Source organism: Actinomycetota bacterium (assembly GCA_014360655.1).
Lineage (GTDB): Bacteria > Actinomycetota > Geothermincolia > Geothermincolales > RBG-13-55-18 > JACIXC01.
In genome coordinates this window covers 1-115,343 of the sequence record JACIXC010000008.1, presented here as the reverse complement: position 1 = coordinate 115,343, position 115,343 = coordinate 1, and the positions used below count along the sequence as shown (strand labels likewise).

Here is a 115,343-nt window from a genome sequence, read left to right as displayed (position 1 = left end):
TCGAACGGCTGCGCGCCACGGTAAAGGAACTGGGCGGGCGCTTCCTGGGCATCAACATATAGACCGCGGATTTTGACCGCGGATTTTGACCGCGGACCCGCCGGGGGTCCTTACTCAGGTAACCTTTGGGTGACGCCGGAACGCCGGGTGACGTTACCCAACCATTCACTGTTGCCCGGTCTTCGCCTTTTGCGCGCGCCGCAAGGCGGACATGCCCGTTCTGCACGGGGCAAAAACGCCGTTCATCGCTTTGCGTTTCCGCGCTGGAAAAATATTGCGCGTGAAACGTCTTTGGGATAAAGTGTCACCGTGGATGTTAACCTTGAGAAACTTAACAAAATCGACGTAAATATTCGGTAAAACGCGCGCTTACAAAGAGGTTGCATGGAAAATAAAGGCAAGAAGAAGGACAAGCGCGTGCCCGCTGCGGTGCGGAGGAAGATCATCCTCGACGCCGCGTCCCGTACCTTCGTGGAATTCGGGTATCAGGGCACGAGGATGGAGACCATCGCGGAGCGCGCGGACGTCACCAAGCCCATCCTGTACCGCCATTTCCCCAGCAAACTGAGCCTGCTCATCGCCGTCGTCGACCAGGCGGGCGAGGAACTCATGCGCGCCATGTCCGAGCCCTTCCCAGAACGCATGGGCTGGAGGGCCGCCATCGTGAAGGACATCCGGGCCTACCTCGACTTCGTGGAGAACTTCCGGCAGGGGTTCATACTCCTCTTCTTCGTGGGCATGAGCCTCGACCAGGAGGTCGCAAGGCACGTCGCCAGTATCAGGGCGGAGCTGGTGCGCATAGTGGCGGAACACATCCGCCTCTTCACCAATACCGCCTTGATATCCGGCGAGGACATCGAGATGTACGCGGTGGTGCTGGTGGGCATGGTGGAGGCGGCGTCCGTCTACTGGATAACCCACGAGGATATCACGCGTAACAGCTGCGAGCAGATCCTGGTGCGCGCCGTCCAGGCCGTCATGTCCAACCTGCCCCCCGCTCCCTGGGCCATCAAGCGCTGAAGACGCTTCCGTCGCAATACCCCGTTCGGCACGTTCTATTGACTGCCTCACCCACTGTGTATAAAATCTTCCCGAAATAATCACACGAAGAGGTGTGCAGGAGACGATGTTGTCCCCCGGAAACTTCGTCTCCTTGTTGTTTGCGTCTTCTTGTTGTTTGAGCTCAAGAGAAAGGTGAAGGTAGAGATGGCGCAAGAGCTGTCACCGGAAATGAAGGCCGTGGAGAAATACGGCGGGAAAAGAAGCAGCCTCATACAGATCCTGCACGAGACGCAGAAGGAATACCGTTACCTGCCCGAACAAGCCTTGAGAAACATCTCCACGTTAATGGACATACCGTTGACGGACATCTATGGCGTGGCCACCTTCTTCAAGGCCTTTTCCCTCGAGCCCAAGGGCAAGCACACGGTCGTCTGCTGCATGGGAACGGCCTGCCACGTCCGCAATTCACCGGGCGTCCTCGACGAGCTGAAGCGCATCCTGGGAATTGAACCCGGGGGCACCACCGAGGACATGCTCTTCTCCCTGGAAACGGTCAACTGTCTCGGGGCCTGTGCCCTCGGTCCCGTGGTAGTGATAGACGGGAAATACCACGGCGAGATGACTCCCTCCCGGGTGAAGAAGCTTCTCAAGCAGGTGGTCGAGGAGGAGAGAACATGATCAGCACCACAAAAATAGCGTCACCGTCCGAGCTGGAAGAATACCGGCAGAGGGTAATAGAGGGGCGAAAGAAATATTCCATGACCATTACCATATGCGGCGGCACGGGGTGCCGCGCGCACGAGTGCGGAGCCGTGTACGAGGCGTTGCGGGAAGCGCTGGAGAGGCACGGTCTCTCGGAAAAGGTCGAACTCAGACTCACGGGATGCCATGGGTTCTGCGAAATGGGGCCGCTCATGGTGATAAAACCGCAGGACATATTCTACATACACCTCTCGCCCGAGCACGTGGAGGGAATAATCGAGAGGACGGTACTGGGCGGGGAGGTCATCACCGAGCTCACTTACAGGGAACCGATCTCCGGAGAACCAATCGATCGCGAATCCAGGGTCCCCTTCTACAGCAAGCAGAAGCGGCAACTGCTGGGGATGAACGAGATGGTGGATCCCTGCAGAATAGAGGACTACATCGCCCATGGTGGTTACTCGGCCCTGGCGAAAGCCCTTTTCCAGATGGACCCGGAGAAGATCGTCGCCGAAGTGGAAAAGGCCGGACTGAGGGGAAGGGGCGGCGCCGGATTTCCCACTGCCAGCAAATGGAAGGCGGCACGTGACGCCGTGGCCCGTGATGGTATCAAGTACGTGCTTTGCAACGCCGACGAGGGTGACCCGGGCGCCTACATGGACCGAAGCCTGTTGGAAGGAAATCCCCACATGGTGCTGGAGGGGATGGCCATCGGCGCCTACGCCATCGGGGCCAGCGAAGGATACGTGTACGTCAGGCACGAATATCCCCTAGCGGTGATGAACCTGTACCAGGCCATAGAGCAGGCGCGTGAGCTGGGCTTCCTGGGCGAAAACATCCTGGGCTCAGGTTTCAGCTTCGACGTCAACGTGAGCATCGGCGGGGGCGCTTTCGTCTGCGGCGAGTCCACCGCCCTCATGGCTTCCATCGAGGGGCGCCTGGGAGAACCGCGGGTGAAACACATACACACCGCAGTAAGGGGCCTGTACGACAGGCCGACCAACCTTAACAACGTGGAGACCTGGGCCAACGTTCCCCTCATCATCAACATGGGAGCCGAAAAATACGCCGCCGTAGGTACGGAGAAGAGCAAGGGCACCAAGATATTCTCCTTGGTGGGCAAGATCAGGAACACCGGCCTGGTCGAGGTGCCAATGGGCATCACCCTGCGCGAGATCATCTACGAGATCGGAGGGGGCATACCCGGGGACAGGAAATTCAAGGCGGTACAAACGGGTGGGCCCTCGGGGGGCTGCATCCCGGAGGAGCTCCTGGACACTCCCGTCGATTTCGACAGCCTGTACGACGTGGGCTCCATGATGGGGTCGGGCGGCATGATCGTCATGGACGAGAGCACCTGCATGGTGGACATCGCCCGCTATTTCGTGGACTTCCTCAGCGGTGAATCCTGCGGGAAATGCGTCCCCTGTCGCGAGGGGCTGAAGCAGATGCTCTTCATCCTGGACGACATAACCGGGGGCCGCGGCACCATGGAGCAGCTGGAGCTTCTCAAGGAGCTGGCGGAGGTGATGCGGGACACGTCCCTGTGCGGCCTGGGACAGACGGCGGCCAACCCGGTACTCTCCACTATCCGTTATTTCGAGGAGGAATACGTGGAGCATATCCGGGACGGGAAGTGCCGGGCCGGGGTCTGCAAAGCTCTCATCAGTTTTTCCATAGACTCCGAGAAATGCACCGGCTGCATGCGCTGCCGGAAATCTTGCCCCGTGGGCGCCATAAGCGGCAAGAAGAAGGAGCCGCACCTCGTCGATCCGGAGAAATGCGAAAAATGCGGCATCTGTTTCGAGGTATGCGAGTACGGAGCGGTGGTAAGGAAGTGATCCCATGGTGAAGTTGATCATCGACGGCCAGTCGGTGGAAGCGGAAGAGAGCTGGACGGTCCTGGAAGCGGCAAGGTATTACGGCGTGGAGATACCGACCCTTTGTCACGTGGAGGGCCTCTCCCCTTACAGCGCCTGCCGCGTGTGCATCGTGGAGATCATCCGTGGCGGCAGGTCCCGCCTCACGGCTTCCTGTTCCTATCCCGTCCAGGAAGGCATCGAGGTGCGCACCAACTCGGAAAGGGTGCGCAGGGCACGCAAGGTTATCATTGAGCTGCTGCTGGCCTCCTGCCCCAATTCGCGCACCCTGCAGTGCCTGGCCAGCAAGTACGGCGTGACGAAGATCCGCTTCCGGCCCGAGGACCGCGGCTGTATCCTCTGCGGGCTATGCGTGCGCATGTGCAGGGAGCAGATGCAGGCGGGGGCCATCGGCTTCGCCGACCGCGGCGTGGGGCGCGAGGTGGCCATGCCCTTCCATGCCAGGTCGGAGGTGTGCCGGGAATGCGGCGCGTGCCTTTACGTCTGCCCGGTATGCGAACTCCCCTGCCCGGGACCGCTGCAGCCCGGACAGCTGTGCAATGCATGCCTGGATAGCGTCCAGTTGGAAGCTTTTCCCTGCAAGGAATAGATCGTGAAGGAGGAATCCGAGCCATGACCATGACCAAGTACAACCGTTCCGCGGCGACCCTGTCCAAGAACCGCACGCCCGACAGCGTCAGCCCCTTCAGCGGCATGTGCGCCACCTGCGTGGAGGGATGCATCGGTATGTGCGAGATAGGGAAGTCGGCCTACCGGGGGCCGGAGCTGATCTACCCTCAACCCTTCGGCATCATGACCGCTGCCTCCGAGAAGGACTACCCCATCGACTTGTCGCATTTCAGTATCATGGGGACCGCGGCGGGAGCCCACGGCGTGCCCGCGGACAGCGAGCATGCCATCTTCACCAACGTGAACCTGGAAACGGTCATCGGCGACCGGAACCCGCTAACGCTTAAGCTCCCCATCGTGATCCCGGGCCTGGGTTCAACCAACGTGGCCAAGAGAAACTGGGAAGGCCTGGCGGGAGGCGCGGCCATTTCCGGGTGCGTGCTCACGGTGGGAGAGAACGTCTGCGGCATGGATGACGAGGCGGAGATAAAGAACGGCAAGGTCGTCAGGTCGCCGGACATGGAGTTTCGCATCAAGTCCTACCGGGACTGGCAGCTCGACGGATACGGGGATGTCGTGGTGCAGTTCAACGTGGAGGACACCAAGCTCGGGGTCCCGGAATACGTGTTGACCAAGCTCGGTGTCCAGACCGTGGAACTCAAATGGGGCCAGGGCGCCAAGGACATCGGCGGCGAGGTCAAGCTGAATACCATCGAAAAAGCGCGTTCCATGAAGCAGAAAGGGTATATCGTCCTTCCGGACCCTGACGATCCCCAGGTGGAGGAAGCCTTCCGCGCGGGAGGGGTTCGGGAATTCGAGAGGCACTCCCGCCTGGGCATGGTCACGGAGGAAGGGTTCGCCCAGAGCGTAAAGGAGCTGCGCGAGATGGGCGCAAAGCGGGTTTTCCTGAAGACGGGGGCCTACCGGCCGGTGGACCTCGCGCGCGCCGTGAAATACGCCTCCGACAACAGGATAGACCTCCTGACCGTGGACGGCGCGGGGGGTGGAACGGGGATGAGCCCGTGGAGGATGATGAACGAGTGGGGCATCCCCACCGTGGAACTATGCTGCCTGACTTACCAGTACGTGGATTACCTGGCCAAGCAGGGCAAGTACGTCCCCTCGGTCGCTTTCGCCGGTGGCTTCGTCCTCGAGGACCAGCTCTTCAAGGGCCTAGCGCTGGGGGCCCCCTACGTGAAGGCCATAGGTATGGCCCGGGGGCCGCTTTGTGCCGCAATGGTGGGAAAGACGGTGGGCGCCCGGGTAAAGGAAGGCGACCTGCCGGTGTATATCGAGAGGTACGGAAACACCATGGAGGAGGTCTTCTACTCCGGGGTGATGCTCAAGGAGCGCCTGGGCAAGGATTTCGAGAAACTACCCGCCGGGGCCATCGGTGTCTATACCTACTTCCAGCGGCTCGCCCAGGGCCTGTCGCAGCTCATGTGCGGGGCGCGCAAGTTCGCCCTGGAGTACATCACCAGGGACGACCTGGCGGCGCTGACCCGTGAAGCGGCGGAGATCTCCGGCATCCCCTACATCATGGAGGCGGACAAGGAGGAGGCCTGGAAGATAATCAAGGGGTAACGGGTCGGCCCTCAAACGGGCCACTCCAACTCCTGTTCGGAAGAGGAAAGACCGCCGTTTGACCGGCGGTCTTTTGTTTTGGCAAGCCAAAAAGGCCTCCGTCCCCGCGTTACCGCCCGGTGCTGGCCCGTTGCCGGGGTCAGTCCTCGCCGACGTCCGCCAGGATGACGGCCTCGGCGATCTCGCGCATGGACTTGCGGGTGTTCATGGACTTGCGCTGCATGCGGCGGTAGGCCTCCTCCCCGCTGACGCCCAGGTTGCGCGCCAGGAGGTCCTTGGCCCGCTCCACCAGCTTGCGGGTCTCCAGCTCCTCCTGGATGATGCGCGTCTTCACCAGGAGCTCCGTGTTCTCTATGGCCACCGCCGCCTGGTTGGCCACCGCGGTGAGCAGGCTGACGTCCTGGGGGGTGAACTCGCGCGGCTGAGAGGTGTAGCAATTGAGCACCCCGATCACCCTCCCCTTCACGCACATGGGCACGCAGAGGAGCGAGCACAGACCCTCCTTCTCGGCCACGCTCTTGCTGGCGTAAAGTGGTTCCGTCTTTACATCGCGAACTTGCATGGGCCTGTTCTCGGCGGCCACCATGCCCGCGATCCCCTCCCCCAGCCGGATTGGCGGCTTGTTCAGGTAATCATCGCTCACCGACTGCGTGGCGCGGATCTCCAGGGTCCCCTCCTTCTCGTTGAGCAGGAGGAGGGAGCAGATGTTGGAATCCATGACCTCGGCGGTGACCATGACGATGAGCTTGAGGATGTCCTCGAGGTAGAGGTCGGAGACGATGGCCCGGCTTACTTCCTGCAGGGCCTCGATCTGCCTTTTCAGGTGATCGTCCGGGGTCAGGTCGCCTTTTGGGGCCCCCAGGGAGGTGCTTCCGGAAACCCGGCCTTCATCCTTTCTCGACATCCTCGATGAACTCCCCGATCTCCCGCACGAAGCGCTTCCAGTTGCAGAGCAGGGCAAGCGCGATCCACCCCAGGAAGACCCATCCCCACAGCCTCGCGTGCAGGAAGGAGAAGACGATGGGCATGGCGGCGATGGGGGCGGCGACGGCCATCATCACCGACTTCTTGGTCCAGACGATGGCCGTGGCGGCGGCGAAGGCCATGTAGAAGAGGAAGGGCCAGAAGGGGACGAAGCCTGCGGTGATGAAGTAAAGCAGGCCGCTGTAGATCAAGACCATGTCGACGGCGAAATCCCTGTCCCCGATCCATGTCCTGCGGCCGTAGGGGTCCATGCGGGCCATCTTCCCGTCGATGACGTCGGTGGTCCAGCCCAGCAGGGTGAGGCAGACGACCAGGGGGAGCAGCGAGGGCTCGGCGAAGAGGGCGCAGATGACGATGAGCAGGGAGAGAAAAAAGCGCACGCCGGTCATGAGATCCGCGATGACCTTGGCGTTCTCGAGCGCCCAACCCCTGGCGTTCTCCTCTTTCATGAGGTCAATTCTATAACAAACGGCATGCAGCGCAAAGGCGGGCGGGGCCCGCCATGTCCATGAAACCGCGCAGGTAAGAGGGGTGTAGTGGGCCCTCTCTCCTGCCATCACGTGGAAGGCGAACGCGCAGTCGACATCGATACCGGATCGGCTCTCATCGGTGCAGCGGGCCCTCTTCCATGCCGGCACGGGCAAGGGGACCTCGTCCTGGCGTCCGTTCCCCGCAGCACGTGGCAATATTTATCTGTGCCTGGTTCTTGCCTGGTTCTTACCTGGTTCTAGCCCGTGAACCTCTCAGGGGAAAAGCCTGTCGAGGGACGGCGAGTGGAAGGCCCGCCCGGTTCGCCGGCGTCGCCCGGCGTGGTGGAGGGGGCCCGCTCAGGAAGGGGGCTCGCTGAAGCAGAGAGGCCTCTCGATGCGCACCGTCCTCTGGGCCGCCCGCAGGTCCTGCGTGAGGATATCCTCCGCCTCGCGCTCCTTCTTAACCAGCACCGCCCTCGCGCAGATGCCGATGGGGGTCTCCCGCCTGACGTTGTAGGTGAGCATGTCCTCCCAACCCTCGCGGTCGGCCCCCAGCTCCTCGTAGACCTCCTCGAGGACGGCGATGAGCCGCGGGATGAGGGGGCGGAATTTCCCCTCGAAGTAGGCGACCTGCTTTTCATCCAGGCAGCACAGGGGGGTGTCGAGGAAGGCGGCAACGGAAGGCGGCATGTCTATCCCCTTCTGCCGCAGCTTAGAGGCCAGCTTGCGCGTGAAGAAGCTGGCTCTCGGGCCTTGGGATGAAGGGTTTCCTTGCTGGTAGGGCTCATATGGTTCCATTCTCTTGCCTCCCGTTGAAGAACGTTATCCTCCCGACGGCGGACTCCCGCCGGTGAAGTCGCCACGGATTTCAAATATAATCTCGTCACAAACCAGACATCGCTTTAGACACTGTACGCTGCCAGTTTGAGATCGTTCTCCCGCGCCATTGACCCGGGGCCAGGCATCCTTTCCCGCGGCCCGGCTCAATGCCGGGCATCCCGCCTCGACGAGGGGAGGTGCCCGTGGAAGCGGTCCCGGTGGGTACGCTCTGCGGAAGCCCTCCCCCGCCCCGGGAAGAGCTTCGATGCACGAGGAGAACGACTATAGATCCGAGATGGCAAGGAGTTCGTCGAGGATGCGCCTGCCGTTCGCCGGGTCCAGGACCACCGGGCGGCAGTAGTCGCAGATCAGGTAAGGGACCACTTCCACGTCCACCAGCTCGCCGCCCACCAGACTGCAGCGCAGGATGATGCCCTGGCGCGTGTAGTCCGCCCACATCTGGTCGAAGACGAAGTTCCCCAGGCTGTAGGCTATGAGGCTGTCCCCGTACCATTCGAGGGATTGTATGCAGTGGGGATGGGTGCCGATGACCATGTCCGCGCCGGCATCGCAGGCGGCGTGCGCCACCTTCTTCTGCGAGGGCGAGGGGATCTTCTTGTACTCCTCGCTCCAGTGGAAACTCGCGATCACGAAGTCCGAGTCCCGTTTGGCATCGCGGATGGCGGCCTGCACCATGGCGACATCCTCCGGGTCATCCGCGGCGAAAGGCTGCATGTCTATCCATGCCACGCCCGGACGGCTCGGCGTGGCGTTGATGCTCCCCAGGATGGAGTTGTAATCGAGGAAGGATATCCTGGTGCCCTTGACGTCCATGACGGCGCGCCGGTATGCCTCGTCCGCATTGTAGCCTCCCCCCACGTAGGCGATGCCGTTGGCCTGCAGCAGCTGCAGGGTGTCGGTGAAGGCAGCGGTCCCGAAGTTGGTGCTGTGGTTGTTGGCCAGGGAGACGATGTCGATGCCGCACAGCTTGAGCCCCTCGATGGTCCCGCTGGGGGCGATGAAATCGACACCCTGGTAGGGCGGCGGGTAACGGTCGGAGAGGGGGCATTCGAGGTCGGCGTAGACGATGTCGGCGCCGTTGACGTGGGGCGCCACCTCCCGGAAGGGGTAGAGGACGCCGTTCTGGGCCATCTTCATGGCCACCTTCCTGCCAGGGATGATGTCCCCCACTGCGTTGAGGGTGATCTCGGGGTGGAGCGCTGCGAGCTCCCGTGCGAGGAAGTCGGCCAGCTCCTCCGTCCTCCCGCCGTCCTCATCGCCGCATAGCCAGATGCTCCTCGCCTGCCGCAGTATCCTCTCCCGGTCACCCGCCCACAGCCTGAGGGCGGGGACGGAGAGGATCTCCCGCCGGTATCCCTTGAAGACGAAGAAGGGGACCCTGGTGATGACGACGGAGCCGCCGTCCTCTACCACCTCCACGGGATCGTCGGCGCGAGCGTCCTGGAAGCGCTGGACGAGGGGGGTGATCTCGCCCGCCAGGTCACCATCGACCCCTATCCGGAGGGGGAGGATGGCCTGCGCCCGGGTCTGGGCCTCCATTCCTCCCTCCCGGTGCATGGAGAGGAAGATGAAGAGCAGGAAGAAGAGGGCTATGAGTATGAGGGTGAGCAGGATAAACTCTACCCGGCGTTCCCTCAGGCGCCTTCGTTGCTCGAGCCTGACCACCCTACGCATTTCCCGGTGCCCCTCGCAGACGCGTCGCGGGTGCGATGAAAGCCTCGTGGTGGGGGAGGTGTCTCATTTCGCACGGCCGCCACGGGAGATCGCGGAGGCGTTGTTCCCTGTGTTTCTTGATGCTTCCCCGTGTCCCTTTCTTCCCCCCATGCCTCCCGGCATTTCCCGGTGCCCCCCGGTGCTTACCGCCCCGGTGCTTACCGATTTTTTGCGGCTACTTCTGGAATTGCCCGGCGCTTTCCGGCGTTTCCCGTCAGCTGATGATGCCCCCCTTTTTCGTTTCCGGACGGGAAGATTCTAACACGAGGGGGTCGGGTCGCCGCAACTCCTACGCGTCATCGCGATCCCCGCGACTCCCGCCAGGGTTCCCTTAATGGCCTGACCACGCGTGAATATCAGCTCCATCCGCGTCATCGCGATCCCTGCGACTCCCGCCAGGGCTCCCGCTACCGGCGACCGTGGACCTGGTTATGCCATTCCTCCCCGTCTCCCCGGTGGCAACGATCCGCCATCGGTCCCGCCCCGGCCACGAAGGATATTCCCCGCAGCCATCCGGGGGGGTTCCTGGGGTACGCATTAGGCTGTTTCGCCCCCGCCGGACCTTGTACCCGCCTGCGTGGTATCATATAATCTGAAGCCGGCCCGAAAACGCTCGGCGCGTAGGGGCGTGAAAATCGCATAGAGTAGGCAAAAAAGTGGCGTTCCCCGGTAGCTCAACCGGTAGAGCGGGTGGCTGTTAACCACTAGGTTGGGGGTTCGAGTCCCTCCCGGGGAGCCAGCAAAGCAGGCGAGGCCCAGCGGCCTCGCCTTTCACGTTCTTGCCCGCCAAGCGATTGATTGAAAACTCATGATTGCCATACGGACCAGGCTTTCCCGCTGAATGCGCAGATCCCGGTTTCTGCCTCGCAGACTTCCACAAGCCACAGGAGCGATCGGCCTGAAGGGCCTCCTTGGCATCGCTCTCTCCGGTACCCGATACTGCGCGAGCAAGAAAGGCGATCCCCGCCCTAACCGCTTCCTTCCGCGATCCAATGCAATATCGTGTCCAGGGCCAGGCGTGGATTGCCCACGTTGCAACGGCTTTCCGCTTGCTCCTTCTCGGTGAAGAGCATGAAGGTGAGCGACCTCACGTTTACCGGGCCGTCTATCACCTTCTTGTAGAAGCCGCATGGGATGAAGTGGTCCCTGGTCGAGCCCAGTAGGAGGAAGTCCTGGGTGATGCGCGCGGCTATATCCAGGATCTGGTATTTTCCCGCCCTGGCCGGGGCGGTTCACCCGGCTTTCGCCCCAACTTTCTCCCGGTAGAACCTGCCAATCCTTTCCAGGGCCTCCCTGCTTTCCGGGACCAGCGGGGCGAAGAACTGCCACACGTGGAACATCCCTTCCCGGATATCCAGTTTCACCGAAACGCCGGCTTCCTCGGCTCTCTCCGCCAGCCTCCTGGCATCGTCCAGCAGGATCTCGCTTGTGCCCGCCTGGATGAGCAAGGGTGGAAGCCCACTCAGGTCCGCGTACAGGGGCGAGGCCAGGGGATCCCTGGGATCCGCGTCGCCCAGGTACGAGGCGGCCATCTTGCGGATGATCCACTTGTTCAGCATGGGGTCCCTCCAGCCCACGGTCCCCAGGCTCTCACCCGTGCCCTCCAGGTCGGTCCAGGGGGACAGGAGCATGGCGGCCGCAGGGAGTGGTTCGCCCGCATCCCGCAGGGAGACCAGCGTCGCGGCCGCCAAGCCCCCTCCGGCGGAGTCGCCCGCTATGGCGATGTTCCCGGGGTCGTATCCCTGCGACAGCAGCCACCTGTACGCCGTCACCGCGTCCTCGACCGCGCAGGGGAACCTGTTCTCGGGCGCCAGGCGATATTCGATCAAGAGGGCGCGGCACCCGGCGGCGGAAGCCAGGTGGGATACCATGTTGCGGTAGGTCCTGATGGAACCGATGACGTACCCGCCTCCATGGAGATAGAGCAGCGCCCGTCCGCTCTCCGCGTCGTCGGGGATCAGCCACTCCGCGGGTATTCCCGGCACCGCGGCGTGTTCCCTTTTCACCCCCGCCGCCCTGATCGAGAACAACGGGACGACGTTGGAGAAAAAGAAGCGCTGGTACTTCACAGGGTAAAAAGCCTGGAAGAGGAGGATTGATGTCAACCTGGCCAGGAGCCTGGCGACACGAAATCTCGCGCTCGGCATCAGGTCACCTTCTTTCTCGAGACAACGGGAACGCCTGCCTTCGATGATCCACCCGCCCGCGCCGGGAACCGGCACGGAAAATATTCTACCACCGGGCGTCGCCCGCATGCACGGCATGCGCACGGCATGCCCCCCGGTTCTCTGCTGGTGGAATACTTTTTCGTTTTCTGACTCGAAGGGGAAGGGCGCCGACAGCATACCCCGGAGAAGCGAAAGGCGGGTTTGAGCGTCATTCCCGCCCGCGAGATGATAGGATACATAGCAGCGCGGGAAATGAGTGAGGATCCGTTAAGGGGGGAGAAAATGGGATTCCGGGCGATCCTGTATGAGGTCAAGGACGACTACTCCATCATCACCCTGAACAGGCCCGAGAGGAAGAACGCTATCTCTCTCGAGCTTACCGAGGAACTGGGCCGCGCCATCGACGAAGCCGCGGCCGACCAAAGCCTGCGCTTCATCGTCCTGACCGGCGGAGGCGATATCTTCTCCTCGGGGGCGGATTTCGGCGATCCGGTAAAGGCGATCACCATGATCAGGCAGGAACTGGACGTATCATCCGGCAATTCCGTCGCCATCAAGCTCACTGATTGCCCCAAGCCGGTCATAGCCGCGGTAAACGGCCATGCCCTGGGCCACGGAGCCGAGCTCGCCCTGATGTGCGATATGATCATCGCCGCGGAGGAGGCGGAGTTCGGCTTCATCGGCCCCACGAGGGGGGTCACCTGCCCCTACGCCATGATCCGGCTGGCGGATGAAGTGGGGCGGGCAAAGGCCAAGGAGCTCATCATGACCTGCGAGCGCATATCCGCCCGCGAGGCCTTGCGTATCGGACTGGTCAACCAGGTGGTGCCACGGGAAGACCTCATGTCCGCGGTGGAGGCCATGATAGGCAAGATGCGCAGGGCGGCCCCGCTGGCGGTCAGATTCACCAAGGAGGCCATCAACCGGGGCCTGGGCGGCTACGAATTCAGCGCCGAGAGATTCGAAGCCATAATCACCAGCAAGGATGCCGTAGAAGGCGCATTGGCCTTCATGGAAAAACGCGATCCGAAATGGAGCGGCGCATAGGGCCCGCCCTGGAAGCGAAGTTCTCATTGCTGCCGAACACCCTTATGCGCGCCGTGTCACCCCGCCTCTCCTCCGGGAGCTGCTGCCCCATGTCCGCCGGTCGGGGGATGAAGCGCCTGGTCGCGAAGGGTCGCCTGGGCACGAGACCGGTGGAGAAGCGCCGCCGTGCAGCTTTTCAAGATGCCGAAATCGATCAGCCATGTAGCCATGGGGATCACTGGGAAATGTCCGTCGAGCTTATACTCCTTCCCGCCCCAACCTGGATGAAGCAGCTTCCGAAGGCGTCGCGGAAGGCCCGCGTAGCCATGTCCCCCGTACAGTGGCAGGGGCCGGCATACTGCACCCCCAGGGCTATGAGTCTGGAGATGGTGGCCTCCACCTCTCCGCTGCCGGCGCCGCCGAGGTGGAATCCCCCCATGACCGCGCAGACCTCCTCCGAGCAAACCTCCCCCGCTTTCCCGGCCAGCTTCACCACGCCGGGGTGGGCGCAGCCGGTCACCAGCAAGAGGCCGGCGCCGCTGCGGATAACCAGCGCCTGTTCCCTCACCTCGCCGCCCATCTCCCCGGTGGTCCAAATGCCCTCGCAGATCCGCTGGGCGCCGGAAACCTCCACCAGGCGCGAGCAGGATAACCTCACCGACTCCTTCAGCCCTTCAGGGCAGGAGCCGGGTAGATAAACCTCGAGACCGGGGTTTGCCCGCAGGAGGCGAGAGAGCCCGCCGGTGTGATCGCTGTGAGCATGGGATATCACCACCGCGTCAATGATCCCCGGATCGATGCCCAGGCGTGACATGTTGCGGAGAAGCATATCCCCATCGCCCCCGGTGTCGAAAAGTACCGTCTTCTCCCTGCCCTCCACCAGGCAGGCGAAACCCCACGCGGCTTCCAGCCCCTCGAGGTAGGGGTTGTTGTCGTACACCACCGTCAGCACGACGGCTTCTTCTTCCCCTTCAGCATCGGGCATAACCTCTCCCCTTTCTTCCGAGACCGATCCCTCTTCGCCAGGAGCCGTTTCACCGTCCTCCAGGAGCGGTTCCCCTTCCCCGGGGGTCGATCCTCCTCCCTCCCGGGCTGAACCGCTGCTCCCGGCCCGTCCACATCCCGCCAAGAAGCCCATGGTGGCGATGATGGCGAGAGCCAGGAAAGCGCACACCACGCAACGCACATCATGCATCTATGCCCACCTGCCTTGGTTTCATGCCCTGGACCCCCGGTAACCTGAGCGTACGGAAGCCGGCGGCGATATCGCCGGACCGCGCCGCCTCCATGAGGGCGGCGTATGCCGTCTCGGCATCCCCTTTTTCATAACGGAGATGAGAAACACCCACAAGCCCACCTTGAGGGTACACAAAAAGAGTGCGGGGAGGTTTGGGTGTCACGGGCGCAGGGGACTGCCTGTTTCCTACAGCACCACCTCGCCTTCCTCCGGGTCGTCAGGGGCGGGGGCGATGGCCTTCAGGTCCAGGGCCTCGAGCTCCGGCATGGAGGCCCCGATGATGCCCTGCATTTCCCCGTACATGGCGGCCGTGCTCGCCAGGATCCTCTGCATCTGCTTCTCCCGCTTCTTCCATATCTTCTGCATGGCCGTCTTTTCCCTTTCCAGGTCCATGTGCATGGCCCGCAGGGCTTCCACCATCGCCTCCACTCTCTGGCGGAACTCCAGCCCGGAGAGGTAATCGTAGAGGAGCTCCATCTTGTGGCCCTTTCCCACCTCCGCCTGCCTCGCGGTATATACCTGAATGAGTCCGGCCCGCAGGGCGGTGGCCAACCCGGTGAAGGAGGGGTAGTCGCAGACCCAGATCCTATCTCTCAGGCCGATGCCCTTGATGTCCCGGGGAAGCACGGTGCTCACTATCACCGCGATGTCCGCATCCGCCTCCCGCTGGTCTTCCCTGAGCTTCTCCAGCCAGCCGTCGCTCCATGCCTTGGTCCTCTTCGCCTCCCAGAGTATGGCGCCGCATTCCCTTCCGGCGTCGTCGCAGACCACCTGCAGTATGTCCGCTCCCTTCCTGCCCGTCGACACGGCCTCTATGCGGTCCTGGGGGAAGCTCACCCTGAGCTCCTCCTCCACCTGCCGCTCCAGGACCTCCCCCTGGGCCTGCTGGGAACCCTGCTCCGCCCTCCGCTTGAGCTCGCCTATCTGCTCGGTGAGGTTCCTTATCTTCTCCTCGTAATCCCTCTGCCGCAGGACGAACTCCTCGGACACGCCCCTGCGTATCGCCTCCTCCATGGATTTCCTCTCCCGGTCAAGGCGCCGGGCGATCTCCAGCTCCATGGCCTCTTTTTCCTCCTTGAGCTTTCGCTGCTCTTTTCTCAGCTGGAGCTCCGCCTCCAGCATCTTCTTCAGCTTCTCACCTTTTTCCTTGAGCTCCTCCTCCAGGTTGTTGAGCTCGAGCTGGAATTCCCCCCTGACCTTCTCCCTGGCAGCCTTTTCCAGGTTTTCCTTCTCCAGGGCCAGCCTCTTCGCCACCTCCTCCTCCACGCGTCCCGCGGCTTCCCGCAGGGCCGCTTCCCGCGAAAGCAGGTCCTTCTCCTTATTTTCCAGTTCCTTCCGCTGCATGGCCATGCGGGCCTGGAATTCCCTTTCCATCTCCTCCCTGATGCGGTGGGAGATGGCCTCGGTCAAGGGTATCTCGTACCCGCACTGGGGGCAGGTGATCACCTGTGCGTCCACGGCGCACCTCCTTTGGTATCGCCATCCTTTGCCTGCAGCCACGCTACGTATTTTACTTGCCGGTGGCGACATTCCCGGCAACGCGAAAAGCGCGCACGGCATGCACGCAAGGTGACGCGCGGATCGCGCGCCGGCGTGACATGTCCCGGAGAAGCATGTTCCCGCCACCCCCGTTGCGGAAAAGCGCGGTTTCACCCTTGGTCCCGGCAGATCATTCGCATGGGAGCCGGCGACGAAGGCACCGTTCCCGTTTACTCCCGAATATAGATCATCGCAAGTCAACTCCGGCCGTGGATCGAGGACACGATCCCCCGCTCTGACCCCCGTGCTGGGGTCGGAGTCTTTGCTTGAGGCGGAGGATACCGGCAACGTGGGCGTCCAGCTCCTCTTCGGTGATCTCGCCGCTGCGCGCCGCCTCCAGGAGGGCGGTGTATGCCGTTTCGACATCCCCTTTTTCATAACCGGAGATGAGCAGCACCTGCACGCCCGCCTTGCAGGCATGGACCACGGTGCTCCCTAGCCCGTAGGCCTCCTTGAGCACCTTGCTGGCGAGGTCGTCGCTCACGACCAGGTATTCGCCGGCCACCTTCTCCCTGAGGAAGGCGATGCAGGAGGGTGAGAGGGTGAAGGGGACTTCCGGATCCAGCTCGCGGTAGATGACGTTGGCGGTCATCACAAACTCCGGGTCCGCGGCGGCCGCCGCCTGGAACTGCGAGAATTCGGGAAGGGAGGGCACCACGGCGAGCCTTTCGTTCTCGGGGTCGTAGTCGATGCCGCCGTATCCCGGGAAGTGCTTGGCGCAGGAGAGGATGCCGCCGTCCCGCTGGCCTGAGATGGCACTTTTTCCCATCTCGCCTACCTCCTCCGGGCCTCCACTGAAGGTGCGCCGGTGGCGGGTGAGGAAATCCCCGCGCACCCCCAAGTCCAGGACCGGGGCCAGGTTGAGGTTGATCCCCACCTCCGCGAGGCCCCGCGCCCTGGCGAGGGCCATCCGGTAGGCCTGTTCGGGATCCGCAACCTGCGCCTGGGGCACGCGGTCCTCGAGCCACCCCAGGCGCGAGACCTCCCCTCCCTCCTGGTCCACGGCCACCAGGAGAGGGAGGCCACTGTCGGCGTGCGATAGCTCCTGCAGGTCCGAGATGAGCCTTTTGAGCCGGCCTTCATCGACGATGTTCCGAGAGAAGAGGACCACTCCTCCGGGGTGCACCTCCCGGAACAGCCGCTCGATCTCCGGGGTCACCTCCGTGCCCTCGATGCCCACCAGGAAGAGCTGCCCCACCTTCTGCTCCAGAGTGAGGGCGTCCAGGGCACCGTCGTCACCGCCACTGCCGCCGTCTTCGCCCCCGTTTCCGCCCCGAGAGGATCTTCCGCATCCGGCCGGTGCGGCACCCAGCGCCAGGACAAGGGCGAGCACGAGAATCCCGCGAAATCGCCTGTATCTCTCATGCGTCGTCTTCAATTCAACCCGCCATGTTTCATTCTTCGCAACACGTTCCCGCTGATGACGCGTGCAATTCCCGACGCAGATGCGGGAGCGGCGCCACGCATGGTGACGCGGGGCGATGATCGCCTTCCCGCGTGGAAGCTGCTATATACGGACGAGATAAGGAGAAGCCTTTCCCGCCGCTTATCTCCATCAAATCGTTCAGACCATCCCCTTTTTCGCCATGTAGCTTATCACCGGCTTTGCCAGGCGCAGTTTATGCATTGCTTTCCATAATCTCATGAAGGTAGCAAGGGAGGCTCTATTCATCAGCCACTCCGCCTTTCCCAAGGGAAGTCCCCGCTCACCGGCAACCCGGGCGAACATGCCCAGGTAGGTGGGCGAGGGTTCCCCTGCCCCATGCTTGGCAACCAGCGACACCGCTCCCTCCGGACACTTGGACACGCAGAGACCACACCCGATGCACCTGGCCGTGTCCACCTCCATGGCGTCCCCCTTTTCTACTATGGCTTCCATCTGGCAGCGCTCCAGGCAGGTCCCGCAGGCGCTGCATGCCGCGGTGTTGATTCTCGCCTGGTAAGACGACTGCACGTGATCTGCGGGCCGCTGGTGCATCTTCAGCCCCTGCAGCCAGTGGCAGCAACAGGCGCCGCACATGCACATCCCTATGGCTTCACGGGTATTGGTCGGTGCCAGGACCAGCGCGGTCTCCTCCGCCTCGTCGATGATCCTCAAGGCCTCGTCCTTGCCGATCCTCCTCCCAAAGCCATTGTCAATCCTCCACTCCGCCACGAAACCGAAGCTCAGCTCCGTCTCGATGCTGTGCTCGCATTTCCGGCCTGCCTTCTCATTCGAGACCCGGCAGGGACATGGCGTGACGGCTATGATGTCCTGTTTCATGACCATCTCCCGAAGCCGGTCATACGTGGCCACCGCCGGGGTGGCGTCCACCGCCTCGCTCACCGGCACCACACGCATCTGCCTCTGCGTGGCAAAGGCAGCCATGAAGCCCGAGCGCTCATGATAATCCAGGCAGAGCCTTGCTGCTTCCGAATCTAATCCGTAGGCCAACAGCTGCTCACCGAACCCGGTCATGTACTGCAGGGCCATGTAAAGCTTCCTGTCCCCGGTGGGAACGGGAAGGATCAACCCCTTCCCCGCCATGGATTCGAGGATCTCCTCCGTCTCCTGCTCCGGTTTCCCGCAGCGCCACGCGATCGCTGACGCCGGTTCAGGAACCGGTTTCATGTGCAGCTCGACTTCTGCCTCCTCGGGTGTGAACATCCGTTTCAGGTACTCGATGTCCAAACCGCCGGCTTCGGGCGGGAAACCTCCCGGTAATCCGTCCAGGAACTCTCGCAACCTTATATAGACTTCGTCAGCCATTTCAGCCATCTCCCTTCCCTCCCTGCCTTCCGAACCCGCGACTTCCTCATCGGCGCACATGTTCTCGCCGCAACCTGCCCTTACGGCATCTTCTACCGTCCCGGGAGGCTCACGTCATGGTAAGGCGCCGCGAGGGCTCTTTTCCGCAACCACGGAGAAATCCGTGACCCACGCTTACATTACCGCTATCTTTGACGCATCCTCCGCCCGCACCGCCCTTACCTCCTGCATCAACACTGGCGGCATCCATGCATGATGAATGCGGTTGCCCGACTGCCTCCACCCTCCCTCATCTGCGGGCTTTTCTTATCGCCCGCTCCATGACCATGTCCACCAGCCAGGGGAGGAAGCGCTTCACGCGGTAGATCATGCCGGCGGAGCCGGGGCCGATGAAGAAGCGCCCCCTGCGCATCCCACCGAGCAGGGCCGCGGCTACCTCCTCGGGGCGCATGATGCCGCCGCCCTCGCTCACCGCCACGGTCTCCGGCGGCTTGGTAAGGTTTTCCACGGCGAAGCCCGGGGTGTCGGTGTCGGGAGGGCAGAGGACGGAGACCCCGATGCCGTGGCGCCTGGCCTCGCTGCGCAGGGCCTCGCTGAAACCCACCACCGCGAACTTGGAGGCGGCGTAATCCGTGTAGCCGAAGACGCCCATGAACCCCACCACGGAGGAGGTGTTGACGATGTAGCCTCCCCTCTCCTTCATGTGGGGATAAAGGGCGGAGACGGTGTTCCAGGCCCCGTAGGCGTGTATCTTCATGCTCTCGTCGAACTGTTCGTAGCTTATGTTCTCGAAGTAGCCGGGGCGGGCGCGCCCGGCGCAGTTGATGAGGATGTCCGGGGGGCCGAATGCGGCCACCGCCTCATCCATCACCCGGGCGACCTGCTGGTGGTCGGTGACGTCCAGCTGCCTCCAGGCGAAACGCTGCCCCTCCCGCTTCCTTTCCCTCTCCATCTCGCCCACGGCGGCTTCCAGGCGCTCGCGGCCGCGGGCGAAGACGACGACGTCGCTCCCCTCCCGTGCCAGGAGCTTTGCCGCGGCCAGCCCGATGCCGCTCGATCCCCCCACGAGGTAGACTCTCTTGCCCTCGAAATCCCTGACCTTGACACGGCCGCCCATCTCGATCCTCCCTGTCCGAAGCAACCGGCACCTTTTAAATATACCCCAGACGTGGACGGGGCCCATGGACGGGGCCCATGGACGGGGCCTGACCCCAAAGATGGCGATGATGCCCATAAAGACGCCTAGACCCAGCCCCTCCTGGCCAGGAGGTTGACCACCGGGGTAACGAGGCCCGTTTTGTACAGGTAGGGCAGGACGCGCAGGAACACAGGTATCTTCGTCAGGCGCATCACGGGAGTCATCTTCCCGAAAGGCAACCCCCTTCCCCCCGCCACACCAGCAAGGTTGTGGAAATAATTGGCATATGGCGCAGGGACGTCTTCCTTGGTCACCAGCCTGACGGCTCCCGCGGGACAGGTGGATACGCAGAGCCCGCAGCCGATGCACCTGTCCCGGTCCACGCGCATGGAACCATCCGACTCGCGCAGGGCCTCCATCTGGCAGCGTTCCAGGCAGGTCCCGCAGAGGTCGCAGCTCGCGGGGTCGATCTCCGCGTAATAGGGTGAACGTATGCCCTCGGCCGGCCTCTCCTCGAGCTTCAGGGCACGCAGGACCCCGCAGCAGCAGGAACAGCAGCAGCAGATGTTGACGATATCCCGCGCGTTGGTGGCGTTCAGGACGAGACCCGCCTCCTCGGCCCTGTCGAGCACCGCCAGGGCTTCAGCGGCGTCGATCCTTCGGCCCAGCCCGTTCTCCACGTAGAGCTGGGCACCGACGCCGAAGGTCAGGCAGGTCTCGCTGGGCTTATCGCACTCCTCGCCCAGCAGGCCCTTCTCCCTGCGGCAGATACACGGTGCCACGGCGATGTCCTCATAGCGGGACACCAGCTCCCGCACGCGGTCGTAGGGCGCCACGCGGGATGCGGAGGGAACCGCCGCGCCCACCGGCACCACCCTGTATTGCTTGGGCAGGGTTCTTCCCGCGTGCTCGATGTATTCCTCGAACATCTCCGCCAGCTCGCGGTCGATGTCGTTAAGGTGGAACTCGTAGATACCCACCACGAAGTGTAACGCCAGGTAGAAGCGTTCCCTCCCGCCGAACACCCGCAGCACCAGTCCCTTCCTGGCCATGTCCTCCAGTTTCTCCGCGGCCTCGCTTTCTCCCAGCCCGCAGCGCCTGGCGATCACCCGCGCGGGCTCCGGGAAGAGGCGCAGCCGCATGGCAAGCTCGGCCTCCTCCGGGGTGAAGAGCTTCCTCAGCAACCGCAGCTCCACCCCGCTCTCCGTGGCGGGGAAACCGCTGGGCAGGCGGTCCAGGAACTCCCGCAGCCGCACGTAAACGTCGTCACCTGTCGCCACGTTCACCATCACAAGCCCCCCTTCCCCGCACAAGCATCGCATGGACTGCAACAATGCCGATCAGCCGCTATACGCGCCGCACGTCCCGTGTCGACCCAGAAACATGCCAGGCAAGTTCATCTTTTCCGTGGCCACCGAGACACGCACCCATATACATTAGATACGAGAAGGTGGGCGCAGGCAACCTCCGCATCCTTTGAAAGCCAACCTCGCATGAAGCGCCGTAACGTCATGCGTGCATCGGCACAGCCGGAAAACCCGTGGGGCAAATCGCGTTCACGGAGCGGAAACCCCGTCACCAGGCACATGGAGGGCGGCGGGGACCACGCCGGCTATACCTGAGCGAACGGCGGTAACGCGATTCGTGTGGTAGCGCATACCGTGGAAGTTCATCTCTATCAACCGCCACCGGGAGGTCAAGCCCCGCGGGGATGCATCACCCCTCCCGTCCACGTACCTACAGGCGGCGGAGGGCGATATCATAGTATGTGCGGTGAGGCGCGCCCGTTGGGGGTCGTGGGCCGCGGGAGGATACGCGGGCTGCGGGCGAGACGGGCCAAAGGGCGCAGGGCACGGATCGCCCGGAGCGAAGGGAGTGATTATCCTTGAGGACCTGGGGTATCTCCTTCGGCGAGAGGGAGCGCATGGAGCTGGAGCGCATCATCCTGGACCGCGACCGGGAGGCGGCCCTGGCCTTCCTGCAGGAAGTCATCTACGCCAAGGTGAAGGAGAGCGAGAAACCGGGGAGTTGCTTCCACGACACGGACAAGCCGGTGGACAAGCTCGACCGCCCGGTGGACAAGCACAAGAAACTGGGCGACTTCCGGTGACCTTTGCCCTTTGCCTGCCGGAAGCGGTCGCCCCTCAAGGCTCACCTAGCGGCGCTCTGCGCCACATGCCTTTACTTTATATCCCGGATTTAATTAAAATGTTGAGGATGCCTGCGCACGGGGGCATCTTCTCCGCGCTTAAAGGTTGTCGTTGCGGAGAAGGCTGAGAAAGGAGCTGAGACAGCGCAAGATGAACATCTACGTAGGAAACCTGAGTTACGGCTCGACCGAGGACTCCCTGCGGAACCTCTTCGAGTCGTACGGCGTGGTGGACACGGTGAGCATCATCACGGATCGTCAGACCGGTCGTTCGCGCGGCTTTGGTTTCGTGGAGATGCCCAACGAGGAGGAAGCCAAGGCCGCCATCGCAAGCCTGGACAACAAGGAGTTCGAGGGACGCGTGTTGAGGGTGAACGAGGCTCGCCCGAAGCCGGAGCGCCGCTCGAACTATAATAGCTGGTAAAATCCAGCAGACGATGGCTTGAAGCAACGGGGCGCTGCTTGCAGTGCCCCGCTACGCATAACAGGCCTTCCGGGTCGGGCTTGTTCCGCACCCTCAATCAATTTCGTGGGCTTGCGCTTTGCGCTTGCTCCCCGCACGGCAGTGCGCGTGCCCCGCGAGGCAGGGGTTCGCGCGCCCCGGGTCAGGACCGCCGGCAAGGCAGGTAAGTATTCACGGCGATTCACCGGCCGATACCGGCAGGTCTCATGGGATTTCCCCGCAGAGCGGCACCTCGACGCCTACCCCCTTCCCCTCGCTGCCTGTCCCAGCCCTTTCCCTTATACTATACGGAAGGGTGTTGCAGTGCCCATGAACATCCTGGCGGGAGCGGCGACAGCCGGAAGGAGGGAGCCCATGCGCAGGGATGAGCTGGAGGAGATCCTGGAGCGGGTCGGCCGCGGTGAGATGGACCCGGCGGAAGCGGCGGCCCGCCTGGCGGCGGAGCCGGTCACCGACCTGGGATTCGCCCACGTCGACCACCACCGCGAGCTGCGCAAGGGGTTGCCGGAGGTGGTCTACTGCGAGGGCAAGCCCAGGGAGACCCTGCAGCCTATCGTGCAGTCCCTGCTGGAGAAGAACACGGGGAGCGTGCTTCTGACGAGGGCAAGCGAGGAACTCTACCGCGAGATGAAGGAGCGTTTCCCGGAAGCCGAATATCACCCTCTCGCACGCCTCATCGTCATCCGGCGCGAGAGGAAAGAGCTGGCGGGGAAGGTCGTGGTGGTCACCGGGGGCACGGCGGATATCCCGGTGGCCGAGGAAGCGGCCCTGGTCTCCGAGCTCACCGGCAACTTCGTGGAGCGCCTCTACGACGTGGGAGTGGCCGGCGTGCACCGCCTGCTCTCACACAGCGAGGTGTTCCGCGACGCCAACGTGGTGGTGGTGGTCGCCGGCATGGAGGGCGCGCTTGCCAGTATCGTGGGAGGGCTGGTGAGCTGCCCGGTGATAGCCGTCCCCACCTCCGTCGGCTACGGCGCCAGCTTCGGGGGGCTCTCCGCCCTCCTGACCATGCTCAATTCCTGCGCCCCGGGGGTGGCGGTGGTGAACATCGACAACGGCTTCGGCGCCGGCTACATGGCCCACCTCATCAACCAGGCGGCGGTGAAATCTCGTACCTCATGATGGACTGGGACTCGGAGGGCCTGGCGATCTCCTTGAAGCCCACCGCCCGGAAGACGGGCTTCAGGCCGATGTACCCGGAGGAACCGGTGAGCCTGTCGGGGACGTCCACGGGATAACCCTCCACGATCTCCGCACCGTTCTCTCGCGCGTAGGCGACGGCCGCCTCGAGCAGCGGGCGCATGAGACCCCGTCGCCGGTAGTCGGGGGCCACGTAGAAGCACACCACCGACCACACCGGCCTGTCGTCGACGCGCCTCAGCTTGCGTGACCTCTCCAGGGCCGCGAAGTTCTCCCGGGGGGCCACCGAACACCATCCCACCGCCCTTCCCCGGTGGTAGGCGAGGATGCCTGGTACCTCCCCAGAGTCCACGATGGCCTTCATGGCCAGGCGGTTCCCCTCGCCCAACTGCTTCTCGAAGCGGGCGCGGGTGACCCTCCACCACATGCACCAGCAACCGCTGTAGGCGCCGTGCTCTCCGAAAAGCTCCTCGAAGTCGTCCCAGCGCTCCACGGTCAGGGGAAGGAACACCAGGTCGCCTTTCTCCTCCGCGACACGATGTGCCGCTTCTCCATCCCCGGAAGACCTCACACCGCGCATCGGCCTGGTCCTCCCTTCCTTCTCTTCTATATTCCGCGCCTTGCCGTTCCCCCGGCTCCCCCGCCGCGGCACGTCGCCGTTATCCCCTATTATCCACCGGCCACGGGCCGCAACCAATCCCTTTCCCTGCGCGCACGCGAGGCCGGCGGCCGCCGCCTCGCCGGTCCGGCCGCCATCAACTCCCCTTGGGGCCGATAAAGACTACCGCATGCAGGCGCATTCGGCGATAATCAAGGCGTGGCGAGATGGAGGGCTCGGGCCACCGCGTAGAAGGGAGGGAAGCTTGTCCAGTCCCCTGTGGTTCGTGAACCTGTTGAAGAAGACCTTTCCGCAGCGTTTCACCTTGGCGAAACTGACCAGGGCGCCCGTCATCGGGGGGATACTGGACGGATGGCTTTTCGGAGGGGACGACCTCGTGTACCTTCCCAAGGACCGGGTCATCCGCGTGGACGAGAGCGTGGAGGACGGGGAGAGCGTGGTCCTTCCCTCGCGGGTGGTGGAGCATTTCATCGACCAGGCCAATTATCTCTGGATAATGAACGCCTGTATCTGCCGCGAGGCGAGCGGTTGCAGGGATTACCCGGTCGATCTCGGCTGCCTCTTCATGGGAAAAGCCGCCATGGGAATAAATCCCAGGTTGGGTCATCCCGTTTCCCGCGAGGAGGCGAGGGAACACCTGCGGAAATGCCGGGAAGCGGGACTTTACCAGCTCATCGGCAGGAACAAGCTGGACACGGTATGGCTGCACGTCAAGCCGGGCGAGCAGCTGCTCACCGTGTGCAACTGTTGCCCCTGCTGCTGCCTGTGGAGGATAATACCCTCCCTCTCCGGTAAGATATCCGGGAAGGTGCACCGCATGCCGGGAGTGGAGGTCAGGGTCACCGAGAGGTGCGTGGGCTGCGGGACCTGCGTTGAGAAAGCCTGCTTCGCCGGGGCCATCCGCCTGGAGGGCGGCCATGCCGTGATCGGGGAAGGATGCCGGGGGTGCGGGCACTGCGTGGAGGTCTGCCCCGAGGGCGCCATCGAGCTCACGGTCACCCAAAGGGACTTCCTGCAAGGGCTGGTACGGCGCATCTCCTCCCTGGTGGACGTGACATGAACGCGCTCCGCAACACCCGGTGAAAAGGGTGGCTCCCCGGGAGGGTGAACCCCGCGATCACGGGCCGCCGCGCGCGCCGCTCAAGGCGGAGAAGGGAGAGGGATCACCGGCACGGGATACATCGAAATCGCTGCCCCGCAGCAGGGTCGCCAGCGGGCTCGGAGAGCGGGGCCAGGTGACCACCACCCGGCTGGCATCAGCCGCACCGAGAGGCCCGCGCTCGAGTTCTCCCGCCTCCGCGTCCTGCAACTTCCCTCCTTTCCCCTCGAGATGAGGCTGTATATTCGATTCCACGTTCCGCCCCGAAAATCCTTTGCCGGGAAAGACCCTCCGCCGCATACCGGGAGCGTCCCGTACCCGCGGCTCCGGGAACGTGGACCATGGAGGAACCGGCGGCCGGCATGACTCTCATAGATAAAATGGCAGGATGCGGCCCGGCGGGACGGGTTCAGTGAGGCGGCGCGTTACCGTCCAGGCCGGAAAGTATCTCCTCCGCGCGCGCCAGGGCCCTTCTCGCCTCCGGGTCGGGGACGCTGCGCCGGCGCATCTCGTAGACAAATCCTTCCAGCTCCCTTTTCGCCTGCGCTTCCCGCAACAGGCGGATGTCGTCGTCCAGAGGGCGGGTCGCCTGCAGCTTCATGGCTCCCTCCAGCCATCCTTCCGGGAAATACCAGTCCTTGTACCAGCGGAAGCCGGCCTCCCACAGCCGGTAGCCTATGGGGGTCGCCTGGGGAGGGAATTTCCGCTTCAGCCCGCTCTCCGTCTCAGCGGAGAGGGGGTGGCGTTCGGCACCGTAGATGACCATCATGGAACCTCCCGGGGGTATCAGGCTCCCGAGGAGGGAAAAGACGTCGCCGGTGAGCCCCATTTCATCCAGGTCCACCTCTCCGCCGTCCGGGAAGGCGGCGTGCGGATCGAACCGGAACTCGATCCAGGGCCTGATGTGCTCTCCCCTCCCCATGAAGAAAAGCCCCTGCACGACGGGATTCCGCGAGAGCGTGCCTTCCCGCGCGAGGAAGAGGTTGAAGTAGGTCTCCCTTTCCGTCCGGCCCTTGCGGAAGTCGCGCGGCACGAGGCGGAAGCCGGCGACGTCCTTTCCCTCGCACGCCGCCGCGATGATATCCGCGGGCCTGTCCATGAGAGCGGCCATGACCTCTCCTGCTCTTCCCGTCCGCGCCCCTTCCGTGCGCGATTCCCAGAGCTTTCCTCTCGCAGGCGTCCTGCCGTCAGCCGGCCCCGCAGGTCTTTCCCACCGGGAATGCCGGCCATCCGCGCATGCCCGTCGAAGACGCGGCATGTGCCCAGCAATGCCATGTTTCCCACGCTATGCGCGCCTTAAACAGCACCGATGCAAGTCACGCCTGCAAAACCGCGTGAGGCGGGACGAGGCCGGCCCGTCATCCCCTTCTTCGGGGACGCCGTAAGGTGGCCGGGGCGAGATCGAAAAGCTGGCGATCACGGCTGGCGAAAGCGGGGGGCGGATGTTACCGCGGGACGGGAGAGTGATAGAGAGCGAAAAACCTGCGCGCGGCGGGGCGAAAGCGTGCATTATGCTATCGCGGGACTGGGGGTGAGTGATATGAGCTATGTCAGCCGTGCGCTCCGCCACCGTGTTTCACGGCGTTTGCGGCAGGGAATCATATCGAGGTGGAACCCCCGCCCCGGAAGAGAGAAGACGGGCAAGAATCGGAACAAGCGCCGAGAGGGGGCGCTGTGAGGGGGCGGGAAGAGAATAAAAGGAGACGGCAAGGAGGTATGAGCATGCGGGAGATGACGGAGAAATTCCTGAACGACGCCTTCGCCGGGGAGAGCATGGCGCACATGAAGTACCAGCTCTTCGCGGACAGGGCGGAGGCGGAGGGACTGGGCGAGCTGGCCAGGATGTTCCGGGCCATCGCCTACGCGGAGAGGGTGCACGCCGGGAACCACCTGCAGGTCCTGGGAGGGCTGCGCTCCCCCTCCGAAAACATACAGACCTGCATAAACGGCGAGACCTACGAGATAAACGAGATGTACCCCGTGTTCAACGCCACGGCAAAGCTGCAGGACGAGGCGGGGGCGGTGCGCAGCACCCATTACGCCCTGGAGGCGGAGAAGATACACGCCGAGTGGTACAGGAAAGCCAAGGAGGCGGTGGACAGGGGCGAGGACGTGCAGGTGGGCACCATCCAGATCTGCAGCGTCTGCGGGCACACCCGCGAGGGCGAAGCCCCCGAGAAGTGCCCCATCTGCGGCGCCTCCCGGGACAAGTTCGTGGCCTTCTGAACGCCACGGCGCCGGGGCCGCCCCCGGCGCCGGGAGCGGAAGAGTTATTGGTAATATATGGTAATTATGGACCGTCAGGTAATGGGAAGCGTAATGGGAAGCGTAGACCTTGAAGGAGGAGGAAGATGACCGAGAGACTGCAGATCTACAAGTGCGAGATATGCGGCAACATCGTGGAGGTCATGCACGCGGGACAGGGAGAGCTGGTTTGCTGCGGGCAGCCCATGGTCCTGCAGGTGGAAAACACCGTGGACGCGGCGGTGGAGAAGCACGTGCCCGTGGTGGAGGTAAGCGGCGACGGCATCCTGGTCAAGGTGGGCGAGGTGGCCCATCCCATGCAGGATGACCATTACATCGAGTGGGTGCAGGTCATCGCCGGCGAGCGGAGCTACCGCATCTTCCTCAAGCCGGGCATCGCCCCCGAGGGCAAGTTCGACGTGCCCGGGGAAGGCATCACCGCCCGCGAGTACTGCAACCTGCACGGGCTCTGGAAATCCGCCTGAGGCCTCTTGCCCGAAACCGGGTGACACGACCTGCAGGGCTTCGGCGCCCGGGGGAGCATTTACGGTGCCCACTCACTGAAGAGAGTGCCCCGGTCCAAATCCCTTAACGCCCCCCAGAGCAATAGAAGCCGGGTGGCTACCCGGCTTTTCTAGCTTGAATCGACTTGTTATCGGGATGGCAGGGGGGAGAATTATTGTAAGTTTTTGTGCATTTATCCGGCGCAGGTGAAGTTTAATATTCAATCCATTGCTTACTCGTACGGTTCTACGCCTAATTCGTCAAGAAAAGCGTTGACTCTCTCGTAAGCGTCTCTTATCAGAAGTTGCCTGTCTTCACTGTCTATAGCGAGAAGGAAATCCGCATAGGCTGCCGGCCCAATACCGTCGATTTCCTTGAATCTCGCCCGCATTTTCCGTAGCCCCTCTAAGATCAGTCGGTTTCCCAGATGTGGCTTAAAAACCATCGCCAGCTCGTGCAGCCCACCCGGATAATTCCTGATCGTATAGCAAATATCATAAGAATCTTTCTCGTCATATCTGTCCCAGATCGCCATTCCTTTCATCACCAAGAAGGGCACTACGCCTGCTACCTTGAGAGAGATTTCGTTCTTCGCCCCATTAGGCAACTCGCCCTTTATGGTAAGTGTAATGAAATTGTCAAAGACAAGGTCGGCGCCTCTCGCTTTTCTTGCCTGGAGGTCTTGGGCTCTTTGGTGTCTTCTGCTCCTGCCCGTCCCTCCGTATTCTCCTGCCAGGAAATCGATTTCGACCTCCATACCATCATCCAACTTACGGAAGAATTTGTACGGTTGATTGTCATCTTGTCGATATCCTCGTTCTGACAACAGCCTGACAATAGTCTCATATGTTGTATTAGGGATATTATGGAAGTCAACTGCAAGATCTACGTCCGTGGTGCCGATGTGGTGCTCTTCAGCTCCCTCAAGAATCAGCTTAGCAACCCAACCACCAACCAATACGAGGTTATCGCGATATTCTCCCAGTATCGTCAATAGTTCTATCAATACCGTGAAGCACCTCTTAACGCTGTATTCATCATAATCTTCTATATTTGCCATTTTTTCTTGATCCTCTGCTCAAGCAAGAATTCGCCCGCATCTTTCCCTCGCTGCTTATAACCCCGTAGATCGAGATAGAGTTGAATATCTGAAACAATATTCAGGTTATCGATTTCCTGAAGCGCATAGAAAACCCCTTCATCATAGGGGACCATTATAGTAACGTTCTCTCCTGAATCAACTTCCTTAAGGCCTAAATCAATTTCGTTAAGGCCGAGGCGCGAGGTCGCAGGTTCAAATGGTTTCTCAACATAGACGTAAGACCTTACTGCACCTCTCAGGAAACGAGTCAAGCGCGCATCCGCCGATGTGAGCGTGAGAGCGCACTTCACTCCGATATCTGCGCAGGAAGATACTATCCTCTCCTCGATTTTCCTTGGATTATCAAGAGAATAGTACTTGAAGAGTCGGTTATCCAAATAGCTATAGTTATCAGCCCAGTCTTTAAGCAGCTTCTCCGGATCAGCCAGGCGGATCTTCTTCTGTTTTTGGCCAGGCACTTCCACCGCGTACTCGAAATCCAGAAGTCGCTGCTTAACATTGGAGGCTTGCCCCAAGCTTACCTTTGCCTCTTTGGCCATGTCTTTCACATACCATTCCTGCTTTGGGTTTTCTAAAAGAACCCTGAGTATCCTGGTTGATTTCGGGGAGAACAGGTTTCTCAGCGGCCTGGTACTGACAAACGGATTGGGTTTTCCCTCCGTCTTAATGAACGCGCTTTCGAAGTTGAGAAACGAATTTCCAGTGAGGTCAATATAACCTATGCCATACTCGCGGCATATTTTCTTTGATGCTTCAGAAAAATACGGCGCACCGAGGACACAATACGAATTCCGTAGCTTGCTGCAGGCATCCCTCATGGTTAGAGCAGCCGACCGAACGAAACGAGGTTGGGCATTTGTTTTTATTTCAAACAGGAGATCGATGGTCTTTCCGGAAGCTAACCTTACCCCTATCGCGAAATCGGGACAGAATAACCCGACTCCAGTCTTTTCATTATTAATGGTCGGGCTTTCAACTACTCGGATGACCTCCAAGAAGCCGGTCCCGCCTAAAACCTCTTTGACTTCCTTCAGGATTTTTTCCCGGATCTCTTTTTCCTTCATTTGAGTTTCACTTAATATATTAGTTTCAGCATTATGCTGAAACTATAACATAAACTGAAACTTAAGGCAAGTCGTCTCTATCCGGCCTCCTCCAGGATAATAAGTGGGGGTAGGTCTTCCAAGGGCTTTAACGCCCCCCGGTTCTTGGGGCTTTTTATCTTCACATTTCTTCCCCGCGGCCTGTTGACCCTGCAGGGCAAGCTTCCGTTTAACCCGACCTCCGCTGCGGTCAAACGTAGGCCTATCCCGCGTATGCCTCAGGCGAACGAACCCGCGGGACTAGCGGCTTGAAAGTTTCCCGCCCAGTTCCCGCCCGAACTCCCGGGCGCGCGCCACCTCGCCCTCGGGGAGCGTGCCCCTGTCCTCCCCCTTCCCGGGCGGCTTGTATCCCTCGATGGCGGCCTTGAAGGGCGGCGCGAGTGGAACCAGGCCGCGCGCCTCGAGGATCCCGTAGAGCACCTCGGAGGCCTGCGTGAGGGGCTCCTCGTCGTTCACGGTGGCCCCCGTGCTGAAGGTCGCGAAGGGCTTGCCGGCGAAACCCTTCCCGGTAAATTTTTTCGCGTAACGCTTGATCTTCGGCCAGGCGCCGGGCCACCTCGTGGCGGCACCGATGACCACGAAGTCCAGGGAGGGATCCGGCTTGCCCGCATCCTCCACCGCGACCACCTGCACCTCGTGCCCGGCCTCGCCCAGGCCCTCTCCGATCGCCTCGGCGATCCTCTTGCAGCTTCCCCACCAGCTCTTGTAAACGACCATGCCTCTCATCATTCCCTCCCTTACCTCGCGGGAACCCGCTTTTCCCTTACGCGGGAATCACCACGCGGCTCTCGCGTTTGCCATGTATTACCATGTCCCCCGGTCGGCGGGGGTCGCCGGGCGAAGGAGATGGGAACGGCGCCTCGCGGGTACGCGAGGGATAGGCATGGGGCTTAAAAGGCTGCGTCCGGTTTCCAGACCTTCCACACCTTGCCCGCCAGGTCCGGCCCGGGCTTCAGGGTGGGCTTGCCCGGCTGCCACCCGGACGGCATCACCTCTCCCGTCTTCGCCACGTGCTGGAAGGCCTTGACCTGCCTGATCAACTCCGCGACGTTGCGTCCCACGGGGGGCGTCATCACCTCCATGGCCTGGATGATCCCCTCGGGATCGATGAGAAAGCGCCCGCGGATGTTCACGCCGGCCTCCTCGTCGTAAACGCCGTAGGCCCTGCCTATGCGGCCGCCGGCATCGCTGAGCATGGGGAAGGGTACGCCGCCCTTGACCATCTTGGAGAGCTCCTCCTCCTGCCATATCTTGTGGCTGAACCTGCTGTCCACGCTCATGGCCAGCACTTCCACGCCCAGCTTCTTGAGTTCCCCGTACTTGACGGCAACTGCCGACAGTTCCGTGGGTCATACGAAGGTGAAATCACCCGGGTAGAAACAGAGGACCACCCACTTCCCCCTGTAGTCGGAGAGCCTGACGTTCTTGAAGCCGCCGGCCACGAAGGCGCTGGCCTCGAAGTCCGGCGCCGGCTTGCCCACCTGCGCCCTCACCTGCCCACCTCCCCGCGGTTGCGCCGCCTGTTCCTTTTCCCCGGAGGCCTTCGCCTCCTCCGTGATTATGCCCTTGGCCGGCGTAACGCACTGGTCCTTGGGCTCTTTCCTGACCGGCATAACCTTCTCACCTCCCCAAAAACGACGCTGCTCCCCTGCTTCTTCCTCTCCGGATGGATAGTCCACGCGAAACACGATACGGCCGCAAAGGTGCCGTGATCATCAACGTAAAACAATCACCCCCGCCGGATTTCAGGAACTTACGCTGCTGGCGGGTTCCAGGAACCCGCTCTTACCTTGAAGGGCTTTAACGCATGAAGCGGATCCATAATAGCCCCGACAGCGCGTCTTAGTGAACGTCCACGGCATGTTATCCACCGCGGTGAAGGGATTCCTTGCGTGTAGAGAACGCACGTGGTCACCCGCGCTCAGCCCTTTAGCTCCTCGACCTCCTCCTTGCCCTCCGCGAGCTCCTTTACCTGCTCCTCGTCCTCCATGAGGAGCAGCGCCTGGAACTCGCCCACGTGGGTCTTCTCCTCCTTGGCTATGTCCAGGAGCACCTTCTTGATGAGCTGGTTGTCGGTCATGGCCGCGAGTTGCTCGTAGAGGTTGACGGCATCCAGCTCGGCGATCATGCCCACGCGGCAGATCTCGCGGTCAAGCTCCTTCTGGCTCATCTTCGAAAGGTCCTTGGGTATCTCCGAGAGCATAGGTCTTCCTCCTTTCCCCGTGTTCCTTTTGGAAAGTAGTTTCCGGCTTTTTCCCGTATTATTCCCGCCGTGGCAGCGATATAAACCGGCCCGGTCACGGTGGCCGGGGGGCGGCAAGGTATGGAGGAGATCGCTTCGTCGCTCCGCTCCTCGCGATGACAAAGAATCACGCTCGCAACGACGTTTAAACCGCTCCTCGCGACAACGTTTAAAAGGGGTTCCTCGTGGTGAGATTGCTTCGCTCCGCTCGCAACGACACACACAAGAGAGCCCCTTGATGAAGTTGATGCATCAAATGGGGCCGGGCGCCGCAACCCACGTGGCGAGGCACCGGGGTGTAGCCAAAGGCACCAAATGAGGTGCGACCCCGGGTGTTTACCCGACCCCTGGTGATGACCCGGGGTGTTGACGACCCCTGGTGATGACCCGGGGTGTTGACGACCCCGGGGCGTTGACCGTCATTTCCGTCACCGGGACGGGTATAATGTTTTCATGGACGAAGGGAGGAGAAAAAAGGTCTGGCTGTACGCGGTCTACGGGCTACTGGCCCTGGCCATCATACTCAGCATACAGTTTGCCAACCCCTTCCAGCCCAAGGAGATAAGCTACAGCGAGTTCCTCGGCCACCTCAACGCGGGCGAGGTCAAGAAGGTGACCATCACCGAGACCCGCATCGAGGGGACCCTGCAGACCCAGGAGGGGGAGAAGGATTTCGCCGCCAGCCGCATCCCGGACACGGACATAAAGGACCTCCTCCCCAAGCTGGAGGAACAGGGCGTTGAGTTCTCGGGGCGGGTGGAGAACACCTTCTGGCGCGATTTCCTGCTCACCTGGGTCCTGCCCCTGGGGCTCATCGCCTTCATCTGGTTCTTCATATTCCGCCGCGTCTCGCGGCGCATCGGGGGGGCCAGCCCCATGTCCTTCGGGCAATCGAAGGTGAAGCTCTACGACCGCAGCGTGGAGCGCGTGACCTTCGACGACGTCGCCGGCCTGGACGAGGCCAAGGAGGAGCTGCGCGAGATCATCGATTTCCTGCGCAACCCGCAGCGATACCGCAGCATCGGGGCCCGCATCCCCAAGGGAGTGCTCCTGGTGGGGGCTCCCGGCACCGGCAAGACCCTCATGGCGCGCGCCGTGGCCGGTGAGGCCGACGTACCCTTCTTCTCCATCAGCGGCTCCCAGTTCATGGAGATGTTCGTGGGAGTGGGCGCGGCCCGCGTCCGCGACCTCTTCGAGCAGGCCAAGGCCAAGGCGCCGTGTATAGTCTTCATCGACGAGATCGACACCATCGGCAAGGTGCGGGGAGGGATCGTGGCCAGCGGCGGCACAGAGGAGAGGGAGCAGACCCTGAACCAGCTCCTCTCGGAGATGGACGGCTTCGACCCCCAGACGGGAGTGATCATCCTCGCCGCCACCAACCGCCCGGAGGTGCTGGACAGCGCCATCCTGCGGCCGGGACGCTTCGACCGGCAGATCATGATCGACCGCCCGGACATCAAGGGCCGCGAGGAGATCCTCAAGGTGCACGCCCGCCGGGTGAAGCTGGCCCCCGACGTGGACCTGAAGAAGATCGCCGCCCGCACGCCCGGCTTCGCCGGCGCGGAGCTGGCCAACGTGGTCAACGAGGCCGCCCTCCTGGCCGCCCGCAAGAACAAGAAAATGGTGGAGCAGGAGGACTTCGAGGCGGCCATCGACCGCGTCATCGGGGGACTGGAGCTGAAGAGCCGGGTGATGAGCGAGCGCGAGCGCCGCGTGGTGGCCTTCCACGAGGTGGGGCATGCCCTGGCGGCATCCCTCATGGAGCACGCCGACCCGGTGCACCGCATCACCGTCATACCCCGCGGCATCGGGTCCCTGGGCATGACCATGCAGCTCCCGGAGGAGGACCGCTACATCATGACCCGGCCGGAGCTCGAGGACCGCCTGGCGGTGCTCCTGGGGGGAAGGGCGGCGGAGGAGATCGTCTTCGGCGAGATCTCCACCGGGGCCCAGAACGACCTGGAAAAAGCAACCATCCTGGCCCGCAAGATGGTGGAGGACTACGGGATGAGCGAGAGGCTGGGGCCCATCTCCCTGGGCCTGGAGCGGGGCGCGCGCCTCCTGCTGGGAGAATATTCCTACGGGAAGGAAGCCAACTACAGCGAGGCCACCGCCGAGCTCGTCGACCAGGAGGTCAAGGAACTCATCACCGCCAATTACCGGCGGGTGAAGACGGCGCTCGCGGAGAACAGGCGCGTCCTGGAGGGCATCGCCGAGGTGCTCCTGGAGAAGGAGACCCTTGAAGGGGACGTTTTTCGCGAGCTGGTGGAAGAGTTCAGCTCCGGCGGCGCGGAACCGGTCAGGGAAAACGTGGAACCGGGCGGAGAAAAGGGCGCCGGGCAGGCCGCGGTCCAGCCTTGAAGAGGAAGCCCGCCGCGGGGGCCACGACGTCACGAGGATGCCTCGTGAGACTTGCGTCAAAGCAAAGGGCTCGGGGAGCGCCGTGGTGAGCGCCATGGGGAGTCCCGGGGAGCTGCCGTGGAGATATACGACGTGATCATCGTGGGAGCGGGGCCGGCAGGGCTTTCCGCGGGCGTGTACTGCGCCCGCAAGATGCTCAATACCCTGGTGATATCAGGCAACGTGGGAGGCCAGGCAGCCTGGTCCTGGGAGGTGGAGAACTACCTCGGGTACCAACTCATCACGGGGGTGGAGCTGGTGGAGCGCTTCCGGGACCACCTGGATAATTTCAGCGTAGAGCTCCTGGAGGGGAAGAACGTCGCGGCGTTGCGCAGGGAAGAAGGGATCTTCCTGGCACGCACGGAAGGCGGCGAGGAATACCGGGCCCACGCGGCCATCGCCGCATCCGGGAAGCTGCCCCGCAAGCTCGGCGTGCCGGGTGAGGACGAATATCGCGGCCGCGGGGTCGCCTACTGCTCGACCTGCGACGCACCACTCTTCCGGGGCAAGCGGGTGGCCGTCGTGGGGGGCGGCAACTCCGCCCTGGACGCCGCCCTGCAGCTGGCGCAGATAGCGGAAAAGGTGTACGTGATCACCAACGAAGGGGCGCTGGGAGGAGACGAGATAAGGCGCAGGCAGGTGCTCGACTCGCCGCTGGTGGAGGTCCTCACCTCATCGCAGGTCACGGCCATACGGGGAGAGACCTTCGTGAAAGGCATCTCCCTCGCGCGCCGCGGCGAGGAGACGTCCCTCGAGGTGCAGGGGGTGTTCATCGAGATAGGCAGCGTGCCCAGCACCGCTTACCTGCCACCGGAAGTCAGGTTGAACGAGATCGGCGAGATCGTCATCGACTCCAACAACCGTACCAGCCTGCCGGGTCTTTTCGCCGCCGGGGACGTCACCAACGTCATGGAGAAGCAGATCATCATCGCCGCCGGGGAGGGAGCCAAGGCGGCGCTTGCGGCATATTCCTGGCTGGTGGAAAACGAGCGCGTCACCGCGGTGACGTAAAATCGGCGGAGGAAGACGAGCCGTATCGGCGAAAGGGATGGAAGAGCTGGAAGGGTTTCGCACCGCCACGGGAAAGAAAGGTCCGTGGGAAGAGTCAAGCATCGCCACGGAACCGGCGCATGCGGGAAGGGCCGTAGCGGGGTGGCCGCGGCCGGCGTACCGCGGCTTTCCCGTCGAGATGTGATCCTGCCGTTTCCGTTGAAACGGCTCGAAGACGAGGGTCGGTGAAACAGGGGAGGGCAAGCACGCCGGAAGCGGCAAAAGAGGGGTGTCGCGAAGAGTCCGCAATCCCCGTTGAGAGCAACGGACGGCCAGAGAGAAGGGGGTCGAGAGATGAAAACCTGCCCGAGATGCGGAGCGCAGAATGACGACAGCGCGGCTTTCTGCGGACAGTGCGGAGCGGCTTTCGAGCAAGCCGGCGCTTTCGCGCAGCCCGCGCCGCCCGGTCCGGCCCAGCCCGGCCCGGCCCAGCCCGTGCAGCCCGCTCCCCCGCCCCCTTACGGGTACCAGGCGGCGTCCGCGCCGCCGTACGGCGCTCCCTACCAGCCGGCGCCTTATCCACCCTACCACCAGGAGAGCAACTCCAAGGCCACCGCTTCCCTGGTGCTGGGGATCGTGGGGCTCTTCGTGTGTCCTCTCATCTGCTCGGCCATCGCGCTTATCCTGGGAAGCCAGGCCAAGAAGGAGATCGCCGCCAGCGGGGGCATGATGTCCGGTGAATCCTCGGCCACCGCGGGTATAATCCTGGGCTGGGTGGGTATAGGGCTCTCCCTAATCGGTATAATCATATGGGCCGTCGTCATGGCCGTCGTCGCCTCGCATTCGACCCTGCTGCCGGTGATTCTCTCCGCCCTGTGAGAAGCGACGACGGGGAAGCGGCCGCGGCGGCGCACGGGTTCTCCCGTGGTCGGCGCGGGAAATCCCGCGAACGGCGCGAGAAGCCGGCGGACCGATAGCCGGGACGCGACGGGCGGCGCTCCTGGTGTGCAACGGCGGCTGAAACCCCGTTGACAAGGCGGGCGGGGAAGGCCGTTCAGGCGTGAAACCGTGCAAGGCGGGCGAGTACGAGGAGGCGCATTGGGCGAAAAGGTAGTCGTGGGCGCGGGGCTCGCGGGGCTCACCGCGGCCATCAACCTGCGGCGGCGCGGCCACGAGGTAAGGGTGCTGGAGAGGCGGGACGGCGTGGGCGGTCCCTCGCGGGACCTGCCCACCGGTGACCTCAGCTACACCATGGGCGACGGCAGTCCCGTGGAGCTGGATAAGCTGCACCGCTACACGGGGATAGACATCGCGCCTGCCTGCGTGCCCCTTCCCGGTATCCGCGTCTACAGCTTCGGCAAGCGTTACGACATCGCCTTTCCGCCCAACGTGCCCGCCTTCCTGGTGGAGAGGGGTCCCCGCGACGGTTCCCTGGACATGCACCTCTACCGCATCGCGGTGGGGGAGGGGGTGCGCTTCGAGTTCAACTTCCCCTTGAGGACGCGCAGGGACTTCCACGATCTTCCACCCGGGACCATCCTGGCCACCGGCATCTTCCCCGAGGCCTATCACGCCCTCGACCTCCCCTTCGTGCCGGGATACGGGCTCTTCGGACAGGGGAGGGTGACGGAAGGTTACGGCGGGCCGCAGGTCATCATCTACATGGACCGCCATACCTGGGATTACGCCTTCTTCTCCACCATCAACGGCACCGCCGGGGCCCTGCTCTTCCAGCGCAAGCGGCCCCTGAGCGAGGAGGCCAAGAGGTGGTTCCCCTCCCGGCTGGCCCGGGACGAGGGGATAGAGCTCTCGGAATGGTACGACGTGGAGGACTTCGGCGCGGATAAGGAGCTCCTTCCCCTGCTCCCCCTGGGGTCCATCGCCAATCCGCGCCTCTTCCACGGAAAGTTCATCCTGGCGGGGACCCTGTCGGGAGCCCAGGACCCCGTGCTACTCTTCGGGGTCCACGGGGCGCTGGTCACGGGGACCATCGCGGCCATGGCCGTGGAGGAGCCGGAGAGGGCGCAGGCGGAATTCCGCCGCATCATACGCTTCTGGAAGAGTAACTACCTGGGCCGCCTCGTGGTGGAGGCCACCCACCCCTGGGGGCTCAAGGTGGGTTCGAGGCTGGGCCTGGAGCTGTACCGATACTACGCGCCCTTCGCCCTGCGTTATGCCTTCCTCATCGTGCCGGGATGGCTGCGTTTGTGAGTGGTTCATGTAAATGGGAGGCGGCATCTGGTGGATGCGCCTGCGCGCGCCGCTAACGCTCGCCTCACTCGGCTCCCAAGATGCGAGGCAAGCTCCCTGTCGGTCGTCGATGGTAGGGTCGAAGACAGGATCATCGAGGGCGGGCGCGGGCAGGCCGTGGTGGTCTCGGCGCTTGCCCGCACGCCCGGAAGGGGATGGCGCCTGCCCCTCAAGGAGCAAGAGGCCGGGGGCCGTCGTGTCCGTACCTGGATTTCCGCCGGCCACGCGCAAGGAGGCACTTGGCGGGAAGAAACACGGGAGGGTAGGAAGATGGGCCCATCGTCGGTGTCGTCTCACGGCAATGCCTCCCAAGTCGCGCGGGAAGAAACACGGGAGGGTAGGAAGATGGTGGTTCACCGCCTGTTGCGCGCAGTATGCTTCGCCGTGGCACTCCTGCTGATGCTGGCGCCCGTCGGCTGCGGAGCGTCCCGCGGGACCGGGACGGAGAGGGAAGAAGCACGGACAGACGAGGTCGCGGCGGAAGAGACGCCGGAAACGCAGGACCAGCAGGAGGAGCTCCCGGCTTTCGCCACGGGCCCGGTCACCGCCCTGCGCCCACTGACCACTCTCTACGTGGAATCGGGACCGAAATCGGTTGAGCTCATGCCCGGCGGAGGCCGCATCTTCGTCAACGACCTCTACGCCCACAAGAACTTCATATTCGATGCCATAAATTACCAGAAGCTCTCGGTGATAGCCCTGCCGGACGAACCGGTGGAGACGGACTTCTCACCCGACGGGCGTTACGCCTGGGTTTCCCTCTACAATTCCTCCAAGGTGGCGATAGTGGACACGGAGGCAGGGGCCGTCGTCGGTTCGGTCCCTACCGGGAGCATCCCCAAGGAGGTGGCGGTGAGCCCCGACGGCAAGTGGGTATACGTGGCTAACTGGAACTCCAACACCGTTACGGTTATCGATGCCGGGGCCAGGACCAGGGTGAAGGACATCCCCGTGTACGGCACTCCCCGCGGCATGTGCTTCTCTCCCCGGGGGGACCGGCTGTACGTCTGTATCATGGGCGGAAACACCCTCACGGAGGTGGACGTCAACGCAGGCCACGTGGTGGCACGCCAGATCCCCTGCGGCCAGAACCCACGCCACGTGGTCCTCTCCCCCGACGGGAACACCCTCTACGTGAGCAACAACGCCCCGGGGACGGTCACCGTCATCGACCGCGTATCGGGATCCACGCTGGCCACCATCAAGGTGGGGAGGATGGCGCGCACCATCGACATCACCCCGGACGGGGCCTACCTCTTCGTGTGCAACTACGACGACGGCACGGTGGGGTGCGTGGACATCGCTGCCCGCAAGCAGATCTTCACCTACGCCACCAGCAAGCCCATCGGCCTGGCCGTGGACGCGCGGGGCGAGCGCCTTTTCGTCTCCAACTACTCGCCGCCGCAGATAAGCGTGCTGGAGATCGTCCGCCAGTAGCCACGACCACCGACCACCATACCCGAAGCGATCTGCCCTGGACGAGACGCGACCGGGGGGTGCTACTCGAGGTAGTCGCGGAGCTTGGCGGAGCGCGTGGGGTGGCGGAGCTTGGCCAGCGTCTTGGACTCTATCTGGCGGATGCGCTCACGGGTCACGCCGAACTCCCTCCCCACCTCCTCCAGGGTGCGGGGGTGGCCGTCCGTCAGGCCGAAGCGGAGCCGGATGACCTCCCTTTCCCGCTCGCTGAGGGAATTGAGCACGTCCTCCAGCTGCTCCTGCAGGAGGATGAAGGAGGCGGCGTCCACGGGAACCACCGCGTCGGAGTCCTCGATGAAATCACCCAGGTGGGAATCCTCCTCCTCGCCTATGGGTGTCTCGAGGGAGACGGGCTCCTGCGAGACCTTGATGATCTCGCGCACCTTCTCCGGGGTCAGCTCCATGCGCTCGGCGATCTCCTCGGGGGTCGGTTCCCTCCCCAACTCCTGCAGGAGCTGCCTCTGTATGCGGATGAGCTTGTTTATGGTCTCCACCATGTGCACGGGGATACGGATGGTGCGCGCCTGGTCGGCGATGGCCCGGGTGATGGCCTGACGGATCCACCAGGTGGCATAGGTGGAGAACTTGTATCCCTTGCGGAAGTCGAACTTCTCCACCGCGCGGATGAGCCCCAGGTTCCCCTCCTGGATGAGGTCCAGGAAGAGCATGCCCCTTCCCACGTAGCGCTTGGCTATGGAGACCACCAGCCGCAGGTTGGCCTCCACCAGCTTGCGCTTGGCCTCCTGTCCCGACCTCTCCTGCCGCTTCAGGGCCCGCTTTTCCTCGCGGCTCAGCTTATCGCCCATCTCCCGCAGTTTGGCGGAGGCCTCCTCGCCGGCCTCGATGCGCTTGGCCAGCTCCACCTCCTCCTGCGCGGTGAGCAGGGGGACCTTCCCGATCTCCTTCAGGTACATGCGCACCGGGTCGTTTGTGGGGGCCTTTCCGGCCAGCTCAAGGTCCCTCTCCAGGCTCGCCGCCCTGCTCTCGCCCGCCTCTTCCTCCTCCTCCTCGAGTTCGTGCAGGCTCTCGGCGGAGGGACCGTCAACCACCTCCACGTTCAACTCGTCCAGGAGGACGTAGAGGTGATCGATCTGTTCCGGGGTAAGGCTCAACCCCTGCAGGGACTCGCTTATCTCGTCCTGGGTGAGGATACCGCGTCCCTGCCCCTTTGAGAGAAGCTCCTTTATCTCGTCGTAATCGAGGTCTTTCCAATCCTCCACTGCTATCACCTTAAAAGAGGGTTTCTTATGAATAATCGAGAAAACCAGCTATGCCCTTTAGCCTTCCGTATGGCCTACAAGACTACCTGACCTGCCTTTTCAGGCGCTCAAGGGCGTAAATCTCCTCCGAGAGCTCCTGTTCGCGCTCGTGATCCCTGCGAGGAGCGGAGGAGAGCGTTTCCAGTTCCTTCTTCAATCTCCTTATTTGACGCTCGAAATACAATTCCTTCAGTGACGCCAGCAGATCATTATACATCACGCGCGCTTCTTCCGCGCCCATACTACCAAGATTCCCACTTTCGTCGAAAATTAACGACGTGGCGGCGTTGCGCGCCCGCTCCGACGGCAGCCTCTCCACCGCTGCCGCGACCAGGCGTTCCCAAGCTCCCGCGGGACCCTCGCCCGCCGCCCCGCCGGGACCCTCGCCCGCCGCCCCGCCGGGACCCGCCGCTCCGGCGTCCTGCTCCCGCTCCCCTTCGACGCGGTGTTCCCGGGACGCCTCCAGCAGGGCCTCCAGTATATCGCGGGAGTCTGGGTCCTCGAAGAGGGCCGGGTCGATGCCCTCCCCCTCGCGGGGGACCATATATGGATGATGCAGTAAGAGGCGCAGGAGTTCCCTTTCCGCCCGCAGTTGCGGCGGCACGGCTATGTTCCTCTCCGCCACCGTCGCCGCACCCGTTTTCCCGCCCCTCGCGCGCTCGTACAGTTCGTAAACCGCCTGGTAACCCGAGCCGGCCCAGTCGGCGATCTCCTTGATGTGGCGTTCGTGATCGATATCCCTGCCCAGCCCGGCCACCAGGTGGACGGCCCTGCGCACTCCCCGCAGGCGGGAGTTGGTGTCCGCGGGATCGTGTTCCCGCAGCGCCTTCCCCACGCAGAAATCCACCAGCGGCACGCTCCGCTCCACCCTCCCGAGAAACTCCTCCGGCCCCTCGGCGGCCACGAAGTCCGCCGGGTCCATTCCTTCCGAAAGGAGCATGACCCGCAGATCCAGGTCGAAATCCCCGTAGAAATCCAGGCCCCGCTCGCTGGCGCCGATGCCCGCCCGGTCGGCGTCGAAAGCCAGGATGACCCTCTGCGTGAGGCGCGAGAGCAGCCGCAGGTGCTCCTCGCCGAGGGCAGTGCCCAGGGTGGCCACGGCGTTGCGCACGCCCGCCTGCCAGAGAGAGATGACGTCCGTGTAGCCCTCGACCAGTATGGCGTACCCCTGGCTCACTATCTCGCGCCGGGCGAGGTTGAGGGCGTAGAGGTGGCGGCTCTTCACGTAGATGGCGGTCTCGGGGGAGTTGAGGTACTTGGGCTGCGCGTCACCCAGCGTCCTGCCGCCGAAGGCGACCACCCTGTCCTGCAGGTCCTGGATGGGGAAGATGACGCGGTCCCGGAAACGGTCGTAGGTGCCCTTCTCGCCCTGCAGGCCCAGGCCGACGGCGAGGAAATCCGCGGCCTCGAAACCGCTGCGCAGCGCCTGGCGGTAGAGGAAATCCCAGCGGGCGGGGGCATAACCCAGCTTGAACTGGCGCACGGCTTCCTCCCCGATGCCACGGGACGCCAGGTATTCCCTCGCCTTCCTTCCCGCCTCGCCCTCGGTGAGGACACGGTGGTAGGCGTCGGCCGCCCACTGGTTGACGCGGTAGAGGCGCGCGCGCCGGCTCTCCACCCCCGCGGCCTCCCTGCCCCCTCCCTGGTAATGGAGGGTGAGGCCCACGCGGGAGGCCAGCTTCTCCACCGCCTCGCGGAACTCCAGGCCCTCCTTCTTGCGCAGGAAGGTGAAGACGTTGCCGCCCTCGCCGCACCCGAAGCAGTGATAGAGCTGCTTCGCGGGGTCCACCATGAAGGACGGCGTCTTCTCGTCGTGGAAGGGGCACAGTCCCTTGAAGAGGCGCCCCGCCTTCTTCAACTGCACGTAGTCCGATATGACCTCGACTATGTCCACCCGCTCCCGCAGGCGCTCAATGTCCTCGTCCCGGATCCTTCCCCTCGCCATGGACGCGCCCCTTTCGTCCCTTAAAGGTCCCCCACCCAGACGTGGGGCAGGAAGTGCTCGTGGTATTTGCGCATGGCGTAGCGGTCCGTCATGCCGGCCACGTAGTCGCAGACCCTCACCCTCAGGTCATCCTCTCCGCGGCGGAATTCCTCGGGCATCTCCTCCGGGTGCTCGAGGTAGAAGTGGAAGAGGCTGCGCAGGACCATGATGGCCTTGTCCTCCTCCTGCTTGGCGACCGAGCCCACGTAAACCCTCTCGAAGAGGAAATCGCGCAGTTCGTCCAGGGCCGCCGCCACCTCCTCGCTCTGGCGGATGTCCTCCCCGTCGCCGCTCGCCTCCACCATGTCCCTCACCAGGGTGTCAATGCGCTGGTTGTGCCGTCGGCCCAGTACCTCCAGGGCGGCACGGGGAAGTTCCTCCTCGCTGAGGATGCCCGCGCGCACGGCATCGTCTATATCGTGGTTGACGTAGGCGATGCGGTCGGCTATACGCACCACCCTTCCCTCGAGGGTGGCTGGAAGGGGGCTCTTGCCCGTGTGGTTGAGGATACCGTCCCTCACCTCCCAGGTGAGGTTCAACCCCTTCCCGTCGTACTCCAGCTTCTCCACCACCCGCAGGCTCTGCTCGTTATGGCGGAAGGGGGTGGGGGTGAGGTCGCGGAAGGCCTCCTCCCCCATGTGCCCGAAGGGGGTGTGGCCCAGGTCATGCCCCAGGGCGATGGCCTCGGTGAGGTCCTCGTTGAGGCGCAGGGCGCGCGCGATGGTGCGGGAGATCTGGCTCACCTCAAGGGTATGGGTGAGGCGGGTGCGGTAATGGTCGCCCTCCGGAGCCAGGAAGACCTGGGTCTTGTGCTTGAGGCGGCGGAAGGACTTGCTGTGCACTATACGGTCGCGGTCCCGCATGAAGCAGGTGCGCAGCGGGTCCGGCTCCTCCATGCGCTCGCGGCCCCTGCTCTCGCGGCTGCGCGTGGCGCGGGGGGAAAGCCACTCCTCTTCCCAGCGCTCTATGTCCTCTCGCACGCCCATATATGAGACTCCTCACCTCAAGCGCGTCCGCGCCTCCTCTCCGCCGCGCCGTCCCTCGCGCCGCGACCCCGCGTCCTATTCCGCGGCGCCCCTCGCCTTCTTCACCTCCCGCGCCAGGCGCTTACCCAGTATGCGCGCCCTCTCGAGGGCGAAGGAGTCCTCCGCGACCGGTTTCTGGCCGCACACTCCCTGGTGGCCCGCGTCGTCATCCGCCGTTCCCTCCCCCACCAGGCTCATGCCCTGGATGAGGAGCATGTCGTGCAAAGCCTTGACGGTGGTCTCCTGGCCGCCGAAACGGGCCGCCCCCACGCTCACCGCCGCCGCCGGCTTTCCAACCAGCGTGCGACGGGAACGTATGGCGCGCGTCTTGTCCCAGAACGCCTTGAGCTGGGCGGAAACCGTGCCGAAATAGACGGGGCTTCCCAGCACCACCGCGGCCGCCCCCTCCAGGGCGTCGCACAGCTCCTTGAGGCCGGCGTCCTTGCTGTGGCAGGCCTCCTTGCAGGGACTGGAACAGGCCATGCAGAAGGGGTTCTTCTGCCCCTTCAGGGCGTCCATCACATGGGATAATCTACCATCCACTCCCTCCTCCCGCGCGGCCGCCAGCACCTCCTGCAGGAGGAAGGCGGTATTACCCTCGCGGTTGGGGCTTCCGTTGACGGCCAGTATGTACACCTCGCATCACTCCTTCCCCGCCCGCGGCACGGTGGTAATGCCGCAAGCGTTCAGACCACGCCGGTCTACGGTCGGGACCGCCGCCCCTGGCTTTCACGCAACGGGACGCCGCCGTAACGCGAACCGGGTACGCGACGCAGCCGACCTCTCCCACGATCCTTCCATGACCTTTCCATGACCTTTCCATGACCTTTCCACGATGATTGTAGCGCCGGGTGACGTCATCCTGCCCGCGGGAAACGGGAAGCCGCCCGCCCGAAAGGCGGCTCCCCCTTTCGCGCCTCGCGCGGGAACCGCGTGCGGCCCCCGCCGCCCGGCGCCGGGAGGTCTCTCCCCTACTTCGTGGCGTCCTGCACCCCTCCCAGGGCGGCATGGGCGGCCGCCAGGATGGCCACCGGCACCCGGAAGGGGGAGCAGCTCACGTAATGGAGGCCGACGTCGTGGCAGAAGCGGATGCTGCGGGGGTCTCCCCCGTGCTCGCCGCATATGCCCAGCTTGATGCCGGGATTAACGCTCTGCGCCAGCTCGCAGGCCATGCGTACCAGCTTCCCCACGCCCTCCACGTCCAGGGTCTGGAAGGGGTTGTCGGTGAGGATGCCCTGCTCGAGGTAGAGGGGGAGGAACTTGGCTTCCGCGTCGTCCCGGCTGAAGCCGAGGGTGGTCTGCGTGAGGTCGTTGGTGCCGAAGGAGAAGAAGTCCGCCACCTCCCCGATCTTGTCGGCGGTAAGGGCGGCTCGGGGCAGCTCGATCATCGTTCCCACCAGGTATTCCAGCTCCACCTCCATGGCCTCGATGACGCCCTCGGCCACCTTGACCACCTTTTCCCTCTCGATCTCCAGCTCCCTGCGGAAGGCGACCAGGGGGATCATGATCTCCACCCTGGGGTCCTTGCCCTGCTTCTTGAGGTCGCAGGCGGCCTTGATGATCGCGCGCACCTGCGCCTCGGTCACGCCGCCCATGGTGCACCCCACGCGGCACCCGCGCAGGCCCAGCATGGGATTGGCCTCGGACTCCGCGCGCACCCGTGCCAGCAGCTTCTCCTTCGCCTCGTACTCCTCCCTCTCGCCGGGGACGTGCTTCAGCCTCTCCAGCTCCACGCGCAGGTCGGCCAGGTTGGGGAGGAACTCGTGCAGGGGAGGGTCAAGCAGGCGGATGGTGACCGGGAATCCATCCATGATCTCCAGGATCTTCTCGAAGTCGCGCCGCAGGAGGGGCTCCAGCTCCATGAGGGCTTCCTCCCGCTTCTCCTCGTTCTCGGCCAGGATCATGCGGCGCACGATGGGCAGGCGGTCCTCCCCGATGAGCATGTGCTCGATGCGGCAAAGGCCGATACCCTCGGCGCCGAAGTCGCGGGCGCGGCGCGCGTCCTCCGGGGTGTCGGCGTTGGTGCGCACCCCCAGCTTGCGTATCTCGCTCGCCCAGGTGAGGATCTTCTCCAGGTTCACGTCCACCTTGGGCTCGATGAGCCCGACCTCGCCCAGGATCACCCGTCCCGAGGTGCCGTCGATGGTGATGACGTCGCCTTCCCGCACCACCAGGCCGTTCACCTCGAAGATGCGCTCGGCCTGGTTGATCTTCACCGCCTCCGCGCCGCAGATGCAGGGCTTGCCCATGCCGCGGGCTACCACCGCCGCGTGGCTGGTCATGCCCCCGTGGCTGGTGAGCACGCCCTGCGCGTTGATGATGCCGTGTATGTCGTCAGGGGTTGTCTCCCAGCGCACAAGGATGACCTTCTCGCCCCGCGAGCCCCTCACCTCCGCCGTGTCGGCGTCGAAGACCACCTCGCCCACCGCCGCCCCCGGCGATGCAGGCAGACCCTTGGCGATGACGTCGTAAGTGGCGTCGGGATCGAGGCGGGGGTGCAGCAGCTGGTCGAGCTGGTCGGGCTGCACCCGCGACACCGCCTCCTCCTTGCTGATGAGGCCCTCCTCGACCATGTCCACCGCGATCTTCAGGGCGGCCGCGGCAGTGCGCTTACCGGTGCGGGTCTGCAGCATGTAGAGCTTGCCCTGCTCGATGGTGAACTCTATGTCCTGCATGTCCCGGTAATGCTTCTCCAGCCTGTCCATCACCCCGGTCAACTGCCGGTAGAGGTCGGGCATCTCCCGCTCCAGCTCCTCGAGGCTCCTGGGGGTGCGTATCCCCGCCACCACGTCCTCGCCCTGGGCGTTGACCAGGTACTCTCCGAAGCGCCGCGCCTCGCCCGTGGAGGGGTTGCGGGTGAAGCACACCCCGGTGGCGGAGTCATCTCCCTTGTTACCGAAGACCATGGTCTGCACGTTGACCGCCGTTCCCAGGTCTTCGGGGATGTCGTACTGCTTGCGGTAGGTTATGGCACGGGGGTTGTTCCAGGAACCGAAGACGGCCCGGATGGCCAGGTCGAGCTGCTCGCGCGGGTCGGAGGGGAAATCCCTGCCCGCCTTCTCGCGCACGATGGCCTTGAACTTCTCCACCAGGTCCTTCCAGTCCTCGGCGGTGAGCTCCACGTCCAGGGAAACGCCCCTCTCCTGCTTCCTGCGGTTTATCTCCTCCTCGAAGAGGTCGCGCTCCACCCCCATGACGATGTCCGCGAACATCTGGATGAAGCGGCGGTAGGCGTCGTAGGCGAAGCGCTCGTCGCCGGTCTGCGCGGCCAGTCCCCTGACCGACTCGTCGTTCAGGCCTAGGTTGAGGACGGTGTCCATCATACCCGGCATGGAGATGGCGGCGCCGGAGCGCACGGAGACCAGCAGGGGGTCATCCTTGTCCCCGAGCCGCTTGCCCATCTTCTCCTCCAGGCGCCGCAGGTGTTCCTCCACCTCCTCCTGCAGCCCGTCGGGGTACTTTCCCTCGCGTGAAAAGATGTTGCACGCCTCGGTGCTTATGGTGAAGCCGGGGGGGACGGGCAGTCCCAGCCTGGTCATCTCGGCCAGGTTGGAACCCTTGCCGCCCAGGAGCCTTTTCATGCTGGCGTCGCCCTCTTCGAAGTCGTATACGTACTTGGTCGCCGTCATCTCCTCTTCCACCTCGCCTTCTCGCCTTTCTACCTGTACACGTTACCCATATCCTCCGGAATAAAACAGTGAAATTATAATCTATAATCGATTTCTCCGCTTTCCGCCCTTCCCGGGAGCCTACGATCCGGTCCCCTCGGTCACCACCTGGCTGAAGTCGGCGAACTCGAGGAAGAGCGAGGCGACCGCGTGGAGCAGAGCCAGCCTGTTTTCGCGCAGCCGCTCGTCATCGCCCATGACGAATATCTCCGAGAAGAAGCGATCCACGTGGGGAGCGAGCGCGAGCAGGACGTCCAGGGCGGCGCCGTGCTCCCCCGCGTCCAGGTATCCCCTTAAGGGCTCCTGCGCCCACACCAGCCGGGAGTAGAGGTCCTTCTCGGCCTCCTCGACCAGCAGCTCCTCCGCCAGGCGCGGGTTCTCCGCCTTGCGGGAGAGGTTGTAGCAACGCTCGAAGCCCGTGTAGGCCTTCTGCAGCAGGCCCTCGCGGCGCGCGTCCTGCAGGGCCTCGAGGCGCAGGCGTGCCTCGTAGGGGTCCCGCGTCGCCTGCGCGAGCACGGCGGCCACCAGGTCGTGGTCGAACCCCTCGGAGATAAGGGCCTGCCGCCACCTCTGGCGGCAGAAGTCGCATACCTCGCCCGCCACTTCCGCGGGATCGGAGAGGGCCAGGTTCTCCGCCGCCTTCCGCAACAGGGAGGCGAGATCCAGGTGCAGGCGCGATCCCGCCAGGATGGAGAGTATCGCCAGGGCCTGACGGCGCAGGCCGTAGGGGTCCTCGGAACCGCTGGGCACCAGCCCCACACCGAAGCAACCGGCGAGGTTGTCGACCTTCTCGGCCAGGGAGAGCACCGCCCCCGGCAGGGTGCGGGGGAGGGCGTCTCCCGCGAAACGGGGCAGGTAGTGTTCCTCCACCGCCGCCGCGGTCTCCCCGTCCTCGCCGGAAGCGAGCGCGTAGATGCGTCCCATGGTCCCCTGCAGGGAGGGGAACTCTGTGACCATGGAGGTGACCAGGTCCGCCTTGCAGAGGAGGGCGGCGCGCTGCGCCTTCTCCCTCACCTCCTCGGACAGGTGGGCGGAACGGCATATCTCGCCGCAAAGCACCCGCAGGCGTTGCGCCTTGTCGTAAAGGGTGCCCAGCTTCGCCTGCCACACCACCGCGCGCAGGTCCTCCAGGCGCCGCTCCAGGGGCACGCGCAGGTCTTCCTGGTAGAAAAAGGAAGCGTCCTCGAGGCGCGCGCGCAGCACCCGCTCGTGCCCCCTGCGGATGACCTCTCCCTTTGCCGGATCGCCGTTGTGGACCACCAGGAAGGCCGCGGCGAGCCCGCCGTCGTCCCTTTCCACCGGGAAGTAGCGCTGATGCTCCTGCATGGCCGTCACCAGCACCTCGCGCGGGAGGTCCAGGAACCCCTCCTCGAAGCCGCCCAGCAGCACGTGGGGGTATTCCACCAGGTCCACGACCTCATCCAGGGTATCCTCTGAGGGGACCGCGCGCATGCCCTTACCGCCCAGGGCTTCCGTGACGCCCTCCTCGATGGCCCTCCGCCTCTCCGCCTCGTCCGCCAGGACGCAGGAGCGGCGCAGGGCCTCCAGGTATTCGTCGGGGCGCCTTATCTCCACCTCGCCGCCGCAGAGGAAGCGATGGCCGCGTGTCATCCTCCCCGCCTGCAGTCCAGCCGCCTCGAGCGGCACGACCTCCTCGCCGTAGAGAGCCAGCAGCCAGCGCACGGGCCGCGCGAAGCGGAACTCCCCCGCGCCCCAGCGCATTGACTTGCGGAAGGAAAAGGAGCGCACGAGCTCCTCCGTAAGACCCGGCAATATGTCCCGGGTGGGCCTGCCCTCCTCCCTCACCACCGCGAAGACGAATTCCCCTTTCCCGGTCTCCCTCACCCGCAGGTCCTCGACGCGCAAGCCGCGCGAACGGGCGAAGCCCTCCGCCGCCGCGGTGGGCCTTCCTTCCCCGTCGAAGGCCGCGGAGCGCGACGGCCCCCGCACCTCCGTCTCCAGGTCCGCCTGCCTACCGGCCAGGCCGCGCACCAGGACCGCGAGGCGCCGCGGGGTGGAGTAGACCTCCATCCCCTCCCAGGAGAGCCTCTCGCGTTCCAGCAGGGCCGCCAGGTTGGCCCGCAACTGCTCCCTGCCGTCCTGCACCGCGCCCCAGGGGAGCTCCTCGCTCCCGATCTCCAGGAGAAAATCGCGCGAAGCGTCCCCGGGCATATCAGGAACCTCCCTTCAGGAGGGGAAATCCCATCTCCTCCCTCTGGGCCAGGTAGGCGGAGGCCACCCCGCGCGCCAGGTCCCTTATGCGAGCGATGTAACCGGTGCGCTCGGTAACGCTGATCACCCCGCGCGCGTCCAGGATATTGAAGAGATGGGAGCAACGCAGCACGCAGTCGTAGGCGGGGAGCACCAGCCCCCTGGCGAGGAGCCTGCCGGCCTCGGCCTCGTGGCGCTCGAAGAGCTCGCCCACCATGGAGGTGTCGGCCTCGTCGAAACAGTAGGTGCTCCACTCCACCTCCGCCCGCCGCTGCACCTCGCCGTAGGTCAGCTGTTCGTTCCAGCGCAGGTCGAAGACGTCGTCCACCTCCTGCACGTACATGGCCAGCCTCTCCATGCCGTAGGTGAGCTCAACGGAGACCGGGCGGCAGTCGAGCGAGCCCACCTGCTGGAAGTATGTGAACTGGGTTATCTCCATGCCGTCCAGCCAAACCTCCCAGCCCAGGCCCCATGCCCCCAGGGTGGGGCTCTCCCAGTCGTCCTCCACGAAGCGCACGTCGTGGTCGGCGGGGTCGATCCCCAGTGCGCGCAGGGAAGCGAGATAGACGTCCTGCACGTCGTCGGGCGAGGGCTTGAGGATCACCTGGAACTGGGTGTGCTGGTGCAGGCGGTTGGGGTTCTCGGCGTAGCGCCCGTCGGTGGGACGGCGCGAGGGTTCCACGTAGGCCACCTTCCAGGGCTCGGGCCCCAGGGCACGCAGGAAGGTGGCGGGGTTGAAGGTCCCCGCGCCCACCTCCAGGTCGTAGGGCTGGGCCAGCAGGCAGCCGCGCTCCGTCCAGTAGGCCTGCAGGGCCATGATCATGTCCTGAAAATACATCCCTTGACCTCCCTAAGTGCGAACAGGGCTATGATAACACCTAGCCGCCCGCGGTTAGTAGATGCCCGCAGCGGCCCGGGATGCATGGCGACAAAGATATCCTTGACGGGAGAGACGTTGCTTTTCCCCGGCAAACAAGAGAAAGGACGTTGGGCGGGGATCATGTGCGTCGGGAAAGATGCGACCGGCTTCGACCCCGGTGCTCGCGTGACGTGCGTCGTCATGAAAGATCCCACGGACGGCGAGCCCGGGATTCACGTGATACACGGCATCAGAAGCCCTTGAACGGCCTGGCTCCGGAGGGCGCCTCCACCTCCACCTCCATGCCGTAGTCCGGAAGGTCCATGGTCAACTCCACGCGCGCCCTCTCCGGGAGAAGCCCCAGGCCCGCAAGGCCGCCCACCTCGGGAAGCTCGCTGCTGAAGGCGAGGTATATCTGCCTGATGACCGGCTCGTCACGCTGCACGCACACGCGCATCTCGGGCTCGGCCTCCTCCAGGAACGCCAGCAGCTCCTCCTGGGACATGTCCAGCTCCCGGGCCAGCTTGCGCACCGACTCCATGCCGGTGACCGCCTGCATGTCCAGGGTCACCGCCAGTTCCGTGCAATCGCGCCCGCCCACCTTCTTGAGACCCGCCTCTTCCAGCGAGGAGGCATGCGAGACCATCTCGGGAGCGGACGCCAGGACGCCCACGACGGCGGCCAGGGTCCCCTCGCCCCATCCCATCTCCCGCAGGGTGGATGCCGGGACCTCGTACCACACTCCCCCCATCTGCAGGTAAACCCTGTCCTCCTTGTAGCGCAGCGAGATCTCCATGCCGAGGACGGTGAGCCTCGCCTCCGCCGCGACGGGGTCCATGTCCATCCAGGCGTCGCCCTGCGCGGTAAGCCCCATGCCGGAAGCGCCCTCGAGGGGGGTGATGACGGCGTTGAGCTGGGCATGGAAGCTCCCCGCGGCCACGGCCCTCTCCGCCGCCTCCCGCAGTTCCCGCCCGTAGTCGCGTTTTCCCCCGCATCCCACCGCGAGGGTCGCCACGACGACGGCGGCGGCCAGCAAACAGAACGGCAACGCGCGAAAAGCCCTTGCGCGCAAGGTCCCTCCTCTCCGCCTGCCCCATCCCTGCCTGCTAGGTGGAACCCTTGTGCAGCATGGTGGGTTCCGGCTTGCTTATCACCACTTTCTGGTTATAGGTGGGGAAGTCTATCTCCATGATCACCTTCACGGTGAAGGAGGGGCTCTTCTCGTCCCCCTGCTCCTGCATCTCGATGTTGTAGAGGGTGCGCCGCAGCACGAGGTATTCCTTGTCGAACCAGTACTCGTAATTGACGCTGGCCTCCTTCAGCTCCCGCTTGATCTCCTCGAGCTTGGCCATGGTCTCCTCGTCCAGCTCCTCCCGCTCGCCCTTGATCATGTTGAGGAACTCCTCGTTCTGCATGATGGCGTCGAAGTTGGGCACCATGGCGATGTGGTAACAATCCCTGCCGTTGACCACCTCGTCCGCGAGGCGGGTTATCTTCTGGAAATTGTCCATGTACTCTGCGGTGTTCCTGGTGATCTCCGACACGCTCGGGATGTTCAGGTTGGAGCCGGCCGGGAGCTCGTACCAGGGGCCCGATTCCTCCACGCGGTAGTACTGCACGCCCTCGTAGAGCACGTAGTCGAACTCGCGCTCGATGGTGGACCACAAGAGGTGGGCCATGGCGTTCTCCGTCACGGCGTCGTAATCCCCCTCCCCGGTCAGCCTGACCTCGCCGGTATAGGGCTGCTTGCCCGTGGGAGGGATGAGGAAGGAGTAGTCGAATATGTAGTGGAGGCTGCGCACCTCGTCGGTGGCGTTCAGGCCCTCAAGCATGATCTTCTCGGGAGTGGCGTTCTCAGGCACCTCCCGCTTGAGCAGGCCCTCCGGATTGCCTCCCCCGCAGGCGACGATGATCAGTGCCGTGCCCGCCGCCATTAGGACCAGGGCCGCAAACCCCACCTTGTGTCTCATGCAGTCTCCTTGATCTCACCCGCGGAAGTCCGCCGCTCTAAAATATCATATTCACTTCGACGCGAGAAAGGCGTGGGGGGTTTCCCGCGGGACCTCATGCCCTACTCGCAAGTTCCAGCGAGTATGGCGTGCAGGCGATGGTAAGCCGCATGCCCGGGTCTCCTGTCACGGTCCCCCCGGTGGGGTCGGGTCCCTGCAGGCGGTCTTGCACCCGCGTAAGCGCGGCACTGCATCCGCGCGGGTCGTCTCGCATCTACGCGGGCGCGGGCAAAGCGATCGAGGGTGACCCCGGGATAGAAAGCCTTTTCTCGCGTCCATGCGGGCGCGGGCAACGCCCTCCCGGGATCGGCAGGGGAAGCCTAGATGGGGTGGTGGCTCCCGCCCGTCGAGGGTTGCTGCAGGTTTATCTCCCTGAGCAGCCTGACCTCCTCCCTCCCGGCCTCGTCCGCATCCATGGCGTATATGCGCGGCGTCATCACCGCCAGAAAGGCGTTGACCACCCGGGGATCGAACTGCACCCCGCTGTAGGCGTTTATCTCCCCGATGGCCTCCTTGACCTCCATGACCTCGCGGTAGGCGCGCCAGGAGGTCATGGCCACGAAGGCGTCCGCCACGCTGAGGATGCGGGCTCCCAGGGGGATGGACTCGCCCTTCAGGCCGTCCGGGTATCCCATCCCGTTCCACCACTCGTGGTGGCTTCGCACCAGCGGGATGAGTTCCCAGTTGGGACGGATGGCCGCCAACATCTCCGCACCCAGCCGGGGATGTTGCTTGATCAGCTCCTTGTCGGCGGGGACAAGCTCCCCCGCCCTGAAGGCGGTCTCGGAGAGATCCCCCGCTACCTGCAGCATCCCGATATCCATGAGGTTGGCCGCCCTTTCCACCAGGCGCACGTAGTCCTCGTCCAGCTCCATGCGGCGCGCGATCTCCACGGAGTAGAAGGCCACGCGCTTCCAGTGCCCCTTCATGTGTGGCATCTTCTTCTCCAGGCGGGCGTGCAGGTCGTCGGCGATGGCCACCAGCTTGGAAACCTCGAGCAGCGCCGTGAGGTCCTCCATCTGCCTGCGCAACCCCTCAGTCGTCTTGCTCAGCCTCTTGAAAACCTCCTCCGACTGGCGGCTGTAGTCCCTCTCGCGACGGATGAGATAGAGGGCAAAGGCCACGATGAGCAGGGCCAGGGCGATGCGGGTAACGTTGTTGAAGTACTGGGAGTTGAAAAGGCCGTTGAGCCTCTCCAGGTTGAAGGCGTAGACGACCACGGCTATGCCCAGGATGAGGAGCACCACGATGGACAGGTAAAGGACCTCCCGCCGACCCCGGTCCACGAGGACGATGCCGTTCTCCTGCCCGTTCTCCTGCCCGTTCTCCTGCCAGCTGCCGTCCGCCTCCCGGGCGGTGACCGGGGGCTTTTCCCTCTGCCCCTTGCGCCCCATGGCCGCCTCCTTTCCCCCTATCCACGACCGCTCCGGCCTTGCCCGGCCACGCGGACCGTGACGCACCGGCGTCGCCATCACGACACGAACGCCGCTTCCTTTTCGGTTCTTCCTTCGTTCCCGCGGCCGGTGGGCCACATCACCCTTCCGGTTGATTAAGCCTTGAAAAGAGGCCACCTCTGCGGCAAGGGGAGCCGGTGAGGCCTGCCGTAACCGGGTGGTGTCCGGTAAGACCTGCCGTAACCGGGTGGATCCCGGTGCAAGCCGTTGGGAATTGGTTTACCCGGGTGGGGTCCGGTGGGACCCGGTGGGAACGGGTGTACCCAGGTGGGCCCGGGCGCAAACTAGTGGGAAAGGGAGGGGTCCGGTGCGAGCCGTTGGTAACGGGTGGGGCCGAGATGACCGAAACAACAGCGGGCCCGGAGCCGGCGCCAAGGATGGGCCATTGCCGCCCGTACGCGGCAGACGGGAGCAGGACCTCATTCCTCCCTTGCGGGTTCCTCCGAGGGGAGGGAGAGGGACCCGGACTTGTCGCGGGGTTTCCATTCCCTTTGCGCGTCTATCACGTGGACGACCCGCCATCCCCTTTCCTCCAGGGCGGAAGCGATAAAGCGGCGGTGGCACTTCCAGGGGAGAAGCTCGGCGCAGACCACGGCGGTGGGCATCTCTCCCGCCAGCCTCTCCAGCTCCTCCATACCCTCCTCGAACTCGCGGCTATGCATGTGCGCCTCGTAGCCGCCTTTGCGGTAACCGCCCAGCGTCTCGCCCAGCCAGCGGTAATCATATCCCGCCTCCTGCAGGGAGGAGGCGAAAGCCTCTCGACTGAAATGGGGATAGCGCCGGCTGCCGGGGAAGGAGCGCACGTCGCACACACGCGCGATACCCCGAAGGGCGAGGAGATTCAGGAATTCCTCCATGGTCCGCGTGCTGGTGCCCAGGGTATAGACCACCCTTCCCGCGGCTTCGGGCCGGTCGTCGTTCGCCTGCGAGGACATCTCCGGCTCGCGCCCCTTGACCTCTTGTTCGGGCTTGCCCTCCACGCCGTCACCCGCCTTCGTCATCCGCTCTTTCCTTCCATCTCTCCACCCTGCCCGCCCTTTCCTCCCCGTCCGCCCGTCAATCCTTGCTTTTCCATATATTCCCATGCCCTGTCCAGCACTTCCCTCTCTCCCTTATAGGATAAGGACGTGCGGGCTTTTTCCAGGGGGAGCCATTCCACCCCCTCCACCTCCCAGTCATGATCCCGCTCGCTTCCGCCACGGTAGCGGAGGAGGAAGAAATGGACCAGCTTGAAGTAGCGCGTGTTCTCCTCCTTTGAGTAATAGTAATAGCGTATGTATCCAAGGGGGGCGACCACCTCCCCCTCCATCCCCGTCTCCTCCCTGACCTCCCTCAGGGCTGCCTCCTCCGGGCTTTCCCCCTCGTCCACCAGCCCCTTGGGCAGGGCAAGTACCTTGCCCCCCTTCAGCCGGATCACCGCCACTTCATATCCCTTCGCGGCCGGCCTAACGAGGACACCCCCCGCGGAGACCTGCCTGCCGTACTTCATGTTCCCACCCTCCTCGTGGCACACGCAGCCTAAACCAATGTTAACAGTATTTTCTATGGCCAGAACGCCGCGCCCACCAGGCACTTATTCCCCCGTTGTGGGCCGGACAAAGGACGGATACACGATCAACGAAGGCCGGGAACGACCGGGTCGGTCGCAGCGAGCCTTTACTGAACCACCCACCCGGGCCGGTTCCGGGGGTCGGGCGAGGGACATCGCAAGCGGCCTCCGGTTTATCGCCCAACCAGCCCGGGGAACTACAGGGTCGGTCGCAGCGAGCGCGCCTATCCCACGTTTGGATTGTAAAGAAGGTGCGCGGCGCCGAGCGAGACCGTTACCCTGAGGCCCCGGGCCGGAAGAAGGACTGATACGCAACCACCAAGGCCGGGAACGACCGGGTCGGTCGCAGCGAGCCTTTACCGAACCACCCACCCGGGCCGGTTCCGGGGGTCGGGCGAGGGACATCGCAAGCGGCCTCCGGACCAGGAAGGCAGATGGTAAACCCTTGCATTCATGGAGCTCCTGCATGAAGAGGGGAAACCATCGCGAGGCCGCGCGTCGCGGAGCGAGCACGAGCCCCCGTCCCGGCCTATCTGTCCCCACCCAGCCCGGCTCCGGGTGCCTGGCGATGGATGCTAAAGGGAATAGAGTTCCCGGTCGCTCATGAGGGTGAAGCCGCCGCTCTTGAGGATCTCCTCGGCCTCGGGGATCTTCTCCACCTCCACCACCAGCACCGCGGTCCGCCTATCCTGCACCACGAAGCCGTAAGCGTCCTCGATGTTGACGCCTCTCTCGCCCAGCACCCTGCACACGCGGTGCAACCCGCCCGGGCGGTCGTCCATGATCACCGCTATGACCTCCTTGAGGAAGGCGGAGAAACCCTCGCGCCGGAGCGCCTGGTATGCTCGCTGCGGATCATCCGCAAGGAGCTTGATGACGCCGAAATCATCCGCGCCCGCTATGGTGACGGCCCTGAGGTTCACGCCCTCCTCCGCGAGCACCTCGGTGAGCCTCTCCAGCCTGCCGGGCTGGTTCTGCGCGAAGACGTTCACCTGGTGAGCCATCCTCATTCCCCCCTCGCGAATTCTCTCCTGTCCAGAACGCGCACCGCCTTGCCCTCCCCGGCGGGCAGCGTGCCTGGTTCCACCAGCTCCACCAGGGGTGTGACCAGTATCTCCTGGCGCAGCTCCTCCACTATCCTCTTGCGCAGGCGGTTGAGCTCGCGCACCTCCCCGTGCCAAAGGTCCCCGGCCACTTCAACCAGGACGCGCATCTCGTCGCGCGACTCCACGGTGTCCAGAATGATCTGGTAGTTGGAGCCCACCCCCAGTATGCCCAGGAGCACCCTCTCCACCTGCATGGGGAAGATGTTCACCCCCTTGACGATGAACATGTCGTCCGTGCGCCCCTTGATGCGCGATATGCGCCGGTGGGCCCTGCCGCAGCGGCACGGTTCCGGGTAGACGAAGGCAAGGTCGCGCGTGCGGTAGCGCAGCAGGGGCATGCCCTCGCGGTTGAGGGTGGTGAGGACCAGCTCCCCCTCCTCGCCGTCGGGCACCGGCTGCAGGGTCTCGGGGTCGATGACCTCGAGCAGGAAGCTGTCCTCCCACAAGTGCATCCCCTCCTGGTAGGGGCACTCGAAGGCCACCCCGGGGCCGTTCATCTCCGTGAGGCCATAGGAGTTGTAGGCCTTCACCCCGTAGGACTTTTCCAGGCGCTGCCGCAGGCTCTCCGTGTGGGGTTCCGCGCCGATGAAGGCGATGCGCAGGTCGGTGTCCTTCGCCGGGTCCAGTCCCATCTCGCGGAAGACCTCCAGCAGGTAGAGGGCGTAGCTGGGTATCACGTGCACCACGGTGGTATGGAAATCCCGCATGAGCTGTATCTGGCGCCTGCTGTTGCCGGACCCCGCGGGGATGACCAGGGCGCCTATGCGCTCCGCCGCGTAGTGGAAGCCCAGTCCCCCGGTGAACAGGCCGTAGCCCATCATGTTCTGGAAGACGTCGTGGCGGCGCACCCCGGTCATGAACATGCAGCGCGCCACCAGCTCCGCCCAGGCGTCGATGTCCCGCGCGGTGTGGAAGACCACCGTGGCCTGCCCTGTGGTGCCCGAGGAGGAATGCACGCGCACGACCTCCTCGAGGGGCACGGTGAGGAAACGCGCCGGGTCGCCTCCCCGCAGGGTATCCTTGTCCGTGAAGGGGATAGCTCTCAGGTCTGCGAGGGAGGTCAATCTCTCGGGGTCAAAGGACGCTTCCCGGAACAGGTCACGGTAAAAAGGGCTGCGCGCGCACCTCTGCAACACCTCGCGCAATCGCCGCAACTGCAGGGCCTCGATCTCCTCGCGCGGGAGGAGCTCCATCTCCCGGTTCCAGAATCCAGGCTGCGGTTCCCGTTCCACCTTTCGACCTCCCCTGGCAAGAAGCCGCGCTCGTGCCCCGGGACCTACCTGACACGATATTCCATCGAGGTCGCTTTCCCCGGCTTCACGACGGGGTGCCGGGTCGCCTCACGACAAGGAAACACGACCGTTTACCATTTTACCGGCTTCGACGGCACATTGAAAAAACGGCCTGTCGGGGTACCCGTCGCACGGGAGGCGAGCGGACGGGGCCGAGGCTCTCCCGGCGACCCTTTCCTCAGCACGCCGTCGAGATCTCCTCCGCGCATCGCCGAGACCGCTTCCTCAACGTCCCGCGCCTCCCGGGGACCTCGTGCGCCTGCGGGCCTGCCACCGGGAACGCCGATCTCGGGCTTCATCGCGGGTACGTCGCCGGCCTGGGTGCCGGCAAACCGGTCCGGGGCCGGCGGAGCACCGCCACAAGCAAGGCGCGGTCAGAGCGCGGCAAACACAAGGGACCGCGCTCGGCTCGCATCACCTTCTTTTCCCGGGCGGGATGCGGCGAGTAATAACCGGGGGGCGAGTCAAAGCCCGGCGACCTCCCTTATGGCTTCCGCAGCCGCCCCGGGCCTTTCCACCTCTATGAAATGGCTTACACCGGGGAAGATGTTGACCTTGCCCTCAAGCTGGGGCAAGGCTTGGATCCACTGCCTGACCACTTCCTCCTTCGCCAGGGGGTCCCATCCTCCCAGCACCGCGCGCACGCCGACGTTTCTCCCCCCGGGACCCCAGCATTTCCCGATATTTTCCTGAATATACTCGTAAAAGGGCGCGGTGTCCCGCTTTCCCACACCGCGTGCCCTGTAGACGCTGCCCTTCCCCCAGTACCTGGTGAGCAGGCACATCCTGCGCCCGCTCCTGGCGTTCATGCGCGGCCGAAACTGGTCGCGGTAGACCCTTTTCGCCTCCTTCTCCCTCCCGGGGATACGGCCCAGGGCGGTCGCCGCCGTGAAATAGGCCAGCCCCGACAGAAGGCGCAAGGCGCCCACGGGGGTGCGGAAAACGGCGTAGGGCCCGATGAACTGCCACATGAACACCGGGGTGATCCTGGGGATGTTGCACCACCCCAACCAGGATATGGGGTAGTTCCTGAAGGTGAGGCCGCTCTCCGGCACGGGGAACACGGTGGTGTTGAGGATCACCAGGTTCGATACCCTCTCCGGTTCCCTGATAAAGGCGCCGATGCCGGCGGGGCCGCCCCAGTCGTGCACCACGAGGGTCACGTCCTTCAGGTCAAGGTAGCGCACCAGCTGCAGGAGGTTCTCCGCGTGGTCCATGGCGGTCATCTCGTAGGTCGCCTGGTCCGAGAGCCCGAAGCCGATGTGGTCCATGGCCACCGCCCGGAAGGGCGACGCCGCCCTGCGCTTCAGCTCCTCCAGCACCTTGCGGTAGGCATAGGAATTCTCGGGGTTTCCGTGCACGAAGACCACGGTGGCGGCGGGCTCGCCGTCCCCCAGGACCACGTCGTAGAAGAACATCTTCTTGCCGTGGTCCGGGCCGCCCTCGAGAACGAACCACCGCCCGCTGCCCGGGGGATGGTAATCGCCTGGAACCTCCCTCAAGGGGGTGTTGCCCGGTTGATCGCTGATCCGTTCCATGACGACCTCCTTTCTTCCGCGGTCCTTGCCCGCCACAAGCCGCTTCTCCCGCTACGTCCGCCCTGCCCGGTCATCCCCGCTGATCATAATATGTTACCGCCATGTAAAACACATGCCCGTGACGAGATGAGGTGCGCGAGACGAGCGACCATTGCACCGTGCCCGCGCGAGCCTGTCCTGCATCCTGCACCCGATGAGAGACGCGATGCGCGTGAAAGCCGCGTGACAAGTTTGGCGCGGGAAATGTCGAAAATTCATATAAGATAAATGAAGCCCGCGTCGCGCTCACAACGCCGGGGACAAGGGAAACGAGATGAGGACGACCAAGACCATCATCGCCCTGGGAGCGATTCTTTTTATCGCCTCCCTTTCCCATGCCTGCGAGGTACCCCGAGCCCGCGAAGAACCGTACCCACATGGCTTGAGCTTGTCCATGCCGCCTTATGTCCCGGGGGAGCTCCTGGTCAAGTTCCGCGCCGGCACGCCCGAGGAACGCCGGTCCTACCTCCTGGAGCTCTGCGGAGCCGGCCGCGTACTCAAGGAAATGGGGCCGCCGCAAGGCCGGGTGCTCCTGGTGGGGTTAAACCCCGGGGTCACCGTGGAGAGCGCAGCGGGCGACCTCGTCTCGTTTCCCGAGGTGGAGTACGCAGAACCCAATTACACGAACTACTTCTCGCCGGCTGCAGACCATGTCCCCGGCGAAGGCCTCGAGAAACTCGTCGGTATTCCCTCCCTCCTACCGCTCGTGCCCAACGATTCCTATTTCAACCTGCAGTGGGGCCTGCACAACACCGGGCAGACCATCGGGGGCGTGGCCGGCGTGCCCGGGGCGGACATCGGCGCGGCAGCGGCCTGGGAGATCGAGCGGGGATACTCCCACCCGGTGACGGTGGCGGTCCTGGACTCAGGAATAAAATTTGACCATCCCGACCTGGACGGGAAGATATGGACCAACGAGGACGAGATTCCCGACAACGGCGTAGACGATGACGCAAACGGGTACGTCGACGACGTACACGGGTACAACTTCGCGGGCATCTCTCAGACCCTCTTCTTCTCAAAGTCGGGCGGCAGTTATATACCCCAGTACCGCCAGTTCGGCACCGGGACAGGCACACAGATGTATGCCCAGTCCATCAAGGGCACCGGTTACGACATCACGCACGTGGGCATCCTGCTCCTCAAGGTGGGCAACCCCACGGGGGAAATAACCGTTTCCGTGCGCAGCGACCTCAACGGACCGGACCTGGGAACATTTACCATATGCCCGGACGACGAGCCGGAGCGCAGGCTGGTGGATACCCTCAACCTCCACTACCGGGAGCTCTCCTCCCCCTATCACCTGGCTGCCGGCGCCACCTGCTACCTGGTCTTCAGGACCACCAACCTGAGCTCCAGCGATTTTTACTATATTTTCCAGGGAAGGAACCCGTATCCCGAAGGTCAGCAATGGCTCTGGAACGGTTCCGCGTGGTCGGGAAGCTCCACCTACGATTTCTATTTCAAGACCAACCCCAATCCACACCCGCGCGACGATTTCGGCCACGGCACCTCGGTGAGCGGGGTGGTGGCCGCGGAGAGCGACAACGCGCGGGGCATCTCCGGGGTCTCGCACGGCGCCATGATCATGCCCCTGAAGGTACTGAGCGCGGCAGGCTACGATGCGGGGGCCTTCGATATCGCCGAGCTGGTGGAGGGCATCTATTACGCGGCGGACAACGGGGCCAAGGTCGCCAGCATGAGCCTGGGAAGCCCGTTCTACTCCCAGGCCGTGCAGGACGCGGTCGACTATGCTCATGCCAAGGGCATGGTGCTGTGCGCGGCGGTGGGAAACGACGGCGCCGATTACGTAATATACCCGGCCTGCCTGGACAACGTCATCGGCTGCGCGGCCACCACCAACCAGGACCAGTGGGCCTCTTTCTCCAACCACCACGCCCGGGTCGACGCCAGCGCGCCCGGCCGCGACATCTACGTGACCAAGTACGAGGGATCCGGCGGTTACGCCTTCGGCTCGGGGACCTCGTACGCCACGCCCCACGTGGCGGGACTGGCCGCCCTGGTGTTCTCATTGCGTCCGGGCTATACCCCGGAGCAAGTGGAGCTAGCTATCTTCGAAAACGCCAAGGATCTCGGTGAACCGGGCAGGGACGATTACTTCGGTCACGGTCGCATCGACGCCTACGCCACCCTGCTCAGCGTGAGCCACGACGGGACGATCTTCACCGTTTCGGCCTCCGCGGGGCCGGGAGGCTCCATCGACCCCGAAGGCATGCTGGAGGCCGTGGCCGCCTCCGACCTCAGTCTCACCATCACCCCAGCCCCCGGCCACCGCATCGCGGGCATCACCGACAACGGCGTGGCGCAACCCGTCACCGATGCGGGCGGGATGGTCTATACCCTCACCGGCGTCCAGAAGGATCACGACATCCGGGTGACCTTCGAGCTCACCGAATACGACATCTCCTGCGACGTGGAGCCGGCGGGATCCGGCGGGGTTTGGGGGACCGGGACTTACAAACACGGATCACGTGTTACCCTCACCGCCTTGCCCGCCGCCGGCTTCCGCTTTGTCCGTTGGAAGGAGGAAGGGAGAGAGGTTTCCACTGCCAACCCTTACGTGTTCGACGCCGAAAGGGATCGCACGCTGTCGGCGGAGTTCAGCGAGGCCGCCCGCACCTGGTACCTGGCGGAAGGGTGCACCGCGGGCGGCTTCGAGACCTGGGTGGTGGTGCAGAACCCGGGCGAGGAGGCGGTCACCGTGGACCTCGTCCTGCAGACCGCGGAGGGGGAGAGGAGGCCCGCGGGCCTGCAGGGCCAGGTGATCCCGGCCGCCTCCCGCCGTTCCTTCCGCCTCAACGACCACCTCGTAGCCTGGGAGGTCTCCACCCGCGTGGAGGCGAGCGGGCCGGTGGTCTGCGAGCGCGCCGTCTACGGCGCAGGGAGGACCTGGGCCCACGACTCCCTGGGAGCCAGCGAGGCCTCCCGCACCTGGTACCTGGCGGAAGGGTGCACCGCGGGCGGCTTCGAGACCTGGGTGGTGGTGCAGAACCCGGGCGAGGAGGCGGTCACCGTGGACCTCGTCCTGCAGACCGCGGAGGGGGAGAGGAGGCCCGCGGGCCTGCAGGGCCAGGTGATCCCGGCCGCCTCCCGCCGTTCCTTCCGCCTCAACGACCACCTCGTAGCCTGGGAGGTCTCCACCCGCGTGGAGGCGAGCGGGCCGGTGGTCTGCGAGCGCGCCGTCTACGGCGCAGGGAGGACCTGGGCCCACGACTCCCTGGGAAGCTCCATCATCCCGTAGGCGCGCAACACAAAAAGATCACGAGTAAGGTGCTTGCCCCGAAAGCTGGCACGCCCGCGTGACCGCCACCTTACAAACAACACGCATGAGCAACGCACCGCGCCCGGCACCGAGGTGTTTCACTACTCCCGTTCATGTCCGGAAGGACGCTCAGGCCCGGAAGGACACCACCAGGTGGGGCCAGAGCTCCCGGAAACCGAGGCCGCGGTAAAGGGCGATGGCGGCGTGGTTGTCCTTCTGCGTCTCCAGGCGCACCACCTTGCCGCGGGACAAGGAATGCGAGCAAATCAGGCTACACGCGGCGGCCGCGCAACCCCGGCGGCGGTGATCCGGCACGGTATAGACCCCGCCCAGCTCGTCCGCCCTCGGCGTCACGGCCTCCATCTCGGCCTTGGCCACCACCCGCCCGCCGTCCCTCACCACGGCACAAGCACCGCCCTCCACCACGCGCAGCATCTGCAGGCGTATAGCCCATTCCCTGGAAACGCTTCCCAGGAGGTCCCACTGCAGGGCGCGCTCCAGGCCCACCAGCGCCTCGATGTCCTCCAACCGCGCATGCTCCGCCCTTTCGGGGTCCCGCGGGATGAAGCCCCCCGCCTCGAGGATGAGGGCCACCTCCTCCTCCCTTCTCACCTGCGCCCCGCCCAGCTCCGGGAACCGCTCGAGCAGGAAAACGACCTCCTCGCGGCGGCCCGCCACGGCTTCCGGCATACCCCACTCCTCGAGCGCCGCCCGCGCCAGCACCACCGCCGCCTCGCCCTCCCCCGCCACCCTCCAGATGCCCTGGTTTTCGCGGAGGAGCACCCCGCGTATCTCGCTCCCGGAACGGGCGGCCAGAAAGGAGCCCTGCTCCGCCAGCCCCAGGTTGAGGAGTCCCCAGCGCCTGACGGACCACACCATGCGCAGGTTCTTCACCGCGTCCCGTTCCAGGAAAGTGAGGAGTTCCTCCTCGTCTCCCGGCGCGAGCTCCTCGCAGTTCAGACTCTCGTCCATCCCCCGCATCACCATCCTTACATCATCACCAAGAGAGATTACCGCACCGGGGTGACCTTCGCCACGGCAGGCCGTTCCCTTCCCGCCGTATCATCTATTGCTTGCCGGGACGATGGGGGCTTGCAGGGACGAGCGCAAGCCTTGCCAGGATGAAAGGGACTTGCCGGGACGAGGGGGACCCTTGCCCGCGAGAACAGGGCGTCCCTCGACCCATCCCGAGCCGCAGTCCTCAAGGCGCACTTGGCGAGGCCACTGCCTTATCGAGGCCACCGCGCGTGAACGAGGCGACGGCGCGCGCCGGGGGAAAGCGGGAGGTGCGGCCCGCGGCCGTACTCCTCATGATGCCTCCGAGGCGCACGCTTCCGCGAGTCTGCTACAATGAAGGGCGTGGAAAACGGAAGAGAGACGAAAGAGTTGAGCGAATTAGACGAATTCACGTCGCGCTACCCCTTCCCCCTGGACGATTTTCAGCTCGAGGCCATCAGGCACCTGGCGCGCGACCGTTCCGTCCTGGTTGTCGCCCCCACGGGCTCGGGAAAGACGGTGGTGGCGGAGTTCGCGGTGTGGGCGGCGCAGCGCGCGGGGGGCAAGACCTTCTACACCACGCCCCTCAAGGCCCTCAGCAACCAGAAGTTCCGCGATTTCTGCGCCGCCTACGGGACGGAGAACGTGGGGCTGCTCACCGGGGACAACAGCATCAACCCCGAGGCACCGGTGGTCGTCATGACCACGGAGGTGCTGCGCAACATGATCTACGAGCGTTCCCCGACGCTTTACGGCCTGCGCTACGTGGTCCTGGACGAGTGCCATTACCTCATGGACCCCTTCCGGGGAGCGGTCTGGGAGGAGATCATCATCCACCTGCCGGTGGACATAAAGATCGTCGCCCTCTCGGCCACCGTCTCCAACTACCGGGAATTCGGCGAATGGCTCAACGACCTCCGCGGCGACGTGGAGGTCATCTACCACGACCACCGGCCCGTGCCCCTGCGCCATTACTACCTCATCGGCGGCATCATGGTGAACCTCCTCTCCGACCGCTCCCCCCAGGTGGTGGAGGAATACGAGCGGTCCATGAAGAGGCGAGGCCGCGGCGGCCGCGCGTTGAAGGCCCGCCATCTCATACCGCGCCGGGCGGACGTGGTGGAGCGGCTGCGCAAGTCGGGCATGCTCCCCGCCATCTACTTCATCTTCAGCCGGGCGGGCTGCGACGCGGGTGTCTCGCACTGCATGGAGGCGGGCATCGACCTGACCGCCCCGCACGAGAAGGCGTCCATCGAGGAGCAGGCCCTGGCGCGTTTCGCCTGGCTGCCCGAGGAGGACCTCAAGGTCTTCGGCTTCGACCTCTGGCTGGAGGCCCTGAAGCGCGGTGTCGCCTCCCACCATGCGGGGCACCTCCCCCTCTTCAAGGAGGTCGTGGAGGACCTCTTCGCCCAGGGGCTGGTGAAGGTGGTCTTCGCCACCGAGACCCTCTCACTGGGCATCAACATGCCGGCCAAGACGGTGGTCATCGAGTCCCTCTTCAAGTTCAGCGGCGAATCGCACGAGTTCCTCACCCCCACCGAGTACACCCAGTTCACGGGCCGCGCCGGGAGGCGGGGGATAGACAGGGTTGGCAACGCCGTCACCCTCTACAACCCCATGGTGCAGTTCGCCCAGGTGCAGAACCTTGCCCGCATGGAAAGTCTTCCCATCCGTTCCAGTTTCACCCTCTCCTACAACATGGCCGTGAACCTCCTGCACTACTACGACGTGGAGGCCGCGGTGCACCTCCTGAACTCCAGCTTCGCCCAGTTCCACGCCGACCGCGACGTGGTGCGCCTGGAACGCTCCCGCAGCCGGCTGCGCAAGAGGGCGCGGTCTCACGAGAAGAAGATCGCCTGCGAGCGCGGCGACGCCCGAGCATACTTCGCGCTGCGGACGGAGGTCTCGCGCATGGAGAAGGAGATGGCCGAGGAGCGCCGCCGCAGGAGGAGGGAGCTCGTCAACCGCGAGCTGGAGGAAATGGTCCCCGGCGACGTCATCGTGCTGCAGCGCAAGGGCGCGCGCAGGGCCGCGGTGGTGCTCTCCATCTCCGAGGACAAGCACGGCAACCCCCGCCTGACGACCATGGACGACCGCGGCCGCTTCCTCAAGGCTTCCTACCAGCAGTTTCCATATCCCCCCCAGGTCATCGGGCACCTGGGATCCTCCTTCCTCCCCGCCGACAGCAAGGCCAAGGAGAAGAAACTACGCCAAGCTCTTGGCGGTTTCCGCTTGCCGCCCCCGGAGGAGTGGGAGGCGGAGCTGTCCCTCCCGCACCGCGAGGAACTCATCTACGCCAGGGAGGAAATGGAAACGCACCCCTGCCATGCCTGCGATGCGCAGGAGGGGTGCATGGAGGTATGCCGCAACATCGCCAACCTGGAGGCGGAGATCGCCCGCGTCGAGTCTCAGATGGCGGCGCGCAGCGACGTCTCCTCGCGCAGGCTGGGCAACGTGATGAAGGTGCTGTCGCGCCTGGGCTACCTGGAGGACGACAAGCCGACGCGCAAGGGCATCATGCTCAGCCGCATCTACAACGAGTGCGACCTCACGCTCGCGGAATGCCTGGAGCAGGGTGTCTTCCATCCACTGGACGCGGCGGAAACGGCCGCCTTCGCCTCCATCTTCGTCTTCGAGACCCGGGAGGGTCCCGCGCCTCGCCGCCGGGGAGGCCGCCCCTACCGCGAACCCGCCGCGGCTCCCTCTTTTCCCACCCCCGGGCTGGAGGAGGCGGTGACGCGCACACGTACCCTGGAGGGAAGGATAAAGACACTGGAGGCGCGCGAGGGGCTGGACCTGCTGCGGCTCGTGGATCCCGGCTTCATACCCGTCGTTCACGACTGGGCCCGCGGCGAGGACCTTGCCTATATCTCCTCCGCCTACCCCCAGTATTCCGCCGGGGATTTCGTGCGCTCCATGAAGCAGGTCCTGGACATACTCCGGCAGATGAAGGAGGTCAGCGATGACCCGCTCCTGGCCAGGAGGTTCTCCGAGGCCATGGACCTCCTGCACCGCAGCGTGGTCGCCTACACCAGCGTGGTGGACGCCATGGAGGAGGAACTGGAGAGCGAGGCCTCCCTCCCCTGAGGACTCCCACCGCAGTTCCCCTCAACCGGTGGAAGGCCTGTCCCGTGTGCGCCGTAACATGCGTGCGATGGCGAACAGCATCTTCGGCATGGAAGAAGTCGCACAAGGGCAAAGGCGCGGTCACCACATTTTTACAAATCCTGCCGATTGGTATATTATTGAAAATTGTCGGCAGCAGCGCCAGTGGACCGTGTCGTCGGGTTCAAGAGCGGGTTGTCGAATGCCGATATGTTAGAATTGAAAGCGGCTTGGACAGTTACTTCCTTTTTCAGGAAAGGGAGCAGGATTAGAAGGGGGTCCGGGTGATGAGGAAGATAGCCATGATAGCCCTCCTCAGCCTGTTGCTCGTCGCCCTCTTGATGGGATGGTGCTGGGCCCAGGACGAGCAGGCGGGACAGGCGGGAGAGACGGCGCAGGGAGAGGAAGCCGGGGTCGGGGTGGCGCAGGAACCTACCAAGCCCAACGTGACCTGGGGGGATTACCGCTACATCTTCAGGAACGTCGACCCCTCCGCTGACCTGGATCCCCAGAGCGCCATCATGAACTGGTACACCCCCGATCTCTACAACGCCGACTGGAGCAAGGCGAACTACGTGCATCTCTACCTGACGGTGCAGTGGCTGACCAACGAGCGCTCCCTGGACTACATGCCCCTGCAGCTCATCCTGCACAGCGGCGGGCGTTCCTATATCCTCTTCGGCAAGGGGTCCTCGAAGGGTTCCTACCTGTGGAGGCGCGGCAATCACTACCAGAACGACCTGGGCGCGCGCTACCCCGACCACGTGGGAGGGGACGTCAACCTCTTCTTCACCTTCGACACCAACGGCGCCTCCATCGACCCCAACAGCGCCTACATCGAGGTGAACGGGATGCTCGAGGTCTGGAGCTGGCCCCTGTCCAGCAATCTCTACACCACGCACGTCAACATCTACAACTACCAGCAGCCGAATCTCCTCTGGCACCGCTACGGAAGCTCGTCCTACGTGTACACGCACCTGGCGGACATACCCCTGAGGGACATCCTCGCGCAACAGTAAAGCGAATTTCCTCCATGGGAGGGGGCCACGGCCTCCTCCCTTTGCTTTACCCAGGATTTTGCCCAGCCCACTGTCGTGACGAGGTATCGGGCACCGGCAGCAACACAGGCTCGATTCCTTTAACCTCCATGCATACGCATTCCACCGGGCCTGGGCGTAAGTCCGTCCGGGTGCCGGGCCAGGGAAATCGCGAGCAGCCCCCGCATTTCCATCCACCCAGCACGGGGAACTACAGGATCGGTCGCAGCCTCCCTTACTGAACCAACCACCCGGGCCGGATCCGGGGGTCGGGCGAGCGACATCGCAAGCGGCCTCCATCATGGCTCTGGCGAAGTGTCCCCGTTTGAGAAAGGCCTTGCCCGAAGGAGGGCATGTAGCCATCGCGAGGCCGCGCGTCGCGGAGCGAGCACGAGCCCCCGGCCCGGCCTTACCGTATCCACCCAGCCCGGGGAACTACAGGATCGGTCGCAGCGAGGACTCCTCTCTCACGTTCCGAATTCAAGAGCGGTGCGTGGCGCCGAGCGAGACCGTCATGCCGAGGCCCCGGGCCGGGAGAAGAACGGGTGCCCTGGAATGTCAAAGAAAGAGCCCGGCAGGACGAAGTACAATAAGAAGAAAGGGAGAGCCGAAAGAGGACGGGGGAGACGCGCGGGCGGATGAACATGGAGAGAAAGCTGGCGGGCATACTCACCATCATGGCGATCATCGCCATCCCCCTCACCGCCCTCATCATCCACCTCCCCCACGAGCAGGAGATGGACCACTCCATGCTCTACCTCGTGCTCGCCGCCCTCGGCGTACTGGTCATAGTACACCACCTGGTCATCCTCTACCCCAGCAGGCACGGCAGGCTTTTCCCGCGCCTGCCACCCCTCTTCATCGGGATCTGCGTGTACGACGTGATCGTGTGCGCGGCCATCTACTTCAGCGGGGGCGTCTCCAGCACCCTTTACTACGCCGCGCTCATCGGGCCCGTGGCGGCCGGCATCTGCTGCGACCTGGTCCCGGCCCTGCTGAACACGTCCTTTCTCGCGGCCGCCTACACCCTTGTGACGGTCACCTCCGGCGACTTCGCCGTCGCGAACGTGCAGGCGCTGGCATGTAACGTCCTTTACCTCTTCCTCGCCTGCTACCTCTCCAGCCGCATCTCCCTCGAGCTGCGCCGCCAGGAGCAGTCCCGCAACGAGGTGGCCACCCTGGGTGAATTCATCCGGCGGCTGGAAAAGGCGAAGTCCGAGTTCGTGTCCGTGGTCTCACACGAGATACGCACCCCCCTTACCTCCATTCACGGCTTCAGCGAGATCCTGGCCACCAAGGACCTGGAGCCCGCAAAGAGGCAGGAGTTCTACCGCATCATCCAGGTGGAGGCAGAGCGCCTCTCAAGCCTCATCACCAACCTTCTCAACCTGTCCCGCATCGAAGCGGGCCTGGAGCTCAAGCACGAGATGGTCGATATCCCGCGCCTCGTCACGGAGGACGTGGAGTTCTTCCAGTCGCAGACGTCCTCCCACCGGTTGCGCTACCTCGGTTCGCGCCATGTCCCCATGGTCTACGCGGACCCGGAAAGGCTGCACCAGGTGATGAAGAACCTCCTCAGCAACGCCATCAAGTACTCTCCCGACGGGGGCCCCGTAGAGGTGACCACCGAGGTGGAGGGCAAGTACGTGACCATCTCCGTCAGCGACCGGGGGATCGGCATCCCGGCCGAGGAGCTGCCGCGCATCTTCGAAAGGTTCAGCCGCGTGGAGAGGGAAGAGGTGCTGGGCATAAGCGGAACGGGCCTGGGGCTGGCCATAGTCAAGCACATCGTGGAGCTGCACGGCGGGAAGGTCACCGTGCGCAGCGAGCAGGGGCAGGGCAGCACCTTCACCGTCTACCTTCCCATACGCGGAGGATAAGGGGGGTCGCGAGTTGTTCCGGAGGAACCTGACGCGCGTACTGGGGAACTCCCTCTGGGTGGTCATCCCGCTTTTCGCCCTGCTGCTCTTCCTCCCCCACCAGGCCGGCATGCGGCAGGAGACGGCGTTCCTCTTCCTGGTCGGCATCCTCGTGGTGAACGCCACCACCATAATGCTCCCCCACGGGGAAGGTTTTTTCGCGCGCTACGCGAGTCTCATCATCGCCGTCTACCTGCTGTCCGCGGCAGCCCTCCTCTGCGGGGCCATCTCCTTCAGCGGCGGCGTGCGCAGCCCGCTCTTCCCGTTGTTGCTGCTCTTCACCGCATTCGCGTGCGGGCTGAGCACCTCGTCGCGCATGTCCGCCACTCTCGCCATACTGGCCGCCGTCGGCCACCTCTTCGCCTGCAGCGTGCGGTACCAGCTCGTTTCCGGCGAAACGCAGCTACTCGTCTCGCAACTGTTCTTCCTCTTCCTCCTCTCCTTCTTCTTCGAGCGCCTCAGCGTGGAGAGCAGGGAACAGGCCCGCGAGAGGACGAGGGCCATGGAGGAACTGCACAGGCTCGCGGAGATGAACCGCGCCGCTTCCGGCTTCGTCTCGGCGGTCAGCTTCGAGATGCGCACGCCGCTGACCTCCATCCTCGGCTTCAGCGAGTTGCTGGCGAGCAGGGAGCTTCCCGCGGAGATGGAGAGGGAATACCTGGAGATAATCCGCAGGGAGGCCGATAACCTCTCCCGTCTTGTCGAGGACCTCCTGGACATCTCGCGCCTCGAGTCGGGCAAGGTGCGCCTGAACCGCGAACCCGCCAGGATGGAGGACCTGGTGCGCTCTTCCCTCCCCCGCCTGGGACAGGCCTGCGACCCCGCGCAGGCCGTCCTGAGCGCGCCGGAAAGGCTTCCCGAGGTGATGCTTGACGTCACGCGCATGAAACGCGCGCTGGAAGGCGTCTTCTCCTTCGTTTCCAGGAGGTTCGGCAGCGGCACCGAAACCAGGATATCCCTCAAGGACGAGGGGCGTGAGCTGGTGTTCACCCTCAACATACGCAACCGGGAGGCCTCCGTGCTGCGTGAGAACGGAAGCCGCCTTTCCCTTGCGCACTGGGACCAGAGCGAGGAAGACCTCGACCTGGCCATAGCGAACAGGGTGGTGGCGGCGCACGGAGGAAGCTTCAGCGCCATAAGGGCATCGGGAGGCTGGCTCACCATAGTCATCCGCCTGCCTCTCATGGAAACCGGGGAGATGCCCGCCGACATACCGCTTTCCACGGCGATGCACGGCGTGTCCCCCTGACCGCTGCGCGAACCCTTCTCCCTGAAGGCGTTCCCCTGACCGCTGCGCGAACCCTTCTCCCCGAACGCATCACCTCGAACGCACCCTCCTGAAAACCGGGATAGCGAGTACGCGCCGGGGGAATATCTGCTATCTTATTCGCATGAGCGAAGACAACCATCCTCCCGTGCAGCAGGTGGAGGGGCGTTGCCGCATCTGCGCCGCCCGCACCGGGGTGTTGCGCCTCACGGAGTTCAACCTGAAGCTCTGCCCTCCCTGCTACCTCCGCTTCTACGAGCGGCGTGTACGCCGCGCCGTGGAAAAACACGACATGCTGCAAGAGGGGGACAGGGTGGTGGTGGCCGTTTCGGGGGGGAAGGACTCCGCCGCTCTCCTCTACGCGCTGCGGCGCCTTGGCGTAGTGATGGGATTCCACCTCTCGGCGCTGCACTTCCATCTCAACATGGGGGAGTATTCCGACCGCAACCTGGGCGTGGTGGAGGAGCAGTGCTCCCGGGCGGGCGTGCTCCTGCGGGTGGTGCGCATCGGCGACATGGGGCTGAGGGTGCAGAAGGTAAAGGGGTGGCACCCCTGCGCCGTATGCGGCGCCATCAAGCGCTCGCTGCTCGACAGGGAAGCGCGGGGCATGGACGCCACGGTCGTCGCCACCGCCCACACCCTGGAGGACATCCTCCTCTTCGCCTTCAAGAACCTGCTCTCGCGCAAGCACTATCTTCCGCCCCCGGTCCTGCCGGCCGCCGAGCGGCTCGTGCGCAAGGTGAAGCCGCTGTATTACATGCCCGAGCGGCTCAACCTGGAATACTGCCACCAGCGGGACATCCCGGTATTCGCGGAGAAGTGCCCCGTGTGGAGCCCCCGCGGCCATGCGCTCAAGGAGGTCTTCGACCACATGGAGAGGATAATACCCTCGGGGAAGCTGCAGCTTCTCCTCTCGCTGCGCGAAGCGATGCCTGAAGGGGAAACGACCGACCGCGAGCCTCCCTCGGACTGTACGCGCTGCGGCGAGCCCACGTCGCAACCCCTCTGCGCCATATGCCAGTTGAGTGACTGGTTCGCGCACGGGAGCGCCTCCCCCGCGTCCCGGTGACTCCCCGTGACGCGTACCGCATTGGTGATGCGTACCGCGGTGTTAGCGGGCGCAAGATGCACAAACCCCGCTCAGAGCAGTATCTCTTCCAGGGATTTCCTGCTCCTTGCCTCGGGGTCCTCGCGCGCATAACCCATGGTGACGAGAAAGAGCGGGGGGTACTCAGGGGGCAATCGCAGCAGCTCGGCCACCTTCTCCGGCCGGAAGGCCCGCACCCAGCAGGTGCCCAGTCCGAGGGAAGTGGCCGCCAGTACCATGTTCTGCACGGCGATGCTGACGTTGATGCAGGCGCTTACCAGGTTTCTCTCCTCGAGGTCTTCCCCCTTGTTCCGGCGGAGGTACCACAGCGCCATCTCCATGCTGGGTCTCACCGCGCCGGACTTCAGGAGCTCCATGGTCCTCCTGGAGACGTCGCCGAAAGCCGTGAGGTCGGCGCACGCGACGATGACCACCGGAGCCCGCTCCACGAATTTCTGCCCGAAGGCCGCCTCCCGCAGCGACTTGCGGGTATCGGCATCCGTCACCACCTTGAACTTCCAGGTCTGCAGGTTGCTCCCCGAGGGGGCCAGCCGCGCGGCCTCGAGGACCTCGCGGATGAGCTCGGGGGGCACTTCCCTGTCCTGGTAACGACGGATGCTCCTCCTCTTCCTGATGGCCTCCATCACTTCCATCGTGCGTATTCCCCTCCCGCGTCAAGCAAGCATTTCCATGACCTTCTCCACCAGCGCATCCACGCCCTCGCTCTTGGAAACGAACCCGTCCGCCCCCATCCTGGAAAGCTGCTCTATGCTCTGGCGCCGGGACAGCACGGAAAAGACCACCACCGGAACGTGACGGGTGTTTTCTTCCTGGCGTAACCGCTTGAGCACGCTGATGCCGCTGCGGCGGGGCATGTGTATGTCAAGGATTACCAGGTCGGGCAGGACGCGTTTCGTGACCTCCAGGGCCCCGGTGGCATCCAGGCAGACATGCGTATAAAGACCTTTCCCGCTCAGCACTATCTCGATAAGCCTGGCGACGGCCCGGTCATCCTCAATGATCAGGACGGTTTTCTTTTCCATCCATACGAGTATAGACAGGAGGTGGATGTGGGGTCAAAGCATGGATATCCTCTCCGGGGAGCTACCCGATATTGCCCAACCGGGCAAACATGCCGAAACGACAGGTCATCCCCGTTGAATCCTCTGGGGAATCCCGGGGATCTGCGCGAAGCGAAAGACGGCGGGAAAGACCACGTTCCCACAGGGTTCCTCCCACGGTAACACGCAAGGCTCCTTGCCGCCTTGCAGGGATACGAAAAGCCTTTCTTTCCCGCCGTGTCTCTATCCGTGAAAACTACTTCTTCTTGGCGGCCGTCTTCTTCGCCGGCTTCTTGGCGGCCGTCTTCTTGGCTGGCTTCTTCGCGGCAGGCTTCTTGGCGGCCGTCTTCTTCGCCGGCTTCTTCGCGGCCGTCTTCTTGGCGGCCGGCTTCTTCGCCGCCGTCTTCTTCGCGGGCTTCTTTGCGGCCGTCTTCTTGGCTGCCGTCTTCTTGGCGGCCGTCTTCTTGGCGGGCTTCTTGGCCGCTGCCTTCTTAGCGGGTTTGGTAGCCATGTCTTCACTCCTTTCATTAAGTTTTTCTTGAAGAATTTTCTCTCCTTGGCACGGATTTCCTTCCCCTTTTTGAAAATCGTCCCGGGACAATTCGCGGGCGCTCGCGGGTGCGTGCTTCTATTGCCTATATATGGCAACATGTCATAATATACCAAATTCCTATCCCGCTCGCGCAACACAACGACTGCCGTAAAAGCGCATGAACACGAGGGAAACGCCATCCGCGCGTGGCCGCATGTTCGCATGGAAAAAGTGGGCGAGAAGACGTTGCCGTGATGCGCAAACGGGGCGGTACCGTTGCGCCCGGAAGGGGATGTCTCTTGTCGGCCAAGCGGGCGACGCAACCGGAAAAGCCGCAATCCGCCTCAATCGAACCGATCGGTTGCGACTTCGCCAAGGCGGGCGCGGCGCCTCGCGAACTCACGCATGACCTCCTCGAGGTGGTCGCGCCGGAAATCGGGCCACAGCACCGGCGTTATCACCACCTCCGCGTCGGCCAGGTGCCAGAGCATGAAATTGCTTATCCTCCATTCGCCCGCGGTGCGGATGAGCAGGTCGATGTCCGGAAGCTCGGGAACGTAGAGGTGCCGCCTCAATACCCCTTCGTCGACATCCTCGAGCCGCACGCGTCCCTCCCTCACGGCTAGGGCCACGGCGAGGGCGGCGTCGAGTATCTCCCTCCTTCCTCCGTAATTGAAATTTATGTTGAGGTTCAGCCCGCGGTTCTGCGCCGTCACCTCCGCGGCCAGGTCGAACCATGCGAGTATCTTGTCCGGTATGCCGTCCCTTCGCCCCACGTGCCGCAAGCGCACGCCCAGGGACATGAATTCCTCCAGCCGCCTCCGCAGCACGTCGCGACTCATGTTGACCAGGAAACGCACCTCCTCCTCCGGGCGATCCCAGTTCTCGGTGGAGAAAGCGAAGAGGGAGAGGGCCCTTATGCCGTGCCCGGCGCATACCCGCACGGCCTCCATGATGGATTCCTCGCCGCAGCGGTGTCCCTCGATGCGCGGCAATCCCCGCATCTTCGCCCAGCGACCGTTCCCGTCCATGATGATGCCGATGTGAACGGGCTTGATGTCGTGCTCTTCACGCAAGGCGCGTCCTCCCGACCTCGTTTCCGCCGCTTTCTCTCCGCCCTTCAAGATTATATCCCAAGGCGATACCGGCGGCCTCCGGGCGGAAAGCCGCGCCGCCCTCGCGGGCCATGGAGGGAGCAAGGGCGAGGAGTGATGCGGGCAGGCGCGCAGATTCAAGGATGCGCGGTGATTTCCGATATAATGAAGCGATGACTGGTGCAGGACAAAGATGTACGAAAACCAGGGGTACACGAATGGAAGCAAGCGCAACCGGACAGGAGGCAAGCCAGGCACCGGCCAGGAAGGTCGTCCGGAGTTTCTTCACCAAGAAGCTGGAGAGAAAGTTCGAGGAAAAGGAGCTGCAGATCCCGCAGAAGCTCATCAACCTCCTTGACGTCCCCTTCGAGGAGTTCACCCCCGAGGACAGGGAGCTGTACGAAAGCAACCTGAAGCCCTTGGCCTTCGTCTTCGCGGAACACCTCATGGAGGTCTACGAGGTCATGGGGCGACCCCGCAGGGGGTGGGAGGAGATGCTCGAACGCCTGAAGGATTCGCCCATCAAGGTGATGGCGTCGCTGGTGCTGCATGAGGACGAGAAGGTGCAGTCCATGGAGGATCTCCCCGTCGAGGAAGAAGCGGTCCCCAAGGCCTCTTCGGGGAAGACGAAGATAAACGTGCGCCCCTATCGAGACCGGGACCGCAACAAGGAACGGTGGTGGGAGAAGAAGATTTTTTAGGCGCCTTTCCGTGATCGTCGACCCGCGAGATCCGCTCGTGAGCATTTTCCTGTGGAATCCAAGAGTGAGCGTCGTTCCGCAATATCTACCCGCGAGCATCAACCCGTGGACATCTTCCCGCGGGCACGGGATTGCGAGCGCCGCCGTTCCCCCGCTTTTTCTGCAACCCGCAAGGCATGCCGACACACGCAAGGCATGCACGCAAGGCGTGCCCGCGACCCACCCCTCCCTGTGCGCTCACGGAAGGCCGGCCGCGGCGCGACCCACGGCTGCGTACGGCCGCGACCGCCATCCCGGGCAAACGGTGTATGATCATAAACACGCCCCCCGACGGCGAGAGAAAAACCGCGCGGCGGGCGGGCTCGTTCGGAAAGCGCGGGAAGAGCGCCCGGAAAGCGCCCCGAGGGAACCGGCCGACAGGAGGGAGCCATGGATGAAGGGACTCTGCGCGAGATGATATGCGAGGTGGGCAGGCGTATGTGGCAGCGGGGCATGGTCTCCGCCAACTCCGGAAACATATCCGCCCGCCTGGACGGGGACACCGTACTCATCACCCCCACACTTGTGAGCAAGGGGTTCATGCGCCCGGAGCAGATCCTGGCCATGAGCCTGGACGGGGAGGTGCTGCGGGGAGAGGGGTACCCCACCACGGAAACCCCCATGCACCTGCGACTTTACCGGGAAAGGGAGGACCTGGGCGGGGTGGTGCACGCCCATCCCTCCTTCTCCACGGCTTTCGCCATCGCCGGCAGGCCCCTGGACCTGCACCTCGTCCCCGAGGCGGTCATCTTCCTGGGCGAGGTGCCCCTGGTCCCCTTCCAGCCTCCGGGAAGCCCGGAGCTGGGCGAGGCGGTGGCGTCGTACCTCGCGAAATACGACGCGGCCCTCCTGGAGAACCACGGCGTCATCTGCTGGGGAAGCGACGTGGAGCAGGCCTACCACCGCCTGGAGACGGTGGAGTTCTGCGCCGAGGTGACCTTTTACGCCCAGGCGCTGGGAGGGGCGCGGGAGCTGCCCGCCGAGCCCCTCGCCAACCTGCTGCGCCTGCGGGAGATGATGAAGGGCGGGGGCGCCTGAACGGCTGCCCTTCCCGCCGCCGGTGACGTGACATCCCTCCACGCGGCGGCCTTTACGCTTCCGCACTGCCGCGCGGGCATCCGCGTTTTCCGAGTTCCGCGCATGTATCTAAGACGGCCGTCGAACCGGCTGAACTCCTCGGCTGGGGCGGGCATCCGCGTTTCCGAGGTTCCGCGCATGCATAAGCTTTTCGGGGGTTCCGCGGGGGCATCCGCGCTTCCGCGCGGGCACTTCCTTACGCCGCAGCTCCTTTTATCACCCCTGCCTCCTCCCCATACTCCCCATATCCCCATACCCCAAATATCACCATGCTCCCCAAATCCCCATATCCATATCCCCGTACTCCCCATAGCCGCTCTCTTTTCGCCGTTCCTCGAACCCCTTTTCCTATTTTTCCTCTTCGACGCGGCCCCCCGCATCAGCCTCCGGGTGCCGCCCCACGGCCGGATAACCGGGGGGCATAAATAATCAAGGAAGGCAGGCCGATACAAATACAAAACAGGCGTTTTAGTCGGAGCGGGCGACCGGCGTGGCGAGGGGCGCTTTCAACGTAAGGTCGCGGAGGGGAGCTGCCGGTGGGTGATGCGATGGCGGCCGGAACGGGGTATGAAGGGTATAGAGGAAAAACGTGGAAAAATAGCATAGTAGGTTTGATGTATCAAGAGGAAGGCGGATGAAAGGGAGGTACCGCGGCGGGGAAAAGACGCCGGGGAACGGGGTTCCGGGAGCGCGCGGCCGGGTGGAGTTCGTGTTGCTAAACGGGCCGGGATCGGTTAATAATTATAGCGTGGGGAGCGGGTGTCGGCCGGAGGAGGTGAGGCACACGTCCTGATCCTTCCGAGTATCTTTCTTCTGCCTTTTCCCTTGTTCTGCCGTAAGGCACGGCGGGAAAAGGTTTCGTGAGAGATCGTAAGGGCGGTTTTATATCTCCGACGCGAAAGGGGGGAGAGATGGAAAACGTCAAGCGTAACGCCATCCTGGCCGTTATCCTGGCCGTGGTGGCATTCTTCTGGATCTGGTTCTTCGACTACCTCGGGGCCAAGGCCTACTGGGTGGCGCTCATCTCCTTCGGGGTGTGCCTGGCCTACGGTTCCGCCCTCGCGCGCTCCCTGCCCTGGATGACCCTGGGAGGGGTGCTGGGGGTGTTCGCGGGGCTCCTCACCTACCTGCTGTACATGCTGGTCTTCCCGTTATATTACGGGCTCTCGGTGGCCATCGCCGGGGCCATCTTCATCCTCATCGCCGCCCTGGTGTCCATACCAAAGATGCGCGAGATGCTCCCCATGTTCCTGGTGGGATGGGGGGTGTTCCAGGCGGCCATGGCGCGCTTTGAGTACCTTTTCGCGGAAAAGCCCATTGAGGGCATGCCCCGCGTGCTGCCCACCCTCTTTGGGGTCATCCTCTCGCTGCTCTTCGGGATGCTCCTGGCCGCCGTCCTCGACGCTGTGGTCCTGCGCCGGAGCGCCGCGGCGGCCGAGAGCGCCGGCGGGTCGGAATAGGAGGTGGTTGCGGTGAAGCGACTGAGAAGGATCCTGGTGGTGCTCATCGCCCTGGGCATGGTCGTTTCCCTGACCATGATCCTCCCGGCCAGCGCCGAGACGGACACCAAGGGGAGCCAGAAGGTCAGGAGCTCGGAGTTCGTCCTCTGCAACCTGGATTCCACGGGAGAGATAGAAGGGGTGCAGGTCTTCGACATCCTCGACCTCAAGGGAGACGGCCCCTTCAACGTGCGGGAGAGGAAATCCATCGAGGGGGATGCCAGCTGGCAGGGCGTGCACGGCTTCAAGAAGCCCAAGGTCGAGGGGGACTACATCGTCTGGGAGGGCCTGAAGGCCAAGGGCAGCGCCAGCTACGTGGCCGGCGCCAAGCTCTCCGAGTCCATGGTGGAGGACGTCCGCACGCGCATCCCCCTGGACCTCCGTTTCAAGTACAAGTTCGACGGCGCGCCGGTGAGCGACCTGAACGAGATCACCGGCAAGAGCGGGCGCTTCGAGCTCGAGCTCACCCTGCGCAACACCAGCAAGGAGAAGACCCGGGTGACGTACAAGGACCCGGACACCGGGCAGATGGTGGAAGATGAGGTCGAGACCTACCTGCCCATGGTCATCTCGCCCTACGACTGGTACTTCGACAACCGGGTGTTCTTCAACGTGGAGGCTGACCCCACGGGGATGGTCATACCCATGCCCGACTTCACCAACGTGCAGTGGAACATACCCCTCTTCCCGCCCGCCACGCAGGAGAGCCACACCATCTGGGTGCGGGCGGACGTGAAGAACTTCCAGATGCCGCCCCTGACCATCGGCGCCGCCTTCCTCATCCCGGAGACCAACCAGGAGGACAGCACGTTCCTGTTGAAGTCGGGGCTGGAGCAGATCTACGCCGGGTTGAAGAAGCTCGACGAGGGGGTGGGTGAGCCGGAGAAGGAGGACACCCTGCTCTATGGGATAACCGCCGTGCACGAGGGGCTGGGCAAGCTGGGCGCGGGGCTGCCCGAGGCCAAGGTCAGCCTGGACGAGAAACTCATCACCGGCGTCGCCCAGATCGTGTCGGGCATCGGAGCCGCAAATATCAAGGATACCCTTCTCTATGCCGTCAACGCCGTGATAAACGGGCTCAACGGCATTAAGGCGGGTATCGGCAGCGGCATGAGCGACTCCGGTTCCACCATGCTCAAGGGCATGGAAACGTTAAAGTTGATGCTTAGTAGCCCTGCAGGCGCGTTGGGCCCCACCTGGCCGGGAGGCATCGAGCAGCTTGCTACCAACATCATCGGTGCAGCTACGCCTCTTTTGTCGCATACAGATCCAAATGTTGTGACCGCAGCAACTAACATTGTCTCCCTGGCTCAAACGATCATAGCCTTCGTCAAAGGCCCCGTATCGTCACCCCTCGTGCCCGCTCTGCAAATAGCAGAAAGCGTGAAGGGTGGATTGAACTCAGTAAAGGCGGGCATCGGCTCCGAAAGCACCAGTGACACGCTGCTTTACGCCATGGCGGCGATCCAGGCAGGACTCGATAAGATAAAGGCTGGCCTCTCAACCGGGAGCTTGAGCAACCCCGGCGTCAAGGAGGGCCTGATCCTGATCTCCGAGGGCCTGGGAGAGGCGATAGCGGGCATCGGCAGCTCCGGGACTCCCGATACCCTGCTCTACGGGACCAACGCCGTCAAGGAAGGCCTCGCCAGCGTGGGCGACGGGACGGGACAGCTCGCCCGCGGCGTCTACAACTTCCTCAAGGCCTTCTACATGACGGACGCGCAGGTGGCGGCCATCACCAAGCGCGGCGAGGAGTACGACCACCTGCTGGGCAAGGCCGATGACGCCGAGAACCAGGTGCGCTTCCTCTTCCAGACCAAGCCCACCTACAACTACACCACGGGCGGCAAGGGAAGCTGGGTGGTGGCCATCGTGCTATCCCTCATCATCGCCCTCATCCTGGTGGGCGGGGGGATCATGCTGAGTCGCCGCGGCACGGCCTGAACGCGCGGATAAAAAAGGAAGGGCGCCCTTGCGGGCGCCCTTCCTTTTTTCCCGGACAGGTTCCGCGCAACACCCCGAGGCGGGCCAGGAACGTTGCTTTCGCAACACCCCGAGGTCGGGCCTAAAATGTTGCCTTTCGCAACACCCCGGTGCCTGACCCCGTTCTTTGCACGCGCACCCAGGAATCGGGCCTCATTCGCTGCCTCTGGCAACTCCCCAAAAGGATACTTCATCCACGCCATCAGCTCCGCTGGTGCAACCTCTTTTCAACGAAGCGGGAAAGGCGGCCGGCACGTCAAAACACGCGGCAGGGATCCATCATCCGGACGCGGCCTCTTTTCGCCGAAGTGGAGGAGGTGGCCGGGGCAGCGGCAGTCGGAGGACCCGAAGCCCGCGAGGCCGCCGCGGTCCCCGCCTATCTCCTCCAGGTCGGAGGCCAGGGCGCATTCCCCCACCTCCAGCGGGTATACCCAGACCTCCTCAAGCGACGACATCTCCAGGAAGTGGTCGATATGCCAGAAGAGGCGCTTGCCCTGCTTTCCAGCGCGGGCGTGGCGCGCCAGGCGCGCGGGCAAACCCCTGCGGGCGCGCCCCACGTAGGCGTAATAGCCGGGGCGCAGGCGCAGCTCCCCCAGGACGCCGTGTCGCAGGGTGCGCTCGCGCCCGACCCTTGCCACAAGGACGTAAACCCCGCTTTGCGGCAGTTCCCTCAACGCGCGCGATGCAAGCGCTCCCCCGCCCGCCACGTGAGGCCTTTCCCCTTTCATCCTTGCGAAGTAAGTGGCCCTCCCTTCCCCGCAAGGGAAGGGAGGCAGCCAAGTCCCGCTTCCCTCGGCAGGCCGGGACGCAGCCGGCATACCTGTCCGGCGTACGGCTCGCGCGCCGTCTCGCGAGAGCCGCACCGTCCGGTCACACGCTCAACGCCGCCGCCTTCCCTGCGGCCGGCTCGCCTACTAAGCGCATAAAAGCGAGGCCCCGCAAGGGAGCCCCGTCACACGACGATGGGTGCCTAGTGCTCCGCGGCCTCCTCCCCTACGGCCTTCACCTCCACATGGAAGGTCTTGGTCTCCTCGGGCGCCGCCTCCTTCTCCCAGGGCCGCGCGTAGGCCAGGGTTATCTCGGCCTTCCCCGGACCCACCGCCTCGAAGGTCCATACCTCCTCCCCGGGGGCTCCTACTCTTTCCTCTCCTTCTCCGCCGCCCTTGCTCTCGAAGGTCGCGCTCACCAGGGAAAGGATCTCCCCGTCCAGGGGCTCCGCGAGCTGCCACTGGTAGCCGGTGGTGGGGTTGGACTCCAGGACGATGGCGAACTCGAGCCCCTCCTCGACCTCGATGGCCTCGTCGGGGTTGTCGTATTCCTTGGGCTCCTTGTCCGTCGCACCCTTCTTCTTCACCCAGACGGAGAAGACCAGGGTCTCGGCTTCCGCGCCGGCCTCCACGCTGCCCGTCTCCACGTCGGTGGTGGCTTCCCCACCGGCCTCGCCGGTGGATCTTCCCGCCGCTTCCCCGGCATGGGTTGTAGCGCCGCCTTCCGCGGCGCCGCCCTCTTCCGCCGTGCCCGCCTCTTCTTCTCCCAAGGCCGGCGATGGGCTTTCCTCCTCCCAGGGCCGCGCGTACTTGAGCTCGATGGTTGTGCGCCCCAGGCCCACCGCCTTGAAGATCCACCTCTCCTCACCGGGGGCGCCCAGGAGGTTGGACTCCGGCTCCTCGAACTCCGTTTTCTGGAGGGTGATTATCTTCTCGTCCAGCTCCTTCTGCAGCATCCAGCGGTAGCCGGTGGTGGGGTTGGACTCCAGCGCGATGGTGAACTCCTCTCCCTTTTCCACCACGATGGGAACGGACGGATCCCGGTATTCCTTCCCCCCGCCGTTCACGGCGCAGCCCCCCAGGGAGAGGACGAGGGCGACGGCGAAGGCACCGATCACTATCGCTGCCGTCTTGGTGTGCTTCATTTCCTGGTTCCTCCTCTTTCCTGCCTGTGCCGGCGCTGTTCTTCTTCCCTCTTTCCATAACCGCTTTCTTTCCATAACCGCGTGAATATTATAGCGCAGCGCCAACCGTATGGCTAAGGAGCGAGGACGTGGATCAAAGCAACGTTTGGCAACACCCCGTTGCCTGAGCCCGCTCGTTGCGCGAGCAGCTCCCTCGAAACGCCATCGCGAGGAGCTCCCTCGAACCGTCATGGCAAGGACCCCCATTAAACGTCATCGCGAGGAACTTCCTCGAACCGTCATGGCAAGGACCCCCATTAGACGTCATCGCGAGGAGCGAAGCGACGAAGCGATCTCCTCCGTCCACTACCGCCCTCCCGGTGCCCGTGCTCCTTCCCTCCTCCCGGGGAGATCGCTTCGTCGGCGCTTGCGCGCCTCCTCGCAATGACGGGTGCCGGGCGCTTGCGCGCCTCCTCGCAATGACATTCTCAGGACGGGCTTCATCGCGATGACATCCTTGGAGCGCGCCTCCTCGCAATGACGGGTGCCGGGCGCCCGCGCGCCTCCTCGCAATGACGGGTGCCGGAACGTCACCACGAGGAACCCCTCTTAAACGCCGTCGCGAGGAGCTCCCTCGAACCGTCATGGCAAGCAGCTCCCCGAAACGCCATCGCGAGGAGATCCCTCGAACCGTCATGGCAAGCAGCTCCCCGAAACGCCATCGCGAGGAACTTCCTCGAACCGTCATGGCAAGGACCCCTATTAAACGCCGTCGCGAGGAGCGAAGCGACGAAGCGATCTCCTCCGTCCACTACCGCCCTCCCGGTGCCCGTGCTCCTTCCCTCCTCCCGGGGAGATCGCTTCGTCGGCGCTTGCGCGCCTCCTCGCAATGACGGGTGCCGGGCGCCCGCGCGCCTCCTCGCAATGACATTCTCAGGACGGGCTTCATCGCGATGACATCCTTGGAGCGCGCCTCCTCGCAATGACGGGTGCCGGAACGTCACCACGAGGAACCCCTCTTAAACGCCGTCGCGAGGAGCTCCCTCGAACCGTCATGGCAAGCAGCTCCCCGAAACGTCATCGCGAGGAACTTCCTCGAACCGTCATGGCAAGGGCCCCCATTAAACGCCATCGCGAGGAACTTCCTCGAACCGTCATGGCAAGGACCCCTATTAAACGCCGTCGCGAGGAGCGAAGCGACGAAGCGATCTCCTCCGTCCACTACCGCCCTCCCGGTGCCCGGGCTCCTTCCCTCCTCCCGGGGAGATCGCTTCGTCGGCGCTTGCGCGCCTCCTCGCAATGGCGGGTGCCGGAACGTCACCACGAGGAACCCCTCTTAAACGCCGTCGCGAGGAGCTCCCTCGAACCGTCATGGCAAGGACCCCCATTAAACGTCATCGCGAGGAGCGGAGCGACGAAGCGATCTCCTCCGTCCACTACCGCCCTCCCGGTGCCCGTGCTCCTTCCCTCCTCCCGGGGAGATCGCTTCGTCGGCGCTTGCGCGCCTCCTCGCAATGACATTCTCAGGACGGGCTTCATCGCGATGACATCCTTGGAGCGCGCCTCCTCGCAATGACGGGTGCCGGGCGCTTGCGCGCCTCCTCGCAATGGCGGAGACCGAACGGGCGCAGGACGTGCCCTGGAACCCGTGCCCTACCACTTGTGTTCGGGCGGTGTGATATGGTAATGGGCGGATGGTCCGGCAAGAGTAAGGAGGTGCGCGTGATGGGCTTTTTCGAGGGGAAGACGGCCGTGGTCACGGGCGGGGGTTCCGGCATCGGCAGGGCCCTGGCGCACGCCCTGGCGGAGGCGGGATGCCGCGTGGCCATAACCGACATCGTGCCCGAGCGCATCGGGCAGGTGGTGGAGGAGCTGAAGGCGAAGGGCGCGGCGGCGCGCGGCTACCGGGTTGACCACTCCAGGCGGGAGGAGGTGGAGAGGTTCGCCGGGAGGTTCCTCGCCGACTGGGACCACGTGGACATCCTGTGCAGCAACGCGGGCGTGGGCATGGGAGGACGCTTCGTGGAGACCTCCCTCGAGGACTGGGAATGGGTGCTGGGGATAAACCTGTGGGGCGCCATCTACACCCTGCACGCCTTCGTCCCGCACATGATCGAGCGCAAGGGCGGTTCCATCCTCCTCACTGCCAGCGACGCCGGCCTGGTGGCCATTCCCGGCATGGCCGCCTACCAGACCAGCAAGTACGGGGTGGTGGGGCTGGGGGAGACGCTGCGCATGGAGCTCTACGAGCACGGCATCAAGGTGAGCCTCCTCTGCCCGGGGTTCATCAACACCAACATCATCAGGGATGGCAGGATCTACCTGTACAACTCCACGGGCAGGAGCACCCGGCCGGAGATCGAGAAGTTCTACGCCACCAGGGGAGTGGACCCCGCCGTGGTGGCCGCCGCCGGCCTGCGCGCCCTGGAGAAGGACATCGGGATCACCGTGGTTCCCTGGTCCCACAGTGGCCCCCAGTACCTGCTGAAGAGGGTCTCGCCGCAGCTCTACCACCACCTCTTCCGCTTCCTGTGGAGGAAGGGGATCATCCACCGCTTCTTCGGCGCCCGACCCTGAGGCGAGTAGCGGGCCCGATCTTGTTCCCGGGTACTCTCACGCCTCAGGGCATCGCGCAAACGGGCAGGGGAGAAGCCAGGTCCCTCGCTCTCCGCTGCTTCACTGGAGGAGACAGTGGGTGAAAAAACCGTTCCGGGGGATCAATCTGGGAGCCCGTTCTCAACCGGGAGCCCGTTCCCGACGTCAGCACTCCAGGGACATCATCACCCGACCCCGCCGGATGATCCCGGGCCATGCGCGAAGCGGCATCCCGGCAGATAAGCCCTAGCCCCCGTGCCCGGGTTAGAATAGACTTGGAGATATAAAGCCATCCGAAGCTGTTCGGCGGCCTGGCATCGGCATACAAGGAACCTGGTAAGATCTGGGAGAGGAGGTCGTTACCATGAAGGCGCTGACTTTCGAGTACAGCATCCCCCGCTACCTGGTCACGGGGGCACTCGCCGACCGCATGCCCCGGGTGCTCTTCAGCGGCCTGGCCCCGGTGCAGTTGCGGGAGGCCCCCGAGCCGGAGCTTCCCGGGCCGGACTGGGTGAAGATCAGGCCCCGCCTGGCGGGCCTTTGCGGGAGCGACCTCAGCATCATCAGGTGCCACGAGAGCCTCACCCTCCAGCCCTTCGCCTCCTATCCCTTCGTGCTCGGCCACGAGGTGTGCGGGGAAGTGGCGGAGCTCGGACCCGGGGTCGAGGGTTTTTCTCCGGGGGAGCGGGTGGCGGTGATCCCCTGGCTCGCTTGCCGCGAAAGAGGTATCCATCCGCCGTGTCGCATGTGCGCCCAGGGAAGACCGCAGCTGTGCGAGAACTTCACCGAGGGCAGGTTCGCCCCGGGGATGTTCGCCGGTTCCAACGCCGACGTTCCCGGCTTCATCAGCGAGATGAGCGTCGCTCCGCAGCACAACCTGGTCAAGGTGCCCGAAAACCTGAGCGACGAGAACGTGGTCATGGTGGAGCCCTTTTCCACCTGCCTGCACATGGTCCTCGCCAACGACATCCAGCCCGGCGAGACGCTTCTGGTCTTCGGGTGCGGGGTGATGGGCCTGTGCACCCTCGCCGCACTCAAGGCCCTGCACCCGGAAAACCGCGTGCTGGCGGTGGAGCCGGACCCCTTCCATGCCGGGCTGGCGCGGGAGCTGGGGGCGGAGGAGGTCATCAAGCCCGGCGGCAGGCAGTTCTACCGCAGGGTCGCCGAGCTCACCGGGGCCAAGATGCACACCCCCCTGGCGGCGGACCCTCTGCTCATAGGAGGCGTGGACCGCGTCTTCGACGCCGTGGGCAACACGCGCACCGTGCAGGCCTCCTTCCGTATCCTCGCCAACGGGGGCGCCTACAACCTGCTGGGTATCGCTCCCATCGGGAGGGTCGACTGGACCCCCGTGTGGCTGAAGGAGCTCACCATAAGGGGGATCTATGGATCCCAGCGCGACACCTGGCAGGGGGCCACCGCGTTCGACTTCGAGATCGCCATCCGGCTCATGGAGGAGGGGAAGATCGACCTCTCCCGCCTGGTGACCCACAGGTTCCGCCTCGACCAGTACCACCAGGCCCTGGATGCGGCCCTGAACAAGGGGAAGCACCACGCGGTGAAGATCGCCTTCGTCCCCTGAGCGCCAAGGGGGGCGACCCGGGTCACGGGAGGGGCGAGGCGTGGCGGGATTGGTGGGATTATTTACCAGTGATACATTGGAGCGGGAGCGCGGCGAGCGGCTTCTCAAGGCCATGGCCGGCGACATCTCATACACCGGGGAAGAGCCCGTGGACCTCTGGGTGGAAGAGCAAGCGGCCGTCTCGCGTGTACATCACGGGATCCTGAACCCGCAACCGCAGCCCCTGCGCAACGAGGATGGGTCCATCCTCGTCTTCATGGACGGTGAGGTCTTCGACTACCAGTCCGGTAAACAACGGCTCTCCCGGCAGGGCCACCGTTTCCGCTACCCGGACAACGACGCCGAGTACGTTCTCCATCTCTACGAGCAGGAGGGGCTCGAGGCCTTCCGCGAGCTCAACGGCTCGTTCCTCGTCGCCCTCTACCACGTGGACTCGGGAAAACTGGTGCTGGCCACCGACCGCGTCAACTCGCGCCCCGTTTATTACCACTGGAATGGAAGGGACCTGGTCTTCGGTAGCCAGGTGCGGCCCCTGCTCAGGTTCCCGGGCCTTTCCCGCGAAATTGACCTGCAGGCGGTCTGCGAGTTCTTCACCTTCAGGAAGATCCTGGGATATCGTACCTTCTACCGATCCGTGAGCTCCCTCCCGGCGGCGAGCGTCCTCTGCCTCGAGCACGGCCAGCCCCGGGTGAGTCGCTACTGGAACTGGGAGCGGAAAGACGAGTTCAGGACTAAACGCCACTACATCCACGCCTTCGCCGAGGCCATGAAAAAGGCGGTGGAGAGAAGGACCGGGGGCGGCCACCGCCTGGGGATCCTCCTGAGCGGGGGGCTGGACTCGAGGACGGTGCTTTACGCGGCGGGGAGGGGGAAGATCGCCACCGCTTTCACCATAGCCGATCACCCCAACCGGGAGTTGAAGGTGGCCCGCAGGCTCGCCGCAGGGTACGGGTGCCGACACGTCATACTCTGGAGGGACCTCGACCACTACCTGAGGATGGTGCCGGGGGCGGTGGCCATCGGCGACGGCATGTATTCCTGTAACCACGCCCACAACCTGGGCTATTTCGAAACCATGCGCGAACATGCCGATATCCTCCTGCACGGGGTCGCTTTCGGATGGTTGTTCAAGGCATATCTCGTGCCCCTGAAGCAGCGCACCCTCTTGGGCCATTCCGTGACCATCCCCGTCGCCGACATCCACGAAGACGTATCCCCGGATGAGATGATATGGAACATCCTGGGCTACAGCATGATCGAGATCAGCCGGAACATCTTCAACATGTCCGCACGGGAGGTGACCGAGCTCATGCTGGCCTCCGTGGAGTCACAATACAATAACCCCATCGCGCCGGAGATCATCCGTGAGGCCCGCAAGACGCCCGCCTACCTTTCCGGCATCCTTGACGCCCGCCAGTTCGGCGATCACTTTCACATCATCCACAATCGCGCTCACATGGACGAGAGGACGGTGTCCTTCGACAACGACCTCGTCGACCTGGCGCTCTCCGTGCCCACGGGCCTGATGGTGGGAAACCGGTTGATAAAGGGCATCCTGCCCAGGATCTCGTGGAGAACCGCAATAGCCACCAACGCCAACACGGGACTGCCCGCGGCCACCCCGCCACGGCTCGAATCGTTACTGCTGGCGCTGGAACCCACGGCAAGAAAGCACCTCTTCAAGCCCGTGCCCGCGCCTCACCCCGCGTTCTCCACCGGGTCATGGCCCAACTACCCGGAGCTGATCCGCCACAACCGGAAGCTGAGCGACCTGATGCTGGCGACCATAGAGGACGAGGAATGCCTGGACCCTCGCCTGTTCAACCTGGACCGCATCAGGGCTGTTTTCCATGAGCACATGGAAGGTAAAGCGGATTACAGCGAGATTCTCTTCCTGCTGCTCACCTTCGGCCGGTGGCACAAGGAATACGGGAGTAAGTGATAAGGGATGCACCTCGGCCGCAAGGTCACGCGAGGTCACGCGCATTGATAAACATGCGCTCTTTCGCCATAATTAAGCCCTGTGAATGGACTTAAGGTGATCGGGATGGAAGAAAACGGCTCGCCTTTCCGCTACGATTACGACCTGGAAAGGTTAACGGCGATAACCCCGAGAGGCAGGGATTTCCAGATGCTGATAACCCCCAGGTTCATAGAGCATTATTACGAAAAACCCTTCGAGGGCTTCTCCTGCGAACTGCTGCTCCATCACATGCGGGAAGGCATGCTCTTCGTCGACGTGGGGGCCCACTACGGCTACTACACCCTCCTGGTGGGAACGGCATGCCCCGGATGCAGGATCATCGCCCTGGAGCCGGTGCCCGAGAATCACGCCGTGCTGGAGCGGAACGTGGCCCTCAACGGGCTCGCAAACGTGGAAACGCACAACCTCGCCGTATCCGACTGCGAGGGGTGGAGGAAGTTCAAGATAAAGGAGGCCTCGGACTCCTGCGGGTTCCATGACCACCCCCTGACCCGCACGGTAAGGGAGATCGAGGTAAGGACGACAAGGCTGGACGCTTTTCTCGACCTTCCGCCCGCGGCGCCCGTGTTCATCAAGATAGACACGGACGGGCACGAGCCCTTCGTCATCAGGGGCATGAAGGGGCTCCTGGAGAAAAACGCGGAGGTCAAACTCCTGGTGGAGTTCAATCCGAAGTGCCTGCGAAAAGCGGGCTACGAGCCGGAACGGTTCCTGGAAGAGATAAGCGCGCTCGGGTTCGAGATGCACGCCGTCGACGAGCGCAACGGGATGACCTACCGCGTCGCGGAGGACCGCTTCGACCGCTGGTCCGAATACCTGCCCGGGGGCGACGAGATGGCCTATATCAACCTCCTCTGCCTGAAGAAGGAAAGATCCCTGAGCGTCTGCTTCTTCTCCCATTCCTCCGACCTCGGCGGGGCGGAGAGGAGCCTCCTGGAGCTGGTCAGCGAGTTGGTCGAGGATCACGGGGCGCTGTGCACCGTGGTCATTCCCGGAAACGGCCCGCTTCCGGAAAAGATGGCGCGGGCGGGGGCTTCCGTCGTCAAGGCCGGCTATTCGTGGTGGTGGAAACCGGAGGCCATGCCTCCCGCGCGGAAAGAGGCCCTTTACGTCGACAGCGCGGGCGAAGTCGCCTACCTCATCGAACGAGCGCTGCGCAAGGTCGATCCGGATGTGATCGCCACCTTCACCACGCTCATACCCTGGGGCGCCTTTGCCGCCTCCCTCCTCGGCAAACCGCATGCCTGGTTCGTCCGCGAACTCGGTGACCGCGGCCAGCCCCTGAAAGCACCCCTGCCTCCCGACGAAACCGCCCGCTTCATCGAGCAATCCTCCTCGGCCATCGTGGTGAACTCGCATTTCATCAGGAAGGAGCTCTTCCCGGACGACGGCAACGGGAAAGTGCTGACCGTGTATAGCCGGGTCGAGATACCCGCAGGCGCCCTCGAAGGGCACGAGGGGACCTGCTTCGAGAGGGAGGGCGCCACCAGGCTGATGGTGGCCGGCGCCGTGTACGAACAGAAGGGCCAGAGGGATGCCGTCCTGGCCGTCAGGGAGCTGGTGCACTGCGGCAGGGACGTGGAACTGGCGATCATGGGCCACTGCGTTTCGGAATACGCGGCGAACCTGAAGAAGATGGTCGAGGAGGAGGGTCTGGAAAAATATGTCAAGTTCGTCGCCTTTCGGGAGAATCCCTATCCTTTCCTGGACCAGGCGGACATCGTGCTTTCCTGCGGCAGGCACGAGGCCTTCGGCCGGTCGATCATCGAGGGGATGCTCCTGAAAAAGCCCGTCATCGCCACCTCGGCAGGCGGAACGCTCGAATTGGTGCGGGACGGGTTCAACGGTCTGCTCTACGCGCCCGGGGACCACCGCCGGCTCGCCGCGCACATCGCCTACCTCGCCGACAACCCGGAGGAAGCGAGGAGGCTCGGCGAGAACGGCTTTGCTTTCGCCTCCCGCACTTTCACCAGGGAGGAATACGGCGGCAGGATCTACGGGTTGCTGAGGAGATTGAAGGACGAACGGGCAGGCGAGACTCCGCAAGCGGCCTTTGCCCGCGACGGAAAGACCTTCTTCGAGGCCCTGCGGCGGGTGGCTGCCGCCGGGGACCCCCTGATCACTTCCCTGGTAATAAAGCTAGGGAGTTCCCTGGCGGAAAAAGAGAGGCGCATAGCGGAGCTGACCGACTCCCTCCATGCCGGGGAGGAACGGATCGCGGAGCTCCACGCCAGGATAGGTGAACTCAACGCCCAGGTGGGGCAGCTCGACTACGACCTTGAGGTGAGGGTGGAGCAGATCGTGGAGCGCGACATGCGCATCGCGGCCCTGGAGAACATCATACGGCATATGGAGGGGCGCATGGTGATACGGCTCGCCGGCAGGTACCAGCGCGCGGTCGATAGGCTGCTGCCTACCGGAACGTGGAGACGCCGCTGCCACGACCTGTTGATGAAAGGGTTACGGACATTGGTAAATGAAGGCTGGAGGGCCTTCGGGCGGAGGCACGGGTAGTAACACGCCGGTCGGGAAGCGTTCCGCCGGCCACGGCGCTCCTAAACCCTCGCACCGATAGATAAAACGGTCCGGGCGTTCCCCTTTCCCGCGCGCAGCTCCGTCTTGCGGCGCACGCGGGAGCGACCCCGAAGCGGGGAGCGCCTCGCGATGGAACGGGGTTGAAAAAAGCCGGAGGTCCTGCCTCCGGCTCGCTCTTCTGGAGCGGGTCACGGGGATCGAACCCGCGGCCTCGAGCTTGGGAAGCTCGCGCTCTGCCAACTGAGCTAGACCCGCCCTCGACGAAACCTTATTATACCACAGCCCGCGAGGGGCGGACTGCGAGGGCGAAATCGTGGTTCGAGCAGGCAGGGGGGCCGTGCAGCCCCTCCCGCAACTCCCGCAACCGCATGCCGCCGCCTCCGGCATGGCCGCGACGGGCAAGGCGCGTGTGGCAAGCAAAGCGCATATAATGTAAGGGGAGAGGCGTGCCGTAGCGGGCACGTCTTCCGTAACCGCCGAGCGGGGAAATCCACGTAGCGCAAAGGGGGAGCTGATGCCGGGGGCGACTCCTTTCGAAAAGGGCAGCATCGGCCAGCTCGAGCTGCCAAACCGCTTCGTGCACAGCGCCACCTGCGAGAACATGGCCACCTCCGAGGGGGAAGTGACGGAGCCGCTGCTCTCGCGGTACCGGAAGCTGGCGCGAGGTGGCTTGGGCCTGATCATCACGGGGCACATGTACGTCCATTCCTCCGGCAAGGCGCACACCCTGCAGACCGGCATTCATGAGGATCACCTGCTCCCGGGGCTGCAACGCCTCACCGGCGCCGTCCACGGCGAGGGGAGCAGGATCGTCTTCCAGATCTCCCACGCCGGCAGGCAGACCACCAGGAAGATCGCGGGCACCAGGCCCATGGGCCCCTCCGGTTTCCGGCGCGACCCCATTTTCCTCGTCAAGCCCCGGGAAATGAGCGAGGAGGAAATAATCCTCGTCATCCGGTCCTTCCGGGAGGCGGCCAGGAGGGCGGTGGAGGCCGGCGCGGACGGCATACAGGTGCACGCCGCCCACGGCTACCTCGTCAACCAGTTCCTTTCCCCCTTCCTCAACCGCAGGACGGACGCATGGGGGGGAGACGAGGAAAGGCGCTTTCGTTTCCTCCGCGAGATCATACTGGCCGTGAGGGAAGTGCTTCCCGGCACCATGCCGCTCCTGGTGAAGATCAACGCCAACGACCACACCCCGGGAGAGGGGATCACCCCGCCGCTGGCGGCGCGCTACGTACGCCGCGTGCGTGAGCTGGGAGTGGATGCCGTGGAGGTGAGCTGCGGGGGATGGTTCAACTTCCTGGAGACGCTGCGCGGCGAGGTACCGGTGAGGGAGATGGTATACATATCGCCCTGGTGGAAAAAACTGCCTGCAGCCATGATCATGCGGCGCCAGGTGGGCAGGCATGACCTGGTGGAGGGTTACAACCTCGAGGCGGCCCTGGCCGTGAGGGAATCCCTGGGGGAAGGCAAGCTGCTCCTCGTGGGCGGATTACGCACTCTCGCCTTCATGCGGGAAGTGCTGGAGAAGGGGCTCGCGGATTTCATATCCCTGTGCCGGCCCCTCATCCGGGAGCCCGAACTGGTGAAAAAATTCGCGGAGGGCCGGGCGGATAAGGCGTCATGTACTTCCTGCAACCGCTGCATCGTGGCCATAACCCACGGCCTTCCCGTCGCGTGCTACCGCCATTCCTTCATCGGGCGGGATCGCCCCACCTCCCGGACCGTGGTCATGCGCCGGTAACGGATCGCTGCGGGCCGCGGCGCGCCCCAGCTCGCCGCGGACGCTTTCCCGGAGGCGGCAGAGCGTATGGCGAACTCCGGTACTTTCAATGCAATCGGGGTGAATCTATACTAAGCAAGGGGGTGAAAAGCACGCGGACACGATAACGTGGAGGAAGCAAGATGGAGATGGACGAGGATTTCGACCTCTTCGACATAGAGTTCTTCAACGTGAACCTGGCCATAACCCGTATGAGCCTTGCCTCCATCCACGCCTCGGAGGGCAAGATCGACGCCGCCATCGAGGAATACACCCAGGTGCTGGAGTTCGACCCCAACATCTACCTCTGCTACGTCAACCGCGGAAGGCTCTTCGGCCGCAAGGGAGAGCGGGAAAAGGCCAAGGAGGACTTCACCCGGGCCATCAAGCTGGAACCGCAGGTGGCCATCACCTACATATACCGGGGCGACCTCTATTACCAGGAGGGTGACTACGTCTCCGCCCGCGACGATTACCGCAAGGCGCTGGAGCTCAACCCCGAGAGCAGGGAGGCAAGGGAACGCCTGCAACGCCTCAAGGGTTCCGATCTTGCTCCTTGACCCGAATATCCCCTGGGACATGCGGCAAGCGCGGCGAGCCCGCGCGCCGCAAACACGAAGGTCTTCCGTCGCCCGTTGATCCCGGGCGGTCCGTCCCGCGCCATGCACACCCTACAGGCGGGAGGGGCTCCCGCGCAACATCGGCAGCCCGCATCCCTCGCCATGCCAAGCGGGGGTCACCCGCGGCGATATCGGCGCAATGACGGGCGAAAGGGTGTCTTTCGGTGTTTTCACGCCCCCGGGTAGAGGGGGGACATGGCGCGGAGGTCCTCTATTACTTTGGGGATATTTTCCAGGATGTAGTCCACGTCTTCCATGGTGTTGTCGCGTCCCAGGGTGAGGCGCAGGCTGCCGTGCGCCTCCTCGGGAGGGATGCCGAGTGCCAGCAGCACGTGGGAGGCCTCCCCCCGCTCCGAGCTGCAGGCGGACCCGGTGGAGGCGGCCACGCCCAGGAAATCCAGGCGCAGGCATATGGCCTCCCCCTCGATGTAGGAGAAGAGGAAGTTGGCGTTGTTGGGCAGGCGCCGCGTGGGATGCCCGTTGAGCCTGACGTGGGGTATGCCTTCCAGGATCCCCTCGACGAGCCTGTCGCGCAGGGGTCGCACGTGCTCGGAACGTTCCCGCCACTCGGCCGCCGCCAGCTCCATGGCCACGCCGAAACCCACTATCCCTGCCACGTTCTCCGTCCCCGAGCGCATCCCCCTCTCCTGGCCCCCTCCCAGGAGGATGCTCTCGATCTCCACGCCCCGTCGCACGTAGAGGCATCCCACACCCTTGGGCCCGTAGATCTTGTGCGCCGACACGGAGAGAAGATCCACCCCCAGCCGCCCCACGTCGACCTCCAGGGCGCCCATCGTCTGCACGGCGTCGCTGTGGAAACAGATCCCAGCCTCGCGGCACACGGCGGAGATCTCCTCAACCGGCTGGATGGTGCCCACCTCGTTGTTGGCGTGCATCACCGATACCAGAACGGTCGCCGGAGTGATGGCCCTGCGCACCTCCTCCGGGTCCACCATACCCGTGCCGTCCACGGGAAGGTAGGTGACCCGGTAGCCCTCCCTTTCCAGGAAATGGCATGGCTCCAGGACCGCGTGGTGCTCGACGGTGGTGGTGATGACGTGGTCGCCCCTGCCGCGCAGGGCCCGGGTCACCCCCAGCAGGGCAAGGTTGTCGGCCTCCGTGCCGCCGCTTGTGAAGAACACCTCGGCGGGGTCGGCCCCGATGGCCCGCGCCACCTTGGCGCGCGCCTCCTCCACCGCCCTGCGCACTTCCCGGCCTTCCGCGTACACGCTGGAGGGGTTGCCGAAGCGCTCGCGCAGGAAGGGGAGCATGGCCTCCGTCACCGCGGGGTGAAGGGGCGTGGTGGCCGCATGGTCCATGTAGATCCTCTTCATGACATGAAGAATTATATAATCGGTGCCGCGCAAGTTGAAAGGCGGGCCACCCGCGGCGCAGGTACGCTGTCCGCCTCCCCTCGCTCTCCCGCGAGCCGGGAGGCGCGCGACCCCATGGCAGGGTGCCGTCGTCTCCGGCATGACGTGCGCACTTCTATCCTCGTGGGCCTGGGTATAAGATGTTGGCATGGCTTACGTCACGGACGAGATGATAAGGGAGATGGAGGAGAGGTTCGGGACGCCGCGCCACCTCCACCTTAACTTCGAGATAAAGCCCCCGGAGATGGTCATGCTGCGGGGCTCCAGGAAGCACGACCGCAACCACGACATCACCCTTTTCATATTCCGGGACCGCTCCTACCGCGAGTTCGCGGCCATCGCCAAGCACATGTTCCCCGCCGGCGCCTTCCGGGCTCCCTCGGGGGCCGCCAACCCCGGGGAACCGCTGGAGGACGCGGCGCGGCGGGAGGCGCGCGAGGAAACGGGGCTGGAGATCGCGCTGGACCGCTTCATCCTGCACATCCACGCCCGTTTCACCTGCGGCCCCGCCGTCGAGGACTGGAGGAGCCTGGTCTTCACCGCTTTCCACGACGGGGGAGAGCTGGCGCACCAGGACGAGGAGGAGATCAGGGAGACCTCGTGGCTGACCCTGGAGGAACTGCAGGGCCCGGTAAGGGAGATGCTCCTCGCCACCGGCATGGGGCTCTTCGCCTACCGCGTTGCCCTGCACGACGCCGCGGCGGCGGAGATAGAAAAGCTGAGGAGGGATGCCTCCCTGCTCTGACCGGCGGTCCGCCACCACCCACGACCGTGGACCCGGCCATGCCGTGACCCTGCGACCTCCGCGTGCCCTGGATCATATCCATCCCCGGGCACGATAAGCTAATCTGGTTACCGTGAACGCGGACCATCACGCCTGGTAGCGGAGGGAGGTAGTCTCTTGGTCAAGTACGTCCTGCGGAACATGTGGAGGCGCAAGGCCCGCACCCTTCTCACGGTGTTCGGCATCGTGGTGGGCATCTTCGCCCTCACCGTCCTGGGGGCCCTTTCCGCGCGACTCAACCAGCAGGTGCAGGGGGCGCGCAGCTGGTTCTCCTCCAAGATCTCGGTGGTCCCCTCAGGGAGCAGCCTCTTCGGGGGTTCCGACCGCTACCTGGAGGTCTCAAAGGTCGGGGAGATCGAGGCGGTGCCCGGGGTGAAGAGCGCGGTGGCCGGCTTCGGATTGCTGCTCTCCGATGAGAGCACCGGCTTCGGCACCCCTGAACTCATCGTGGGCGCCGACCTGTCGAGGGCCGGCGACCTCCTCCGGCTCATCGACATCGGCAGCGGGCGCATACTCGAGGCCGGCGACAGCGGGAAGGTGGTGCTGGGATCCACCCTGGCGGAGAAATTCGAGGTCGGGGTGGGGGATACCATCGAGCTCAGGGGAAGGAGCTTCGAGGTGGTGGGCGTCTACCAGCCAACCCTTTCCGCGCCCGACTCCTTCGCCTTCGTCTCCTACCAGGACGCCCTGGATCTCTTCAGGGAAGTCAACCCCTACTTCCAGGTCGGGGACATAGCCGCCACCATAGACGTCATCCCTGCGGAGGGGGTGGACGCCGAGGAACTGGCGGCGCGCATATCGGAGAGCGTGGCTGGGATTAAGGTCATATCCCCCCGCGAGGCGGAAAAGCAGATATCGCAGTTCAGCCTGATATTCAACGCCATCCTCCTGGGCATAGGTTTCATCGCCCTGGTGGTGGGTGGCCTTTCCATCATCAACACCATGATCATGTCCGTCTCCGAGCGCACCCAGGAGATCGGGCTGAAGAAGGCCCTGGGAGCGGGCACCGGTTCCGTCCTCGCGGAGTACCTCCTCGAATCGGCCCTGATCGGCCTGTGGGGCGGGACTGCGGGCATGCTCTGCGGCCTGCTGGCGGTGCTGTTCCTCAATCGCGCCACGGCGGCCAGCAACGTCACCATCTTCACCGTGACCCCCACGGTGGTGCTGGGCCCCGTCATCTTCGCCGTGTTCCTGGGAACGGCGGCCGGGCTCTTCCCCGCCTACCGCGCGGCGCGCCTGAGGCCCGTGGAAGCCCTGAAGGAGGACTGAGCGGGATGATCGAGGTCAGGGATATTTCCAAGATATACCATATAGGCGGCACGGAGATACGGGCCGTGGACGGCCTGAGCCTGCGCATAGAGGCGGGGGAATTCCTCTCCATCGTGGGGCCATCGGGCTCCGGCAAGACCACCCTCCTGCATATCCTGGGCCTGCTCGACACCCCCGATACCGGGAGCGTCCTGCTGGACGGAAGGGAAACGACGGGCCTTCCCCCTCGGGAACTCACCCGCCTGCGCAGGGAGAAGATCGGCTTCGTCTTCCAGGAGTTCAACCTCCTGCCCGTGCTCAACGCCCTGGAGAACGTGGAGCTCCCCCTGCGCTACCTCGGGGTGAACGCGGCGGAGAGGCGGCGCCGTGCCCGGCGGGCGCTGGAGATGGTGGGGCTTGCCGACCGCGCCGCCAACCGTCCCGGCCAGCTCTCGGGCGGGGAACAGCAGCGGGTGGCCATCGCCAGGGCGCTGGTCACCGACCCCGTGCTGGTGCTGGCGGACGAGCCCACCGGCGAGCTTGACACCTACAACACCTGCCGGGTCATCGAGCTCATGCGCGACCTCAACCGGGAGACGGGCCGGACCTTCGCCATCGTCACCCACGACCCCATGGTGGCGGATTACACCCGCCGCATCGTCACCCTGCGCGACGGCAAGGTGAGCGACGACAGCGCGGGCCCGGAGGCGGACCTTTCCTGCGAGGAAGACGGGGCGAGGTAAGGGGCCACCTCCTTTCCCTCGCAGCGCATCGAGTGATCCCTCGCCTCGCTTGAAAAGCCCCTTCCGGCCGCTCCCGGCGGCGCAAACGACCCGTTGCCCCACGACCCGCGCAAGGAACGCATCCCGGCGGGAGGGGGTATGACGCCACGCACATGCGCGCACCCCGGGTCACGGGCCCGTGTCACGCAATGAACACATCCCGGGGGAAGGGGCGGTGAATTTGGGGCCGTGCCGGTAGGAAGCCAAGATAGTAGATGACCGGGGGGCGGGAGCGCCGGGTTTCGACCCGGAGCCCGGCGGCACCAAACGTTATCCCTCTTCCCCCGTGCGGCGCACGAAAACCCGGAATATCCTCTCCCCTCCCGCCAAGAAACACTCCGCGCACCCGCCCTCCGCCTCCGCGTCAAGCTCCACGAGGAGGCATTCGAAGCCCAGCTCCCCGTACTCGTCGAGCACCCGCTTCAGGTGGTCCCCCGCGGAGACCACGGCCTCCCTCCATCCCTCTCTCTCCGCCCCGGACGCGTCGGAGACCAGGCGGCAGTGAGGGGGGAAGTTCACCCGCTCGCCCTTTCCGTTTCCGCCCACGTCCTTCCCGCTACCGCCCACGCCGTCTCCTTTCTCACCACCGTCCATCCCCATGTCGTCTCCCCCACCGCCGAGCACCCACACCGGAAGCCGCCCGTGCCCGCGGGCATCTTCACCCTATCTTCAATTTATTTCCTATCAACGCGCTTGGCTGCCGCCTCCCGTTATCGGTCAACCCGAGGTATCTCGAAGGGATCTGTCCTATAATTATAGATGACGGGAGGAAACGACCCGAGGCGACCGCATCCACGGCGGGCTCCTGACGGCCTTCATGCGCGCAGGTCAGGCCGGCGGCCCGGGGCCGTGTGGAAGGGGCGCCCTTGCCCGGCGCCGGCCGGGTAATCGCCGCGAGGGTGGCACGCCCCGGCATGCAGCGAGGGAGCGCGCGGGCAAAGAGGCGGTCGCAAGGAAGAGAACGCGAGGGAGAAAAAGAGGAGGCATGAGAGAGATACTGCGTTACGAGGAGCCACTGTTCCGGCCGCCCTGCGAGGCGGGCAGCCTCATCGTGCAGGTAACCCTCGGTTGCCCCCATAACCGCTGCGCCTTCTGCAACATGTACAAGGTGAAGAAGTACCGGGTGCGCGACCCGGAGGAGGTCAAGGCGGAGCTGAGGAGGGCGCGGCTGGCTTTTCCCTACGTGGAGACCATCTTCCTGGCCGACGGGAACACCATCGCCATGAATTCCGAGAAGCTCGCGGACATCATTCGCTACATCCGCGACCTCTTCCCGGAGGTGCGCCGTATCTCCAGCTACGGCGGCGCGCGTTTCCTCAAGGGTAAGCCGGTGAAAGCCCTGCGCATGCTGAGGGAGGCCGGCCTGGACATCATCTACTTCGGGCTCGAAAGCGGGGACGACGAGACCCTGGCCAGGATGGAGAAGGGCGTGGACTCGCGCGGGATGATCGAGGCCGCCCGCCGCGTGAAAGAGGCGGGGATCGACCTCTCCGTGTACGTGCTGCTGGGGCTCGGGGGCGAGGAGCGCTGGCGGCAGCACGCCGAGAACACCGCCCACGTGCTCAACGCCATGCAGCCGCAATACATCCGGCCCCGCACCCTCTACCTCCTTCCCGGCATGCCCCTCTACGACGACGCGAGGGCCGGCCTGTTCCGCGAGGCCTCGGGGGAGACGGTCATGCGCGAGCTGCAGGTGATGCTGAGCCTGCTCGACCTGGAGGACACCTGGTTCCTCTCCGACCACATCTCCAACTACGTGCCCGTCTACGGGCACCTCCCCGAGGACCGGGAGAAGATGCTCCGCACCGTGGAAATGGCGCTGGACAGGGCCGAGGTATACCTGGCCCCACGCCACCTCACCCATCTCTGACGTAACGCATTCCCGCCATAACGATGACGCGCAGGTCGATTACCCGGGAATCGTTCTCCATGTCGCGCACCGGCATCCCGCCAAAGCGCGACTGCCCGCCCGGTCGCCGTGGCACGAGTGCTGCAATAAACGGATGTCCGGCCGCGGACAAGACGAGCCGGGCGCGATAGGCGCGCGCAGCCACTGTGGTATGATTGCGCCATGAGTATCTGGGAGAAGATCAAGCGGTTCTTCCGCGGCAAGCGTTTCCTGTGCGACACCTGCGCGTACGATTACCCCAGCGCATGTTCCCGACCCGAGAGGCCCAACGCCGAGTCCTGCCCCGATTACCGGAAAAGGTTCTGAGGGAGGCGGGGTCCGCGGGGCTCGAGGGACCGGATGGTGTGCCCTGCAGCGCGTGGGGAGAGCGTTCGCAGGAGGATGCTCCTGTCCCCTCCCCCTCACGCCCCACGTGGCATGAATGATCGAGGCCCGGAAGCGGGGTGTTTAATCCGTACATCTTCCGGTCCATCAAGACCGTTACAGGAAAGCCGCCAGTTTCCCTTGGACGCGACAACGCCCACGGGATAGGAAGGGGTAACCACATTCCTCGACCTGACCATCCCGGGCGTCCAGGCCGCGGCGGGGAAAGCCCCTCGGCGAAAGATCGCGTCGGGGTCGCTCGAACCGGCCGTCTTTAGGTGACCAGGCCGCGGCGGAGGGCGGCGGCGACGGCCTCCGTGCGGTCGCTCACCCCCAGCTTCTCGAATATGTGGGTGATGTGCGTCTTCACCGTCTGGATGCTGATGAAGAGGCGGTCCGCTATCTCCTTGTTGGAAAGCCCGTCGGCCAGGAGTTGCAATATCTCCATCTCACGCTCGCTCAAACCGTAGGTCTCCCGGTTGCTGCGCGCCAGGTAGAGGTATTCCTTGAGCAACTGGGCCTGCGCGTCCGGGTGCAGGGTTGCGCCCCCCCTGTGCACCTCCTTTACCGCTTTGACCAGCTCCTCGAGGCCGGCATTCTTCAGCAGGTACCCGGTGGCGCCCGCCTTTACCGACTCGTAAACGTAACCCTCCTGGTCGAGCATGGTCAGCATGATCACCTTGGTGTCCGGTAGCGCCTTCTTTATCAGCCTGGTGGCGGTGATGCCGTTCATGCCCGGCATGCTGATGTCCATGAGCACCACGTCCGGTTTCAGGGCTTTCGCCCTGGCCACCGCCTCGTCCCCGTTGGCAGCCTCTCCCACCACCTCGATCTCGGGGTTCAAGCGCAGGAGCCCGATCAGACCCTCCCGCACCAGGCGGTGATCGTCCACCACCATGACCCTCAGAACGCGCGTGCCCATCATCCCTCCTTTGTCACCGCGTAGAGGGGGAAGCGCACCTCCACCGACGTGCCCTCCCCGGGCGCGCTCTCCACCGCCATGGTCCCCCCCAGGGATTCCGCCCTTTCGCGCATCCCCACCAGGCCGTAGCTGCGCGCCGTCCTCCGCTGCGCACCCGGCGGCTCGAACCCCACCCCGTCGTCCTCCACGCGCAGGAACAACTCCCCGTCCTCAACCCCTATGGTAACCCTGGCCCTGCGGCAGCGCGAGTGCCTCACCACGTTGTTCAGAGCCTCCTGCGCAATGCGGAAGAGGGCGGTTTCCGCCTCCGTGGTCAACGGGGGGATACCGGTCTCTTCCAGTTCTATGTGAATGTCGAAGGGGGTTTCCTCCTGCAGCCGCATGATGTACTTCTGGAGGGCCGCGGAAAGTCCCAGGTCGTCGAGGATGGAGGGGCGCAGCCCCGAGATGATGCGCCGCATCTCCGCGATGCCGGCGTCGATGATCTCCCGCGACTCCAGGAGCGCCCTGCGCGCTTCCTCCGGGTCGCTCTCCAGGCGCGCGGAGCAGAGCTGCAGGCGGAAAGCGGCGCTTACCAGGTTCTGGATGACGCCGTCGTGAAGCTCCATGGCCACCCTCCTCCTCTCGTCCTCCTGGGCGGTGATGACCCTCTGCAGGAGCTGCCGGTGCACTTCTTCGTCGTAGCGCAGGTCGTCGTAGAGGCGGGCGTTCTCGATGGCGATGGCCGCCTGGTTCCCTATGGCGGCAAGGAGCTCCCGCTCCTGTTCGCCGAAACCCACCTCTTCACGATGACCCAGGAAGATGACGCCGACGGGCTTTTCCCTCGCCTGCAGGGCGAGAAGGTGGAGGGAGCGCAAGCCGGAGAGCACGCCCGCCACCTCGCCTCCAGCGAAATCCTCGCTCGAGATGGCATGCAGGCCGCCGCGCGAGAAGGGATCGCCTCCCGCCAGTTCGGCGATGCGGTCCCGGGTGATGTCGAAGGCTCCCTCCTCCCTGCGGCTCAGCGGAAGGCGCGAGCGGCAGGAGGCGAGGTGAAACCTGCGCCCGGTGGGATCGGGAAGACAGAGGGCACAGATGTCCAGGTCGAAGAGGTTGAGCAGCCTGTCCGCGATGGCCTCCAGGATATCCTCGATCTCCAGCGTGGAGATGAGCTTCTCGGTGATGTCCCGCAGGGTTGAGAGCTGCAGCCTGCGCACGCGGTCCTCGCGCGCCTGCTCCACCAGCTCCCGGTCCCGCTCCCGGAGGGCGCGCGCCACGTGGGTCCTGAGTACCCCGGTGTCGAAGGGCTTGGTGATGTAGTCCACGGCCCCGCCGCCGAGGCCCTTGATGTGATCCATGTCGGTATTGCGCGCGGTGACCACGATGACGGGTATACCGGCCGTCTCCGGCTCCTCCTTGAGGCGGCGCAACACCTCCCAGCCGTCCACCTCCGGCATCATTATGTCGAGGAGCACGCAGTCCGGCCTCTTTCTCGCCACCTCCTCCAACGCCTGCCTTCCTCCGTGGGCCTTGCGTACACGGTAGCCCTCGAATTCGAGGTTTATGGCGATCAGGTTGGCCACGTCGGGCTCGTCGTCCACCACCAGGATGTCCGCGCCTTCTTCCTCTTCCTCGCTCCTCTTTACACCCACATCCTCCATGTCCCTTACGCCTCTCTCCGGGGACGGCGCCCTCGCGCCCCGTTCCATTCCGTAGCGACACCCTTTTATTCAGTCGGCACGGCATTTGCGGTCCTTGACGCTACCCCCACCCGCGTCCTCATGCCCCGTCCCGCCATCCTCGTCAAGCTCTGCAGCCAGATAAAGGACGGATATTAACCCAACTTTCCCGGGGAACTACAGGGTCGGTCGCAGCGAGGACGCCTTACCCAGGGTTTCGGATTTATAAGAAAGGTACGCGGCGCCGAGCGAGACCGTTACCCTGAGGCCTCGGGCCGGAAGAAGAACTGATATGCACCCACCAAGGCCGGGAACGACCGGGTCGGTCGCAGCGAGCCTGCGAGCGAGACCGTTACCCGGCGGCCCGGCCGCCGGAAGAAAGACGGATACGCAATAACCAAGGCCGGGAACGACCGGGTCGGTCGCAGCGAGCCTGCGAGCGAGACCGTTACCCGGCGGCCCGGCCGCCGGAAGAAGGATGTTTACGCACCCTCCAAGGCCGGGACCGGGGGTCGGGCGAGGGACATCGCAAGCGGCCTCCGTGTTTCCACCCGACCAAGGCCGGGAACGACCGGGTCGGTCGCAGCGAGCCTGCGAGCGAGACCGTTACCCGGCGGCCCGGCCGCCGGAAGAAGGATGTTTACGCACCCACCAAGGCCGGGTCCGGGGGTCGGGCGAGCGACATCGCAAGCGGCCTCCGTGTTTCCACCCGACCAAGGCCGGGAACGACCGGGTCGGTCGCAGCGAGCCTGCGAGCGAGACCGTTACCCGGCGGCCCGGCCGCCGGAAGAAGTAAGGCGCGCGGTGCAGGACGAGATCTTTACCCTGAGGCCCCGGGCAGGAAGAAGTTCAGTTCATGCCGGCCTTGCCGATGTGGTCGGCGATGGGGATGACGCGGCCGTCCTCCCACTTCACCTCCACCTTGCCCCTCTCCACCAGACTTATGAAGGCCTGCACTACGCGTGGATCGAACTGCCTCCCCGCGCCGCGCCTCAGCTCCGCCAGCGCCTCCTCCACGGGAAGGGCCTTGCGGTAAGGGCGGTCCGAGGTCATGGACTCGAAGGCGTCGGCCACGGAGATGATGCGGGCTCCCAGGGGTATCTCCTCTCCCCGCAGGCCGTCCGGGTAACCGTTACCGTCGTACCACTCATGGTGGTGGTAGACCAGTGGCATGACGGGCTCGAGGAGCTTCACCGACTGCAGGATGCGGGTGCCTATGAAGGGGTGGTACTCCATCTCCCTCCTCTCCTCCTCGGTGAGGCGTCCCGGCTTCTTCAGGATCCTCTCCTTGATGCCTATCTTGCCCACGTCGTGGAGGATGGAGGCGTTGCGCACCACGTCCACCTCCGAGGAGGAGAGGCCCATCTCCTCGGCGATGGCCACCGCGTACTCGGTGACGCGCTGGGAGTGGCCGTGGGTGTAGGCGTCCCGCGCGTCGATGGCGGAGGCGAGGGCGGTGATCACCTCGATGTAGATCTCCTCCAGGCTGGCGAAGAGGCGTGCGTTCTCGATAGCGATGGCCGCCTGGCTGGCAAGGCTGGTGAAGAGGTTTATCTCATGGGGCGAGAAGCGGTGCGGCTCCTCGGTGTAGAGGTTCAGCACGCCTATGACGCGGTCCTTGAGGCTCAGGGGGACGGACAGGAGGGAGCGCAACCCCTCCGAGCGTGCGTGCTCCTGGTAGGCATGGCGTGGGTCGGAACCTATATCGTAAACGGCGATGGGTTTCCCTTCCAGGATGACCCTCCCGGCGATGCTCTCCCCCACCTTTATGTTCCCCTTCCCCAGGTATTCCTCGGAGAGGCCGTGGGAGGCGGCGATGACCAGCTCCTGTTTCTCCTCGTCCAGGAGCATGATGGAACTGTTCTTGGCCCCCAGCAGGGTGAGGCTCATCTGCACGATCTGCTGCAGCACCGTGTTGAGCTCTATAGCCGAGGTGATGGCCTTGTCTATCTCGAAGATGGCGTGCAGTTCACCGATGCGGTCCTCGAGGTCCGCGTACAGCCGCGAGTTGTGCACGGCCACCGCGGCCTGTACCGCCAGCGCCGAGAGGAGGTTGAGGTCATCCACGCGTAAGCTGTCCTTCAGCTGGTTGCCCGCGAAGACCACCCCGTAGATCTCGTCACGCCACTTCAATGGGGAGTACAGGGCCGACCTTATGCGGTAGGTCTCGAGGAACTGGCGGTACCCCCATTCCAGTTCGGTGTCCTCTATCAACATGGACTCCCTGCTCTCCAGCACCTTGCCGATGAGCCCGTAGTCGTGGGGCAGGCTCAGCTCCGCGTCGCTTCCCCTGACCCCCTCGCTGGCGACCACCGTGAGCCGGTTGCTGTCCCTGTCCAGCCGGAAGACGAGGACCACGTCTGGGTTGATGCTCCTGTACACCGCCTCGCACAGGTTCTCATAGACGCGGTTCTCGTTGAGGGTCGATTCGAACAGGGTGGCGAAACCGGAGAGGGCGGTGAGCTCCACCACCCTCCTCGCCTTCTCCATGCTCTCCCGGTCCGCGAACTCCGACATGTAACCCGTCACGAAGGCGCTGATGAGGAAAAACCCGGCGCGGCCGATGGTCGCCCCCACGGCATCGAGGCCCGTCAGCCGGCCGGAGAGGGCGATGGTGCCGGCCATGATCGCACCGCCCAGGACCCCGAAGGAAATCCCCTCCTTCAACCCGAACCAGAGGGCCACGTTCACCACCGGCAGGGCGTAGAGGAAGTCGAACTCCGTGAAGGGATGGGAGCGGGTGAAGTACACGAGCAGGGAGATGAGCAGCATTTCGAGGGGGAGGAGGCAGAGGCAGGTCAACCTGAATCTCTTCTCGGGGACGTGGAAGATGACCTGGTCGATCACCACGTAGAACACGCCCATCCCGATGATGACCGGTAAGACACTGGCCCGCTCGAAATAGCCGCGGGAGATAATGTACTGCAGTAGCACGTAGAGATATACGAACAAGCGGATGAGCCTGGCGAAGAGGATCAGCTTTTTCTTCAGGTCCAAGGCCACACCCCTAGCTGTCCCGGCTTTGTACCCACGGCCTAATTCATCCTGCGCGAAAGGCTCTTACCGTCATATCCCCCGGCAGAGGGGTATCCCTCAACCTGGAGATTTATATCTGTAAGTTTATCGACTTTTTTCTCCCGCACCTAAAGTTATTCCTTCAGCGGTTGTATGGTAGGGGCGAAAGGGCTTCCGCGCGGGATGAACGGGAAGGCAGCCTGGCTTCGCTCGCCCTGCATGAAGGCGAGATGGGCGGCGGGTGCCGCGGGAAGGCGGGGGCGCTGCTCGAGGGGGTTTCCGGCGCACGCCGAGGGGATTGGATGTTTCTACCGTTCTCAGAGCGAGAAGGCGCCCGCGCTAGGGGGCGGCCTACGATCAGGCTCCCAAGACCGCCAGCTCCAGCGCTTCCGCCCAGCCATCGTTGAGGAAACCCTCCGTGACCACGACGTTCTCAACTTCCGACACCACGGGCAGCAGCTGCGGGTTGGCGAAAAGACCGTTACGCACCAGGAAGAACACTCCCACCACGCCGGCGAAGGCGAGGTCCGCCCCGGAATCCCCCACCGCTATGGCCTCCTCGCGCCCGAAACCCCTGCGGCGCATGTCCTCCGCCACCGCCCGCTCCTTGCTCACACCCACCGGCACCAGGTGATAGGCGTGGACCTCGGGGACCTCGAGGGTGGGGCTGGTGCGGGGGAGTACGCCGTTATCCACCAGCACCAGGCCCGGGAAACGCCGCGCGATGATGTCGTTCACCTCCTCCAGGTCCACCAGGCCGCGGAAGAGGGGGGTGCAATCCCGCGTCTCCGACCAGGGCGTATGGTACTCGATGCGGCCCCGGTACTCGTCGAGAAGGAAGTCCACGGCACCGCTTTCCATGATGGCCGCGAGGAGCCCCGCGCCGCCTTCCCCGAAATCACCGGCGTTCACCACCACCTCCTCGCCCAGGTCATAAACGGTCTCCACGCCCAGCTCCGCTATGTAGTTGCGCAGACCGAGAAGCCGGGCGTCCCCCATCAGTTGCCTGCCGCTCCTCCCCGACACGAGCACCACGTCCACCCCCCGCCGCAACGCCCGGATGAGGACCCGCGCCGGGCGCAGCGTGAACTCCCCCGCGAGGTTCCGGAAAAAGCACCCCCCGGGGCCCATCATGGTCCCATCCAGGTCTGTGTAGACGACCCGGATGTCCCCCAGGGATTCCCTCACCCTCGGCCAGCGCGCGCGGGGCCCGTAGTCTTCCGCCGCCCGCGCGAGCTCGGCGTGGTCCTCCCCCACAGGTCGTTTTCCCATTTCATCCCGCCTCTATCTTCCCGCGAGACTCCCATGCCGGGACCCTTATCGTCCGCCTCCGCCCAGTCCCGACCACGCCCTTCCGCTTCCCTTCGCTCACGCCCGCTTCCCTCCGCCCATGCACGCCCCGTGCAAGCCCTGCCTTCCGGTTCCGCCCACCCTCAATCTCCCCCGAAACGATCCCTGTACTCGCGCAACTCGACGGCGGGGGGTCTTTCTTCCACCGCCAGCATCCTCTTATCCAGGATGTATTCACCGTCACGGTAGTCCACCTGTGCCATCTCCACGCTGTAAGGCTGCCGGAAGGCCATCCTCCCCTCCTCCTGCAGGCGCTTGAACACGGCCTGCATGACCTGGAACGACATCCTTCCCAGGGCGGGAAGGGTCTGGTTGCGGTGCTGCCTCTCCTCCAGGTCCACCTGGGCGATCACATCCATTCCGTAGCGATTGTAGATATCGATGAGCATGCCTATCTCCACGCCGTAACCGGAGAAGAAGGGTATCCTCTCCAGGAGTGACCTCTCGCCGCCGTACTCCCCCGAGAGGGGCTGGATGAGGGCGGTCAACTCGGGGTAGAAGAAGCTGAGCAGGGGGCGGGCCACCAGCTCCGTCACCCTGCCTCCACCGCTGGGGAGCAGGCGGTGCTCGGCTCGGATGGGACGCTGGTAAAAGCCCTTCACGAAGCGGATGTGGGGGCGCGTGAGGAGGGGGCCCACGATGCCGTATATGAAACGGGGGTGGAAATTGCGGATGTCGGAGTCTACCCACACCACGATATCCCCCCGCATGCAGAAGAGGCTCCTCCACAGGGCGTCCCCCTTCCCCAGGGGCTGGAAGGTGCCGGGAAGGATGTCCTTCTGCAGGTAAACCTCCGCGCCCGCCGATTTCGCCACCCGCCTTGTCCCGTCATGGCTGCCCCCGTCGACCACGCAGAGCTGGTCCACCAGCGGGATCCCCTCCATCAATCGCTCCCGTATGGTCTCGAGGATGGGGCCTATGGTGGTGGCCTCGTTCATGCTGGGGAGGCAGACGCTAACCGTCATGCCCGCCTCCTCCTTCTGGCGCGTCAGTCGCTCCAGGTCCTCGAACTCGCAGTTGTGGAAGGTGTTCCCCTCCGACCAGGCGCATTTCTCCAGTTTCCTGCCCACCGGAAACCCCCTTATCGCGGCACGGGCGCTTCCCGCGCACGTGTTTTGCACGCCGGGGCCGATGCCGGCGCCCGAGCCGGGCGTTATACCGCCTTTCCCCTGCCCATGGCAAAGGCTTCCAGGTTGGACTGCAACGCACGCGAGGGGACCAGGCGGCGCAGGGCGCCGTCCCAGGCCTCCTCGGGAAAAGCGAGAAAACGGGAGAGGACCCCGAGGAGGCAGGAGCCGATAGCGCGCGGGCTGCCCGCCCTCGACGCCGCCTCCCGCGCGTCGAGAACCACGCATTCGCCGGCACGTGCCCGTATTAGCTCCAGGGCATCCTCCGGGTAGCGGGCGTCTCCCCGCAGGACCGTGAGGGGGTCCAGCCGGTAGTCGTTGACCACCGCCGTTCCCCCCGCGCGCAGGTATTCAAGGTATCGCAATCCCTCGAGGAGCTCGAAGGCCAGGAGGAAATCAGCCCTCCCCCGCGGGATGAGCGGGGAGTGCACCTCTTCTCCCCAGCGCACCATGCATACCACGCTTCCTCCCCGCTGCGCCATGCCGTGCACCTCCGAGGTCTTCACGTCCCAGCCTGCCTGCATGGCTACCTCCGCCAGGATGCGGGCGGAGAGCACGTTCCCCTGGCCCCCCACGCCCGCCAGGACAACGTCAGCCATGGTCCCACACCTCCCGCAGGGCTTCCGCGCCGCAGAGCTGGGCGCAAAGGGAACATCCGGCGCACAGGCTCTCGTCCACCCATGCCTTGTCTCCCCGCATTACCAGGGCCGGGCACCCCAGGCGCATGCATCTCTTGCACCCCGTGCATTCCTCCTCCTCCACGCGGAAAGCGGGGCGCTCCGCTCGTTCGCGCAGCGTGCACGCCCTCCTGGAGATGATCACCGAGGTGCGGTCGGCGTCCACCTCCTCCCGCACCGCCTCCTCCGTCGCCGCCAGGTCCCAGGGGTCGACGACACGCACCGACTCCACCCCCACCGCGCGGCAGAGCTCCTCCAGGTCCAGGGCATGGGTCTCCTCTCCCATGAGGGTCTTACCCGTCCCCGGATGGTCCTGGAAACCGGTCATGGCCGTGGTGCGGTTGTCCAGGATGATGATCGTCGAGGTGGTGCGGTTGTAGACCATGTCGATGAGGCCCGCTATGCCGCCGTGGATGAAGGTGGAATCCCCCAGCACGCCCACCACCCTGCCGCGCCTCTCCGCGTTGGCCGCGCTGCTCGCGAAGGCCTTCTCCAGCCCCAGGGCCATGCCCACGCCCGCCCCCATGCAGACCTGGCAGTCAATCCCGGAGAGAGGCGGCAGCACGCTCAGGGTGTAGCAACCGATGTCGCTGGAAACCACCAGCTTCAGCCGTGCGAGCACGTGGAAGAGGCCGCGGTGGGGACATCCCGGGCACATCACGGGGGGCCGCACGGGCAGGTCGGCCGCGGACGGAAGGGGCGTGCCCTCCTCCGGACGGTCCCATCCCCCGTTCTTGATCCCGCTGTCCGCCTCGATGAGTTCTCCAAGGCTCTCCCCCACCAGGTCCGGGTCGAGCTCGCCGTCCCTGGGGACCCTGGCCTTCCCCACCACGTCCAGCCCCATGGCCTTGAGCCCCTCCTCGAGAAAGGGCTCCAGCTCCTCCACCACGTAGAGGCGGTGGAAGTGGGAGGCGAAATCGCGCAGCGTCCTCTCCGGAAAGGGGTAGGGGAAGCCCAGCTTGATGACGGAGGCCTCGGGGAAGGCCTCCCGCGCGTAGTGGTAACACACCCCGGAGGTCACGAGGCCCACCTTGGGCGACCTCATCTCTACCCGGTTGAAGGGGGATTCGTCCGCCGCGCGTGCCAGCTCCTCCAGGCGCCCGAGCAGCACCGGATGGCGCAGGCGCGCGTGCCCGGGGATCATCACCCGCTTGACTGCGTCCTTCTCGTAGGGGAGGTCCACCTCCAGCCGCTCGCGGCGGTAGCGCACCACGCCGCGGGAATGGCTCACCCTCGTCTCCAGGCGCAGCATGACGGGGGTATCGTATCTCTCGGAGAGCTCCAGGGCCGCCCTAACCATATCGTATGCCTCCTGGCTGTCGGAGGGCTCGAGGATGGGGACGCCCGCCATGCGGGCGTAGTAACGGCTGTCCTGCTCGTTCTGGGAGGAATGCATGCCGGGGTCGTCCGCCACCGCCAGCACCAGGCCCGCGTTGACCCCGATGTAGGGAAGGGTCATCCAGGGGTCGGCGGCCACGTTCAGCCCCACGTGCTTCATGGCCACCAGGGTGCGCGCACCGCCCAGGCAGGACCCGATCCCCACCTCGAGGGCCACCTTCTCGTTGGGCGCCCACTCGCAGTAAACACCAGGGTTCCTGGAAAGTTCTTCCAGGATTTCGGTGGAGGGGGTACCGGGATAAGCCGCCGCCACACGCACCCCCGCGTGGAAAGCGCCCAGGGCCACCGCCTCGTTCCCCGAAAGGAGGGCCTTTTCCATCCCCTTCCCCTCTTTCCTCTCTCCGCCGCCTTGTTCGAGGGCATTTTTCGAGGGCATTTTTCGAGGGCATTATAACACAGCATTTCGGCCGCGCCGGCCGCTCGCGGGCCGGTGGCGGGCCGGGGGAGAGGGAGGCGCTCCGGTCCCGTGCCAAAACCCTGTGCTAAAATTACCTAAACCTTGCCCGGCCCGTTAAGCGAGGACATGACCATGCGCGATGACGAAGGCGGTGAAAGACATGGGCTCCCGGACGAGGAGCTGGTGCGGGCGTTTCTCGAGGGCGACCGGGAGGCCTTCGAGGAGCTGGTGAGGCGCTACCACCCCGTGGTCCTGAACATGGCCTGCCGCCTGCTGGGAAACCGCGACGATGCCGCCGACGTCTGCCAGGAGGTATTCATACTGCTGCTGCGCAAGCTGGGTTCCTTCCGCGGAGAGGCCAAGTTCTCCACCTGGCTCTACCGCGTATCGCTCAACGCCTGCCACGACCACGCGCGCCGCGCCCGCCGCCACGTCTCCCTCTCCGAATCCCCCGGCGAGGACATGCCGGAGATGGAGCAGCTCCTTCCCGACGAGGGGCTCGAAGGCCCCGAGGAGAGCATGGAGAGGGAGGAGGTGCGCAGGAAGGTGCAGGAGGCGATCAGGAGGCTGCCGCCCAAGTTCAAGGAAGTGATCTACCTGCACGACATCAGCGGCTGCAATTACAAGGAGGTGGCCGAGATCCTGGACATAAACCTCGGCACGGTCAAGTCCCGCCTTAACCGGGCCCGGGCGCGCCTGGCGGGGGAACTGGAGGGGTACCGTGAGGAGATGTGCCGCGAGGAGATCGGCGGCGAGGAGACGGATTGAGAAGACGGTTTGAGGGGGAACAGATGGAAAGGCGCCTTCATCTAATGCAGTGCCTGGTGAAGAAGAACGGGAAGGCCACGTGATGCGGGCATGAGATCGACCACGGGATGCGGGCATGAGGTGTAAGAAAGCGAAAAGGCTCATCGGTCCCTACCTGGACGGGGAACTGGACGGCGGGACGGCAGGGGAACTGGGAAACCACCTGGGTTCCTGCCTCCGCTGCGCGCACAGCCTGGACCGCATGAAGTTTCTGCTGGGCGCCCTGGCGGACCTTCCCGCCGTGGTGCCCACGGACCTGGAAACGCGACGGCTTCTCAACCGCCTCCGGCAGGAGATGGCCTCTCCTCCCACAACCTCCCGCATCCACGTCTCCTCCCGCAAACTCGTTCCCGCGGGCATCGCCGCCGTCGCCATCCTGGCCCTGCTCGCCACGGGGATCGCCTGGCCTCTCCTCCGCCATCGCGAACCCGCCGTGACGGTCCAGGAAGCCCCCCGGGGTGAGGAGGCGCCCCCGGGCGTCCGGTCACGGGACACGGGGGCGGGTGAAGACATGGCCGTTATGGAAAATATTCCCATGGCAGAGGGCGCCGTTACGGTGCGGCCTACCCTGTCCGTGTCCGGCAGGGATTACACCGACGCAGAGCTGGCTGCTTACCGTGAAGACCTCGGGTCACGCCTCGCCTTCTACTCCGCCTACTGGTACCCGCTCGCGGCCGGCGCGCAGCAAGCCTCCCTCTCCGTCCTGCAGGAACGACTCGTGAACGACCTGGCAGCGCAGGCAACCGCGGCGGGTCAGGACGCGGAGGAGCTGAAGAGGTGCGTCTCATCGGCCATGGGGCGGGAGGAGGCGCCCCTGCTCCCCTGCCACGCGGAGCTGGCCCGGGTGAACGGGAGGGAATGCTGGCTCATCTCGCTCAGCGGCCCCGAGGATTACCTCCTCTTCCCCGACCCCGAGGTCCCCCCCTCCATGCACATGGCGGCCACGGCAGGAGAAGAGAGCCTGAAGGTGAGCGAGGCCCTCATCCGCGACCTGGCCGATCGTCTTCTTCCCGGCGTCAACCTGGGCCCGACGTCCGACATCGTGGGTACCACGTTCGACACCGGCATGGGAGGGGGGGTTGCGGACGGCAATACCTCCGAGAGCGATGCAGGCGCGGCGGGGGAGCGGGTTCCCGCCGGACTCGCGGCGGGGCCGGGAAGGGCGGAAGCGGTGTTCCATGCCTTCCTGGATGAGCTGGCCGCCGGGGGGACCAGCCTCGACGTGGTCGCCTCCCTGCAGCGCCTGAACTACGAGCAGCTCATGCTGCTCGTGCATGGGGACTGGGCCTCCCTGGCCAGGGAGGGAGTCAACCTGAGCGATTTCCTCGTCCCACCCAAGAGGCTGTGGGCGGTAGAGCGCACCACCGGCGGGATCGTCTGGGAAGCTCCTTGAGGTCCGTGGCGACCTTGATGCGCCCTCGGATATACGGCTGAAGCAACCTGCAGAAATTCTCATCGCCTGCATACCGCGCCTGCGAAACGGCCTGAAAGCCCGGTGCCCGGGGACGACATCGGGTGCACGGCTGGTAGCCAAGTGCCTTCCCCGTTCACCTCTATCCTCCTTTGCCCGGCGGACCTGCGCCGGGAAGACGCCGGGCATGAAAGGGCCCGGGAGAGCGGTCCCTCTCCCGGGCCTTAAACATGGCCCGCTCGCTTCCCGTCACACCCGGGCTCAGAAGCAGAAGAGCTGGCAGGGGTCGACTTCCTCGCGCAGGAGGCGCAGCTCCTCCTCCGTGGGCTTGGGGGTCTCCTCCACGTCGTCGGGGATGATGAGCTCGAACCCGGTGAACTGCTGGATGACTTCAGGCGTCACCCCGGGATGGAAGGAGATGAGCTTCATACGGCAGGTCTCCTCGTCGAAGCCCATGACCCCCAGGTGGGAGATGACCCTCCAGGGGCCTCCGCCCACCAGGCCGGCGCGCTCCCGCGCCCCCGGGCCGTCGAGGAAACCCGGCGTGGTGATGTAGTCGACGCGCTCCGGGAAGCGCTCCGGCAGGTGCAGGCCCATGAAGATGACCCTGCCGCAAAGGGAGGCGATGTCATTGGCGCCCCCCGACCCCGTGAGGCGCACCCTGGGATGCTCGTAATCGCCGATGACGGTGGCGTTGATGTTCCCGTACATGTCGATCTGGGCCCCGCCCAGGAAGCCGACGTCCGCATAGCCGGCGCGGCTGTGCCCGAAGACCGAGGACATGGAGAGGATGGTGGGGGCCTTGTAATGTGTCCAGGAACAGGAGACGGACCAGGGGAGGACCCGCGGCTCCGGGTCCACCGCCCCGCACTCGTAGATGGCCATCATGTTCGGCGCGTGCAGTTTCTTGGCCAGCAGGGCCCCCACCAGGGGCAGGCCGGTGCCCACGAACACGCTTTCCCCGTCCTTTATCAACCTGGCCGCCACGCAGGCCAGCAGTTCCCGTGGAGTATATTGGATATCGCTCATCTCGCAACCCTCCTCAGATGGCCCTCTTGGCCACTTCCTCGTATTTCCATTCACGCTCCCCGCCGACTCCCCAGTAACCCAGCCCGAAGTAGCTGGCGTCGCAGGAGAGCTGCTCCAGGCGCTTCATGTACTCGAGCACGTTCATCCCCTCTTCCTCGGCCACCAGCTGGATCATCTCGAAGTGGTCCTTGGTTCCCAGGATGTACTTCTCGTACCATTCCCTGGTCGACTCCACGGTCTTCCACTCCACCCGGATCACCCGCTCCTGCAGGCGGCGGTCGAAGAAGTACATGCCGGGTATGTCCCCGGGGTAGGCGCCGAAGGGCACCTCGCACACCGCGTCCACGCAGTAATGGGGGATGATCACCTGGTAGGGATTGGAGCGGATGTCCTCGGTGCTCACTATGCGCTCGCAGGTGACGATGACCTTGCGCGCCGCGATGGCGATGGCCGTGTCGTTGACCGCCGGCCCCCAGATGCGGCTGTTGCCGTACTTGTCGGCGTGGTGGACGTGGAAGATGGCCACGTCGGGGTACATGGCGGGCACCAGGCATACCGGCTCGCCCGTCCAGGGGTCTTTGGCCTCCTTGATATAGGGGTTGGTGCGCATGATGTCCGTGCCCAGCATGGACTTGCAGGCCACGTAGTTCACGCCCTGTTCGGCGGCGCGCAGGGCGAGCGCCAGCCCGCCGTGGCTCCACTCGGAGTAGACCTTCAAGGTTCCTTCCTGCACCCCCCTCCGGAAGGGCATCAGCAGCCCGCGCATCTCCGCCCCCACGTAGGCCACGTGGGCGCCCTCCAGCCCCCCGAACTCGTGCCAGGCGGCGTTCATCCCCCCGGGGGTGAATATCCCCACCAGGTCCTTCTTGCGCTGGCGGCCGATCTCCCAGTAGGCGGCCATGGGACCGCGCACGTAGGAAAAGCCCGTCTCGATGAGGGAGTCCCCGTCCTCCACCAGGGTGGCGACGGCCTCCTTCAGGTCCATGCGCTTATCCTTTTCGGCGCGGGATTTCTTCATCTTCCATTCCCGTGCCAGCTTGTGGTCGAACAGTCTTTCGTTGGCGTGACTCATCCTCTTACCTCCCGCTTTCGTTCTCAGGATGGAAGGGATAGGAGGTTCCGGTCATGCGGGGATTCATACGGCTCCGCGGAACGCGGAACCGCGGGGACCTGCTCCTTGCCCTGCTCCATCACTTTCCTCGATTTGACTGCGTCTCTGCTGCGTACGATATTTCACTCCACATACTATTACCATTTATCGAGGGAATGTGCAATGTGATCCCCGGGTGGCGTTTCTCTCCCATTGTGGAGATCTTTCCTCAAACCCACCTTATTCTTTACACGATCGCGTCGCACGATCGCGTCGCTCATCCTCTCACGCCGCTCCCGGGACCATACATGGGAAGGTAAGCCCCGCGCGCCGTTCCCACCCACGTGTCGGGGAAACTCCCACCTCGGCCCCGCATGGCCGCAGGAGGAACGCCGTCGTCGTCGCCGCCTGCGGCGTCCCACGCCCAAAAGCGGGGGCACTGAGCGCGGTCATGGGCTTGCCCGGGTTCATAAACATGGTGGACACCCCCTATACTTGCTTTGTGATAAACGAAGCAGAGCAAGGAGGTGTCCAAATGAAGGGTTCAGTTGGAACCACTACTAGTATCTACCACACCAGGCTTCCCCATCAATGGGAGTTGGAGAGAATGATGGGCGAGGTCCTCTCCAGGGAGGCCAGAAGGAGGCTGCGCTGGATAGAGCACTTTCGCAGCTGCGGAAATGCCAGGATGACCTGCCGCCACTTCGCCATCTCCCCCACCACCTTCTACAAGTGGCTGAAGAGGTACCTGAAACGGGGCCTCAGGGGACTGGAGGACCTCCCCCGCACCCCGAAAAGGAAAAGGGTCTCGGAGATCCCCTGGCAGACGATCCAGCTCATCTGCGACTTAAGGAGAGAGCACCCCGCCTGGTCCAAGCACAAGATAGCGGTGATCCTCAAGAGGGACTACGGCATCCGCCTTTCTTCCTCCAGCGT

General features: G+C 64.5%; 96 protein-coding genes and 2 tRNA genes (1 of these 98 running past the window's edge). 43 read left to right on the top strand and 55 right to left on the bottom strand.

Annotation, left to right across the window (positions count from 1 at the left end; genetic code table 11):
* The 6 genes from H5T73_07395 to H5T73_07370 all read left to right on the top strand — a co-directional run.
* Positions 1-62, top strand: the end of a protein-coding gene (locus H5T73_07395) for an SCP2 sterol-binding domain-containing protein (protein MBC7247586.1). The gene continues 511 nt to the left of window position 1, outside the view; the window shows 62 of its 573 coding nt (coding positions 512-573); the start codon falls outside the window, past its left edge; it ends in the stop codon at positions 60-62.
* A gap of 322 nt (positions 63-384) precedes the next feature.
* Positions 385-1,020: a TetR/AcrR family transcriptional regulator gene (locus H5T73_07390; GenBank protein ID MBC7247585.1), complete on the top strand. Its 636-nt coding sequence runs from the start codon at positions 385-387 to the stop codon at positions 1,018-1,020.
* Positions 1,021-1,206: 186 nt separating this feature from the next.
* The gene (locus tag H5T73_07385; GenBank protein MBC7247584.1) at positions 1,207-1,680 is read left to right on the top strand and encodes an NAD(P)H-dependent oxidoreductase subunit E; all 474 of its coding nucleotides are present in this window, start codon (positions 1,207-1,209) and stop codon (positions 1,678-1,680) included.
* Entirely contained in the window at positions 1,677-3,545 is a 1,869-nt protein-coding gene (locus H5T73_07380) for a 4Fe-4S binding protein (GenBank protein ID MBC7247583.1), read from the top strand. Before H5T73_07385 ends, H5T73_07380 begins: the two co-directional genes overlap by 4 nt.
* A 4-nt stretch (positions 3,546-3,549) precedes the next feature.
* Positions 3,550-4,173: a (2Fe-2S)-binding protein gene (locus H5T73_07375; GenBank protein ID MBC7247582.1), complete on the top strand. Its 624-nt coding sequence runs from the start codon at positions 3,550-3,552 to the stop codon at positions 4,171-4,173.
* 23 nt (positions 4,174-4,196) lie between these two features.
* On the top strand, positions 4,197-5,777 hold the full coding sequence (locus tag H5T73_07370) for an FMN-binding glutamate synthase family protein (GenBank protein MBC7247581.1): 1,581 nt from the start codon (positions 4,197-4,199) through the stop codon (positions 5,775-5,777).
* 139 nt (positions 5,778-5,916) lie between these two features.
* On the opposite strand, the gene H5T73_07365 is transcribed toward H5T73_07370, so the two are convergent.
* The 4 genes from H5T73_07365 to H5T73_07350 all read right to left on the bottom strand — a co-directional run bounded on the left by H5T73_07365 (position 5,917) and on the right by H5T73_07350 (position 9,745).
* Entirely contained in the window at positions 5,917-6,681 is a 765-nt protein-coding gene (locus tag H5T73_07365) for a GAF and ANTAR domain-containing protein (GenBank protein ID MBC7247580.1), read from the bottom strand.
* Positions 6,665-7,210 carry a CDP-alcohol phosphatidyltransferase family protein gene (locus H5T73_07360; protein ID MBC7247579.1) on the bottom strand — a complete coding sequence of 182 codons (546 nt, stop codon included), beginning with the start codon at positions 7,208-7,210 and terminating at the stop codon, positions 6,665-6,667. The genes H5T73_07365 and H5T73_07360 overlap by 17 nt, the downstream gene beginning before the upstream one ends.
* Positions 7,211-7,588: 378 nt before the next feature.
* Entirely contained in the window at positions 7,589-8,029 is a 441-nt protein-coding gene (locus tag H5T73_07355; GenBank protein ID MBC7247578.1) for a hypothetical protein, read from the bottom strand.
* 303 nt (positions 8,030-8,332) lie between these two features.
* Positions 8,333-9,745, bottom strand: coding sequence for a CapA family protein (locus H5T73_07350; protein MBC7247577.1), 1,413 nt, complete (start codon positions 9,743-9,745; stop codon positions 8,333-8,335).
* 702 nt (positions 9,746-10,447) lie between these two features.
* Between H5T73_07350 and H5T73_07345 the strand changes: the two genes are divergently transcribed.
* Positions 10,448-10,523: transfer RNA gene (locus tag H5T73_07345), tRNA-Asn, on the top strand.
* 229 nt (positions 10,524-10,752) lie between these two features.
* Here the strand turns inward: H5T73_07345 and H5T73_07340 are convergent.
* Both H5T73_07340 and H5T73_07335 read right to left on the bottom strand, forming a co-directional pair.
* Positions 10,753-10,896: a hypothetical protein gene (locus H5T73_07340; GenBank protein ID MBC7247576.1), complete on the bottom strand. Its 144-nt coding sequence runs from the start codon at positions 10,894-10,896 to the stop codon at positions 10,753-10,755.
* 120 nt (positions 10,897-11,016) lie between these two features.
* Positions 11,017-11,931: an alpha/beta hydrolase gene (locus H5T73_07335; protein ID MBC7247575.1), complete on the bottom strand. Its 915-nt coding sequence runs from the start codon at positions 11,929-11,931 to the stop codon at positions 11,017-11,019.
* Positions 11,932-12,234: 303 nt separating this feature from the next.
* On the opposite strand from H5T73_07335, the gene H5T73_07330 reads away from it, so the two are divergent.
* On the top strand, positions 12,235-12,999 hold the full coding sequence (locus H5T73_07330) for an enoyl-CoA hydratase/isomerase family protein (protein ID MBC7247574.1): 765 nt from the start codon (positions 12,235-12,237) through the stop codon (positions 12,997-12,999).
* A 214-nt stretch (positions 13,000-13,213) separates the two neighbouring features.
* Here H5T73_07330 and H5T73_07325 read toward each other — a convergent pair whose 3' ends face one another.
* The 6 genes from H5T73_07325 to H5T73_07300 form a co-directional block, all read right to left on the bottom strand.
* The gene (locus H5T73_07325; protein MBC7247573.1) at positions 13,214-14,173 is read right to left on the bottom strand and encodes an MBL fold metallo-hydrolase; all 960 of its coding nucleotides are present in this window, start codon (positions 14,171-14,173) and stop codon (positions 13,214-13,216) included.
* 228 nt (positions 14,174-14,401) lie between these two features.
* Complete coding sequence (locus H5T73_07320; protein MBC7247572.1) at positions 14,402-15,673, bottom strand: DUF2130 domain-containing protein; 1,272 nt, start codon at positions 15,671-15,673, stop codon at positions 14,402-14,404.
* A gap of 268 nt (positions 15,674-15,941) precedes the next feature.
* On the bottom strand, positions 15,942-17,132 hold the full coding sequence (locus tag H5T73_07315) for a glycoside hydrolase family 3 protein (GenBank protein MBC7247571.1): 1,191 nt from the start codon (positions 17,130-17,132) through the stop codon (positions 15,942-15,944).
* A 186-nt stretch (positions 17,133-17,318) separates the two neighbouring features.
* Positions 17,319-18,503 carry a 4Fe-4S binding protein gene (locus H5T73_07310; protein MBC7247570.1) on the bottom strand — a complete coding sequence of 395 codons (1,185 nt, stop codon included), beginning with the start codon at positions 18,501-18,503 and terminating at the stop codon, positions 17,319-17,321.
* A 289-nt stretch (positions 18,504-18,792) separates the two neighbouring features.
* The gene (locus H5T73_07305) at positions 18,793-19,620 is read right to left on the bottom strand and encodes an SDR family oxidoreductase (GenBank protein ID MBC7247569.1); all 828 of its coding nucleotides are present in this window, start codon (positions 19,618-19,620) and stop codon (positions 18,793-18,795) included.
* A 125-nt stretch (positions 19,621-19,745) separates the two neighbouring features.
* Entirely contained in the window at positions 19,746-20,930 is a 1,185-nt protein-coding gene (locus H5T73_07300) for a 4Fe-4S binding protein (protein ID MBC7247568.1), read from the bottom strand.
* A gap of 596 nt (positions 20,931-21,526) precedes the next feature.
* On the opposite strand from H5T73_07300, the gene H5T73_07295 reads away from it, so the two are divergent.
* The 3 genes from H5T73_07295 to larB all read left to right on the top strand — a co-directional run bounded on the left by H5T73_07295 (position 21,527) and on the right by larB (position 23,375).
* Positions 21,527-21,751, top strand: a complete 225-nt coding sequence (locus H5T73_07295; protein ID MBC7247567.1) for a hypothetical protein — start codon at positions 21,527-21,529, stop codon at positions 21,749-21,751.
* Between the two features lie 190 nt (positions 21,752-21,941).
* The gene (locus tag H5T73_07290) at positions 21,942-22,214 is read left to right on the top strand and encodes an RNA-binding protein (protein MBC7247566.1); all 273 of its coding nucleotides are present in this window, start codon (positions 21,942-21,944) and stop codon (positions 22,212-22,214) included.
* A 393-nt stretch (positions 22,215-22,607) separates the two neighbouring features.
* Positions 22,608-23,375, top strand: coding sequence for a nickel pincer cofactor biosynthesis protein LarB (gene larB, locus H5T73_07285; GenBank protein ID MBC7247565.1), 768 nt, complete (start codon positions 22,608-22,610; stop codon positions 23,373-23,375).
* Here larB and H5T73_07280 read toward each other — a convergent pair.
* Positions 23,341-23,973 (bottom strand): GNAT family N-acetyltransferase, encoded by a 633-nt coding sequence (locus H5T73_07280; GenBank protein MBC7247564.1) that lies wholly within the window; start codon positions 23,971-23,973, stop codon positions 23,341-23,343. The two genes, larB and H5T73_07280, sit on opposite strands and share 35 nt — an antisense overlap.
* A 283-nt stretch (positions 23,974-24,256) precedes the next feature.
* Between H5T73_07280 and H5T73_07275 the strand changes: the two genes are divergently transcribed.
* A complete protein-coding gene (locus tag H5T73_07275) occupies positions 24,257-25,072 on the top strand; it encodes a 4Fe-4S binding protein (GenBank protein MBC7247563.1) in 816 nt (271 codons plus the stop codon).
* Positions 25,073-25,129: 57 nt separating this feature from the next.
* Here the strand turns inward: H5T73_07275 and H5T73_07270 are convergent, their stop codons facing one another.
* On the bottom strand, positions 25,130-25,321 hold the full coding sequence (locus H5T73_07270; GenBank protein ID MBC7247562.1) for a hypothetical protein: 192 nt from the start codon (positions 25,319-25,321) through the stop codon (positions 25,130-25,132).
* A gap of 199 nt (positions 25,322-25,520) precedes the next feature.
* A complete protein-coding gene (locus tag H5T73_07265) occupies positions 25,521-26,222 on the bottom strand; it encodes a DUF1122 family protein (GenBank protein MBC7247561.1) in 702 nt (233 codons plus the stop codon).
* A 611-nt stretch (positions 26,223-26,833) separates the two neighbouring features.
* On the opposite strand from H5T73_07265, the gene H5T73_07260 reads away from it, so the two are divergent.
* A complete protein-coding gene (locus tag H5T73_07260) occupies positions 26,834-27,337 on the top strand; it encodes a rubrerythrin family protein (protein MBC7247560.1) in 504 nt (167 codons plus the stop codon).
* Between the two features lie 125 nt (positions 27,338-27,462).
* A complete protein-coding gene (locus H5T73_07255) occupies positions 27,463-27,840 on the top strand; it encodes a desulfoferrodoxin (GenBank protein ID MBC7247559.1) in 378 nt (125 codons plus the stop codon).
* A 251-nt stretch (positions 27,841-28,091) separates the two neighbouring features.
* Here H5T73_07255 and H5T73_07250 read toward each other — a convergent pair whose 3' ends face one another.
* The 6 genes from H5T73_07250 to H5T73_07225 all read right to left on the bottom strand — a co-directional run bounded on the left by H5T73_07250 (position 28,092) and on the right by H5T73_07225 (position 32,267).
* Complete coding sequence (locus tag H5T73_07250) at positions 28,092-28,919, bottom strand: hypothetical protein (GenBank protein MBC7247558.1); 828 nt, start codon at positions 28,917-28,919, stop codon at positions 28,092-28,094.
* On the bottom strand, positions 28,907-30,025 hold the full coding sequence (locus tag H5T73_07245) for a hypothetical protein (GenBank protein MBC7247557.1): 1,119 nt from the start codon (positions 30,023-30,025) through the stop codon (positions 28,907-28,909). Before H5T73_07245 ends, H5T73_07250 begins: the two co-directional genes overlap by 13 nt.
* A gap of 279 nt (positions 30,026-30,304) precedes the next feature.
* The gene (locus H5T73_07240) at positions 30,305-30,793 is read right to left on the bottom strand and encodes a flavodoxin family protein (protein MBC7247556.1); all 489 of its coding nucleotides are present in this window, start codon (positions 30,791-30,793) and stop codon (positions 30,305-30,307) included.
* A gap of 161 nt (positions 30,794-30,954) precedes the next feature.
* Positions 30,955-31,404, bottom strand: a complete 450-nt coding sequence (locus tag H5T73_07235; protein ID MBC7247555.1) for a redoxin domain-containing protein — start codon at positions 31,402-31,404, stop codon at positions 30,955-30,957.
* Between the two features lie 9 nt (positions 31,405-31,413).
* Entirely contained in the window at positions 31,414-31,677 is a 264-nt protein-coding gene (locus H5T73_07230; protein MBC7247554.1) for a redoxin domain-containing protein, read from the bottom strand.
* Between the two features lie 308 nt (positions 31,678-31,985).
* Positions 31,986-32,267 carry a rubrerythrin gene (locus tag H5T73_07225; protein ID MBC7247553.1) on the bottom strand — a complete coding sequence of 94 codons (282 nt, stop codon included), beginning with the start codon at positions 32,265-32,267 and terminating at the stop codon, positions 31,986-31,988.
* 492 nt (positions 32,268-32,759) lie between these two features.
* On the opposite strand from H5T73_07225, the gene H5T73_07220 reads away from it, so the two are divergent.
* From H5T73_07220 to H5T73_07200, 5 genes are all read left to right on the top strand, one after another.
* A complete protein-coding gene (locus tag H5T73_07220; protein ID MBC7247552.1) occupies positions 32,760-34,667 on the top strand; it encodes an ATP-dependent metallopeptidase FtsH/Yme1/Tma family protein in 1,908 nt (635 codons plus the stop codon).
* 123 nt (positions 34,668-34,790) lie between these two features.
* Complete coding sequence (locus H5T73_07215) at positions 34,791-35,717, top strand: FAD-dependent oxidoreductase (protein MBC7247551.1); 927 nt, start codon at positions 34,791-34,793, stop codon at positions 35,715-35,717.
* A gap of 333 nt (positions 35,718-36,050) precedes the next feature.
* Complete coding sequence (locus H5T73_07210; GenBank protein ID MBC7247550.1) at positions 36,051-36,575, top strand: DUF4190 domain-containing protein; 525 nt, start codon at positions 36,051-36,053, stop codon at positions 36,573-36,575.
* Between the two features lie 189 nt (positions 36,576-36,764).
* Positions 36,765-37,907: an NAD(P)-binding protein gene (locus H5T73_07205; protein ID MBC7247549.1), complete on the top strand. Its 1,143-nt coding sequence runs from the start codon at positions 36,765-36,767 to the stop codon at positions 37,905-37,907.
* 384 nt (positions 37,908-38,291) lie between these two features.
* A complete protein-coding gene (locus tag H5T73_07200) occupies positions 38,292-39,383 on the top strand; it encodes a beta-propeller fold lactonase family protein (protein MBC7247548.1) in 1,092 nt (363 codons plus the stop codon).
* Positions 39,384-39,445: 62 nt separating this feature from the next.
* Here H5T73_07200 and rpoD read toward each other — a convergent pair whose 3' ends face one another.
* The 15 genes from rpoD to H5T73_07125 all read right to left on the bottom strand — a co-directional run bounded on the left by rpoD (position 39,446) and on the right by H5T73_07125 (position 59,376).
* Complete coding sequence (rpoD, locus tag H5T73_07195; GenBank protein ID MBC7247547.1) at positions 39,446-40,651, bottom strand: RNA polymerase sigma factor RpoD; 1,206 nt, start codon at positions 40,649-40,651, stop codon at positions 39,446-39,448.
* A 73-nt stretch (positions 40,652-40,724) separates the two neighbouring features.
* Complete coding sequence (locus tag H5T73_07190; protein ID MBC7247546.1) at positions 40,725-42,626, bottom strand: DNA primase; 1,902 nt, start codon at positions 42,624-42,626, stop codon at positions 40,725-40,727.
* A gap of 20 nt (positions 42,627-42,646) precedes the next feature.
* Complete coding sequence (locus H5T73_07185; protein ID MBC7247545.1) at positions 42,647-43,651, bottom strand: deoxyguanosinetriphosphate triphosphohydrolase; 1,005 nt, start codon at positions 43,649-43,651, stop codon at positions 42,647-42,649.
* A gap of 75 nt (positions 43,652-43,726) precedes the next feature.
* Positions 43,727-44,326, bottom strand: a complete 600-nt coding sequence (locus tag H5T73_07180; GenBank protein MBC7247544.1) for a flavodoxin family protein — start codon at positions 44,324-44,326, stop codon at positions 43,727-43,729.
* 335 nt (positions 44,327-44,661) lie between these two features.
* On the bottom strand, positions 44,662-47,319 hold the full coding sequence (locus H5T73_07175) for a pyruvate, phosphate dikinase (protein MBC7247543.1): 2,658 nt from the start codon (positions 47,317-47,319) through the stop codon (positions 44,662-44,664).
* 120 nt (positions 47,320-47,439) lie between these two features.
* The gene (locus H5T73_07170) at positions 47,440-49,530 is read right to left on the bottom strand and encodes a glycine--tRNA ligase subunit beta (GenBank protein MBC7247542.1); all 2,091 of its coding nucleotides are present in this window, start codon (positions 49,528-49,530) and stop codon (positions 47,440-47,442) included.
* A gap of 1 nt (position 49,531) precedes the next feature.
* Positions 49,532-50,407: a glycine--tRNA ligase subunit alpha gene (gene glyQ / locus H5T73_07165; GenBank protein MBC7247541.1), complete on the bottom strand. Its 876-nt coding sequence runs from the start codon at positions 50,405-50,407 to the stop codon at positions 49,532-49,534.
* Between the two features lie 271 nt (positions 50,408-50,678).
* Positions 50,679-51,476, bottom strand: a complete 798-nt coding sequence (locus H5T73_07160; GenBank protein ID MBC7247540.1) for a hypothetical protein — start codon at positions 51,474-51,476, stop codon at positions 50,679-50,681.
* Between the two features lie 58 nt (positions 51,477-51,534).
* A complete protein-coding gene (locus H5T73_07155; protein MBC7247539.1) occupies positions 51,535-52,398 on the bottom strand; it encodes a hypothetical protein in 864 nt (287 codons plus the stop codon).
* 359 nt (positions 52,399-52,757) lie between these two features.
* Positions 52,758-53,909, bottom strand: a complete 1,152-nt coding sequence (locus H5T73_07150; GenBank protein MBC7247538.1) for an HD domain-containing protein — start codon at positions 53,907-53,909, stop codon at positions 52,758-52,760.
* A 401-nt stretch (positions 53,910-54,310) separates the two neighbouring features.
* Positions 54,311-54,892: a DUF488 domain-containing protein gene (locus H5T73_07145; protein ID MBC7247537.1), complete on the bottom strand. Its 582-nt coding sequence runs from the start codon at positions 54,890-54,892 to the stop codon at positions 54,311-54,313.
* Positions 54,889-55,380, bottom strand: a complete 492-nt coding sequence (locus H5T73_07140; protein ID MBC7247536.1) for an NUDIX hydrolase — start codon at positions 55,378-55,380, stop codon at positions 54,889-54,891. The genes H5T73_07145 and H5T73_07140 overlap by 4 nt, the downstream gene beginning before the upstream one ends.
* A gap of 635 nt (positions 55,381-56,015) precedes the next feature.
* Positions 56,016-56,444: an ACT domain-containing protein gene (locus tag H5T73_07135; GenBank protein ID MBC7247535.1), complete on the bottom strand. Its 429-nt coding sequence runs from the start codon at positions 56,442-56,444 to the stop codon at positions 56,016-56,018.
* A 2-nt stretch (positions 56,445-56,446) separates the two neighbouring features.
* Entirely contained in the window at positions 56,447-57,739 is a 1,293-nt protein-coding gene (locus H5T73_07130; protein MBC7247534.1) for a phenylacetate--CoA ligase, read from the bottom strand.
* Between the two features lie 563 nt (positions 57,740-58,302).
* Complete coding sequence (locus tag H5T73_07125; GenBank protein MBC7247533.1) at positions 58,303-59,376, bottom strand: alpha/beta fold hydrolase; 1,074 nt, start codon at positions 59,374-59,376, stop codon at positions 58,303-58,305.
* A 313-nt stretch (positions 59,377-59,689) separates the two neighbouring features.
* Here H5T73_07125 and H5T73_07120 point away from each other — a divergent pair, with 313 nt between their 5' ends.
* A complete protein-coding gene (locus H5T73_07120) occupies positions 59,690-62,677 on the top strand; it encodes a S8 family serine peptidase (protein MBC7247532.1) in 2,988 nt (995 codons plus the stop codon).
* Positions 62,678-62,827: 150 nt separating this feature from the next.
* Here the strand turns inward: H5T73_07120 and H5T73_07115 are convergent, their stop codons facing one another.
* Entirely contained in the window at positions 62,828-63,670 is an 843-nt protein-coding gene (locus tag H5T73_07115) for a GNAT family N-acetyltransferase (GenBank protein MBC7247531.1), read from the bottom strand.
* A gap of 414 nt (positions 63,671-64,084) precedes the next feature.
* Between H5T73_07115 and H5T73_07110 the strand changes: the two genes are divergently transcribed.
* The 5 genes from H5T73_07110 (at position 64,085) to H5T73_07090 (ending at position 72,091) form a co-directional block, all read left to right on the top strand.
* Positions 64,085-66,781, top strand: coding sequence for a DEAD/DEAH box helicase (locus tag H5T73_07110; GenBank protein MBC7247530.1), 2,697 nt, complete (start codon positions 64,085-64,087; stop codon positions 66,779-66,781).
* A gap of 305 nt (positions 66,782-67,086) precedes the next feature.
* Positions 67,087-67,818 carry a hypothetical protein gene (locus H5T73_07105; protein ID MBC7247529.1) on the top strand — a complete coding sequence of 244 codons (732 nt, stop codon included), beginning with the start codon at positions 67,087-67,089 and terminating at the stop codon, positions 67,816-67,818.
* 656 nt (positions 67,819-68,474) lie between these two features.
* Positions 68,475-69,716 carry a hypothetical protein gene (locus H5T73_07100; GenBank protein ID MBC7247528.1) on the top strand — a complete coding sequence of 414 codons (1,242 nt, stop codon included), beginning with the start codon at positions 68,475-68,477 and terminating at the stop codon, positions 69,714-69,716.
* Between the two features lie 13 nt (positions 69,717-69,729).
* A complete protein-coding gene (locus tag H5T73_07095; GenBank protein MBC7247527.1) occupies positions 69,730-71,004 on the top strand; it encodes a hypothetical protein in 1,275 nt (424 codons plus the stop codon).
* Positions 71,005-71,146: 142 nt separating this feature from the next.
* Positions 71,147-72,091: an adenine nucleotide alpha hydrolase family protein gene (locus H5T73_07090; GenBank protein MBC7247526.1), complete on the top strand. Its 945-nt coding sequence runs from the start codon at positions 71,147-71,149 to the stop codon at positions 72,089-72,091.
* A gap of 71 nt (positions 72,092-72,162) precedes the next feature.
* On the opposite strand, the gene H5T73_07085 is transcribed toward H5T73_07090, so the two are convergent.
* From H5T73_07085 to uppS, 4 genes are all read right to left on the bottom strand, one after another.
* Positions 72,163-72,762 (bottom strand): nitroreductase family protein, encoded by a 600-nt coding sequence (locus H5T73_07085; GenBank protein ID MBC7247525.1) that lies wholly within the window; start codon positions 72,760-72,762, stop codon positions 72,163-72,165.
* A 21-nt stretch (positions 72,763-72,783) separates the two neighbouring features.
* Positions 72,784-73,152, bottom strand: a complete 369-nt coding sequence (locus H5T73_07080; GenBank protein MBC7247524.1) for a response regulator — start codon at positions 73,150-73,152, stop codon at positions 72,784-72,786.
* A 274-nt stretch (positions 73,153-73,426) separates the two neighbouring features.
* Positions 73,427-73,681 (bottom strand): hypothetical protein, encoded by a 255-nt coding sequence (locus H5T73_07075; protein MBC7247523.1) that lies wholly within the window; start codon positions 73,679-73,681, stop codon positions 73,427-73,429.
* Between the two features lie 365 nt (positions 73,682-74,046).
* The gene (gene uppS, locus H5T73_07070) at positions 74,047-74,778 is read right to left on the bottom strand and encodes a di-trans,poly-cis-decaprenylcistransferase (protein ID MBC7247522.1); all 732 of its coding nucleotides are present in this window, start codon (positions 74,776-74,778) and stop codon (positions 74,047-74,049) included.
* A gap of 236 nt (positions 74,779-75,014) precedes the next feature.
* On the opposite strand from uppS, the gene H5T73_07065 reads away from it, so the two are divergent.
* The 4 genes from H5T73_07065 (at position 75,015) to H5T73_07050 (ending at position 80,056) form a co-directional block, all read left to right on the top strand.
* On the top strand, positions 75,015-75,497 hold the full coding sequence (locus H5T73_07065) for a hypothetical protein (protein MBC7247521.1): 483 nt from the start codon (positions 75,015-75,017) through the stop codon (positions 75,495-75,497).
* Between the two features lie 429 nt (positions 75,498-75,926).
* Positions 75,927-76,574 carry a class II aldolase/adducin family protein gene (locus tag H5T73_07060; protein MBC7247520.1) on the top strand — a complete coding sequence of 216 codons (648 nt, stop codon included), beginning with the start codon at positions 75,927-75,929 and terminating at the stop codon, positions 76,572-76,574.
* A gap of 950 nt (positions 76,575-77,524) precedes the next feature.
* Complete coding sequence (locus tag H5T73_07055; protein MBC7247519.1) at positions 77,525-78,073, top strand: DUF1097 family protein; 549 nt, start codon at positions 77,525-77,527, stop codon at positions 78,071-78,073.
* A 12-nt stretch (positions 78,074-78,085) separates the two neighbouring features.
* Positions 78,086-80,056 carry a hypothetical protein gene (locus tag H5T73_07050; protein MBC7247518.1) on the top strand — a complete coding sequence of 657 codons (1,971 nt, stop codon included), beginning with the start codon at positions 78,086-78,088 and terminating at the stop codon, positions 80,054-80,056.
* 266 nt (positions 80,057-80,322) lie between these two features.
* Here the strand turns inward: H5T73_07050 and H5T73_07045 are convergent, their stop codons facing one another.
* Positions 80,323-80,823, bottom strand: coding sequence for a GIY-YIG nuclease family protein (locus tag H5T73_07045; GenBank protein MBC7247517.1), 501 nt, complete (start codon positions 80,821-80,823; stop codon positions 80,323-80,325).
* A 242-nt stretch (positions 80,824-81,065) separates the two neighbouring features.
* Positions 81,066-82,007, bottom strand: coding sequence for a protease inhibitor I42 family protein (locus H5T73_07040; protein MBC7247516.1), 942 nt, complete (start codon positions 82,005-82,007; stop codon positions 81,066-81,068).
* A 1,704-nt stretch (positions 82,008-83,711) separates the two neighbouring features.
* On the opposite strand from H5T73_07040, the gene H5T73_07035 reads away from it, so the two are divergent.
* From H5T73_07035 to H5T73_07020, 4 genes are all read left to right on the top strand, one after another.
* A complete protein-coding gene (locus H5T73_07035) occupies positions 83,712-84,563 on the top strand; it encodes an SDR family NAD(P)-dependent oxidoreductase (GenBank protein ID MBC7247515.1) in 852 nt (283 codons plus the stop codon).
* A gap of 382 nt (positions 84,564-84,945) precedes the next feature.
* Positions 84,946-86,163 (top strand): alcohol dehydrogenase catalytic domain-containing protein, encoded by a 1,218-nt coding sequence (locus tag H5T73_07030; protein MBC7247514.1) that lies wholly within the window; start codon positions 84,946-84,948, stop codon positions 86,161-86,163.
* 40 nt (positions 86,164-86,203) lie between these two features.
* Complete coding sequence (locus tag H5T73_07025; protein ID MBC7247513.1) at positions 86,204-88,105, top strand: asparagine synthetase B; 1,902 nt, start codon at positions 86,204-86,206, stop codon at positions 88,103-88,105.
* Between the two features lie 105 nt (positions 88,106-88,210).
* Positions 88,211-90,661 carry an FkbM family methyltransferase gene (locus H5T73_07020; protein ID MBC7247512.1) on the top strand — a complete coding sequence of 817 codons (2,451 nt, stop codon included), beginning with the start codon at positions 88,211-88,213 and terminating at the stop codon, positions 90,659-90,661.
* Between the two features lie 200 nt (positions 90,662-90,861).
* On the opposite strand, the gene H5T73_07015 is transcribed toward H5T73_07020, so the two are convergent.
* Positions 90,862-90,937, bottom strand: a tRNA-Gly gene (locus H5T73_07015).
* Positions 90,938-91,196: 259 nt separating this feature from the next.
* On the opposite strand from H5T73_07015, the gene H5T73_07010 reads away from it, so the two are divergent.
* Together H5T73_07010 and H5T73_07005 are read left to right on the top strand one after the other, a co-directional pair.
* Complete coding sequence (locus H5T73_07010; GenBank protein ID MBC7247511.1) at positions 91,197-92,429, top strand: NADH:flavin oxidoreductase; 1,233 nt, start codon at positions 91,197-91,199, stop codon at positions 92,427-92,429.
* 161 nt (positions 92,430-92,590) lie between these two features.
* On the top strand, positions 92,591-93,007 hold the full coding sequence (locus H5T73_07005; protein MBC7247510.1) for a tetratricopeptide repeat protein: 417 nt from the start codon (positions 92,591-92,593) through the stop codon (positions 93,005-93,007).
* 230 nt (positions 93,008-93,237) lie between these two features.
* Here H5T73_07005 and nifS read toward each other — a convergent pair whose 3' ends face one another.
* A complete protein-coding gene (gene nifS, locus H5T73_07000; GenBank protein MBC7247509.1) occupies positions 93,238-94,401 on the bottom strand; it encodes a cysteine desulfurase NifS in 1,164 nt (387 codons plus the stop codon).
* A gap of 187 nt (positions 94,402-94,588) precedes the next feature.
* Between nifS and H5T73_06995 the strand changes: the two genes are divergently transcribed.
* The 3 genes from H5T73_06995 to H5T73_06985 all read left to right on the top strand — a co-directional run bounded on the left by H5T73_06995 (position 94,589) and on the right by H5T73_06985 (position 97,215).
* Positions 94,589-95,185 (top strand): NUDIX hydrolase, encoded by a 597-nt coding sequence (locus tag H5T73_06995; GenBank protein ID MBC7247508.1) that lies wholly within the window; start codon positions 94,589-94,591, stop codon positions 95,183-95,185.
* A gap of 156 nt (positions 95,186-95,341) precedes the next feature.
* On the top strand, positions 95,342-96,493 hold the full coding sequence (locus H5T73_06990) for an ABC transporter permease (GenBank protein ID MBC7247507.1): 1,152 nt from the start codon (positions 95,342-95,344) through the stop codon (positions 96,491-96,493).
* 5 nt (positions 96,494-96,498) lie between these two features.
* Positions 96,499-97,215, top strand: coding sequence for an ABC transporter ATP-binding protein (locus tag H5T73_06985; GenBank protein MBC7247506.1), 717 nt, complete (start codon positions 96,499-96,501; stop codon positions 97,213-97,215).
* Between the two features lie 309 nt (positions 97,216-97,524).
* On the opposite strand, the gene H5T73_06980 is transcribed toward H5T73_06985, so the two are convergent.
* Positions 97,525-97,854 carry a hypothetical protein gene (locus tag H5T73_06980; protein ID MBC7247505.1) on the bottom strand — a complete coding sequence of 110 codons (330 nt, stop codon included), beginning with the start codon at positions 97,852-97,854 and terminating at the stop codon, positions 97,525-97,527.
* 385 nt (positions 97,855-98,239) lie between these two features.
* Between H5T73_06980 and H5T73_06975 the strand changes: the two genes are divergently transcribed.
* Both H5T73_06975 and H5T73_06970 read left to right on the top strand, forming a co-directional pair.
* Positions 98,240-99,124, top strand: coding sequence for a radical SAM protein (locus tag H5T73_06975; GenBank protein ID MBC7247504.1), 885 nt, complete (start codon positions 98,240-98,242; stop codon positions 99,122-99,124).
* Between the two features lie 201 nt (positions 99,125-99,325).
* Positions 99,326-99,469: a hypothetical protein gene (locus H5T73_06970; protein MBC7247503.1), complete on the top strand. Its 144-nt coding sequence runs from the start codon at positions 99,326-99,328 to the stop codon at positions 99,467-99,469.
* A 331-nt stretch (positions 99,470-99,800) separates the two neighbouring features.
* On the opposite strand, the gene H5T73_06965 is transcribed toward H5T73_06970, so the two are convergent.
* The 7 genes from H5T73_06965 to iorA form a co-directional block, all read right to left on the bottom strand.
* Complete coding sequence (locus H5T73_06965) at positions 99,801-100,448, bottom strand: response regulator transcription factor (GenBank protein MBC7247502.1); 648 nt, start codon at positions 100,446-100,448, stop codon at positions 99,801-99,803.
* Complete coding sequence (locus H5T73_06960) at positions 100,448-102,088, bottom strand: response regulator (protein ID MBC7247501.1); 1,641 nt, start codon at positions 102,086-102,088, stop codon at positions 100,448-100,450. Before H5T73_06960 ends, H5T73_06965 begins: the two co-directional genes overlap by 1 nt.
* 867 nt (positions 102,089-102,955) lie before the next feature.
* Positions 102,956-105,103 (bottom strand): GAF domain-containing protein, encoded by a 2,148-nt coding sequence (locus H5T73_06955; protein MBC7247500.1) that lies wholly within the window; start codon positions 105,101-105,103, stop codon positions 102,956-102,958.
* Positions 105,104-105,478: 375 nt separating this feature from the next.
* The gene (locus H5T73_06950; protein MBC7247499.1) at positions 105,479-106,393 is read right to left on the bottom strand and encodes an HAD family phosphatase; all 915 of its coding nucleotides are present in this window, start codon (positions 106,391-106,393) and stop codon (positions 105,479-105,481) included.
* Positions 106,394-106,554: 161 nt separating this feature from the next.
* Positions 106,555-107,541: a glucosyl-3-phosphoglycerate synthase gene (locus H5T73_06945; GenBank protein ID MBC7247498.1), complete on the bottom strand. Its 987-nt coding sequence runs from the start codon at positions 107,539-107,541 to the stop codon at positions 106,555-106,557.
* Between the two features lie 83 nt (positions 107,542-107,624).
* The gene (locus H5T73_06940; protein ID MBC7247497.1) at positions 107,625-108,197 is read right to left on the bottom strand and encodes an indolepyruvate oxidoreductase subunit beta; all 573 of its coding nucleotides are present in this window, start codon (positions 108,195-108,197) and stop codon (positions 107,625-107,627) included.
* On the bottom strand, positions 108,190-109,992 hold the full coding sequence (iorA, locus tag H5T73_06935; protein MBC7247496.1) for an indolepyruvate ferredoxin oxidoreductase subunit alpha: 1,803 nt from the start codon (positions 109,990-109,992) through the stop codon (positions 108,190-108,192). Before iorA ends, H5T73_06940 begins: the two co-directional genes overlap by 8 nt.
* A 210-nt stretch (positions 109,993-110,202) precedes the next feature.
* Here iorA and H5T73_06930 point away from each other — a divergent pair, with 210 nt between their 5' ends.
* Together H5T73_06930 and H5T73_06925 are read left to right on the top strand one after the other, a co-directional pair.
* On the top strand, positions 110,203-110,838 hold the full coding sequence (locus tag H5T73_06930; GenBank protein ID MBC7247495.1) for a sigma-70 family RNA polymerase sigma factor: 636 nt from the start codon (positions 110,203-110,205) through the stop codon (positions 110,836-110,838).
* 115 nt (positions 110,839-110,953) lie between these two features.
* On the top strand, positions 110,954-112,270 hold the full coding sequence (locus H5T73_06925) for a zf-HC2 domain-containing protein (GenBank protein ID MBC7247494.1): 1,317 nt from the start codon (positions 110,954-110,956) through the stop codon (positions 112,268-112,270).
* Positions 112,271-112,549: 279 nt separating this feature from the next.
* Here H5T73_06925 and H5T73_06920 read toward each other — a convergent pair whose 3' ends face one another.
* Positions 112,550-113,317: a glutaconate CoA-transferase gene (locus H5T73_06920; GenBank protein ID MBC7247493.1), complete on the bottom strand. Its 768-nt coding sequence runs from the start codon at positions 113,315-113,317 to the stop codon at positions 112,550-112,552.
* 13 nt (positions 113,318-113,330) lie between these two features.
* On the bottom strand, positions 113,331-114,389 hold the full coding sequence (locus tag H5T73_06915) for a CoA transferase subunit A (GenBank protein ID MBC7247492.1): 1,059 nt from the start codon (positions 114,387-114,389) through the stop codon (positions 113,331-113,333).
* 553 nt (positions 114,390-114,942) lie between these two features.
* Here H5T73_06915 and H5T73_06910 point away from each other — a divergent pair.
* Positions 114,943-115,343: helix-turn-helix domain containing protein (locus H5T73_06910; protein ID MBC7247491.1), on the top strand; the 401-nt coding region annotated here is incomplete at its 3' end.

Coding starts and splice junctions, on each gene's coding strand:
- H5T73_07390 (MBC7247585.1), top strand. CDS start 385: ATGGAAAATAAAGGCAAGAAGAAGGACAAGCGCGTGCCCGCTGCGGTG.
- H5T73_07385 (MBC7247584.1), top strand. CDS start 1,207: ATGGCGCAAGAGCTGTCACCGGAAATGAAGGCCGTGGAGAAATACGGC.
- H5T73_07380 (MBC7247583.1), top strand. CDS start 1,677: ATGATCAGCACCACAAAAATAGCGTCACCGTCCGAGCTGGAAGAATAC.
- H5T73_07375 (MBC7247582.1), top strand. CDS start 3,550: ATGGTGAAGTTGATCATCGACGGCCAGTCGGTGGAAGCGGAAGAGAGC.
- H5T73_07370 (MBC7247581.1), top strand. CDS start 4,197: ATGACCATGACCAAGTACAACCGTTCCGCGGCGACCCTGTCCAAGAAC.
- H5T73_07365 (MBC7247580.1), bottom strand. CDS start 6,681: ATGTCGAGAAAGGATGAAGGCCGGGTTTCCGGAAGCACCTCCCTGGGG.
- H5T73_07360 (MBC7247579.1), bottom strand. CDS start 7,210: ATGAAAGAGGAGAACGCCAGGGGTTGGGCGCTCGAGAACGCCAAGGTC.
- H5T73_07355 (MBC7247578.1), bottom strand. CDS start 8,029: ATGGAACCATATGAGCCCTACCAGCAAGGAAACCCTTCATCCCAAGGC.
- H5T73_07350 (MBC7247577.1), bottom strand. CDS start 9,745: ATGCGTAGGGTGGTCAGGCTCGAGCAACGAAGGCGCCTGAGGGAACGC.
- H5T73_07335 (MBC7247575.1), bottom strand. CDS start 11,931: ATGCCGAGCGCGAGATTTCGTGTCGCCAGGCTCCTGGCCAGGTTGACA.
- H5T73_07330 (MBC7247574.1), top strand. CDS start 12,235: ATGGGATTCCGGGCGATCCTGTATGAGGTCAAGGACGACTACTCCATC.
- H5T73_07325 (MBC7247573.1), bottom strand. CDS start 14,173: ATGCATGATGTGCGTTGCGTGGTGTGCGCTTTCCTGGCTCTCGCCATC.
- H5T73_07310 (MBC7247570.1), bottom strand. CDS start 18,503: ATGGCTGACGAAGTCTATATAAGGTTGCGAGAGTTCCTGGACGGATTA.
- H5T73_07305 (MBC7247569.1), bottom strand. CDS start 19,620: ATGGGCGGCCGTGTCAAGGTCAGGGATTTCGAGGGCAAGAGAGTCTAC.
- H5T73_07300 (MBC7247568.1), bottom strand. CDS start 20,930: ATGGTGAACGTGGCGACAGGTGACGACGTTTACGTGCGGCTGCGGGAG.
- H5T73_07290 (MBC7247566.1), top strand. CDS start 21,942: ATGAACATCTACGTAGGAAACCTGAGTTACGGCTCGACCGAGGACTCC.
- larB (MBC7247565.1), top strand. CDS start 22,608: ATGCGCAGGGATGAGCTGGAGGAGATCCTGGAGCGGGTCGGCCGCGGT.
- H5T73_07280 (MBC7247564.1), bottom strand. CDS start 23,973: ATGCGCGGTGTGAGGTCTTCCGGGGATGGAGAAGCGGCACATCGTGTC.
- H5T73_07265 (MBC7247561.1), bottom strand. CDS start 26,222: ATGGCCGCTCTCATGGACAGGCCCGCGGATATCATCGCGGCGGCGTGC.
- H5T73_07260 (MBC7247560.1), top strand. CDS start 26,834: ATGCGGGAGATGACGGAGAAATTCCTGAACGACGCCTTCGCCGGGGAG.
- H5T73_07255 (MBC7247559.1), top strand. CDS start 27,463: ATGACCGAGAGACTGCAGATCTACAAGTGCGAGATATGCGGCAACATC.
- H5T73_07250 (MBC7247558.1), bottom strand. CDS start 28,919: ATGGCAAATATAGAAGATTATGATGAATACAGCGTTAAGAGGTGCTTC.
- H5T73_07245 (MBC7247557.1), bottom strand. CDS start 30,025: ATGAAGGAAAAAGAGATCCGGGAAAAAATCCTGAAGGAAGTCAAAGAG.
- H5T73_07240 (MBC7247556.1), bottom strand. CDS start 30,793: ATGATGAGAGGCATGGTCGTTTACAAGAGCTGGTGGGGAAGCTGCAAG.
- H5T73_07230 (MBC7247554.1), bottom strand. CDS start 31,677: ATGCCGGTCAGGAAAGAGCCCAAGGACCAGTGCGTTACGCCGGCCAAG.
- H5T73_07225 (MBC7247553.1), bottom strand. CDS start 32,267: ATGCTCTCGGAGATACCCAAGGACCTTTCGAAGATGAGCCAGAAGGAG.
- H5T73_07220 (MBC7247552.1), top strand. CDS start 32,760: ATGGACGAAGGGAGGAGAAAAAAGGTCTGGCTGTACGCGGTCTACGGG.
- H5T73_07210 (MBC7247550.1), top strand. CDS start 36,051: ATGAAAACCTGCCCGAGATGCGGAGCGCAGAATGACGACAGCGCGGCT.
- H5T73_07200 (MBC7247548.1), top strand. CDS start 38,292: ATGGTGGTTCACCGCCTGTTGCGCGCAGTATGCTTCGCCGTGGCACTC.
- H5T73_07190 (MBC7247546.1), bottom strand. CDS start 42,626: ATGGCGAGGGGAAGGATCCGGGACGAGGACATTGAGCGCCTGCGGGAG.
- H5T73_07185 (MBC7247545.1), bottom strand. CDS start 43,651: ATGGGCGTGCGAGAGGACATAGAGCGCTGGGAAGAGGAGTGGCTTTCC.
- H5T73_07175 (MBC7247543.1), bottom strand. CDS start 47,319: ATGACGGCGACCAAGTACGTATACGACTTCGAAGAGGGCGACGCCAGC.
- H5T73_07170 (MBC7247542.1), bottom strand. CDS start 49,530: ATGCCCGGGGACGCTTCGCGCGATTTTCTCCTGGAGATCGGGAGCGAG.
- glyQ (MBC7247541.1), bottom strand. CDS start 50,407: ATGTATTTTCAGGACATGATCATGGCCCTGCAGGCCTACTGGACGGAG.
- H5T73_07155 (MBC7247539.1), bottom strand. CDS start 52,398: ATGAGACACAAGGTGGGGTTTGCGGCCCTGGTCCTAATGGCGGCGGGC.
- H5T73_07150 (MBC7247538.1), bottom strand. CDS start 53,909: ATGGCGACGCCGGTGCGTCACGGTCCGCGTGGCCGGGCAAGGCCGGAG.
- H5T73_07145 (MBC7247537.1), bottom strand. CDS start 54,892: ATGACGAAGGCGGGTGACGGCGTGGAGGGCAAGCCCGAACAAGAGGTC.
- H5T73_07140 (MBC7247536.1), bottom strand. CDS start 55,380: ATGAAGTACGGCAGGCAGGTCTCCGCGGGGGGTGTCCTCGTTAGGCCG.
- H5T73_07135 (MBC7247535.1), bottom strand. CDS start 56,444: ATGGCTCACCAGGTGAACGTCTTCGCGCAGAACCAGCCCGGCAGGCTG.
- H5T73_07130 (MBC7247534.1), bottom strand. CDS start 57,739: ATGGAGCTCCTCCCGCGCGAGGAGATCGAGGCCCTGCAGTTGCGGCGA.
- H5T73_07125 (MBC7247533.1), bottom strand. CDS start 59,376: ATGGAACGGATCAGCGATCAACCGGGCAACACCCCCTTGAGGGAGGTT.
- H5T73_07120 (MBC7247532.1), top strand. CDS start 59,690: ATGAGGACGACCAAGACCATCATCGCCCTGGGAGCGATTCTTTTTATC.
- H5T73_07115 (MBC7247531.1), bottom strand. CDS start 63,670: ATGGACGAGAGTCTGAACTGCGAGGAGCTCGCGCCGGGAGACGAGGAG.
- H5T73_07105 (MBC7247529.1), top strand. CDS start 67,087: ATGAGGAAGATAGCCATGATAGCCCTCCTCAGCCTGTTGCTCGTCGCC.
- H5T73_07100 (MBC7247528.1), top strand. CDS start 68,475: ATGAACATGGAGAGAAAGCTGGCGGGCATACTCACCATCATGGCGATC.
- H5T73_07090 (MBC7247526.1), top strand. CDS start 71,147: ATGAGCGAAGACAACCATCCTCCCGTGCAGCAGGTGGAGGGGCGTTGC.
- H5T73_07085 (MBC7247525.1), bottom strand. CDS start 72,762: ATGGAAGTGATGGAGGCCATCAGGAAGAGGAGGAGCATCCGTCGTTAC.
- H5T73_07080 (MBC7247524.1), bottom strand. CDS start 73,152: ATGGAAAAGAAAACCGTCCTGATCATTGAGGATGACCGGGCCGTCGCC.
- H5T73_07075 (MBC7247523.1), bottom strand. CDS start 73,681: ATGGCTACCAAACCCGCTAAGAAGGCAGCGGCCAAGAAGCCCGCCAAG.
- H5T73_07065 (MBC7247521.1), top strand. CDS start 75,015: ATGGAAGCAAGCGCAACCGGACAGGAGGCAAGCCAGGCACCGGCCAGG.
- H5T73_07060 (MBC7247520.1), top strand. CDS start 75,927: ATGGATGAAGGGACTCTGCGCGAGATGATATGCGAGGTGGGCAGGCGT.
- H5T73_07055 (MBC7247519.1), top strand. CDS start 77,525: ATGGAAAACGTCAAGCGTAACGCCATCCTGGCCGTTATCCTGGCCGTG.
- H5T73_07045 (MBC7247517.1), bottom strand. CDS start 80,823: ATGAAAGGGGAAAGGCCTCACGTGGCGGGCGGGGGAGCGCTTGCATCG.
- H5T73_07040 (MBC7247516.1), bottom strand. CDS start 82,007: ATGAAGCACACCAAGACGGCAGCGATAGTGATCGGTGCCTTCGCCGTC.
- H5T73_07035 (MBC7247515.1), top strand. CDS start 83,712: ATGGGCTTTTTCGAGGGGAAGACGGCCGTGGTCACGGGCGGGGGTTCC.
- H5T73_07030 (MBC7247514.1), top strand. CDS start 84,946: ATGAAGGCGCTGACTTTCGAGTACAGCATCCCCCGCTACCTGGTCACG.
- H5T73_07020 (MBC7247512.1), top strand. CDS start 88,211: ATGGAAGAAAACGGCTCGCCTTTCCGCTACGATTACGACCTGGAAAGG.
- H5T73_07010 (MBC7247511.1), top strand. CDS start 91,197: ATGCCGGGGGCGACTCCTTTCGAAAAGGGCAGCATCGGCCAGCTCGAG.
- H5T73_07005 (MBC7247510.1), top strand. CDS start 92,591: ATGGAGATGGACGAGGATTTCGACCTCTTCGACATAGAGTTCTTCAAC.
- nifS (MBC7247509.1), bottom strand. CDS start 94,401: ATGAAGAGGATCTACATGGACCATGCGGCCACCACGCCCCTTCACCCC.
- H5T73_06995 (MBC7247508.1), top strand. CDS start 94,589: ATGGCTTACGTCACGGACGAGATGATAAGGGAGATGGAGGAGAGGTTC.
- H5T73_06985 (MBC7247506.1), top strand. CDS start 96,499: ATGATCGAGGTCAGGGATATTTCCAAGATATACCATATAGGCGGCACG.
- H5T73_06980 (MBC7247505.1), bottom strand. CDS start 97,854: ATGGGGATGGACGGTGGTGAGAAAGGAGACGGCGTGGGCGGTAGCGGG.
- H5T73_06975 (MBC7247504.1), top strand. CDS start 98,240: ATGAGAGAGATACTGCGTTACGAGGAGCCACTGTTCCGGCCGCCCTGC.
- H5T73_06970 (MBC7247503.1), top strand. CDS start 99,326: ATGAGTATCTGGGAGAAGATCAAGCGGTTCTTCCGCGGCAAGCGTTTC.
- H5T73_06965 (MBC7247502.1), bottom strand. CDS start 100,448: ATGGGCACGCGCGTTCTGAGGGTCATGGTGGTGGACGATCACCGCCTG.
- H5T73_06960 (MBC7247501.1), bottom strand. CDS start 102,088: ATGGAGGATGTGGGTGTAAAGAGGAGCGAGGAAGAGGAAGAAGGCGCG.
- H5T73_06950 (MBC7247499.1), bottom strand. CDS start 106,393: ATGGGAAAACGACCTGTGGGGGAGGACCACGCCGAGCTCGCGCGGGCG.
- H5T73_06940 (MBC7247497.1), bottom strand. CDS start 108,197: ATGGCTGACGTTGTCCTGGCGGGCGTGGGGGGCCAGGGGAACGTGCTC.
- iorA (MBC7247496.1), bottom strand. CDS start 109,992: ATGGAAAAGGCCCTCCTTTCGGGGAACGAGGCGGTGGCCCTGGGCGCT.
- H5T73_06930 (MBC7247495.1), top strand. CDS start 110,203: ATGCGCGATGACGAAGGCGGTGAAAGACATGGGCTCCCGGACGAGGAG.
- H5T73_06925 (MBC7247494.1), top strand. CDS start 110,954: ATGAGGTGTAAGAAAGCGAAAAGGCTCATCGGTCCCTACCTGGACGGG.
- H5T73_06920 (MBC7247493.1), bottom strand. CDS start 113,317: ATGAGCGATATCCAATATACTCCACGGGAACTGCTGGCCTGCGTGGCG.
- H5T73_06915 (MBC7247492.1), bottom strand. CDS start 114,389: ATGAGTCACGCCAACGAAAGACTGTTCGACCACAAGCTGGCACGGGAA.